At 61.0% G+C, this 113510-nt stretch carries 104 protein-coding genes, 4 tRNA genes, 3 rRNA genes, 9 pseudogenes and 1 riboswitch (2 of these 121 running past the window's edge); of the genes and pseudogenes, 57 read left to right on the forward strand and 63 right to left on the reverse strand.

All coding sequences use genetic code 11. The features are described 5' to 3' along the window. The 7 genes from K3724_RS16270 to K3724_RS16300 form a co-directional block, all read right to left on the reverse strand. Positions 1 to 281, reverse strand: the start of a protein-coding gene (locus tag K3724_RS16270) for an adenosylcobinamide amidohydrolase (RefSeq protein ID WP_259987257.1). Its footprint begins 376 nt before the window's first position; only the first 281 of its 657 coding nucleotides appear in the window; its start codon is at positions 279 to 281; its stop codon lies beyond the left edge, outside the window. Continuing rightward, a complete protein-coding gene (locus K3724_RS16275; protein ID WP_259987259.1) occupies positions 281 to 1036 on the reverse strand; it encodes an ABC transporter ATP-binding protein in 756 nt (251 codons plus the stop codon). The genes K3724_RS16270 and K3724_RS16275 overlap by 1 nt, the downstream gene beginning before the upstream one ends. Beyond that, entirely contained in the window at positions 1033 to 2016 is a 984-nt protein-coding gene (locus K3724_RS16280) for an iron ABC transporter permease (protein WP_259987261.1), read from the reverse strand. The genes K3724_RS16275 and K3724_RS16280 overlap by 4 nt, the downstream gene beginning before the upstream one ends. After that, positions 2013 to 2849 carry an ABC transporter substrate-binding protein gene (locus K3724_RS16285; RefSeq protein ID WP_259987263.1) on the reverse strand — a complete coding sequence of 279 codons (837 nt, stop codon included), beginning with the start codon at positions 2847 to 2849 and terminating at the stop codon, positions 2013 to 2015. The genes K3724_RS16280 and K3724_RS16285 overlap by 4 nt, the downstream gene beginning before the upstream one ends. Positions 2850 to 2852: 3 nt before the next feature. Then, on the reverse strand, positions 2853 to 4736 hold the full coding sequence (locus K3724_RS16290) for a TonB-dependent siderophore receptor (RefSeq protein WP_259987265.1): 1884 nt from the start codon (positions 4734 to 4736) through the stop codon (positions 2853 to 2855). A 155-nt stretch (positions 4737 to 4891) separates the two neighbouring features. After that, positions 4892 to 5101: riboswitch (cobalamin riboswitch) on the reverse strand. A 603-nt stretch (positions 5102 to 5704) separates the two neighbouring features. Continuing rightward, the gene (rpsA, locus tag K3724_RS16295) at positions 5705 to 7387 is read right to left on the reverse strand and encodes a 30S ribosomal protein S1 (protein ID WP_259987267.1); all 1683 of its coding nucleotides are present in this window, start codon (positions 7385 to 7387) and stop codon (positions 5705 to 5707) included. Between the two features lie 276 nt (positions 7388 to 7663). Beyond that, positions 7664 to 8305 (reverse strand): NAD(P)H-dependent oxidoreductase, encoded by a 642-nt coding sequence (locus K3724_RS16300; protein ID WP_259987269.1) that lies wholly within the window; start codon positions 8303 to 8305, stop codon positions 7664 to 7666. A 124-nt stretch (positions 8306 to 8429) separates the two neighbouring features. Here K3724_RS16300 and K3724_RS16305 point away from each other — a divergent pair, with 124 nt between their 5' ends. Then, positions 8430 to 8810 (forward strand): helix-turn-helix domain-containing protein, encoded by a 381-nt coding sequence (locus tag K3724_RS16305; RefSeq protein WP_129371956.1) that lies wholly within the window; start codon positions 8430 to 8432, stop codon positions 8808 to 8810. A gap of 49 nt (positions 8811 to 8859) precedes the next feature. Here the strand turns inward: K3724_RS16305 and K3724_RS16310 are convergent, their stop codons facing one another. Beyond that, positions 8860 to 9129, reverse strand: coding sequence for a DUF6525 family protein (locus K3724_RS16310; RefSeq protein WP_259987271.1), 270 nt, complete (start codon positions 9127 to 9129; stop codon positions 8860 to 8862). After that, positions 9122 to 10324: a GTP-binding protein gene (locus K3724_RS16315; RefSeq protein ID WP_259987273.1), complete on the reverse strand. Its 1203-nt coding sequence runs from the start codon at positions 10322 to 10324 to the stop codon at positions 9122 to 9124. Before K3724_RS16315 ends, K3724_RS16310 begins: the two co-directional genes overlap by 8 nt. Positions 10325 to 10515: 191 nt before the next feature. On the opposite strand from K3724_RS16315, the gene K3724_RS16320 reads away from it, so the two are divergent. Both K3724_RS16320 and K3724_RS16325 read left to right on the forward strand, forming a co-directional pair. Next, positions 10516 to 10671, forward strand: a complete 156-nt coding sequence (locus tag K3724_RS16320; protein WP_259987276.1) for a hypothetical protein — start codon at positions 10516 to 10518, stop codon at positions 10669 to 10671. A gap of 80 nt (positions 10672 to 10751) precedes the next feature. Beyond that, positions 10752 to 11144 (forward strand): hypothetical protein, encoded by a 393-nt coding sequence (locus tag K3724_RS16325; protein WP_259987278.1) that lies wholly within the window; start codon positions 10752 to 10754, stop codon positions 11142 to 11144. A 217-nt stretch (positions 11145 to 11361) separates the two neighbouring features. Here K3724_RS16325 and K3724_RS16330 read toward each other — a convergent pair whose 3' ends face one another. From K3724_RS16330 to K3724_RS16340, 3 genes are all read right to left on the reverse strand, one after another. Then, complete coding sequence (locus K3724_RS16330; RefSeq protein ID WP_259987280.1) at positions 11362 to 11574, reverse strand: hypothetical protein; 213 nt, start codon at positions 11572 to 11574, stop codon at positions 11362 to 11364. Then, positions 11574 to 11873, reverse strand: a complete 300-nt coding sequence (locus K3724_RS16335; RefSeq protein ID WP_259987282.1) for a hypothetical protein — start codon at positions 11871 to 11873, stop codon at positions 11574 to 11576. Before K3724_RS16335 ends, K3724_RS16330 begins: the two co-directional genes overlap by 1 nt. Positions 11874 to 12011: 138 nt before the next feature. Next, the gene (locus tag K3724_RS16340; protein ID WP_259987284.1) at positions 12012 to 12308 is read right to left on the reverse strand and encodes a hypothetical protein; all 297 of its coding nucleotides are present in this window, start codon (positions 12306 to 12308) and stop codon (positions 12012 to 12014) included. 200 nt (positions 12309 to 12508) lie between these two features. Here K3724_RS16340 and K3724_RS16345 point away from each other — a divergent pair, with 200 nt between their 5' ends. Beyond that, on the forward strand, positions 12509 to 13192 hold the full coding sequence (locus tag K3724_RS16345; RefSeq protein WP_259987286.1) for a GntR family transcriptional regulator: 684 nt from the start codon (positions 12509 to 12511) through the stop codon (positions 13190 to 13192). An 82-nt stretch (positions 13193 to 13274) separates the two neighbouring features. Here K3724_RS16345 and K3724_RS16350 read toward each other — a convergent pair whose 3' ends face one another. Next, positions 13275 to 14225 carry a LysR family transcriptional regulator gene (locus tag K3724_RS16350; protein ID WP_259987288.1) on the reverse strand — a complete coding sequence of 317 codons (951 nt, stop codon included), beginning with the start codon at positions 14223 to 14225 and terminating at the stop codon, positions 13275 to 13277. Between the two features lie 91 nt (positions 14226 to 14316). Between K3724_RS16350 and K3724_RS16355 the strand changes: the two genes are divergently transcribed. The 9 genes from K3724_RS16355 to K3724_RS16395 are packed head-to-tail and all read left to right on the forward strand — an operon-like array spanning position 14317 to position 23627. Next, a complete protein-coding gene (locus K3724_RS16355) occupies positions 14317 to 15378 on the forward strand; it encodes a maleylacetate reductase (protein ID WP_259987290.1) in 1062 nt (353 codons plus the stop codon). Positions 15379 to 15408: 30 nt separating this feature from the next. After that, on the forward strand, positions 15409 to 16680 hold the full coding sequence (locus K3724_RS16360; RefSeq protein ID WP_259987292.1) for an ABC transporter substrate-binding protein: 1272 nt from the start codon (positions 15409 to 15411) through the stop codon (positions 16678 to 16680). A gap of 58 nt (positions 16681 to 16738) precedes the next feature. Further along, the gene (locus K3724_RS16365) at positions 16739 to 17458 is read left to right on the forward strand and encodes an ABC transporter ATP-binding protein (RefSeq protein ID WP_259987294.1); all 720 of its coding nucleotides are present in this window, start codon (positions 16739 to 16741) and stop codon (positions 17456 to 17458) included. Next, the gene (locus K3724_RS16370) at positions 17458 to 18165 is read left to right on the forward strand and encodes an ABC transporter ATP-binding protein (protein ID WP_259987296.1); all 708 of its coding nucleotides are present in this window, start codon (positions 17458 to 17460) and stop codon (positions 18163 to 18165) included. Before K3724_RS16365 ends, K3724_RS16370 begins: the two co-directional genes overlap by 1 nt. Further along, complete coding sequence (locus K3724_RS16375) at positions 18162 to 19025, forward strand: branched-chain amino acid ABC transporter permease (RefSeq protein ID WP_259987298.1); 864 nt, start codon at positions 18162 to 18164, stop codon at positions 19023 to 19025. Before K3724_RS16370 ends, K3724_RS16375 begins: the two co-directional genes overlap by 4 nt. Then, a complete protein-coding gene (locus tag K3724_RS16380) occupies positions 19025 to 20125 on the forward strand; it encodes a branched-chain amino acid ABC transporter permease (protein WP_259987300.1) in 1101 nt (366 codons plus the stop codon). The genes K3724_RS16375 and K3724_RS16380 overlap by 1 nt, the downstream gene beginning before the upstream one ends. Positions 20126 to 20127: 2 nt before the next feature. Then, entirely contained in the window at positions 20128 to 21912 is a 1785-nt protein-coding gene (locus tag K3724_RS16385; protein WP_259987302.1) for an FAD-dependent monooxygenase, read from the forward strand. 4 nt (positions 21913 to 21916) lie between these two features. Further along, the gene (locus tag K3724_RS16390) at positions 21917 to 22798 is read left to right on the forward strand and encodes an intradiol ring-cleavage dioxygenase (protein WP_259987304.1); all 882 of its coding nucleotides are present in this window, start codon (positions 21917 to 21919) and stop codon (positions 22796 to 22798) included. Between the two features lie 4 nt (positions 22799 to 22802). Further along, positions 22803 to 23627, forward strand: a complete 825-nt coding sequence (locus tag K3724_RS16395; RefSeq protein ID WP_259987306.1) for a 3-keto-5-aminohexanoate cleavage protein — start codon at positions 22803 to 22805, stop codon at positions 23625 to 23627. 130 nt (positions 23628 to 23757) lie between these two features. On the opposite strand, the gene K3724_RS16400 is transcribed toward K3724_RS16395, so the two are convergent. After that, the gene (locus tag K3724_RS16400; protein WP_259987308.1) at positions 23758 to 26637 is read right to left on the reverse strand and encodes a Hint domain-containing protein; all 2880 of its coding nucleotides are present in this window, start codon (positions 26635 to 26637) and stop codon (positions 23758 to 23760) included. An 841-nt stretch (positions 26638 to 27478) separates the two neighbouring features. After that, a pseudogene (locus K3724_RS16405) lies at positions 27479 to 27928 on the reverse strand (integrase core domain-containing protein); the annotation flags it as partial. Between the two features lie 140 nt (positions 27929 to 28068). Here K3724_RS16405 and K3724_RS16410 point away from each other — a divergent pair. After that, positions 28069 to 28875 (forward strand): oxaloacetate decarboxylase, encoded by an 807-nt coding sequence (locus K3724_RS16410; RefSeq protein ID WP_259987310.1) that lies wholly within the window; start codon positions 28069 to 28071, stop codon positions 28873 to 28875. Between the two features lie 228 nt (positions 28876 to 29103). Here K3724_RS16410 and rplT read toward each other — a convergent pair whose 3' ends face one another. The 4 genes from rplT to pyk form a co-directional block, all read right to left on the reverse strand. Continuing rightward, positions 29104 to 29469: a 50S ribosomal protein L20 gene (rplT, locus tag K3724_RS16415; RefSeq protein ID WP_024088794.1), complete on the reverse strand. Its 366-nt coding sequence runs from the start codon at positions 29467 to 29469 to the stop codon at positions 29104 to 29106. Positions 29470 to 29483: 14 nt separating this feature from the next. Next, positions 29484 to 29684: a 50S ribosomal protein L35 gene (gene rpmI, locus K3724_RS16420; RefSeq protein ID WP_027263382.1), complete on the reverse strand. Its 201-nt coding sequence runs from the start codon at positions 29682 to 29684 to the stop codon at positions 29484 to 29486. A gap of 118 nt (positions 29685 to 29802) precedes the next feature. Continuing rightward, entirely contained in the window at positions 29803 to 30024 is a 222-nt protein-coding gene (locus K3724_RS16425; RefSeq protein ID WP_259987316.1) for a hypothetical protein, read from the reverse strand. A 98-nt stretch (positions 30025 to 30122) separates the two neighbouring features. Further along, positions 30123 to 31568, reverse strand: a complete 1446-nt coding sequence (gene pyk / locus K3724_RS16430; protein WP_259987318.1) for a pyruvate kinase — start codon at positions 31566 to 31568, stop codon at positions 30123 to 30125. Positions 31569 to 31688: 120 nt separating this feature from the next. Between pyk and K3724_RS16435 the strand changes: the two genes are divergently transcribed. The 3 genes from K3724_RS16435 (at position 31689) to K3724_RS16445 (ending at position 33156) form a co-directional block, all read left to right on the forward strand. Continuing rightward, a complete protein-coding gene (locus K3724_RS16435; protein WP_259987320.1) occupies positions 31689 to 32426 on the forward strand; it encodes an N-formylglutamate amidohydrolase in 738 nt (245 codons plus the stop codon). Between the two features lie 93 nt (positions 32427 to 32519). Further along, the gene (locus K3724_RS16440; protein ID WP_129369702.1) at positions 32520 to 32759 is read left to right on the forward strand and encodes a DUF6868 family protein; all 240 of its coding nucleotides are present in this window, start codon (positions 32520 to 32522) and stop codon (positions 32757 to 32759) included. An 82-nt stretch (positions 32760 to 32841) separates the two neighbouring features. Next, positions 32842 to 33156: a DUF1244 domain-containing protein gene (locus K3724_RS16445; protein ID WP_259987324.1), complete on the forward strand. Its 315-nt coding sequence runs from the start codon at positions 32842 to 32844 to the stop codon at positions 33154 to 33156. A gap of 803 nt (positions 33157 to 33959) precedes the next feature. On the opposite strand, the gene K3724_RS16450 is transcribed toward K3724_RS16445, so the two are convergent. The 5 genes from K3724_RS16450 to K3724_RS16470 form a co-directional block, all read right to left on the reverse strand. Continuing rightward, on the reverse strand, positions 33960 to 34196 hold the full coding sequence (locus tag K3724_RS16450) for a hypothetical protein (RefSeq protein WP_259987326.1): 237 nt from the start codon (positions 34194 to 34196) through the stop codon (positions 33960 to 33962). A 315-nt stretch (positions 34197 to 34511) separates the two neighbouring features. Continuing rightward, positions 34512 to 35372, reverse strand: a complete 861-nt coding sequence (locus tag K3724_RS16455; protein ID WP_259987327.1) for a D-amino-acid transaminase — start codon at positions 35370 to 35372, stop codon at positions 34512 to 34514. 10 nt (positions 35373 to 35382) lie between these two features. Then, positions 35383 to 36348 carry an N-acetyl-D-Glu racemase DgcA gene (gene dgcA / locus K3724_RS16460; protein ID WP_259987329.1) on the reverse strand — a complete coding sequence of 322 codons (966 nt, stop codon included), beginning with the start codon at positions 36346 to 36348 and terminating at the stop codon, positions 35383 to 35385. A 151-nt stretch (positions 36349 to 36499) separates the two neighbouring features. Next, on the reverse strand, positions 36500 to 37501 hold the full coding sequence (gene dgcN / locus K3724_RS16465) for an N-acetyltransferase DgcN (protein WP_259987331.1): 1002 nt from the start codon (positions 37499 to 37501) through the stop codon (positions 36500 to 36502). Positions 37502 to 37615: 114 nt separating this feature from the next. Further along, complete coding sequence (locus K3724_RS16470) at positions 37616 to 38887, reverse strand: MFS transporter (RefSeq protein WP_259987333.1); 1272 nt, start codon at positions 38885 to 38887, stop codon at positions 37616 to 37618. A 220-nt stretch (positions 38888 to 39107) separates the two neighbouring features. Here K3724_RS16470 and K3724_RS16475 point away from each other — a divergent pair, with 220 nt between their 5' ends. Then, positions 39108 to 40067 (forward strand): L-malyl-CoA/beta-methylmalyl-CoA lyase, encoded by a 960-nt coding sequence (locus tag K3724_RS16475; protein ID WP_259987335.1) that lies wholly within the window; start codon positions 39108 to 39110, stop codon positions 40065 to 40067. 66 nt (positions 40068 to 40133) lie between these two features. Then, positions 40134 to 40736: a hypothetical protein gene (locus K3724_RS16480; RefSeq protein ID WP_259987337.1), complete on the forward strand. Its 603-nt coding sequence runs from the start codon at positions 40134 to 40136 to the stop codon at positions 40734 to 40736. 428 nt (positions 40737 to 41164) lie between these two features. On the opposite strand, the gene K3724_RS16485 is transcribed toward K3724_RS16480, so the two are convergent. Continuing rightward, on the reverse strand, positions 41165 to 41617 hold the full coding sequence (locus K3724_RS16485) for an Lrp/AsnC family transcriptional regulator (protein ID WP_259987338.1): 453 nt from the start codon (positions 41615 to 41617) through the stop codon (positions 41165 to 41167). A 73-nt stretch (positions 41618 to 41690) separates the two neighbouring features. On the opposite strand from K3724_RS16485, the gene K3724_RS16490 reads away from it, so the two are divergent. Then, positions 41691 to 42287 (forward strand): LysE family translocator, encoded by a 597-nt coding sequence (locus tag K3724_RS16490; RefSeq protein WP_259987340.1) that lies wholly within the window; start codon positions 41691 to 41693, stop codon positions 42285 to 42287. Between the two features lie 2 nt (positions 42288 to 42289). On the opposite strand, the gene K3724_RS16495 is transcribed toward K3724_RS16490, so the two are convergent. Further along, entirely contained in the window at positions 42290 to 43123 is an 834-nt protein-coding gene (locus K3724_RS16495) for a GyrI-like domain-containing protein (protein WP_259987342.1), read from the reverse strand. 125 nt (positions 43124 to 43248) lie between these two features. Here K3724_RS16495 and K3724_RS16500 point away from each other — a divergent pair, with 125 nt between their 5' ends. Then, complete coding sequence (locus K3724_RS16500) at positions 43249 to 44211, forward strand: acetyl-CoA carboxylase carboxyltransferase subunit alpha (RefSeq protein ID WP_259987344.1); 963 nt, start codon at positions 43249 to 43251, stop codon at positions 44209 to 44211. On the opposite strand, the gene K3724_RS16505 is transcribed toward K3724_RS16500, so the two are convergent. Then, the gene (locus tag K3724_RS16505; RefSeq protein WP_129369688.1) at positions 44208 to 44621 is read right to left on the reverse strand and encodes a helix-turn-helix domain-containing protein; all 414 of its coding nucleotides are present in this window, start codon (positions 44619 to 44621) and stop codon (positions 44208 to 44210) included. The genes K3724_RS16500 and K3724_RS16505 overlap by 4 nt on opposite strands. A 92-nt stretch (positions 44622 to 44713) precedes the next feature. Here K3724_RS16505 and K3724_RS16510 point away from each other — a divergent pair, with 92 nt between their 5' ends. Next, positions 44714 to 45478: a YdhR family protein gene (locus tag K3724_RS16510; protein WP_259987347.1), complete on the forward strand. Its 765-nt coding sequence runs from the start codon at positions 44714 to 44716 to the stop codon at positions 45476 to 45478. A gap of 206 nt (positions 45479 to 45684) precedes the next feature. Here K3724_RS16510 and K3724_RS16515 read toward each other — a convergent pair whose 3' ends face one another. Next, positions 45685 to 46161, reverse strand: coding sequence for an Lrp/AsnC family transcriptional regulator (locus K3724_RS16515; RefSeq protein WP_259987349.1), 477 nt, complete (start codon positions 46159 to 46161; stop codon positions 45685 to 45687). Positions 46162 to 46306: 145 nt separating this feature from the next. Between K3724_RS16515 and K3724_RS16520 the strand changes: the two genes are divergently transcribed. Beyond that, positions 46307 to 47347: a zinc-dependent alcohol dehydrogenase family protein gene (locus K3724_RS16520; RefSeq protein WP_259987351.1), complete on the forward strand. Its 1041-nt coding sequence runs from the start codon at positions 46307 to 46309 to the stop codon at positions 47345 to 47347. A gap of 244 nt (positions 47348 to 47591) precedes the next feature. Here the strand turns inward: K3724_RS16520 and K3724_RS16525 are convergent, their stop codons facing one another. The 3 genes from K3724_RS16525 to K3724_RS16535 form a co-directional block, all read right to left on the reverse strand. After that, a complete protein-coding gene (locus K3724_RS16525) occupies positions 47592 to 48245 on the reverse strand; it encodes a GntR family transcriptional regulator (RefSeq protein ID WP_129369684.1) in 654 nt (217 codons plus the stop codon). Positions 48246 to 48355: 110 nt separating this feature from the next. Then, positions 48356 to 50188: an adenylate/guanylate cyclase domain-containing protein gene (locus K3724_RS16530; protein ID WP_259987353.1), complete on the reverse strand. Its 1833-nt coding sequence runs from the start codon at positions 50186 to 50188 to the stop codon at positions 48356 to 48358. 85 nt (positions 50189 to 50273) lie between these two features. Then, the gene (locus K3724_RS16535) at positions 50274 to 50960 is read right to left on the reverse strand and encodes a M48 family metallopeptidase (protein WP_259987355.1); all 687 of its coding nucleotides are present in this window, start codon (positions 50958 to 50960) and stop codon (positions 50274 to 50276) included. Positions 50961 to 51059: 99 nt separating this feature from the next. Between K3724_RS16535 and K3724_RS16540 the strand changes: the two genes are divergently transcribed. The 14 genes and pseudogenes from K3724_RS16540 to K3724_RS16605 form a co-directional block, all read left to right on the forward strand. Continuing rightward, entirely contained in the window at positions 51060 to 51386 is a 327-nt protein-coding gene (locus K3724_RS16540; protein ID WP_129369681.1) for a TIGR02300 family protein, read from the forward strand. A gap of 185 nt (positions 51387 to 51571) precedes the next feature. Next, positions 51572 to 51647 (forward strand) — tRNA-Ala (locus K3724_RS16545). Positions 51648 to 52138: 491 nt separating this feature from the next. Beyond that, positions 52139 to 52630 (forward strand): Lrp/AsnC family transcriptional regulator, encoded by a 492-nt coding sequence (locus K3724_RS16550; RefSeq protein ID WP_259987358.1) that lies wholly within the window; start codon positions 52139 to 52141, stop codon positions 52628 to 52630. A gap of 162 nt (positions 52631 to 52792) precedes the next feature. After that, complete coding sequence (locus K3724_RS16555) at positions 52793 to 53935, forward strand: glycine cleavage T C-terminal barrel domain-containing protein (protein WP_259987360.1); 1143 nt, start codon at positions 52793 to 52795, stop codon at positions 53933 to 53935. Between the two features lie 21 nt (positions 53936 to 53956). Continuing rightward, a complete protein-coding gene (locus K3724_RS16560) occupies positions 53957 to 54406 on the forward strand; it encodes an OsmC family protein (protein WP_259987362.1) in 450 nt (149 codons plus the stop codon). Positions 54407 to 54428: 22 nt separating this feature from the next. Next, positions 54429 to 55229, forward strand: a complete 801-nt coding sequence (locus K3724_RS16565) for an enoyl-CoA hydratase (RefSeq protein WP_259987364.1) — start codon at positions 54429 to 54431, stop codon at positions 55227 to 55229. Positions 55230 to 55233: 4 nt separating this feature from the next. Next, positions 55234 to 56868: an acyl-CoA synthetase gene (locus K3724_RS16570; protein WP_259987366.1), complete on the forward strand. Its 1635-nt coding sequence runs from the start codon at positions 55234 to 55236 to the stop codon at positions 56866 to 56868. A 1047-nt stretch (positions 56869 to 57915) separates the two neighbouring features. Next, positions 57916 to 58110 carry a hypothetical protein gene (locus K3724_RS16575; RefSeq protein WP_259987368.1) on the forward strand — a complete coding sequence of 65 codons (195 nt, stop codon included), beginning with the start codon at positions 57916 to 57918 and terminating at the stop codon, positions 58108 to 58110. Between the two features lie 45 nt (positions 58111 to 58155). Beyond that, positions 58156 to 59285: pseudogene (locus K3724_RS16580) on the forward strand (IS5 family transposase). 573 nt (positions 59286 to 59858) lie between these two features. Then, positions 59859 to 60476, forward strand: a complete 618-nt coding sequence (locus K3724_RS16585; RefSeq protein ID WP_259987370.1) for a paraquat-inducible protein A — start codon at positions 59859 to 59861, stop codon at positions 60474 to 60476. Next, on the forward strand, positions 60443 to 61078 hold the full coding sequence (locus K3724_RS16590) for a paraquat-inducible protein A (protein ID WP_259987372.1): 636 nt from the start codon (positions 60443 to 60445) through the stop codon (positions 61076 to 61078). The genes K3724_RS16585 and K3724_RS16590 overlap by 34 nt, the downstream gene beginning before the upstream one ends. Then, the gene (locus K3724_RS16595; RefSeq protein ID WP_259987374.1) at positions 61075 to 63159 is read left to right on the forward strand and encodes an MlaD family protein; all 2085 of its coding nucleotides are present in this window, start codon (positions 61075 to 61077) and stop codon (positions 63157 to 63159) included. Before K3724_RS16590 ends, K3724_RS16595 begins: the two co-directional genes overlap by 4 nt. Before the next feature lies 1 nt (position 63160). Beyond that, on the forward strand, positions 63161 to 63718 hold the full coding sequence (locus K3724_RS16600; protein WP_259987376.1) for a membrane integrity-associated transporter subunit PqiC: 558 nt from the start codon (positions 63161 to 63163) through the stop codon (positions 63716 to 63718). 123 nt (positions 63719 to 63841) lie between these two features. Continuing rightward, positions 63842 to 64065, forward strand: a pseudogene (locus tag K3724_RS16605) (transposase); the annotation flags it as partial. On the opposite strand, the gene K3724_RS16610 reads toward K3724_RS16605, so the two are convergent. Both K3724_RS16610 and K3724_RS16615 read right to left on the reverse strand, forming a co-directional pair. Further along, the gene (locus K3724_RS16610; protein WP_311200186.1) at positions 64031 to 64486 is read right to left on the reverse strand and encodes a phage integrase N-terminal SAM-like domain-containing protein; all 456 of its coding nucleotides are present in this window, start codon (positions 64484 to 64486) and stop codon (positions 64031 to 64033) included. The pseudogene K3724_RS16605 and the gene K3724_RS16610 overlap by 35 nt on opposite strands. A 310-nt stretch (positions 64487 to 64796) precedes the next feature. Further along, complete coding sequence (locus tag K3724_RS16615) at positions 64797 to 65204, reverse strand: Lrp/AsnC family transcriptional regulator (RefSeq protein ID WP_259987378.1); 408 nt, start codon at positions 65202 to 65204, stop codon at positions 64797 to 64799. Positions 65205 to 65370: 166 nt separating this feature from the next. Here K3724_RS16615 and K3724_RS16620 point away from each other — a divergent pair, with 166 nt between their 5' ends. Next, positions 65371 to 65991, forward strand: a complete 621-nt coding sequence (locus tag K3724_RS16620) for a LysE family translocator (protein WP_259987380.1) — start codon at positions 65371 to 65373, stop codon at positions 65989 to 65991. Between the two features lie 19 nt (positions 65992 to 66010). On the opposite strand, the pseudogene K3724_RS16625 reads toward K3724_RS16620, so the two are convergent. Next, positions 66011 to 66809 (reverse strand): annotated as a pseudogene (locus K3724_RS16625) (IS5 family transposase). 62 nt (positions 66810 to 66871) lie between these two features. Next, the gene (locus K3724_RS16630; protein ID WP_259987382.1) at positions 66872 to 67819 is read right to left on the reverse strand and encodes an IS481 family transposase; all 948 of its coding nucleotides are present in this window, start codon (positions 67817 to 67819) and stop codon (positions 66872 to 66874) included. Positions 67820 to 67924: 105 nt separating this feature from the next. Between K3724_RS16630 and K3724_RS16635 the strand changes: the two genes are divergently transcribed. From K3724_RS16635 to K3724_RS16645, 3 genes and pseudogenes are all read left to right on the forward strand, one after another. Next, complete coding sequence (locus K3724_RS16635) at positions 67925 to 68122, forward strand: hypothetical protein (protein WP_259987384.1); 198 nt, start codon at positions 67925 to 67927, stop codon at positions 68120 to 68122. Between the two features lie 435 nt (positions 68123 to 68557). Beyond that, positions 68558 to 69271: pseudogene (locus tag K3724_RS24015) on the forward strand (integrase core domain-containing protein); the annotation flags it as partial. 70 nt (positions 69272 to 69341) lie between these two features. After that, entirely contained in the window at positions 69342 to 69557 is a 216-nt protein-coding gene (locus K3724_RS16645; protein ID WP_259987386.1) for a hypothetical protein, read from the forward strand. Between the two features lie 617 nt (positions 69558 to 70174). Here the strand turns inward: K3724_RS16645 and K3724_RS16650 are convergent. The 6 genes from K3724_RS16650 to K3724_RS16675 form a co-directional block, all read right to left on the reverse strand. Further along, positions 70175 to 71821 (reverse strand): amidohydrolase, encoded by a 1647-nt coding sequence (locus K3724_RS16650; RefSeq protein WP_259987388.1) that lies wholly within the window; start codon positions 71819 to 71821, stop codon positions 70175 to 70177. 99 nt (positions 71822 to 71920) lie between these two features. Continuing rightward, positions 71921 to 73348 carry an amidase gene (locus K3724_RS16655; protein ID WP_259987390.1) on the reverse strand — a complete coding sequence of 476 codons (1428 nt, stop codon included), beginning with the start codon at positions 73346 to 73348 and terminating at the stop codon, positions 71921 to 71923. A gap of 10 nt (positions 73349 to 73358) precedes the next feature. Next, a complete protein-coding gene (locus K3724_RS16660; protein WP_259987392.1) occupies positions 73359 to 75068 on the reverse strand; it encodes an ABC transporter ATP-binding protein in 1710 nt (569 codons plus the stop codon). A 3-nt stretch (positions 75069 to 75071) separates the two neighbouring features. Then, on the reverse strand, positions 75072 to 75947 hold the full coding sequence (locus tag K3724_RS16665) for an ABC transporter permease (protein WP_259987394.1): 876 nt from the start codon (positions 75945 to 75947) through the stop codon (positions 75072 to 75074). Next, entirely contained in the window at positions 75944 to 76891 is a 948-nt protein-coding gene (locus tag K3724_RS16670) for an ABC transporter permease (RefSeq protein ID WP_259987396.1), read from the reverse strand. The genes K3724_RS16665 and K3724_RS16670 overlap by 4 nt, the downstream gene beginning before the upstream one ends. A gap of 64 nt (positions 76892 to 76955) precedes the next feature. Then, positions 76956 to 78491, reverse strand: a complete 1536-nt coding sequence (locus K3724_RS16675; RefSeq protein ID WP_259987398.1) for an ABC transporter substrate-binding protein — start codon at positions 78489 to 78491, stop codon at positions 76956 to 76958. Between the two features lie 124 nt (positions 78492 to 78615). Between K3724_RS16675 and K3724_RS16680 the strand changes: the two genes are divergently transcribed. Then, positions 78616 to 79434, forward strand: coding sequence for a helix-turn-helix transcriptional regulator (locus K3724_RS16680; protein WP_259987400.1), 819 nt, complete (start codon positions 78616 to 78618; stop codon positions 79432 to 79434). A 581-nt stretch (positions 79435 to 80015) separates the two neighbouring features. Beyond that, on the forward strand, positions 80016 to 80366 hold the full coding sequence (locus tag K3724_RS16685) for a hypothetical protein (RefSeq protein ID WP_259987402.1): 351 nt from the start codon (positions 80016 to 80018) through the stop codon (positions 80364 to 80366). Between the two features lie 4 nt (positions 80367 to 80370). On the opposite strand, the gene K3724_RS16690 is transcribed toward K3724_RS16685, so the two are convergent. The 11 genes and pseudogenes from K3724_RS16690 to K3724_RS16740 form a co-directional block, all read right to left on the reverse strand. Further along, positions 80371 to 80447: transfer RNA gene (locus K3724_RS16690), tRNA-Met, on the reverse strand. Between the two features lie 46 nt (positions 80448 to 80493). Further along, positions 80494 to 80608, reverse strand: a 5S ribosomal RNA gene (rrf, locus tag K3724_RS16695). Between the two features lie 212 nt (positions 80609 to 80820). Then, a 23S ribosomal RNA gene (locus K3724_RS16700) occupies positions 80821 to 83664 on the reverse strand. A gap of 435 nt (positions 83665 to 84099) precedes the next feature. Beyond that, positions 84100 to 84176, reverse strand: a tRNA-Ile gene (locus tag K3724_RS16705). A 143-nt stretch (positions 84177 to 84319) separates the two neighbouring features. After that, positions 84320 to 84395, reverse strand: a tRNA-Ala gene (locus K3724_RS16710). A 165-nt stretch (positions 84396 to 84560) separates the two neighbouring features. Continuing rightward, positions 84561 to 86026, reverse strand: a 16S ribosomal RNA gene (locus K3724_RS16715). Together the 16S, 23S and 5S rRNA genes with 3 tRNA genes alongside form the textbook arrangement of a ribosomal RNA operon. A gap of 910 nt (positions 86027 to 86936) precedes the next feature. Further along, the gene (locus K3724_RS16720) at positions 86937 to 87710 is read right to left on the reverse strand and encodes a LamB/YcsF family protein (RefSeq protein ID WP_259987404.1); all 774 of its coding nucleotides are present in this window, start codon (positions 87708 to 87710) and stop codon (positions 86937 to 86939) included. Further along, complete coding sequence (locus tag K3724_RS16725) at positions 87707 to 88738, reverse strand: biotin-dependent carboxyltransferase family protein (RefSeq protein WP_259987406.1); 1032 nt, start codon at positions 88736 to 88738, stop codon at positions 87707 to 87709. The genes K3724_RS16720 and K3724_RS16725 overlap by 4 nt, the downstream gene beginning before the upstream one ends. Beyond that, positions 88735 to 89487, reverse strand: coding sequence for an allophanate hydrolase subunit 1 (locus tag K3724_RS16730; RefSeq protein WP_259987408.1), 753 nt, complete (start codon positions 89485 to 89487; stop codon positions 88735 to 88737). The genes K3724_RS16725 and K3724_RS16730 overlap by 4 nt, the downstream gene beginning before the upstream one ends. A 112-nt stretch (positions 89488 to 89599) precedes the next feature. After that, a complete protein-coding gene (locus tag K3724_RS16735) occupies positions 89600 to 91042 on the reverse strand; it encodes a methyl-accepting chemotaxis protein (RefSeq protein ID WP_259987417.1) in 1443 nt (480 codons plus the stop codon). 209 nt (positions 91043 to 91251) lie between these two features. Continuing rightward, positions 91252 to 91449: pseudogene (locus tag K3724_RS16740) on the reverse strand (IS5/IS1182 family transposase); the annotation flags it as partial. A gap of 33 nt (positions 91450 to 91482) precedes the next feature. Here K3724_RS16740 and K3724_RS16745 point away from each other — a divergent pair. Next, positions 91483 to 91832: pseudogene (locus K3724_RS16745) on the forward strand (transposase); the annotation flags it as partial. Here K3724_RS16745 and K3724_RS16750 read toward each other — a convergent pair. The 9 genes and pseudogenes from K3724_RS16750 to K3724_RS16790 form a co-directional block, all read right to left on the reverse strand. After that, positions 91823 to 92052: pseudogene (locus K3724_RS16750) on the reverse strand (transposase); the annotation flags it as partial. The pseudogenes K3724_RS16745 and K3724_RS16750 sit on opposite strands and share 10 nt — an antisense overlap. Positions 92053 to 92511: 459 nt before the next feature. After that, the gene (locus K3724_RS16755; protein ID WP_259987419.1) at positions 92512 to 93558 is read right to left on the reverse strand and encodes an adenylate/guanylate cyclase domain-containing protein; all 1047 of its coding nucleotides are present in this window, start codon (positions 93556 to 93558) and stop codon (positions 92512 to 92514) included. Beyond that, a complete protein-coding gene (locus K3724_RS16760; RefSeq protein WP_259987421.1) occupies positions 93555 to 93932 on the reverse strand; it encodes a response regulator in 378 nt (125 codons plus the stop codon). Before K3724_RS16760 ends, K3724_RS16755 begins: the two co-directional genes overlap by 4 nt. Before the next feature lie 25 nt (positions 93933 to 93957). Beyond that, positions 93958 to 94353: a response regulator gene (locus tag K3724_RS16765; protein ID WP_259987423.1), complete on the reverse strand. Its 396-nt coding sequence runs from the start codon at positions 94351 to 94353 to the stop codon at positions 93958 to 93960. After that, positions 94350 to 97049 (reverse strand): response regulator, encoded by a 2700-nt coding sequence (locus K3724_RS16770; RefSeq protein WP_259987425.1) that lies wholly within the window; start codon positions 97047 to 97049, stop codon positions 94350 to 94352. Before K3724_RS16770 ends, K3724_RS16765 begins: the two co-directional genes overlap by 4 nt. A gap of 43 nt (positions 97050 to 97092) precedes the next feature. Beyond that, positions 97093 to 98109: a taurine ABC transporter substrate-binding protein gene (tauA, locus tag K3724_RS16775; RefSeq protein WP_259987427.1), complete on the reverse strand. Its 1017-nt coding sequence runs from the start codon at positions 98107 to 98109 to the stop codon at positions 97093 to 97095. A 43-nt stretch (positions 98110 to 98152) separates the two neighbouring features. Next, positions 98153 to 98932 (reverse strand): ABC transporter substrate-binding protein, encoded by a 780-nt coding sequence (locus K3724_RS16780; RefSeq protein WP_259987429.1) that lies wholly within the window; start codon positions 98930 to 98932, stop codon positions 98153 to 98155. 64 nt (positions 98933 to 98996) lie between these two features. Next, a complete protein-coding gene (locus K3724_RS16785) occupies positions 98997 to 99746 on the reverse strand; it encodes an ABC transporter substrate-binding protein (protein WP_259987431.1) in 750 nt (249 codons plus the stop codon). Positions 99747 to 100621: 875 nt separating this feature from the next. After that, complete coding sequence (locus K3724_RS16790; protein ID WP_259987432.1) at positions 100622 to 101461, reverse strand: LysR family transcriptional regulator; 840 nt, start codon at positions 101459 to 101461, stop codon at positions 100622 to 100624. Between the two features lie 168 nt (positions 101462 to 101629). Here K3724_RS16790 and K3724_RS16795 point away from each other — a divergent pair, with 168 nt between their 5' ends. From K3724_RS16795 to K3724_RS16815, 5 genes are all read left to right on the forward strand, one after another. Further along, complete coding sequence (locus K3724_RS16795) at positions 101630 to 101920, forward strand: EF-hand domain-containing protein (RefSeq protein WP_259987434.1); 291 nt, start codon at positions 101630 to 101632, stop codon at positions 101918 to 101920. A gap of 50 nt (positions 101921 to 101970) precedes the next feature. Further along, the gene (locus tag K3724_RS16800; protein ID WP_259987436.1) at positions 101971 to 102393 is read left to right on the forward strand and encodes a MoaF-related domain-containing protein; all 423 of its coding nucleotides are present in this window, start codon (positions 101971 to 101973) and stop codon (positions 102391 to 102393) included. 18 nt (positions 102394 to 102411) lie between these two features. Beyond that, complete coding sequence (locus K3724_RS16805; RefSeq protein WP_259987438.1) at positions 102412 to 103413, forward strand: alpha/beta hydrolase; 1002 nt, start codon at positions 102412 to 102414, stop codon at positions 103411 to 103413. Positions 103414 to 103980: 567 nt separating this feature from the next. Continuing rightward, positions 103981 to 104610: a sigma-70 family RNA polymerase sigma factor gene (locus K3724_RS16810; RefSeq protein ID WP_409201423.1), complete on the forward strand. Its 630-nt coding sequence runs from the start codon at positions 103981 to 103983 to the stop codon at positions 104608 to 104610. A 1-nt stretch (position 104611) separates the two neighbouring features. Then, complete coding sequence (locus K3724_RS16815) at positions 104612 to 105247, forward strand: ChrR family anti-sigma-E factor (protein ID WP_259987440.1); 636 nt, start codon at positions 104612 to 104614, stop codon at positions 105245 to 105247. An 8-nt stretch (positions 105248 to 105255) separates the two neighbouring features. On the opposite strand, the gene K3724_RS16820 is transcribed toward K3724_RS16815, so the two are convergent. Together K3724_RS16820 and K3724_RS16825 are read right to left on the reverse strand one after the other, a co-directional pair. Continuing rightward, complete coding sequence (locus K3724_RS16820) at positions 105256 to 105981, reverse strand: SDR family oxidoreductase (RefSeq protein WP_259987442.1); 726 nt, start codon at positions 105979 to 105981, stop codon at positions 105256 to 105258. After that, entirely contained in the window at positions 105978 to 106748 is a 771-nt protein-coding gene (locus K3724_RS16825; RefSeq protein WP_259987444.1) for a DUF1365 domain-containing protein, read from the reverse strand. The genes K3724_RS16820 and K3724_RS16825 overlap by 4 nt, the downstream gene beginning before the upstream one ends. A 119-nt stretch (positions 106749 to 106867) precedes the next feature. Between K3724_RS16825 and K3724_RS16830 the strand changes: the two genes are divergently transcribed. The 8 genes and pseudogenes from K3724_RS16830 to K3724_RS16865 form a co-directional block, all read left to right on the forward strand. Next, positions 106868 to 108217, forward strand: coding sequence for an NAD(P)/FAD-dependent oxidoreductase (locus tag K3724_RS16830; RefSeq protein WP_259987446.1), 1350 nt, complete (start codon positions 106868 to 106870; stop codon positions 108215 to 108217). Continuing rightward, on the forward strand, positions 108156 to 109313 hold the full coding sequence (locus K3724_RS16835) for a cyclopropane-fatty-acyl-phospholipid synthase family protein (protein ID WP_259987448.1): 1158 nt from the start codon (positions 108156 to 108158) through the stop codon (positions 109311 to 109313). The genes K3724_RS16830 and K3724_RS16835 overlap by 62 nt, the downstream gene beginning before the upstream one ends. Then, positions 109306 to 109797: a hypothetical protein gene (locus K3724_RS16840; protein WP_259987451.1), complete on the forward strand. Its 492-nt coding sequence runs from the start codon at positions 109306 to 109308 to the stop codon at positions 109795 to 109797. Before K3724_RS16835 ends, K3724_RS16840 begins: the two co-directional genes overlap by 8 nt. A gap of 2 nt (positions 109798 to 109799) precedes the next feature. Then, complete coding sequence (locus K3724_RS16845; protein ID WP_259987453.1) at positions 109800 to 111026, forward strand: MFS transporter; 1227 nt, start codon at positions 109800 to 109802, stop codon at positions 111024 to 111026. Then, positions 111023 to 111571: a DUF3833 domain-containing protein gene (locus tag K3724_RS16850; protein WP_259987455.1), complete on the forward strand. Its 549-nt coding sequence runs from the start codon at positions 111023 to 111025 to the stop codon at positions 111569 to 111571. The genes K3724_RS16845 and K3724_RS16850 overlap by 4 nt, the downstream gene beginning before the upstream one ends. A 691-nt stretch (positions 111572 to 112262) precedes the next feature. Further along, positions 112263 to 112493, forward strand: a pseudogene (locus K3724_RS16855) (transposase); the annotation flags it as partial. A 14-nt stretch (positions 112494 to 112507) separates the two neighbouring features. Beyond that, positions 112508 to 112921, forward strand: a complete 414-nt coding sequence (locus K3724_RS16860) for an enoyl-CoA hydratase-related protein (protein WP_311200187.1) — start codon at positions 112508 to 112510, stop codon at positions 112919 to 112921. 40 nt (positions 112922 to 112961) lie between these two features. Continuing rightward, positions 112962 to 113510, forward strand: partial view of a class I adenylate-forming enzyme family protein gene (locus K3724_RS16865; protein ID WP_259987456.1) — the 5' end (the start) only. 1008 nt of this gene lie beyond the right edge of the window; the window shows 549 of its 1557 coding nt (coding positions 1-549); the start codon lies at positions 112962 to 112964; the stop codon falls past the right edge of the window.

Genomic DNA, 113510 nt, shown 5'->3' on the forward strand with positions numbered 1-113510 from the left:
TGGGCGGTGATGCCTTCTACATTGGCCGTTGCCTCGCAATAGCGGCGCACATCGCGAGAGGTGAGGAAGGCCACGGCATCCTCGCAGTCCCTCTGCGCCAGTTCACCTGCGAACCATTCGGTGACATCCAAATCCGGTGGCAGGTCGCTGTTGCGGACCTCGCGCCACAGGATACGGCGGGCAGCGGCAAGGCCGGGGCGGTTCACTGCCCAGCTCAGCACCTGCATTTCGGCACCGAGGTCAAATTCGATCCAGGGGCGTTCCAAGGTGACCCTGCCCATCACAGCACCTCCAGCGGCTGGAACACCGGCCCTTGCGCCGTGGTCTCATGCCAGACCGAGATGCCAAAGGCGCGGGCCATCAACGCCGGTGTCAGCACCTCAGCGGGCGCACCATCAGCCAGTATTCCGCCTTCGGCCAGCAGGATCAGCCGGGTGCAGTGGCGTGCGGCAAGCCCAAGGTCATGCAATGATACCAGCGCGGCGCGGCCTTCGGCCGCGAGGCTGGCAAAAACCTCCATGGTGGAAATCTGATGCGCCGGGTCCAGCCCGGCGGCGGGCTCGTCAGCCATCAACAGCGGCGTGTCCTGCGCCAGCGCGCGGGCAATCAGTGCGCGGGCCTGCTCGCCGCCTGACAGGCGGGAGGCTGCGCGCTGCCGGAACGGATCCAGTCCCATGCGCTCAATCGACTGGTCGACCAGCGCCTGATCGCCGGGCGGCAGCCGCAGCCCCTGAGGCAGATGCGGCAGGCGGCCAAGCGCCACCAGCCGCTCCACCGGGATCGGCCAGGCAATCTCGCGCGATTGCGGCATCCAGGCCACCGCGCGGGCGCGCTCCGACGCTTTCATCGCCGCCAGCGAGCTGTGCCCCTGCGCCGGGATCAGCCCCAAGGCGGCGCGCATCAGGCTGCTTTTGCCGGCGCCATTCGGCCCCAGCAGGCCAACGAATTCACCTGCTTGGATTTCAAACGACACATCACGCAGCACCGGGCGGTTCCGCAAGGTGACAGAGAGGTTCCGAACCGAAAGCACGCTCATGCCAGCCCCTTCCGCGTCTTATAGATCAGATGCAGGAAAAGCGGCGCGCCAACCAGGGCAGTGACCACTCCTAGCTTGAGGTCGCGCGACGGCAGGATGATCCGCACCGTGATATCTGCCAATTGCAACATAATGGCGCCGCCAAGTGCCGAGGCCCACAACAGCCGCGACGGCTGGCCGCCAACCAGCGGGCGCAGGATATGCGGCACCACCAGACCGATGAAACCGATGGCCCCGGCCACCGCGGTTGCACCGCCGACGATGCTGGCGGTTCCAATGACCAACAGCAGCCGCAGCCGGTTCAGGTTCATTCCCATCGTCTGCGCCGCATCCTCGCCCAGGGTCAGCGCATCCAGCCCCCGCGACAGCGTCATCAGGATCGCGGCTCCCGTCAGTGCAAAGGGCAGCACCAGCCAGACATGCAGCATTGAGCGGTCCGCCAGCGAGCCCATCATCCAGAACACGATCTCATTGGCGGCAAAGGGGTTGGGCGACAGGTTCAGCACCAGCGAGGTGAGCGCCGCTGCCATCGCTGAGATCGCGATCCCCGCCAGGATCAGCGTCAGCGAGCCGCCCTGCGGTCCGGCCAGCGCCATCACCAGAAACACACCCGCCAAAGCTCCCGACAGAGCGGCCAGCGGCAGGCCCAGGGTGAGACTGGCCGCCAGCCCGGTGTTGATCGCCAGCACCGCCCCCAGCGCCGCCGAGGAGGACACACCGATCAACCCCGGCTCAGCCAGCGGGTTGCGCAGGTAGCCCTGCATCGCGGCACCCGCCAGCCCCAGCCCGCCGCCGATGATCACCGCAAGCAGCGCCCGCGGCAGCCGGATTTCGCGCATCACCAGCGTCAGCGGACCATAGCTGTTGTCAAAAAGGGCCGCCAGGCTTTCGCCGATGCCCACATCCGCAGGCCCCACGGTCAGCGACAGCAGGAACAACGCCAAAACGGCCGTGGTAAGCATTAGCATCAGACGGGTCATTCCCGGCCCTCCTTTTCAAGAAACGTGCGGCGTTCCTCGGCCAGCGCCGCCACCGCGCGCAGAACATGCGGAGTGCCGCAGACCCAATCCGCATCGCGGATCTGCCCGGCACCGCTGCGGCCCGCCAGGCGGCGCACTGCCGGATGCAGCAGAACTTCCTCGCTGCGCGAGCCGCGCGGATAGGGAGAGGTTCCGATCAGCAGGTCCGGTTCCGCCATTGCCAGCACCTCCAGCGGCATATGACCGGAGCGGCCATAGCCCAGCTCATCCGCGATATTGCGCAGCCCCGCCGCGCGCAGGATCTTGCCCGCAAGGGTCTTGCTGCCGGAAGTGAAACCGTTAGCGGCATAAAGCGCGGCGCGCGGCGCCTCCGGCCCGGTGTACTCGAACGTTTCCAACTGCTGGTCATAGTCTGCCAGCAGTGCGCGGGCCGCGTCTTCACGGCCCAGAACCTCCCCCATCTGCAGGATGCGCGCGCGCACATCCTGCAGCGAGCTGGCGGGCTCGAACACCACCACCGGCACGCCAAGACGGCGCAGCATATCCGTGGTGGCCGGTGTCGAATAGGCGCCGGCAATCACCAGGTCGGGCCGCAGCAAATAAATCTCCTCTGCCAGCCCGTGGTTGGCGGGATAGGCCATGGCCGCGTCAGCCATAGCCGAGGCGCGTGTGTCCCGCGCGATGTAGGAGACCGAGGCCAGCTGGCCAGGTGCCGCAAGCAGCATCGCCAGCTGGTCAGTGCAAAGGTTCATCGACACCACGCGCGACGGCCCGGCAAAAGCACCGGTGGCGGCCCACAAAAGGACCAGGACTATGCCGGACAGCCTGCGCATGGGTCAGAACGAGGCCCTTACGCCGATATAGGCAGCGCGGCCGCGCTTGGCATAGCCCCAGACGTCCGCGTAGTCCTCATCGAACAGGTTGGTGACACGCCCGTTCAGCACCACGTTATCTGTCAGCTCATACTGAGCAGCCACATCAACGGTGGTGTAATCCGGCAGCTCAGCTGTGGCAAAGGAGCCAAAGAACTGGCTGTCCCAATTGCCTGCCACATGCCGGATGTCTGCGGTGACAGAGCCACGGCCATTGAAAGTATCCAGTGTGGCACTCAGCAGAAGCTCGTGCTCCGGACGGCGGATCTCGACCGAGCCATTAGGGTTGGTGGCGTCCAGATAGGTGTAGGACAGGCGCAGATCGAGATATTCGGTGGCTTTCAGGCTTGCTGCCAGCTCAACACCTTTGCGATCACTGTCCCCGGCTTGGTTGCGGTAGGAGAACGTGGTTGCGTTCACCATGTAGCTCTCGATCTCTCCCGTCAGGGTTTCGTCAAAATAGGTCACATCGACCAGCCCGCGCCCCTGCAGGAACGGTACCTCGACCCCGAAATCGAAGCTGTGGTTTTCTTCGGGCTGCAAGCTCTGATTGCCAAGGTAGGTGGTGGCGCCGAATGTGCTGTTGGCAAACAGCTCAAAGTAAGACGGGTTCACGATCCCTGTCCCGGCAGAGCTGTGCAGCCGCACGCCGCTGCCTGCGAAGGTATAAGAGGCACTGGCCGTCCAGCTGGTTGCGTCTTCGAATACGCTGTTGTTGTCGTGGCGCACCCCAAGCTGCAGATCCAGACCATTGGCAAAGCTGCCGCGGTATTCCAGGGCAATCGAATTGGTTTCGCGCGCAAAGGCCGGGTTGGAACTGCTGGAGTCCTCTTCCCATTCCAGCATCGCGTTCAGAAGGTGGTCTGCCTGATCCGCCGGCTGCCCGTCCAGGCCGAAGCTCAGCAGATATTTTGCTGCTTCAGTCTTGGTCTCGGTCGGGGTGCCGCCATTGAAGGAGCGGTCAAAGTCTGTGCGTTCCAGCGACAACCGATGCTTCAGACGGCCGCCCAAGGTGTCCAGTTCAGCATAGACTTGGGTCAGTTGCTCATCGCGGTCACTGAATTGCGTGGGATCATCCACGACATAGCTAGCCGCATCCGTTGCAGTGAAAGAGGTGCTGTCGCTGTCATAGCGCTCATCCGAGGTGCGGACGTTGAAGCCGAGCTTCAGCCGGTCGGTGACGAGGTAATCGCCTTTCAGCTGCAGTGTATTGCGGCGGATGCCGTCCTCTTCGCCGCCATCGCCGGAGGCATCGTAGCCGTCGTCATTGTCATGGGCGAGGCTGAAGGAAAGGCCGCCGCGCTCGGTCCGTGACGAGATCCGCGCCGACGCCCGGTAGCCGTCCGAACCCGCCTCGGCGCTGCCGCCATATTCGGTGCCGATGCCGCCGGTCTTGGTGATGATGTTGATCACACCGGCCGAGGCATTGGAGCCGTAGAACACCGATTGCGGGCCGCGCAGGACCTCGATCCGCTCGATATTGGCTGTGTCCAGGCCGGACAGGATGTACTCGCTGTCACCGCCCGAGGCTTCGACACCGTCGATCAGGATCAGCGTGTGATTGGCTTCGGCGCCGCGGATGCGAACCTGGGTAAAGCTGTCGCCGGAGCCGTTTATCATCAGGCCGGGAACGGAACGCAGCGCGTCCTGCACGGTGCTGATGCCGCGGTCTTTGATTTCTTCGCTGGTCAGAACTGAGACGGAGCGGCCGTATTTCCGGGCCTCAACCGGTGTGAAGCCGCCGGAGATGATAATCTCCGCCAGGTCGGTGACCTCTGGATCCTGGGCGGTTGCGATTGCGGGGGTGACGGCCAGGGCCGCGGCCAGGGTCAAGCTTGCCTTGCGCATATTCCATTCCTCCCGGCCCGCGCAACAATCGCAGGCCAAGTGACTGCCCAAGCGGGCAGTGTATTCGGGTCGGGTCTTTGGAAGGCTTTGCCTCCGCAGACGGTGAAAACTGCCACCACTACGGAAATCCGTTATCTACGGCGCGCCCCGCACCGGGATAGGGTGATCATCCTGGCAGGTCTCCTGACTCGCGGGTCGAAGCTTTGCCGCGCCTTCCCGCCCCTTGGGGCAGTGGCATTTCGCAGCATTGCTCTCCGCTCACAGTTGCGGGGGCAGTCACGGATTCAGCGCCTGTTGGCTACACTTCACCGTGTTCCCTTTTACCCGGGTGGTCTCCCAGCCGGACCAGAATGTCCGGGACTTAGGCAAACTGGAATTGTTCTGTCAAGCGGAAGCAAACTCAACCGAGGTTTCTATGGATTGACTTCAGGATGGAATGATAAAAACAAATGTTTGAATTTAGGGGCTTACGTCCGGAAAATCTCCGTGAAGAAATTTGGTTTTGAGCACTGGGGATGCGGCTTTAGTTCAAAAAAAGGAGTATGCCGAACCGCGGCCGATACTGCTGTTCAATCTCAAGCGGGACTTAGGAAGCGAGATCTTGCATTGCAGGCAAGCCCGTCATTGCTCCTTTCCAATGCCCGTGGAAAACTGGAAGGTCCACATTCTGCAAGTAGTGTCAAAAGTGTTTCCTTTTGCCCTGTCTGTTTGCAGCCGCGGTGAATGAAAGGCGTCTCCGCACTTCGGGCATTGCCCACCAAAACATCGCTGAACCATGCCTAACCCTCGGCACTTCCTTTTACCGTGCAGCGGGCGGTTTCCGGCAGTGCAGCGGGCCGACGCGCTGCACGCGTGCCGCGAGAATTCGGCACTTCTGCAATGGGCTCGAACCAACCCTCCCACCCAAAAAAAAAGCCCCGCAGACACCTGCGGGGCTTTCGTTTTCAGCAGCCGTGAGGCCGGGGAGATTACTCGTCGCCCGACTTCAGTGCGGCGCCCAGGATGTCGCCCAGCGATGCGCCGGAGTCCGAGGAGCCATACTGTTCCACAGCTTCTTTCTCTTCTGCAATCTCGCGTGCCTTGATCGACAGGCCCAGACGGCGGGTCTTGGAGTCGACGTTGGTGACGCGGACGTCGACCTTGTCGCCAACCGAGAAGCGCTCGGGGCGCTGGTCGGCACGGTCGCGCGCCAGGTCGGAGCGGCGGATGAAGGACTTCATGCCTTCGTATTCCACCTCAACGCCGCCGTCTTCGATCGCGGTCACGTTCACGGTCACGATCGAGCCGCGCTTCACGCCGCCAACCGCTTCTGCAAACTTGTCGCCGCCCAGAGCTTTGATCGACAGCGAGATACGCTCTTTGTCGACGTCCACTTCGGAAACAACGGCCGAAACCATGTCGCCTTTGCGGTAGTTCTGGATCGCTTCTTCACCGCGCTCGTCCCAGGACAGGTCGGAGAGGTGAACCATGCCGTCGATGTCGCCGTCGAGACCAATGAACAGACCGAATTCGGTGATGTTCTTGACTTCGCCTTCGACCTCGGTGCCTTCCGGGTTGGCTTCGGAGAAGACTTCCCACGGGTTGCGCATGGTCTGCTTGAGGCCCAGGGACACGCGGCGCTTGGCACCGTCGATTTCCAGAACCATGACGTCGACTTCCTGGGAAGTGGAGACGATTTTGCCCGGGTGGACGTTCTTCTTGGTCCAGGACATCTCGGAGACGTGCACCAGACCTTCGACGCCCGGCTCCAGCTCAACAAATGCACCGTAATCGGTGATGTTGGTGACACGGCCCTTGTGGACCGAGGACAGCGGGTACTTGGCGCCAACCAGATCCCACGGATCTTCCTGCAGCTGCTTCATGCCGAGGGAGATACGGTGAGTCTCTTTGTTGATCTTGATGACCTGAACCTTGACGGTTTCGCCGATCGACAGGATCTCGGAGGGGTGGTTCACACGGCGCCATGCCATGTCGGTGACGTGCAGCAGGCCGTCAACGCCGCCCAGGTCAACAAACGCACCGTATTCGGTGATGTTCTTGACCACACCGTCGACTGCTTGGCCTTCGGTCAGGTTGCCGATGACTTCGGCACGCTGTTCGGCACGCGATTCTTCCAGGATGGCGCGGCGCGAGACAACGATGTTGCCGCGGCGGCGGTCCATTTTCAGGATCTGGAACGGCTGCTTCAGACCCATCAGCGGGCCGGCGTCGCGCACGGGGCGCACGTCGACCTGCGAACCGGGCAGGAACGCAACAGCGCCGCCCAGGTCGACAGTGAAGCCGCCCTTGACGCGGCCGAAGATCGCGCCTTCGACGCGCTGATCGTCTGCGTATGCTTTTTCCAGGCGGTCCCAGGCTTCTTCACGGCGGGCCATCTCACGCGAGATAACGGCTTCGCCGCGGGCGTTTTCAGCCGAGCGCAGGAAGACTTCCACTTCGTCGCCGACAGCGATTTCAGCAGCTTCACCGGGATTTGCGAATTCTTTCAGATCAACGCGGCCTTCCATTTTGTAGCCGACGTCGATGATGGCCTGACCGGCTTCGATTGCCAGTACTTTGCCTTTGACAACCGAACCCTCGTCCGGAGTGTCCATTTCGAAGCTTTCATTCAGGAGGGCTTCGAAATCCTCCATTGATACGTTTTGAGCCATGAGGTCTCAGATTTCCTTTTCATACGGTTTTTCTGGCCATGCGGTTGTCTCCGCCGGTCTTGGTTCAGCCGCACAGGACGTGGCCCGGATCACATCTGATCAAACAAACACAAAGGGCCGAGGTGTGCCTCAGCCCTGCTCAGATGTGTCATCCGGACGTTGACCGCCCTTGTACCGACAGCGCGCGTATAGGCGGATTCCCGGTTGCGTGCAAGGGGAAGCTGATCAGAGCTGCGGCAGGCGGCCAGGATTGCCGCTTGCCGCAATGTTCACGCCTCAGGCGATCTCGGTCACGATGGTGTCGCGGGATTTGCGGACCTTTTTCATCGGCAAGAGCCAGTCGCCCTGTTCTTCCCGGGTGCCGAGCGGCAACAGCAGGACCGAGCGCAGGCCACGGTCCTTGAGACCCAGGATTTCATCGATTTTTTCCGGCGTGAAACCTTCCATCGGGGTGCTGTCGACCTCCAGTTCGGCGGCGGCGGCAAGGGCGAAGCCCAGCGCGATATAGGCCTGGCGGGCAGCGTGGTCGTGGTTGGTGCGCTCTTCACGCGGCAGATAGGTCGCCTTGAGGTTATCATAGTACTGGTTCAGCATCGGAATCTCGCCGCGCTCTTCGGTCATCTGGCGGGTGACCGCGTCGATGCGGTCTTCCGAGTAGTTGTCCCAGGCGGCAAAAACCAAAAGATGCGAACCGTCGGTGATCTGGGCCTGATCCCAGGCATGCGGGCGGATCTGCGCGCGGATTTCAGGGTTGGTGATGACAAACACCTCAAACGGCTGGGTGCCGGAGGAGGTCGGCGCCATGCGGATCGCCTCGATAATCTGCTCGACTTTTTCCTGCGGCACCGGTTTTGCCGGGTCCATCTTCTTGGTTGCGTAGCGCCAGTTCAGTTTCTCGATCAGGGTGCTTTTGCTCATGTCTTGGGTCCTTTCTCGGCAGGCTGCCAGGGGTGGTATATATTTGTGACTGGCTATATAAGGGGTACCGGAAGGGGCGCAAGAAGGCACAGGTTTGAGCCCCGGTAACACGGAAGGAACCGCCATGGCAGACGCCGCCAAATGCCCGGACTGCAGCCGCATAAACGAGGTGCTGTCGCGGGTCGGGGACCGCTGGAGCGTGCTGGTGGTGATCTCGCTGGCGCAATACGGGGTGCTGCGGTTCAACGAGCTGAAGCGGAACCTGGGGATTTCCCAGCGAATGCTGAGCCTGACCCTGCGCAGCCTGGAACGCGACGGGCTGGTCAGCCGCACCTATTACCCGACAATCCCGCCCAAGGTGGAATACGCGCTGACGCCGCTGGGAGAGTCGTTCCGCGAGCCATTGCGCGCGCTGGGGCTTTGGGCACTGGAGCATTTGCCGGTGATCGATGCCGCACGGGCCGAGTTCGATGCGGCTGCGGAGGCGGAAAAGAAATCCGCCTGATGGCACTGAATGGCAGGGTGCCCGGACCAGTGCCAACCGCGAAGGTTTGCTATTTGCGGATGTTCCAGACCCCGGCATCGCGCCGCATTAGGGACTGTTCCGCGGCGTTCAGCCGGGTCGCGGCGGCATCGGGATCCTTGCTGCCGCCCGCATTGTTCCAGATCTTCAGGGCCGATGCCGGACTCCAAGGCAGGCAGGCAGAGGCCAGCCAGCGCCGCAGCCCGGGCGGCAGTGCGTCATAGGCCTGCATCGGGTCCCCTGCCCGGCGCCGGCGCTTCAAGCGGGAGTTCAGGTTCCGGCCCGCCTTGCCATCAGCCATTGCGGCGCCAGCCCGGGAAGGGATCGTCCAACGCGTTCCAGGCGGGATCAAAGCCGCCCGGTGCCTCCGGCATCAGACAGCCGTCCAGGCGGGCGGTGATCGCGTCTTTATCCAGCCCCGCCCCGATAAACACCAGCTCCTGGCGGCGGTCACCCCAGGTTTCATCCCAGTTCTGCAGGAACTCGCGCCGGGCCTCGGGGTGGGCGGGCCAACGTTCTGTTGGCACTGCAGCCCACCACAGGCCCAGCGGGCGGACCAAGGAGATTGCCCCGGCCAGCGAAAACTCCGCAGCCCATTCAGGGCGGGTTGCCAGCCAGAAATGCCCCTTGGCCCGGATCACGCCGGGCAGATCGCCGTTCAGCGCCGCATGGATCTGGGCGGGATCAAAGGGTCGCCGGGCGCGGTAGACAAAGGAGGAAATGCCGTATTCCTCTGTCTCCGGCACGTGGTGTTCAAACCCGTAAAGCTCCTTGGCCCAGAGAGGGTGCTCATGGGCGCGGTCGAAATCGAAACGGCCGGTGTTAAAGATCCTGTTGCCGTCCACCTTGGAATGATCCGCGTGGATAACTTCGGCATCCGGGTTCAGCGCCTTGATGACGGCCATGGCTGCGGCTGTCTGATCCGGCCCTGCGTCCGACACTTTGTTCAGGATGATAACATTGGCGAACTCGATCTGGTCGGTCAGCAGGTTGACCAATGTGCGGTCATCTTCCTCGCCCAGGCTTTCGCCGCGGTCGCTGAGGAAATCGTGGCTGCTGAAGTCCTGCAATAGGTTGACCGCATCGACCACCGTCACCATCGTATCCAGCCGGGCAACATCCGACAGGCTGGCGCCTTCGGCATCCCGGAAATCGAACGTTGCGGCCACCGGCAAGGGTTCGGCAATTCCGGTGCTTTCGATCAACAGATAGTCAAAGCGCCCCTCCCCCGCGAGGCGGCGCACTTCTTGCAGCAGGTCATCGCGCAGGGTGCAGCAGAGGCAACCGTTGGTCATCTCAACCAGTTTTTCGTCCTGCCGCGACAGTTCGGACTCGCCGCGCACCAGGTCTGCGTCGATGTTCACTTCGCTCATGTCATTGACGATCACCGCAACCTTGCGGCCCGCGCGATTGTTTAGGACGTGGTTCAAGAGCGTGGTCTTGCCCGCCCCAAGAAAGCCGGACAGGACCGTAACCGGCAGCCTCTTATCTGTCATGCGGAATCTCCATATGTTATATCATAACAAAATTACGAACTGGGTAGCAGCCTGTATCGCAACCCGCAACCCTGGAACCAGCAGACGGGCTATGGCCTATGGGTGCATTCTGCTTTCCGGATAACGCAAAACGGCATTCAGCTGCTGTGTTTCGCTTGCAGTCTGGACCGGCAGTCAAGAGCGGGGGCACTATGAGCCAGCAACTGAATTTCCTTGCCATCATCTCCGGCGAGCACCGCAAGGATGCGATGGGTTGTGCTGGCCATCCGATTGTGAAAACCCGAACCCGGATGCGCTGGCCGCACGGCTTATGCGTTCAACCACACGCCGACGCCCGGCGAGCATGACCAGAAGCGCGAAGGATCGCCGCTGTAGTTCTTGCTGACGATCCGGCCTTTCCCTAGGCTTGTGAACGGGAGGGTCTGCAATGACACTGAACGAAGCGATCGCAAGCCAGCCGCTCTGGGTGCAAATCTGGGTCAACATTCTGTTCCTGGGTGCTTTTGTCCTGCCGCTGGCGCTGCTGATCTGGAAGCCCAGCCGGGTGGCCGGGCTGGCCACCGTGGTGGCCAGTGTATTGGCGGGGGCTGGAGTTTACTGGTTATACGGGCAGCTTGGATATGTACGCCTCTTGGGACTGCCGCATGTGGTCCTGTGGACACCTCTGCTGATCTGGCTGTGGCGGCTGCGGGCACAGCCTGGAATGCCCGTTTGGCCGCGGCGGATCATCCTGGCTGTCTGCACAGTGATCGCAATTTCGCTGGTCTTTGATTATGTGGATGCGGCGCGGTATCTGCTGGGAGAGCGGCAGCCGTATTGACCGCTGCCGCGCACAAAAGTTTTGAAAAACTTTTGGCAATTTTCTTACCTAAGAAAATTGCGCCGCCCGCATAGAGGTCGATATCCTGCTCGCCGTCCGGTTCGCCGGCGCGGGACATTGGTCCGAGATATGCAGATACACTTTTTCAACCCAGGGCACGGCCTGCAGGTCCTCAAAAAAACCTGCGTTTGTCTTTTCCGAACATGAGCAGCGGAATTCAAAGTATTTTCCCAAGGCCTGCAGGCGATGCGCCATGGCCCATAAAATAAGAATTGGCGGCATCCTTGGCCAGCGCGAAGTGGTTGATGGGCTTGGAGTTGAGCACCACCCAGCCTTCCTCGAAGATCCGGCGCATGAGCTTGGAGCCACCGCTGCCAATGGCTTCGCACAGCACCGCGATCAAAAGCGGTTGCGGCACACCACCGTCCATCACCGAATGCACCCGCGCGGTGTAGCCGAGATTGCGAACGTAATTGCCGTATTGGCGGCCTCTTGCGGGCCATTACCGAGACAGCCGAACAGAGAGCGGGCGAACGGGCCGGCGCATTCTGGCACCCGGGCGGCGTTCGCCTCGTTGATATAGGTGGCGGGATCCGCCACGCGTTTCAGGGTCTCGAACGGGTGCGCGCCATCCATGAAGCGGCGCCTGGCGCAGGGGTCGCGGGTGGCGGCGCTTTTGGCGTGAGCGCCAAGGCCCAGCCGGTGTTTGCGGCCCGGCGTCTGACCCATTGTCTGGCCCGGCGCCCGCAAGCAGGCCCGCTGTTCCTGCGCGTCCGCCCGTGCCCTTCCCGGCGGCTTCGGGGCGGCGGAAAGACGTCCGGGACAGCGGCCGCAGCCTGTCCAGATCCGCAAGTGCTGCCAGGAGCGTCAGGGTGTCCATCGGATAGGCGCCCAGATGCACAGGCCGGTTGCAGTAGGAAAACAGTTCGCCCAGGAATTGCCGCTGATGTGTTGCAGCTTGGCGACGATGCACGGCCCGGCCAGCAGCAGTTTGGCGGCAGTCAGACGCAGCGCTGCCAGTTCCTGCGCGGTCAGCTCGGTCTCGAAATGGGCGGCGTTTTCCTGCGCAACCGGCAAGACCGCCTGCCCCGGCGAGGCCATGCTCATCCGGTAGCCCAGGGAGTTGCGGACCTGGGAGCGCCGGTCCGTCACGTTAATTGACATTGCCACCTATATTGCCGGAAAAGGCCAGCTGTATTTCTGCGCGTGTGCCTGCGGGCCTTGTTCGGCCGGGCAACAGATCCGGCCGCACCGGCTGTTAAGCCGGTTATCACGCTTTCCTGCCCGGACATTATGTGTATATATATTGTCATTAAAATTTTTTAATCGAATTGGGAATCCGAATGCCAGCCCCCCGCGAAAACATGAGTTACAGGGATATCAAGCAGGTCGTTCTGGACCGGATCCAAAACAAGATCTGGGCGCCGGACAGTCTGCTGCCCAGCGAAACGGACCTGGCTGTTGAATTCTCAAGCACGCGCACCACTGTGAACCGGGCGCTGCGGGAGCTGGCCGAAGAAGGCTATCTGGAACGCAAACGGAAGGCCGGGACGCGGGTTTTGAATTCACCGGTCCGCAAAGCCCAGTTTTCCATCCCCCTGGTGCGGGATGAAATCGCTGAAACCGGCGCCGCCTACCGGTATTCCCTGGTGGAAAGCCGTATCATGCCTGCCCCGGCATGGCTGTCAGCCCGGCTTGATATCCCTCAAAAGCAGGAGGTTCTGCATATCAGATGCATGCATTATGCCGGCAATGCGCCGTTCCAGTATGAAGTGCGCTGGGTTGTGACAGACAGCATCCCCGACGTTCTGGAGGCGGATTTCACCCAATCCGGTCCGAATGACTGGCTGGTGCAAAAAGTACCCTTCACAAATCTTGAGCTGAGCTTCATGGCGACCAAGGCCGATCAGACAGTGTCCGAGTTTCTGGACGCCCCATTGGGGGATCCGTTGTTCACTGCGGAAAGGATTACTTGGCTGCGCACCAAGCCTGTAACGCTGGCAAAGCTGTTTTTTGCTCCCGGATATAAAATGACGACTCATCTGTAAGGTTTGCGCCGGCATGTCTGGCGGCCTGCGGTGCTGGCGCCAGGTTCGGAATTGGAAATGCCCAGCGCCTGCAACCTGCATCTTAAGGCCGCCAGACAGCATCCTGGCCCACACGGGTGATACTGGCGGACAGGGTCTTGAACTCGCTCCGGATATAGCCCGCGAACCGCTTGACGGAGGGCCGCATTGGCTGGGTTTCATAGCGCAAAATGCCCAAGTGCCGGTCCGGATCGCCAATGCGGACCGGCAAGGCGCTGATTGATTTCTGACGCCGCATCATGAACACCACGGAAAACGGCAGCACCGTCAGAGCGTCGGACCCCGTAAGGATACTGACCACCGCGCTGAGGGAGCCGCCGGAGAAACTGACCTTGAAATCCTTCACTCCGATCCCTTCAAGCACCGCGCGCAGGTCGTGGTATAGCGGGCTGTCCGCCGGTGGCGCAATCCAGGAATACTGCGCAATTTCCGGCAGCTTCACTGCCCCGCGCCGGACCAGCGGATGCCCTGCCCGGCAGGCGATGACGTTGCGCCCGGGCAGGATCTGGTCAAAGGAAAACCCCTCAGGAGTTGACGCCTGCCGCATTGGCAGAATGGCCAGGTCAAGGGTTCCCTCCTTCAGCTTCGGCATCAGATCTCCAGGGTAGCCATAACTCTGGTCGATGCGCACGTCCGGGTAGCCCATCTGAAACTCGGCGATCATCGGCGAGATCACCCCGTCGAGGAACACCGGCGTGCCGGCAACCCGCACTGCGCCGCTTTTGCCGCGCTGGAACTGTTCCAGAACAGCACCGCTGCGGCGCACTGCCAGAAAGACCTTCCTGCCCTCCTCTGCCAGGGCGAGGCCCAATTCGGTCGGCTGCAGCGGGCGCCTGCCCGGCTCAAACAAGGGGGCGCCGACGCGCTCCTCCAGCATCGCAAGCGATCGCGACAGGCTTGGTTGCGACTTGCCAAGCAGCTCTGCCCCTTCGGTCAACCCGCCGCGATCAACGATGGCAAACAGCATTTCAAGGTGACGGGGATCCAGCTTCATACCCAAAGGTTATATTAATGCCTCCAAGTTCGATCAAGTTCGAAAAATTTTCCATCATATTGGTGTCACACCCGGTTTGGAGGCACCCGGCATGTTCGACACTGCAAAATACGGATCAGATCAGACCGTCATCTTTGAGGCGGGGCTGCACCGCACCCTGGACCGTCATGTTTCTGCGCTGGGTGCCAACCGCGTTCTGGTGCTGACCACACCGCATCAATCGGATCTCGGGCTGGAGCTGGCGGCGCAGCTGGGCGCCAAGACGGCAGGTGTGTTCTGCCGCGCCGCAATGCATACGCCGGTCGAGGTGACCGAGGAAGCCCTGGCCCATCTGCAGGATGTCGGCGCGGACACTGTGCTGGCGGCCGGCGGCGGTTCGACCATCGGGCTTGGCAAGGCGCTGGCCCTGCGCAGCGGCGTCACCCAGATTGCCCTGCCCACGACCTATGCCGGCAGCGAATGCACGCCGATCCTCGGCCAGACTGAAAACGGGGTGAAAACCACGGTGAATGACAGCAATCTGCGCCCGGCCACCGTGCTTTATGACCCGGAACTGGTGGCAACCCTTCCGGTACCGATGACCGTGACAAGCACGCTCAATGCCATGGCCCATGCCGTCGAGGCGCTCTATGCGCAGGACCGCAATCCACAGTCGACTGAACTGGCGCTGACTGGGCTGCGTATCTTTGCCGACGCCCTGCCGCGGGTGCTGGAGGATCCGGCCGGGCTGCAAGCGCGCCTTGCCACGCAGCAGGCTGCCTGGGCCTGCGGCACGGTACTGGGCCAGGTGGGCATGGCGCTGCATCACAAGCTTTGCCACACACTTGGCGGCAGCTTCGGTCTGCCGCACGCCGAAACCCATGCCATCGTGCTGCCCCACGCCGCCGCCTATAACGCTGCTGCCGTGCCCGGCCTGCTGGCCCCCGTTGGCGAAATCTTTGGAAATGCCGATCCGGCGGCCGCTCTTTGGCAATTCGCCAAGGATCACGGCGCCCCGATGGCGCTGCGCGATCTGGGGCTGGCGGAGGCGGATCTGGACCGCGCTGCCGCTCTTGCAGTGCAGAACCCCTATTGGAACCCAAAAGAAATCACCCGGTCCGGCATTCGGGACCTGCTGGCGCGCGCCTGGGGAGGAGACGCGCCGGGTAACTGAACCATGAGCTGTCATCAGGGAGGAGACCCCATGATCAACCGCCGAACATTGCTGAAAACAGGCACCGCTGCCGGGCTGCTGAGCACAAGCGGACTCGCCGCGCCCGCCTTGGCACGGGGCGCAAAAATCAAGCTGGGCTACATCAGTCCGCAATCCGGCCCGCTCGCGGCCTTTTCCGAGGCGGACCGGTTCATCCTGGACGGCTTTGCTGCAACCGACGCGGGCCGGAATTTTGAGGTCATCGTCAAAGACAGCCAATCGAACCCGAACCGTGCGGCGGATGTGGCGCGCGAGCTGATCGTGAATGACGGCATCGACCTGATGCTTGTCGCCTCTACGCCGGAAACAACCAACCCGGTTGCCACAACCTGCGAGGCTGAGGAAATCCCCTGCATCTCCACCGTTGCCCCCTGGCAGCCGTGGTTCGCCGGGCAGCAGGGCAATTCCGGCGATCCGGGGTCGTGGGAGCGGTTTCACTATGCCTATCACTTCTTCTGGGGGCTGGAGGACATCATCGCGGTCTTCAATGCCATGTGGAGCCAGCTGGACACCAACAAATCCGTCGGCGCGCTGTACCCCAATGATGGCGATGGCAATGCCTGGGGCGACCCGGTGCTGGGCTTCCCGCCGGCACTGGAGCAAAGCGGCTACAGGCTGACCGACCCTGGGCGCTACCAGAACCTGACGGATGATTTCTCTGCCCAGATCAACGCCTTCAAACAGGCCGAAGCGGAGATCGTGACAGGCGTGCCGGTCCCGCCTGATTTCACCACATTCTGGACCCAGGCCAAACAGCAGGGCTTTGCGCCCAAGGCTGCCACCATCGGCAAGGCGGTTCTGTTTCCGCAGGCTGTCGAATCCCTGGGGGATGCAGGCCACAACCTCAGCTCTGAAGTCTGGTGGTCCCCGAACCATCCGTTCAGCTCCTCACTGACGGGCCAGTCCGCAGCCGGTCTGGCCCACGGCTTCACCGCCGCAACCGGGCGGCAGTGGACCCAGCCCATCGGCTTTGTCCATGCGCTGTTCGAGATGGCCGCTGATGTGATGGCCCGCGTGGATGATGCCGGTGATGCGGATACCGTGTCCGAAGCAATCGCCGCCACCGAGCTTGCCTCCATCGTCGGGCGCATCGCCTTTGACGGCGCAGGCCTGCCGCCTTTTGCACAGGCAAACGTGGCCAAGACACCGCTGGTGGGCGGTCAATGGCGGCTGACGGAAAGCGGCGGCTATGACCTTGTGATCGTTGACAGTTCCACCGCACCCGAGGTGCCGGCGGGCGGTGTGATGGAACCCATTTCATGATGCTGAAAGGAACCCGGTTTTGCCCCATCGCTGCGATGGGATGGCCGGAGCCGCTGACATGACCCTTCTCTCATTGCAGAACGTATCGAAAAGCTTTGGCCAGCTGAAAGTGGCTGATGACGTCACCTTGAAGGTTCCGGCCGGCCAGGCACTTGGCATCATCGGACCAAATGGCGCGGGGAAATCAACGCTTTTCAACCTCATCACCGGCAATCTGCGCAGCGACGCAGGATCCATCCGCTTTGACGGGCGCGACGTGACGGCGGCCCCCGCCATGCAGCGCTGTTTCGCGGGTGTCGGCCGCTCCTTCCAGGTGCCGCAGCCCTTCGGCAACATGACCGTGTTCGAGAACCTGATGGTGGCCGCCACCCATGGCCGCAAGGCCTCCGAACGGGATGTGCAGGCCGATTGCGCCCGCATTCTAAGCCAATGCGGGCTGTTGCAGGCGGCCAACCAACCGGCGGGCGGGCTTGCGCTACTGCAGCGCAAGCGGCTGGAAATGGCGCGTGCGCTGGCAACGGACCCCAAGCTGCTTTTGCTGGACGAAATCGCCGGCGGGTTGACCGAGGGCGAATGCCTGTCCCTCATCGATACCATCCGCAGCATCCATGCCCGCGGCGTTACCATTATCTGGATCGAACATGTTCTGCATGCGCTCACCTCGGTGGTTGAGCGACTCCTGGTGCTGAATTTCGGCAAGGTGATCGGCCTTGGCACGCCCGATGACATCATGAACCGGGCCGAGGTCCGCGACATCTATCTGGGAGCCGGTGTCTGATGCCCATTTTGAAAACACGCGGCCTTACCGCCCGTTACGGTGACTTTCAGGCGCTGTTCGGCGTCGACTTGCGGCTGGACGAAGGGGAAACCCTTGCCATCATCGGCGCCAATGGCGCGGGAAAAACAACCCTGATGCGGGCGCTGGCAGGTGTACTGCCATCGGCCCCCGGCATGGTGCATCTGGCGGGCCGGCCCGTAGGGGGCCTGAGTGCGGATCAGATCATGCCGCTGGGCCTTGCGATGGTGCCGGAGGGGCGCAAACTGTTCCCGTCTCTCTCGGTCGAGGAGAACCTTCTGATCGGCACCTACGGGCGCAAGGTCCGAGGGTACTGGAGCCTGGAAGCGATCTACGACTTGTTCCCGATCCTTGCAGAACGGCGGCACCATCCGGGCACTGCGCTTTCGGGCGGGCAGCAGCAGATGGTGGCCATCGGCCGCGCGCTGATGTCGAACCCCAAGGTCCTGTTGTGTGATGAAATCAGCCTTGGCCTGGCGCCTGTAGTGATCCGGGACATCTATGCCGCCGTGCCGAAAATCCAGGCCAGCGGCGCCAGCCTGATCGTGGTGGAACAGGATATCGGCCAGGCGATGAAAGCCGCCGACCGGGTCTGCTGCATGATGGAGGGCCGCATCACCCTTGAAGGGCGTCCCGAAGATCTGCGCCGCGAGGATATTCACGCAGCCTATTTCGGAGCCGCCGCATGATCTGGATCGACACGATACTGCAGGGCATCCTGCTTGGCGGGCTTTACGCGCTGTTTGCCGCCGGTCTCAGCCTCGTTTTCGGGATTATGCGGCTGGTGAATCTGGCCCATGGCGACCTGATTGTATGCGCGGCCTACCTGATCCTTGTCCTGGTAACGCTTCTGGGATTGCCGCCGTTTGCGGCGGCGCTGCTGGCCGCGCCGGTGATGTTCGCTGCCGGCTGGCTGCTGCAATTGCACCTGCTGAACCGCACGCTGGGGACGGATATCCTGCCGCCGCTGCTGGTGACGTTCGGCCTGTCGATCGCGCTGCAGAATGCCCTGCTTGAGGGTTTCAGCGCTGACAGCCAGCGCCTGCCGGCCGGTGCGATCGCCACCGCCTCAATCAAGCTGGGCGATCTCAGCCTCGGGCTGCTGCCGCTTCTGACCTTTGCCTCCGCCGTCCTTGTGATCCTGGGGCTGAACCAGCTGTTTTACCGCACCGGGCTGGGCCGTGCCTTCCGTGCCACCTCGGATGATGCGGTCACGGCGAGCCTGATGGGCATCCGCCCCGGGCGCATTTTTGCCACGGCTACGGCAATTGCCATGCTGGTGGTGACGCTGGCCGCGCTCTACCTTGGGATGCGGGCGAATTTTGATCCGGCAATCGGGCCTGCCCGTCTGATTTATGCCTTTGAGGCTGTGATCATCGGCGGCCTTGGCAGCCTGTGGGGCACGCTGGCGGGCGGTATCATCATCGGCGTCGCACAGACGCTGGGCGCCGCTGTGAACCCCGAATGGCAAATTCTGGCCGGGCACCTGGCCTTCCTGCTCGTGCTGCTGGTGAAGCCGCGCGGACTGTTTCCAAGGGCGGTGGACTGATGGCTGATCTTACACATTCTCCGGTACAATCTGCGGCACTTGCTGCGGCGGCACCGTTCCGCGTGACGACCCGCACAAAGGCGTCCAATCTGTTCGGCCTGCTGGCCTGCGGCGCGGTCCTTCTGTTGGCGGTTTTGCCCTTCTTTGCCGGGCGCGGGCTGATCCAGGATCTGTTTTTCATCCTGACCATGCTGGTGCTGGCACAGCTTTGGAACCTGCTTGCAGGCTACGGCGGTCTGGTCAGCATCGGCCAGCAGGCCTTTGTCGGCGCCGGCGCCTATGCGATGTTCGGCGGCGTCATTATCGCAGGCATCGATCCGATTGCTGCAATCCTGCTGGGCGGGCTGGCGGCGGCGGTCCTTGCAGTGCCGATGGGTTATTTCGCCTTCCGCCTTGCCGGCGCCTATTTCGCCATTGGTACCTGGGTCATGGCCGAAGTCGCGCGGCTGCTCCTTGCGCAGGTTAAAACACTTGGCGGCGGCACCGGCACCTCCCTGCCCCGCACCGCCACCCGCGGGATGTGGGCGACCGACTGGATCAAATCCGCACTGGATGTCAAAACCGCCGCCGCGCGCGATATCCTGACCTATTGGCTGGCACTGCTGCTGGCGGTAGTGGTGATCGCAGCGATCTACGCGCTTTTGCGCTCGCGGCGCGGGCTGGCATTGTCGGCTGTGCGCGACAACCCGGAAGCCGCGAAATCCGTCGGCGTCGATGCTGGCCGGATCAAATGGCTGGTGTTCCTGGCGGCCAGCCTTGGCACCGGGCTGGCTGGGGCGCTTATCTATGTGCAGAAAACCCGCATCAGCCCCGATGCCGCCTTCAGCGTCACCGATTGGACGGCTTACGTGATTTTCATCGTAGTGATCGGCGGCATCGGCACCATCGAGGGCCCGATCCTGGGTGTTCTCATCTTCTTCGCATTGCAATCGCTGCTGGCCGACTTTGGCAGCTGGTATCTGTTCACGCTTGGTCTTATCGGAATCGCGGTCATGCTCCTGGCGCCGCGCGGCCTATGGGGAGTTTTCTCCGACCGGACCGGCATTCAGCTTTTTCCCGTTCAGCGGCGTCTGAACGGCGGCACACTCAAGGAGGATTAATCATGGCTGAGATCGAAACCGACGTGCTTATCATCGGCACCGGGCCTGCGGGCTCTGCAACGGCGGCGCTTCTGTCAAGTTACGGCATCGCGAATATGGCGATCAACCGCTACGGCTGGCTGGCCAGCACCCCCCGCGCCCATATCACCAACCAGCGCACGATGGAGGTGCTGCGCGATCTGGGGCAGGATGTCGAAGCGGAGGCCTATATGCATGCGGCCCACCAGGACCTGATGGGCGAGAATGTCTTTTGCGAAAGCCTTGCGGGGGAAGAAATCGGCCGTATGAAAAGCTGGGGCAACCATCCCCTGTCAAAGGCCGAGCATCTGCTGTCCAGCCCGACAATGATGAACGACCTGCCGCAAACCTTCATGGAGCCGATCCTGTTCTCCACCGCCTGCAAACGCGGCACCCAGGCCCGGATGAGCACCGAATACCTGAGCCACACGCAGGACGCGGAGGGCGTGACCACCACCTGCCGCGACCGCCTGTCGGGCCGCGAATTCACGGTCCGGTCAAAATACCTTGTCGGTGCTGATGGCGGCAACTCGCTGGTGGCGCAGAACGAAAACCTTGCGATCGAAGGCAAGATGGGCGTCGGCGGGTCGATGAACATCCTGTTCCGCGCGGACCTGTCGAAATACGTCGCTCACCGGCCCAGCGTGCTGTACTGGGTCATGCAGCCCGGCGCCGACGTCGGCGGCATCGGCATGGGGCTGGTGCGCATGGTGCGGCCCTGGAACGAATGGCTGATCGTCTGGGGCTATGACATCAACGAACCCGCACCGGTTGTGGACGAGGCGATGGCAACACAGGTCGCGCGGCAGCTGGTCGGCGACCCCGAGCTGGAAATCGAGCTGATCTCGGCCAATACATGGACCGTGAACAACGCCTATGCCCCCCGGATGCACAATGGCCGCGTCTTTATCATGGGCGATGCGGCACACCGGCACCCGCCCTCGAACGGGCTTGGCTCCAATACCTCGATCCAGGACAGCTTCAACCTCGCTTGGAAACTGGCCGCGGTGCTGAATGGCCAGGCTGCCCCCGGACTGCTGGACAGCTACACCGCCGAGCGCGCACCGGTTGCCAAGCAGATCGTGACCCGCGCCAACCAGTCGATCAGCGATTTCGGCCCGATCTTTGAAACCCTCGGCATGACCGGCGGCACCAGCCTTGAGGAGATCCGCTCCAGTGTGGCTGCCCGCTGTGAAACCACGCCAGAGGCGGAAAAACAGCGCGCCGCAATCCGCGAGGCGATTGCCTTCAAGAAGTACGAGTTCGACGCCCATGGGGTGGAAATGAACCAGCGCTACAAATCCGATGCGGTGGTCACCGACGGGCAGATGGAACCGGCATTCGAACTGGACGCGGAACTGCACTACCAGCCCACCACCTGGCCGGGCGCGCGGCTGCCGCATGTCTGGGTGTTCGACCCTGAAACCGGAGAAAAGCTTTCGACCCTGGATCTGTGCGGCAAGGGTGCCTTTACCCTGCTGACCGGCATCGGCGGCGAGGCCTGGGAAGAGGCGGCAGAGGCCGTGGGGGCAGAGTTCGGCCTGCCGCTGACGGTGCGTCTGATCGGGCCGCGGCGCAAATTTGCAGACCATACCGGCGATTGGGCGCGGGCTTCGGAAATTGCTGATTCCGGCTGTATCCTGGTCCGTCCCGACCACCACGTCTGCTGGCGCGCCGAGGAAATGGCCTCGGATCCCAAGGGCGAACTGCTCCGGGTGCTTTCCCATATTTTCAGCCGCGGCGCGGCGGCCTCCATGGCAGCGGAGTAACGATATGTTTGATGAACACGAAAATGGTTACTTCACAGAAGATACCAGCGCCGAGGTTGTTGCCGCCCGCAATGCCAAGGCCGAAAACGAGCGGCTGCGCGACTGCGTCAATATCCTGGTGAAACACATCCACGCCGCGATTAAGGAAATGGAGCCCAGCCAGGAAGAGTGGTTCAGGACCATCATGTTCCTGACGGAAACCGGCCATACCTGCGATGACTGGCGGCAGGAGTTCATCCTGCTGTCGGACATCATGGGCGTTTCCATGCTGGTGGACGCGATCAACAACCGCAAACCCACCGGCGCCTCCGAAAGCACGGTGCTTGGCCCCTTCCACGTGGCCGAGGCACCGGAGCTGCCGATGGGTTCCAATATCTGCCTTGATGGCAAGGGCGAGCCAATGCTGGTCAGGGGCCGGATCCTCGACACCGATGGCAACCCGGTCGCGGGCGCCAAGATCGACGTCTGGCAGGCCAATGACGAGGGGTTTTACGATGTGCAGCAAAAGGGCATCCAGCCCGATTTCAACCTGCGCGGCGTGTTTCGTACAGCTGCCGATGGCAGCTACAGCTTTCGCGCCGTAAAGCCGAAATTCTACCCGATCCCGGATGATGGCCCGGTGGGCAAGCTGCTGCGCGACCTTGGCCGCCACCCGTACCGGCCCGCGCATTTCCACTACATCCTTGAGGCTGATGGGTTTGAAAGCCTGACCACCCACATCTTCGACCCGGATGACCCCTACATCAACTCCGACGCGGTCTTTGGCGTGAAGGAAAGCCTGATGGCCAAATTCGACCTGATCGAGGATCCGGCAGCGCTGCAGGAGGCCGGATTCGATGAGGCCTTCTATCTGGTGGAGCACGACTTTGTTCTGGCAAAGGGCTGACGGCATGAGCAAACCCTGCATCATCTGCGTCGCGATCACCGGCTCCCTGCCGCGCAAGGCGCACAACCCGGCAGTGCCGGTCACGGTCGAAGAACAGATCGAGAGCACCCATGCCGCGTTTGAGGCCGGGGCCAGCATCTGCCACGCCCATGTGCGCAACGAGGACGAGACCCCCTCATCGGATCCGGAGAAGTTCGCGCGTCTCAAGGAAGGGCTGGAAAAGCACTGCCCCGGAATGGTGATCCAGTTCTCCACCGGCGGACGCTCGGGCGCGGGCAAGGCCCGGGGCGGCATGCTGCATCTTCGGCCGGACATGGCATCGCTTTCGGTGGGATCGAACAACTTCCCCGCCCGCGTCTACCAGAATCCGCCGGATCTGGTGGACTGGCTGGCGGCAGAGATGATCACCCACGGTGTGAAACCCGAGATCGAGGCCTTTGACCTCAGCCACATTCACCAGGCTGGACGGATGCAGGCGGACGGGCGTTTGAAGGGGCCATTGTACATTCAGTTCGTGATGGGGGTGAAAAACGCCATGCCCGCCGACCGCGACGTCTTTGACTACTACGTGAAGACCGTAAACCGCCTGTTGCCCGATGCAGAATGGTGCGCTGCGGGGATCGGCCGGGACCAGCTGACCCTGAACGAATGGTGCGTCGCCAATGGCGGCCACGCGCGGACAGGACTGGAGGACAACATCCGGCTCGGCAAAGACCGGCTCGCTTCGTCCAACGCCGAACTGGTGGCAAGGGTGACGGAGATCTGCCACCGGCACGGCCGCCCGGTCGCCACGCCGGCCCAGGCGCGGAAGATTCTCGGCTTGGCCTGACACTGGAATTCGGCCTGGACTTGCGGCGGGTCAATTTTGGAGCAGCAACATCAACTGAGCAGACCGGAGCGCGGAAATGCAGGTCCCTGGCATGCCACCCGGGGCACTTCAGGGCTGGGCCCGGGGGCCGTCAGGCGGCGTGCATGTGTTGCAGGTTGCGCCGCTTAAGCGCCTGGCGGGCCAAGTCGCCGTAAGCCCTGCGGACCAGTCCGCGCCCGTGCTCGCCAACCAATCCATGAACGGCAGCCAGTTCAGGGAAGAGACCGAACAGTTCCCGCCGGTCTGCAGCGCACAACCCGCGGATGGCTTCGGGACCGGGCCAGAATGTCTCAGTTGCGATACCTTCTGCGAAAATCACCTCATGCCGCTCGGTCATGAGGTGCACATAGGTGACCGGATTGGCAGCCCCCGCCTGTTGTGTACAGTTTTCGTCAACTGCTGCCAGCAGTTTCGCCGAGAGAAAACTTTCGCCAAGCTGCGTGTCTTGTCCAAATGCTTTGGGGCCGGCTAACAGACGGTGCTGGGGAGACAGCAGCATCGGCCGCTCCGGGGACAGCAAACCGCCCGGGCGAAGGCAATACGGCCTCAGATGCGGGTGCTGCGCCAGCTCTGCCGGGCTCAGCGTGCGTTTGCCGACCCAGATAACGGGCTGAAACCCATTGTCGGCGGTTTGCAGCATATCGCCCACCCGGATCCGGCCCGCAGGCACCGCGCCGCGTCTGGTGGCAAGAAGAACATCCGGCGTGAAACAGGGGATGCCTGCAGAAATGAGCTGTGCAGTGGTTGTGATCTGTGACGGGGCCACCCCCTGCAGAACAAGCTTTTCACCCCCTGGAAACGTGAGCAGCGCATTGCCGGATCCATCGTCGGTCACCGAGATATCGCTGGTGCGGACGGCCCCGTCGGGTCCGGTGCCGCCGGTCAGATCGGAAACATCAAGCTGGTCATTGAAGAAACCGTCGCTGTCATCATCGGCGATGCTGAAGTCGCTGACAGTGTCAATGCCGCCCGCCCCGGTCAGGATCAGCTCATCATAGCCGGCCCCGGTGGTAATGGAATCGTCACCTGCGCCAAGCGTGACCGTGTCATCGCCCGCGCCTGCGTCAATCGACACCCCGGCGCTGTCCGCCGAAGCATCCACCACATCACCCTGATCCGTCAGCTTAAGCGCCTCAATCTCGGAAAAGGTGATCGTGTCGGAGCCATCGGTGATCGTACCGGCCTCATCGCCGGTGTAGGTGACCGTGACCCCGGTGGTGACTGCCGAGACGTCGACCGTATCGTAGTCATTTCCCGCCTCGCCGCCGGTCAGGGTGTCATTGCCGAACCCGTCGGACATCCGGAACGTATCAGCATCAGCCTCGCCGTGCATTTGATCGTCGCCGCTGCCGCCGACCAGCAGATCATCGTCATTGCCGCCGTACATAGTATCGGCGCCGTCGCCCCCTTCGAGGGTGTCATTGCCATCGGTTGCGACAATGCTGTCATCACCGGCGCCGCCTACCAGGCTGTCATCACCGGCAGAGTTCCGCAGCGTGTCATTGCCCGCGCCGCCGATCAGCGTGTCATTGCCAAGACCGGTGGTCAGGCTGTCGTCGCCATCGCCGCCTTCGATGTAGTCGTCGCCATCGCCACCGGCAATTGTGTCACCGCCGATACCCCCGATCAGGGTATCGTTGCCAAGGCCGCCGTCCATGACATCATCGCCGCCGCCGCCCTCCAGGCTGTCGTGGCCTGACTCGCCGTACATCAGATCGTTATCGTTGCCGCCAACCAGCAGGTCGTCATCGTTGCCGCCGTACATGGTGTCGGCGCCATCACCCCCGATCAGCGTGTCGTTGCCGTCGGTTGCCACGATGCTGTCGTTGCCCACGCCACCGACCAGGCTGTCATCACCGGCGGAGTTCATCAGCGTGTCGTCGCCTTCGCCGCCGATCAGCGTGTCATTGCCAAGACCGGTGGTCAGGCTGTCGTTGCCTGCACCGCCTTCGATGTAATCGTCGCCTTCGCCGCCAGAGAGCGTGTCGCCTCCGGCCCCGCCGATCAGGGTATCCGCACCGGTGCCGCCATCCAGAACGTCGTCGCCATCGCCGCCATCCAGGCTGTCATCGCCAGCCTCGCCGAACAGGGAGTCATCCCCCCCCTGGCCATAAACCACGTCACTTCCATCACCGGCCAGAACGGTATCGGCCCCTTGCTCGATGCCGGTGGTGACCGGGTCGTCGATGGTACTGCCCGAAAGGGTAAATCCCGCCCAGCCCTCGCGTGTTTGCAGCGTGAATTCAATCGACGATTTATCTTCGAAACCAGCAGAAAACCAGGCGTCCTGATCGGTGTAATCATTGTAATCGGACCCGGTGGCGGTCACAATACTGCCATCAACCGCAGTTCCAAGCGACGAGTCCGAGGACACCCCGAATGAAGTGAAGCTGTTGCCGTCGATTATGACAGCCTCGGCATCGCCATAGCCGCTGTTGTCATCCACGTCATTGAAGGTCGCCGTGGAATTCAAGTATACCGGCTCATTGGTATCCGGATCAAAGAACTCAAGCCGGAAGGTCGCCTGGTCACCCGGATCGTCACCGCCCAGCAGGATTTCCGCGCCGGCTGTGTAGCCGAATTGCACCGACATGTCCGGGTTGGATTTCTCCACCAGCACCAGCCTGCCCCAGACTTTGGTTCCGTCCTCCAAAGTGGCAACGTCGCTGAAAACGGCATTATTGCCTGCAGATCCTAACGAGCCGTCGTGGGAAATGCTCTGGATGTTGTTGATATCCAGCACCAGCGGCGTGGCGTCCAGCCCCTGCTCGAACCCATCGCCCATGTCGCCATAAACGGTATCGTTGCCCTCGCCCGCGTCAATCAGGTCGCTGCCTTCTTCACCCGCAACGGTATCCTCGCCTGCACCGGCGTCGATCGTGTCGTCGCCGGTGGTTCCATCCATTTTGTCGCTGGCATCCGTGCCGGTTTTGGAAGCTACAAGGTCATGGACCCAATCTGGTATCGGCATAGTATTTTTTCGCTTTCGAATTCACTGCACAGGAAGCACAGTCGAAATTCTCCGGATCCCAGCTGCCTGACGATGCTTGTCGCATGTATCACAAAGAGCTTTACGCCAGAGCTGGAAAGAAACCGTAAACTCGTGGAAGACGGCGCGCGTGGCCTGCCTCCAGGGAAGCTGGTTCTGCGTTGCGGGCGATCCCAGCTCGGCAAATGGGCACATTGGAACAAGGCAGAGCCGGGCTTCCGGCGGCCAAGAAAGCCAATGGGCCACCAATAGATCAATGCCCATAGTCACTGATGCAAGTGCTTTCAGCTGGGTCGTGCGGCGCGATACCGGCGCTGTGTTCCTGCGTGCAGGTTCCAATTTCCCCGTGCTAGGTAAATCACGCGATTCCGCAGCCGGTGTGATGCACGGTGACGGTGATTTTTGCTCCCGAAGCAGATGCTGCGCCACAACACCGGCGCCGGCCTGAGGCAGGCTTCAACCACCAGCAGAAACTCCCGGCTGGTCATCAGCGCGCTGCCATCTTCTGCTTGCCTGCTGACATAAGCCCAGCCGGGCAATCACCCGCAACGGCTTGAATTTGCCCGGTGAAGAAGAAGGAGGTGATGGGCTCGATCGGGGCCCGCGTGACCCAGGATATCATGCCGCCGTCGCACGCGTGTATCGCTTCGATCATCTGCGGGAACAGGCAGGCGGCGAAAGCAGTGCAAATCTTGGGGATGTATCCCGCATTTCCCGCCTGTCCGGCCTGTCCGGCCTGGTTCCAATAGGTGATCCATTACCGTGGGAAACCGAAGACAATCTGTCCGTCGGCAGAGTTTTTGGACCCAAAGGCGGCTTAAAATCAGAGAGTGTTCAGCTCATCTGGCTGGCTTGATGATGCGGCGTGTTTGCGGTGATGCAATCGTCGCGCATCGAATGTCTTTCGTTTGATCCTTTCTCGCTGTTGTAGAATGGCTTTGTCACGTCCGAAGTAAACCCCGGTTGGTGTGCCGTTGTTCAGGCTCTCGTGATATCTCTGGTGATAGTTGCGATCCACGAAGGCTTCTATCTGGGTTTTGAGATCGCCGGGCAGGAAGTGGTTTTTCAGCAGGATAAGGTTCTTCAGGGTCTGGTGCCGGCGCTCAATCTTGCCCTGTGTCTGGGAATGTTGCATGCCCTTGTCTTCCAGCCATTCAGCCAGATTTCCTGAGGCGTAACTGGACCCATTGTCACTCAACAGCCGCGATTTGTGAACGACGTGAACCTGATCCCAGGCCCGCGCGGCGTCCACCTTGGGAAGGTTATCCAACACCGGCCAAGGTCGCCCCGGGCCCCGCCCTAATACCACGGCCTGCATCGAAAAACCTTCACCAATGCTGATAGTGCTGCATGCCAATGCGAAGATCCGCTATAGTGATCAGCACTTCTGCTGACCGGAGAGAGGAGCATGTTTTGCGACGCAACGAGCTGACGGAACGATTCCGCGCCCTTCACGTCCCGGGCAAGCCGGTGGTGATGCCAAACCCTTGGGATATCGGATCAGCAAAGGTAATGGCGCAGCTGGGTGCGCAGGCGCTGGCGACGACCTCTTCAGGGTATGGCTTCACGCTGGGTCTGGCTGATGGCGGCCAGATCACGCGCGACATCGCCCTGCAGCACGCTGCCAGTATCTGCGCAGCGGTCGACGTGCCAGTGAACGGCGATTTCGAAAACGGCTTCGGAGACAATCCCGAGACTGTCGCCGAGACTGTGAGGCTGGCAGCAGAGGCCGGGCTGTCGGGGGTTTCGGTGGAGGACACGGCTGTCCCCGGAACAAATTCCTATCCGTTTGATCTGGCGCTGGCCCGGATAGAGGCGGCCGTCGATGCAGCCCGGTCTGCGGGGATCGTGCTCACTGCCCGCGCGGATGGCTGGCTTATGAATAATTATGAACAAGCAGAGGCGCTGCGCCGTTGCCAGGCGTTCGCCCAAGCAGGTGCAGATGTGATATACGCCCCGCTGGCCGATGCCGGAACCACCCGCGCGCTTGCCGCAACTGGCACACCTGTCAATCTGCTGGCCGCGGGTGCGATGCGCGATCTCACAACAGATGAAATCGGCGCATTGGGTGCCGCCCGGATTTCCATCGGCGGGGGGCTGGCCCGTGTCACCCAGCAGGTGATCCTGGATGGCACCCGCGCAATGCTGGAACGGGGCGACTTCACGATACTGAAAGGGGCCGCAAGCACGGCAGAAGTTGAGGCGATGCTGGCAAGGTGAGCCGCTAACCTGCCCAGCCAGCCTTTGCGTCCAGGATCCTTTCCAGCACAGCCGGACAGGCGCTGGCTGGCGGTCATCCGGGCACTTCAACCCTTGATCCGGTGGCCGCCCCCGCGCAAGACAGTCATTTGCTGCAGCTGGACGCAGTGCGGAACAGTGGACCTCAATCACTAAAAAAGGCCGCTCCAACCGGAGCGGCCTTTCCTGAATTTGGAACTCTCCGGCGCCTTAGGCTGCCAGCGCGTCCTGTGCCTGGCGCACGATGGCACCAAAAGCTTCGGGTTCGTGCACGGCCAGGTCGGCCAGAACCTTACGGTCCACTTCGATGCCGGCCAGGGTCAGGCCGTTGATGAAGCGGGAATAGGTCAGCGCTTCGTCGTGCGAACGGACAGCAGCGTTGATCCGCTGGATCCACAGCGCGCGGAAGTTGCGCTTGCGGTTCTTGCGGTCGCGGGTTGCATACTGGTTCGCCTTGTCGACAGCCTGACGGGCGACTTTGAAGGTATTCTTGCGGCGGCCGTAATAACCTTTGGCTGCCTTGATGACCTTCTTGTGACGGGCGTGAGTGACGGTACCACCTTTAACGCGGGACATATCTCAATCTCCTCTTAGCGGTCGTAGGGCATGAAGCCCTTGACGATCTTAGCGTCGGGTGCCGACAGGGTTGTGGTGCCGCGGGCATCGCGGATGAACTTGCGGGTCCGTTTGATCATGCCGTGGCGTTTGCCGGCCTGACCTGCCATGACCTTGCCGGTCGCAGTCACCTTAAAGCGCTTTTTGGCGCTCGACTTTGTCTTCATCTTGGGCATTTCCGTCTCCTTCAATGCGGGTTCGCTAGACGCGCGACTCGGCATGCCTAAGAAAGGCCGGCCACGCGGAACAGAGCTGCCCAATACGCAATGCCTGCCCGATGGGCAAGCCGATTCTCTACAGAAGGCGTCCCAGAACCCGGAAAAACGCATCCGGGATCTCGTCGATGCGGTAGCCGCCGGGTTTCATTATCACCGCATAGGCGATCAGACCGATGGCAATCAGAATGGTCGCCACGGAGGCCCGCGGCGGCCGCTGTTCGCTGAAGGCCGACAGAATCGACGGCACCGAAAACCCGGCAATCACCAAACCCGCTATCAGCGGCAAATCGGTCCCCATAAACCACGTCCCCCATCACGGCCTGACACAAGGAAATGGTAGGCGAGGGGACGGTGTTTTCAAATTTCGCTGCCGGCCTGCAGACAAGCAGCTCCCCGTTATTCCGGATCTGTGCTGTAAATCAATCGCTCATCACAGGGGGCAATGCGCAGGATATTGGTGGTGCCCGGCACGTTGAAGGGCACGCCGGCAGTGACCACGATCTGATCGGTATCCCCGGCATAGCCGCCGGAGCGCGCCGCCCGCGCCGCACTCACCACCGCGCCCTTGAAACGGTCCAGTTCCGGCGTCATCACGCATTTGCAGCCCCAGCTGAGGCACAGCCGCCGCGCGGTGGCGCTGACCGGGGTCATGGCAATGATCGGCACACCGGGGCGCTCTCGGGCGGTCAGCAGTGCTGTGGTGCCCGACTGGGTAAAACAGCAGATCGCCTTGATCTCGGTCTTTTCCGCAATCTCGCGCGCGGCCGCCACAATACCATCGGCCACGGTGGTGCCCTTGGCCGAGCGCGAGGCGGCGATGATCTGGGTATAGGTGGGGTCTGCCTCGACCTCGACCGCGACCTTGTCCATGGTCTGCACCGCCTCGATCGGATACTGGCCTGCCGCGCTTTCGGCGCTCAGCATGATCGCGTCGGTGCCCTCGTAAATCGCCGTGGCGACATCCGAGACTTCGGCCCGGGTCGGCATCGGGCTTTCGATCATGCTTTCCAGCATCTGGGTCGCCACGATCACCGGCTTGGCCGCCGCGCGGCATTTGCGCACCAGCCGTTTCTGAATCGGCGGCACCGCCGCCACCGGCAGCTCAACACCCAGATCGCCGCGCGCCACCATGATCCCGTCCGAGGCATCCAGGATGGCCTCGAAATCCTCCACCGCCTGCGGTTTTTCAATTTTTGACAGCACCGCGGCGCGGCCATCGGCCAGCCCGCGGGCCTCGAACACGTCTTTGGCCCGCTGCACAAACGACAGCGCCAGCCAATCGACACCCAAGGCGCAGACAAATTCCAGATCCGCGCGGTCCTTCTCCGACAGCGCCGCCAGCGGCAGCACCACGTCGGGCACGTTCACCCCCTTGCGGTTCGAAATGGTGCCACCGATTTCCACTGTGCAATTGGCAAAATCCGCTCCGCAGTCATCCACTGCCAGACGGATCTTGCCGTCATTGACCAAGAGATGCGCACCGGGTTCCAGCGCCTGAAAAATCTCCGGATGCGGCAGGCAAACGCGGGTTGTGTCGCCCTCGGCCTCATCCAGATCAAGACGGAAGCTGGCGCCTTCCACCAGATCCTCGGCGCCATTGGCAAACACACCCACCCGAAGTTTCGGCCCTTGCAGATCGGCCAGGATCGCAATCGGGCTGTCCAGGTCCTGCTCCACCTGGCGGATGATCCTGTGCTTTTCGGCAATCTCCGGATGGCTGCCATGCGACATGTTCAGCCGGAACACATCGGCGCCGGCCTCATGCAGGGCGCGGATCGTTTCATAGGTCTCCGAAGCCGGCCCCAGGGTGGCGACAATCTTCACATTGCGCGAACGTTTCATAGGGGTCTTCTCCTTCGGACCTGACTTATGTTACCGCAAACAGCGTTCAGGGTGCTTATCCCCCAATTCCCATTCTGCCGCAACTCCCGTAAACAGCTTGCGGCAAAACATATCAGGCTCATGACATACACACCCTATTTTGTTCACGGCGCAGACCGTCCCGCCCGCTGGCTGATCACCTGCGACCACGCAACCAACCATGTGCCGGAGTTCGCCGGCGGCGGCGATCTGGGCCTGCCGCGTGCGGATATGGAACGCCACATCGCCTATGACATCGGCGCCTATGAGGTGGCCAAGCTGCTGGGCGGGATGCTGGACGCGCCGGTGGTGGCCTCGAACTTCTCGCGGCTGGTGATCGACCCCAACCGCGGCGAGGATGACCCGACCCTTCTGATGAAGCTTTACGACGGCACCATAATCCCCGCCAACCGCCACGCGGGCGCGGCAGAACTGCAGGAGCGGCTGGAGGCCTGCTACCGCCCTTACCACCGCGCCCTGGCCCGGCTGGCCGAACGCCCCGGCACCGTGGTTGTCTCGGTCCACAGTTTCACCCGCCAGCTGCGCGGGCGCGAACCGCGCCCCTGGGAGATCGGCATCCTGTTCCCCGAAGGCGAACGGTTCTCGCCCTTTGTGATCGAGGAACTAAAGGCCGGGGACGGCCTGTGTGTCGGCATCAACGAGCCCTACACCGGCCATCTGCCCGGCGACGCGATTGAGACCCACGCCACGCATGCAGGCCGCCCCAATACGCTGATCGAACTCAGAAACGACCTGATTGCCGAGCACGATGGCCAGTGCAAGTGGGCGGAACGCCTGGCAAAGGTTCTGCCGCAAGCCCTCGAAAACTCAGGCCTCTGATCTGCGGCACGCTACCGCATGATCTTGCAGCAGTGCCCGGCGCTCCCCACGTCAGGACTGGAAACGCGGTACAGCAACGGGAAAGGAGCCATCATGGCCCAGGAAACCCTCTCCGCCTTCTTCGGCTGGCTGACCATCTTGCACATCGGCCTGTTCACCCTGTCCGCCATCCTCTTGATGCTGCTGCAGGACTGGGTGGCGCGCCTGCACGCCCGGATGTTCGGTCTGGCGCCGGCCGATGTCAGCCTCACCGTCTACCGCTGGCTTGGCACCTACAAGATTGTGATCCTGGCCACCGCGCTTGGGCCGTGGCTGGCGCTGCAGCTTGCCTGATCCCGCCCGCCCGCACCCATTGCCCGCCCCCGTCCCGGCTGCTAGGCCTGCGGCGACGCAAGACAACTCCGGAGCCACCGCCATGGACAAGCAAACCGAAATCGAAATCCAGGCCGCCGCCTTCCGCCGGCTGCAAAAGCACCTGATGGAAGACCGCACCGATGTACAGAACATCGATCTGATGAACATGGCCGGCTTTTGCCGCAACTGCCTGGCACGCTGGTATCAGGAAGCCGCCAATGAGCGCGGCATCGACATGGACAAGACCGAAGCGCGCGAGGCCTATTACGGTATGACCATGGCCGAGTGGAAAGCAAACCACCAGACCGAGGCCAGCGCCGAAAAGCAGGCGGATTTCGAAGTCGCGTTCAAGGAAAACGTGACAGACCGGCAATAGGCTGGTCAGCAGGCATCTTCAGGCGACCGCGGGCGGGGGTACGGTTTCTGCGGCCAAGGAACGGCTGTGAATATCGCTGCCACGCCGAGAACCGTTGCCACGCCCGGACCTTCTGCCAGGATCAAATTCGCCAGTGTGAACCCCGCTGCGGCCCCGCCAGAAGATGATGACCCAGGCCGCCGCGGTGACGGAGCGGGTGAAAATCCCTGCCAAGCTGAAGATCGCGGCAAAGACCGCAATCAGGGCTATTCCCGCCATACGCTAAGAGACATTGAATGATACCAAGGCCCGGCCCTCCGGCTCCGGGGCCTGCCTGCCACTGCGCTGCCGACAGCTGCGCAGTGGCTTTTCACGCTGGCGCGCTGCGTAAACACACCGGTGCCGTTTCATCCCGGCAGCCAATCCCGCCCGCAAGGCGGGAAAAGTCTTGCGTGGCTTGCACCATGGGTAAATACACGTGGCACAGAGCAGTATTGGAAGACTGAGAATGAAGACTTTGATACCAGCGTTGGCCCTTGCAGGCGCTCTTTTGTCCCCTGCGGCCCCGTTCGCCAGCACGCTGGAGCCGGCAGGTTTCGTTCGGCAAGACATTGTAATGCATGGCGGAGGCTGCCGGAAAAGCTCTCCTCCGGGCCAGTGCTGCCATATGGAAACGGCAACCGGCACAGTCCATTGCCATTGAAAAACAAAGAGGCCGCCGGTCAGAGGCGGCCTTGTCATTTCTGTTGCGGGGCCGTGCCGGGACTAGTCCCTTGAGTGATCCGGCACCGCAGGGTGCTGCATGCAGGACAGGGCGGTGATGCTTAGCCGCGGAACCGGCCAAGCAACCGCGCTGCAAGCGAACTTGTGACTGAAGGCTCAGAAGCCCGCGCTTTGCCCGCGAACCAGCCGCGCTTGGCAGCCGACTGCGCAATCTCCGGGTCAATGGCCTCTTCTGCCGTCAGAACTCTGCGCACGGCCGCCAGGATTTCTGCTTCGCTGCCCTCGGCTGACGGGCATTCCACAACGGCTGCGAACTCCGGCTGAAAGGTCTGATCCATTGGGCAACTCCCTAACGTGAAACTCTGGCATCCCCCCGGTTATGCGGGCAGTGCTTTCTATGTCTCCACCCTATCCTAAATCGTCCGGAACTGGCCCATTTTGTATAAAATTAGTTAAAATCCCGCCGCAATCAGTCCCGGGCAAGGACATTCACCCGGCGCGCGTGTGATTGTTGACTCCCGGGCACCAATGGCAGCCAATTCTCACCCCGCTAAAACCATGTAAAAGCCTCGTCATCCGCAAAAAAATGCAGAAAGGCCGCCCCATTGGGACGGCCTTCATCACTCCGGCATCAGCAATCCAGGCCGCGTGTCTCAGACTGCTTTTTTGCGGCTTTCTTCCAAATAGATCTCGCGCAGGCGCTTGGCGATCGGGCCGGGGGTGCCATCACCCAGCACCGCACCGTCGATCTCTACCACTGGCATCACAAAGGCGCTGGCAGAGGTGGTGAAGGCTTCATCCGCCTCTTTCGCCTCATCAATGGTGAACAGGCGCTCTTCGATCTCCATCTGCGATTCCGCTGCAAGGCGCAGCACCGCAGCGCGGGTGATGCCGTGCAGGATGTCATTGGACAGCGGCCGGGTCACGATCTTGCCGTTTTTCACATAATAGGCGTTGTTCGACGTGCCCTCGGTCACATAGCCGTCCTCAATCAGCCAGGCATCGTCGCAGCCCGCCTTCTTGGCCATCATTTTGCCCATCGACGGATACAGCAGCTGCACAGTCTTGATGTCGCGGCGGCCCCAGCGGATGTCCTCGATCGAAATGATCTTGGCGCCTTTCTGCGCGGCCGGGCTGTCAGCCAGGCCCGGCTTATTCTGGGTGAACAGCACGAGGCTCGGCGGAGTGTCAGCAGAGGGGAACACAAAGTCCCGGTCGCCGTCGGAGCCGCGGGAGACCTGCAGGTACACCAGGCCTTCCTCAATGCCGTTCAGCTCCACCAGCTTGCGGTGGATTTCCAGCAGCTCGTCCTTGGTGCAGGGCGAGGCCATGTCCAGCTCTTTCAGCGAGCGGTCCAGGCGCACGGCGTGGCCGTCAAAATCGATCAGCTTGCCGTCCAGAACCGAGGTCACTTCATAAACCGCATCGGCAAACAGAAAGCCGCGGTCAAAGATTGAAACCTTGGCTTCCCCCTCAGGCAGGTATTCGCCATTCACATAAACGGTACGGGTCATGGTATTCTCCTCAGCCCCAGAGTGCAGCCACAGGCGGGTGCACGCCTTCGGCATCAAATGTCAAAGGTTCCTCGCGGTCTTCGGCCAGCAAGAGCGGCCCGTCAAGATCCGTAACCGCCGCACCCTGCGCCACAAGCGTCGCGGGCGCCATCGCCAATGAGGATCCGACCATGCAGCCGACCATCACCTGATATCCTTCGGCCAGCGCCTGATCACGCAGCTTCAGCGCTTCGGTCAAGCCGCCGGTCTTGTCCAGCTTGATATTGACCACATCGTATTTGCCCTTGAGCTTCGGCAGGCTCTCGCGGTCATGGCAGCTCTCATCGGCGCAAACAGGCACCGGGCGCTCCAAGCCAATGAGGGCCGCGTCCTCACCCGCAGGCAGCGGCTGCTCTACCAGTTCCACGCCCAGCCGCACCAGATGCGGCGCCAGTTCGGCGTAAACTTCGGCTGACCAGCCCTCATTGGCATCAATGATGATCTTGGCATCCGGCGCACCGGCGCGCACCGCTTCCAGACGCGGCATGTCATCGGGCGTGCCCAGCTTGATCTTCAACAGAGGGCGGAAGGCATTTTCGGCGGCCTGCTTCTGCATCTTCTCCGGCGTGTCAAGCGACAGCGTGTAGGCGGTGATCTCCGGCCCAGGCGCAGGCAGGCCTGCCAGTTCCCAGACGCGCTTACCTGCCTGTTTCGCCTCCAGGTCCCACAGCGCGCAATCGACCGCATTGCGGGCGGCACCGGCGGGCAGAAGCGATTGCAGTTCTGCGCGGGTGAAATCAGCAGGCAGCCCTTCAATCTCACCCGTCACACTGTCCAGAGTTTCATTGTAACGGGCATAAGGCACGCATTCACCCCAGCCGGTGACACCGTCCTTCTCCACCCGCACGGTCAGCACTTTGGCTTCGGTGCGCGAGCCGCGCGAGATGGTGAAAACCTGCGCCAGCTTAAAGACGTCCGGTGTAACAGTGATGTTCATGAAACTGCCCTTTCCTGCGGCCCGGCGCGCTGCAGCGGCGGGCCTTGGCGCGATGCCCGGCGTTCCTGGCACCTGCCTTTTCATCTTTCAAAAAATACTCCCGCCGGAGGCACCTGCCCAGTCGGCAAGCACCTCCGGCGGGGCTGTTAGATCAGACCGCAGCCAGCGCGTCCACCAGGCGGCCTGCACCGTGGCGGTACGGGTCGACGGCGGGCAGGCCCATCCGCTCTTCAACTTCGGCCAGATACTTGACCGCTTCATCCTCGGACAGGTGCTGGGTGTTCACCGAGATGCCGACAACCTTGCAGGCCGGGTTGGCGCGCTGTGCCAGCGGCAGGGCCACGGCTTTCAGCTCTTCCAGGCTCGGCACGTCATAATCAGGCAGGCCGCGCATGTGGGTGCGGGTCGGCTCGTGGCACAGGATCAGCGCATCCGGCTGGCCGCCGTGCACCAGCGCCATGGTGACGCCTGAGTAAGACACGTGAAACAGCGAGCCCTGGCCTTCGATCAGATCCCAATGGTCGTCGTCATTGTCCGGGGTCAGATATTCGATTGAACCCGCCATAAAATCGGCAATCACAGCGTCCAGCGGCACGCCGTGACCGGTTATCAGGATGCCGGTCTGGCCGGTGGCGCGGAAAGTCGACTTCATGCCGCGCTCCTGCATGTCCGCGTCCATTGCCAGGGCGGTGTACATCTTGCCGACCGAACAGTCGGTGCCGACTGCCAGGCAGCGCTTGCCCTTGCGCTTGACACCATTGGCAATCGGATAGCCGACAGTGGGAACACGCACGTCGTGCAGGGTGCCGCCATGGGTCTGGGCCGCGGCCACCAGGTCGCCCTCGTCGCGCAGCAAATTGTGCAGGCCCGATGCGATGTCATAGCCCATTTCCAGCGCCGCGATCAGCACTTCTTTCCATGCCGGAGAGATCACGCCGCCGCGGTTGGCCACGCCGATGACCAGCGTCTTGGCGCCGGCTTCCTTGGCTTCCGCCAGGGACATCTCAGTCAGGCCCAGGTCGGCGCCGCAGCCCGGCAGGCGGATCTGGCCGACGGCGTGATCCGGACGCCAGTCGCGGATACCGATGGCAACCTTGGCGGCCAGCATGTCAGGCGCGTCGCCCAGGAACAGCAGATAAGGGGTCTCGATCATCGCGCTCATCCTTCGAGTTAAATTGGTCGCGCTAAAATCGGGCTAATTTCGCGCAAAGTCCTCTCGAAATCGCGCAGGAACGCCCTCCCTGCACGATTTTCTTCGAGAAATATACTAAGCAGTAGAAGATTCTTCGCAAGCACGACTGCTTACAGACGTTTCCTCCTCCTCTGCCCATGATTCCGCCTGCAGCACCCCCGGCTGCGCCACGCCGATCACACCCATAGCCTGGAATTCGCCGGTGTCCTCGGGTGCCTCGGAGGTCGCGCGCCGCGCAATGGCAATCAGCACCACGGTCACGCCGACCCCGATCAACAGGTATTGCAGCCCCCGCCCGTCCGCGACGCTGATCATGTTCGGCCCGATCAGAATGCCGAAGAACTGCCCCAGCTGCAGCAGGAACGCCATGGTGCCGCTGGCCGGCACCACCTGCCCCGGCTGCAGCTGGTCATTGGCGTGGGCCGCCAGGATCGAATAGATCGGCAGCGTGGTTGCTGCGATGACCGAAAACCCGACCACAATACGCGACGGCGCCGTGTCTACCGCCATCCACAACGCAACCAGCGCCGAGATCCCCGACAGCGCAATCACCACATAACGCCGGTCGGTACGGTCCGACAGCCAGCCGACCGGGTATTGCACCAGCGCCGAGGCGATCAGCGCAATCACCAGCGCGCCCGAGGCCTGCGCCTCGCTGAAACCGTTCTGCAGTGCATAAAGCGGCAGGCTGATGTACCAGGCCACCACCCCCGCCCCCATGATAACGATGCCCAGAACTGTCATCGGCGACACTTTGTACAGCCGCGTGACCGGCATCCGGTCCGGCGCCGAGTAATCCGGCGCCCGGATATTGGACAGCAAAAGCGGCACAATAGCCACCGACAACAGGATCGAGGTGACACCGATCAGCAGGTTGCCGCTGGGATCCGGCAGGCCGACCATCGCGGTGCCCAGCGCCGGCCCCGCCGTCTGGATGATGAAATAGACCGACAGCACCTGCGCCCGGATCCGGTTTTCTGACTTGGCATTTAGCCAGCTTTCGGTGATCACGTAGAGGCCCGGAAAACAAAAGCCCGCCAGCAGGCGCATCGCTGCCCAGCTGACCGGGTCCGAGGTCAGCAGATGGGCAATCGCCGCCACTGAGACCATCGACGCCAGCGCCGAAAACACCCGGATATGGCCGACTTTCTCGATCAGCCTCGGAGTCAGCATTGTTCCCGCCAGCGCCCCCAGCGGATAACAGGCCTGCATGACGGAAATCTCAAGATCCGTGAACCCCAGCGTCGAGCCGCGGATCGTCAGCAGCGTGACCAGCAGCCCGTTGCCGACCATCAGCAGCAGCATGCCCAGAAACAGGGCCCAGTTGTCGATCAATGCGCGTTTCATGAAACTCCTTTTCCGCACGGATCTGCGCCCGTGTCATTTCTTGCGCAATGCAGCATGCCAACGGCAGTTTCGCGCGGGTTTGCGACGCAAAAGGCGCAAACGGGATTGCCGCAACGCGGCGTTTCGTGCCGCAAGTGCAAAATCCGCTTGCAAGAAGGTGCGCAACTTAATAACCAGAACAGCGAAAATTCTGCAATTTCCTTACTCAGGGGGTTTCCGCATGTCCTTCCGCATCCAGCCCGCCGCTCCGGCGCGTCCCAACCGCTGCCAGCTGTTCGGCCCCGGCTCCAAAGTCAAACTGTTCGAGAAGATGGCCGCTTCGGCGGCTGACGTGATCAACCTCGATCTTGAGGATTCGGTCGCCCCCTCCGACAAGGATCAGGCCCGCGCCAATGTGATCGAGGCGATCAATGGCGTCGACTGGGGCAGCAAGTATCTGTCGGTGCGGATCAACGGGCTCGACACCCCCTATTGGTACCGCGATGTGGTGGACATCCTGGAACAGGCTGGTGACCGGCTGGATCAGATCATGATCCCCAAGGTGGGCTGCGCCGAGGACGTCTATGCGGTGGACGCGCTGGTCACCGCGGTTGAGCGCGCCAAAGGCCGGTCCAAACCGGTTTCCTTCGAGGTGATCATCGAGTCGGCGGCAGGCATTGCCCATGCCGAGGATATCGCCAAATCCTCGCCCCGGCTGCAGGCGATGAGCCTGGGTGCTGCGGATTTTGCCGCCTCGATGGGGATGCAGACCACCGGTATCGGCGGAACGCAGGAAAACTACTATATGATCCGCGACGGCCAGAAGCACTGGTCTGATCCGTGGCACTGGGCGCAGGCTGCAATTGTCGCCGCCTGCCGCACCCATGGCATCCTGCCGGTTGACGGGCCGTTCGGCGATTTCTCGGACGAGGATGGCTATATCGCCCAGGCGAAACGGTCCGCGACCCTGGGCATGGTTGGCAAATGGGCGATCCACCCCAGCCAAATCGCGCTGGCCAATCAGGTTTTCACCCCGTCCGAAGAAGCTGTGACGGAAGCCCGCGAGATCCTGGCAGCGATGGAAGAGGCCAAGGCGTCGGGCGCCGGCGCGACCGTATATAAGGGCCGCCTTGTCGATATCGCCTCGATCAAGCAGGCTGAGGTGATTGTCGCCCAGGCCGAGCTGATTGCGAACAGCTGACGCCGGTTCGCATAGACAGAGTGCAGAGGCGTCCCGATGGGGCGCCTTTTCCGTATGGAGAGTTTGATGACGGTTTTGACTTTGCTGCATACGGCAGAGGTGCATGCGAGGACGTTCCGGGCGTTGGCACCCGAAGCGGATCTGAACCAGCAAGTGCGCAGCGATTGGCTGGCACGGGCGCGGGATGGCATTGGCGCGGATCTGAAGGCAGAGATTGCTGCGGCAATCAGCGCGGCTGACGGCCCGGTGCTGTGCACCTGCACCACCCTTGGCCCGGCAGCAGAGGAGGCAGGCGCCATCCGCATCGACTGGCCGATGATGCAGGAAGCGGCGCGGATCGGCGGGCCGGTGCTGATGGCCTATTGCCTGGACAGCACTGTGGCCCCATCAGAAGCGCTGCTGCGGCGGGCCTTTGGCGGCTGTGATCCGCAACTGGTCCCGGTGTTTCTAGGGCAGCACTGGCCGTTGTTTGAAACGGGCGCCGGCGCGGGTTTTTCTGCTGCCATAGCAGAAAGCATTGCAATGGCGCTGAAGGATGGCGCCTTTGGCTGCGTTGTGCTGGCGCAGGCCTCGATGGCCGGGGCGGCAGCAGTGCTGCGGGCGCAGACCCAGGTGCCGGTGCTGGCCTCGCCGGAGATTGCCATGCGGGTTTTGCTGGCACAGCGCTAAAGCAGTTGCCCCCGGCCACGAGTTTTGCCCGGCCAGCCCCCAGGCCCCGCCGGTTATTCATCTGTTCTGGATCATGTTTCCAGTGCCGTATCAGCGTGGCTGTTAAGGATTGGCGGCGCAGCCAATAAGGCAGAGGCGGACGGGCGTATCCGCCCGCATGCTAAACGTTGTCTCTGCATGACCCCGCTGCCAGGCGGGAGCCCTGTTCCATATCTGCCGGAGAGCCAAGCCCCGGCGGGCGATTGCAATCGAGGGAAAGACTGCCATGAAATGCCCAAAACCGTGCAAACGGGGCGTGCGCAGGTCACGCAACACCCCTGGCCGCTGTCTTTGCGGCAGGCGCTTCGCAGTGAGTATTTAGGAGAAAGATGAAGAGGCTCTTTGTTTCACCTTTTTACAAATACTCAAAATCCAATGCCGGCAAGGGATCACGCCCGCAAGTCTTTGGGCGAGCCCATAACCACATAGGTGGTGATTGCTGTGACATAAGGAGACGTGCCCAGGATATCAGTATGGAATTTCTTGTAGCTGGGCAGATCGGCGCATTCGACGCGCAGGAGGTACTCAATGGTGCCGGTGATGTTGTGGCATTCAACCACTTCGGGCGCGGCCTGCATGGCATGTTCAAAAGCCTCCTGCGCGTCCTTGGTGTGCTCACCCAAGCCGACGCCGATATAGGTGGCAAAGCCTATCCCCAGCTTTTGCCGGTCCAGCACGGCGCGGTAACCGGTAATGACGCCGGCGCGCTCCAGCTCCTGCACCCGGCGAAGGCAGGCCGAGGGCGAAAGGCCCGCACGCTCAGCCAGTTCCAGATTGCTGATCCGGCCGTCCCGGGTGAGTTCCTGCAATATTCGCTGGTTTATCTTATCATTCTTCGCCATTGATTGTGAAATTACGCAGCAAACGCTGCAAAACGCAATTTCATTTGGCAATCACTGCGCAATCTTCTTGCCCATGACCTATGAACTTCTCTTTGCACTGGCCGGTTTTGTCTTTGGCACGGTCTTCACGCCCGGCCCGAACAACCTGATGCTGATGGCCTCGGGGGCCAATTTCGGCTTTCACCGGACGATTCCGCATTTGCTGGGAGTGGCGGTCGGCTTTCCGCTGATGATCCTGCCGGTCGGGCTGGGGGTGATGCATCTGTTTGATGCCTTCCCGGTACTGACCCCGGTGATGACGGTGATGTCAGTGGCCTATATGCTGTGGCTGGCCTGGAAGATCGCCAATGCCGCGCCGCCGCGGGAGGGGGCAGCCGAAGGCAGGCCTTTGAGTTTTGTGCAGGCCTGCGCCTTTCAATGGGTCAATCCCAAGGCCTGGGCGATGGCGCTGGGGGCAATCACGCTTTATGCGGCCAGCCGCGACCTGAGTGCCATTCTGTGGGTCTCCGGAACCTATCTGCTGATCGGCTGTTTTTCGGCCTCGACTTGGACAATGCTGGGCCAGCAGCTGCGGCGGCTGCTGACCCGGCCCGCGCAGCTGCGGGCGTTCAACTGGACCATGGCCGCGCTGCTGCTGGCGTCTCTGGCGGCAATCCTGCTGCAGGCGTAGGGCTACTTCAGCGGCAGGCAGATTTCGGTCAGCAGATCCTCAGGCGCGGTGTCGCGCGGATTGTTGAGGTAGATCTCATAGCAGGGCTGATCGGCCGGCTCTTCACCCGATTGCGGCAGCCAATTGCCGAACAGGCTGTGATAGGCGGCATGCAGGCCCGAATACGGCCCCTTGTAGGTCAGCACCGCAGTTTTGCCGCCGGGGAGGCTGACCTCCTCCATCCCTTCGGGCAGTGCTCCGCCGGTAAGCTCCGCCCCGGCAAAGCTGCGCAGATCGGCTTCGGGCACCGCGTCCGGGCTGTCGAAATAGACCCCGGTGACGGCGCCCAGCTGCGGCCAAAGCCCGCGGCTTTCGCAGATCGCGCCGAAAGCCTCAAAGCTTTTGCCGATTTCCATATAGTCGCCTTTGTGCGGCAAGCCGGCCAGGCGGCGGGCAGGGTCGGTGCGGGTGATCACGTCATACATCGGGTAACTTCCTGTTCTGAGAGTTGGGTTCGGCAGCCGGAATTGACCCGCCCGGCGGAAGGCCGCCGGGCTGCTGCCGTAGGAGACAGAGAACGCGCGGGAGAAGCTGTTCTGATTGGGGTAGCCGGCGCGGGCCGCAACCTGCGCGATCGGCATGTCCCCCTGCACCAGCCAGCCCGCGGCGCGGTGCAGCCGGATGCGGCGCACCGCATGGGCGCAGGTTTCGCCCGTCAGAGCGCGGAACACGCGATGCCAGTGAAACCGCGACATCGCCGCCACATCGGCTAGCCTGTCCAGCGACAGATCGCCATCGGTGTTGCCGTGGATATAGGCCAGAACCCGCAGGATCCGGTCTTCGTAACTGGCGGCCATAAGCGGTGCCTCCCTTGCGCTCTCTGCTCTTCCCTCAAGCCATGGCAGCAGATCACAAATCTTGCTGAGTTGCATCTTGGCGCTGCTAAGGCCATATAACGGCAAACCCGCTGAGCAGAGGCGACATGACCCAGTATCTGGAATTCGAAAAACCGCTGGCCGAAATCGAAGGCAAGGCGGAGGAACTGCGGGCGCTGGCGCGCGCGAATGAGGAAATGGACGTGGCGGATGAGGCCAAGGCGCTGGACGCCAAGGCCGCACAGCTGCTGAAAGACCTCTACAAGGAGCTGACGCCCTGGCGCAAATGCCAGGTGGCACGGCACCCCGACCGCCCCCATTGCCAGGATTACATCAAGGCGCTGTTCACCGAATACACGCCGCTGGCCGGCGACCGGAATTTTGCCGACGATCTGGCCGTGATGGGCGGTCTTGCCCGGTTCAACGACCAGCCGGTGGTGGTGATCGGCCATGAGAAAGGCAGCGACACCAAATCGCGGATTGAGCGCAACTTTGGCATGGCCCGCCCCGAGGGATACCGCAAGGCGATCCGCCTGATGGAGATGGCCGGCCGCTTCAAGCTGCCGGTGATCACTTTGGTCGACACGGCCGGCGCCTATCCCGGCAAAGGCGCCGAGGAACGCGGCCAATCGGAAGCAATTGCGCGTTCGACCGAGATGTGCCTGAAGATCGGCGTGCCGCTGATCTCGGTCATCATCGGTGAAGGCGGCTCCGGCGGTGCGGTGGCCTTAGCCTCGGCCAACCGTGTGGCGATGCTGGAGCATTCGGTTTACTCGGTGATCAGCCCTGAAGGCTGCGCCTCGATCCTGTGGAAGGATGCCGAGAAGATGCGCGAAGCGGCAGAAGCGCTGCGTTTGACTGCACAGGACCTGCAGAAGCTGGGTGTCAATGACCGGATCATCCCGGAACCGCTGGGCGGCGCGCATCGTGATGCCAAGGCGGCAATGGCCTCGGTCAGCGGCGCGATCCAGGAAATGCTGGACGAGCTGAAGGGTAAAACCGCAGACGAGCTGATCAAGGACAGGCGCCAGAAGTTCCTGGACATCGGCTCCAAAGGGCTGGCGACCTAAGGCAGCTTACCTGCGCGGATCCGGGTGATAACGCCGTCCCGGTCCGCCTGCACTTTGTCACTGAAGCCGGTCATCGCATGGCCGGCTTTGTTGTATCTGGCGCTCCACAGAGCGATATCTGCCAGTACCGGCGCCAGATCCCGGCCCTTTGGCGTGAGTGTGTAAATGTAGCTGCGGCCGTTCTGCGGATCCTTGCTTTTGCTCAGGATCCCCGCCTCTTCCAGCTGCTTCATCCGCTGCGCCAGGATGTTGGTTGAGATCCCCTCCCCGCCGTTCAGCAGCTCGCCATAGGTGCGCGCGCCCTTCACCGCCATGTCGCGGATCACCAGAAGGCTCCAGCGGTCGCCGAAGATATCAAGGGCATAGGCCACCGGGCAGCCGGACCCGTATTTGCTGTGCTTATCAGTCATGAACTCTTGGTAGTTTTTATACTTGCAAAACGCAAGCCATCATGCGAACCCTTGTTAACTTGCAAAGCGCAAGCTATTAGACCGGAACCAACATGACCCACAATCAAAACAACGCGGCCTTCCGCGACCGATCCCGGCTGTCCCGCCGCCAGCTGCTTGCAGCCTCAGCCGGGGCGGTGCTGCTGCCTTCACTTGCCAAAACACAGGAAACTGCCATGTCCCCGAAAGCCTTTGTCTATACCGAAGTCGCCATCTCGGTCCCGTTCGACCAGGTGCCGCTGCAGAAAATCAACGCCTCGATCCGGCAGCAGCCAGGGTTTCTGAACAAGACCTGGCTGTCCGGCCATGGCAATAACTCCATTGGCGGCTTTTATGCCTTTGACAGCATTGAAAACGCCCGCAGCTTTGTGACTGGCTATTTCCCGAGCGAGCCGCGCAGTTTTGGCGTCGCCCACAACACGCGGGTGTTTGACGCCGAGGCCACCGCCACGGCCAGCCGCGATATGGGTGCGGCGCATTACAACAGCGGGGCTGCGGCTCCAGGGGCGTTTGTGTACACCGAACTGCAACTGTCGGTGCCGTTTGAAGAAGCCCCCTGGCAAGCGCGCAACGCGGCGCTGAAAATGCTGCCAGGTCTGCAGAACAAGGTTTGGCTGAGCGGGCTGCAGACCCGGACTCTGGGCGGGTTCGACGCCTTTGACACGCTGGACACTGCATTGGACTTTGCGCTGAACCTGTTCCCGGAAACTGCGGCAGAACTGGGCTGCGCCTTTTACACGCGGGTCTTTGATGCCTCAATCACCGAGGCGGCCAGCCGGGCAATGAACTCACCCTACTACACCGGCAGCGGGGCCTGATCAGGCGCACCGGATCAAAAGGGCGCAGGCGGCGGAACCCCTCCCGCGCCCGCGCACCGCCGGCTGACGCCGCCGCCGCTGGCGGCCTTGGGCCCGGCCCGGTGCCATGGCACCGGGCCGGGCCCAACTGCAAGGGTCTGCCTGACAGGCAGGCCTGCGCAGGCGGGAGCCGCCCGCCGGGAGCCATCTGCGCAGGTCAGCGCTGTTCAAATCCGCAGATCGCTCACCGGCAAATGACTGGACGACTTCAGCTCCCTCAAGGACAGGCTGGACTTAATCCCCGACACCCCCGGCAGCCGACGCAGCACGGCTTCAACGAAGCGGCTGTAATCATCCAGGTCGCGCGCCACCACCTGCAGCAGAAAATCTGCGCCCCCGGTGGTATTGTGGCAGGCCAGCACATTCGGGCTGGCCTCGATGGCGCGTTGGAAGTCTGCTGTCGTGGCCGCGTCATGCTCAGTGCAGCTAAGCTGGACAAAGGCCATCACTCCGAACCCTAGCGCCCGGCGGTTCAGGACCGCCTGATACCCCTCGATCACGCCGGTCTCGCTCAGCCGTTTCAGCCGCCGCCAGCAGGGCGTTTCACTGAGCGACAGCCGTTCCGCCAGCTTGGCATTGGACAGCCTGCCATCGCGCTGAAGACAATCCAGGATACGGGCATCTATCTCGTCAATCTGTTCCACAGCGAAAGACTCCTGCTCAATAGTGGCATTTCCAGAAAGACTACGCCGGACTTTTCCAAAACTGTAGAGGCATCAGAAATGCCCTCCCCGGCAGCTGCCTGCTAAAAAGCCTTATCTCTTGCAAACGTCAAAGGAACCTGTCCCGATGAAAGCTGTGCTCTATGAACGCTTTGGTGAAGCACCTGAAGTGGTTTCACTGCCGGATCCGTCTCCGGCGCCCCACGGCGTGGTGATCAAGGTTGAGGCAACCGGCGTGTGCCGCAGCGACTGGCACGGCTGGATGGGGCATGATGCGGATATCACCCTGCCGCATGTGCCGGGCCACGAGCTGGCGGGCACGGTTGCCGCGGTTGGCAAAGATGTCAGCAAATGGCGGCGCGGCGACCGGGTCACGGTGCCGTTCGTTGGCGGCTGCGGCAGCTGCCCGGAGTGCCACGCCGGCCACCAGCAGGTCTGCCACAGCCAGTTCCAGCCCGGCTTTACCCATTGGGGATCTTTTGCCGAATATGTATCCATACATCATGCGGATTTGAACCTGGTAGCGCTGCCGGCAACCATGGGGTTTGCCACTGCCGCCAGCCTTGGCTGCCGCTTTGCCACATCCTTCCGCGCGGTGGCGGATCAAGGCCGGGTTTCAGGCGGGCAATGGGTGGCGGTGCATGGCTGCGGCGGCGTTGGGCTGTCCGCGGTGATGATCGCCACCGCACTTGGCGCCAATGTGATCGCTGTCGATATATCCGGGGAGAAGCTGGCGCTGGCCCGCAGCCTGGGCGCGGTTGCCGGGGTCGATGCCAGCACCGTCGCAGATGCGGCGGAGGCGGTGCGGGAGATCTCCCGCGGCGGAGCGCATGTGTCGCTGGACGCTCTGGGGCACCCGGACACCTGCTTCAATTCGGTCAATTGCCTGCGCAAGCGCGGCAAGCATGTGCAGGTGGGGCTGATGCTGGCGGATCACAGCACGCCGCAAGTTCCGATGGCGCGGGTGATCGCGGATGAACTGGAGATCCTTGGCAGCCACGGCATGCAGGCCCATCGCTATGGTGCAATGCTGGACATGGTGCAATCCGGCAAGCTGGCACCCGGCCGGCTGGTCGGCCAGGAAATCAGCTTGGAGCAATCGGTGGCTTCACTGATGGAAATGGACCGGTTCCAATCCGTAGGCGCCACCGTAATCACCCGGTTCTGAGGCGGCTGGGCGAGGTTTGCACAGTCTCAATGCACAGAAGACATTCAGAACTTGGCAACTTCGGTTCACGAAGACCCTCCCGCGCCCGCGCGGCACCGGCTTTGCCAGTGCCGCTGGCAGCCTTGGGCGCGGCCCGGCGCCATGGCGCCGGGCCGCGCCCAACTGTGAGGGCAATTTCCAAATTGACCCGAACAGGCGGGAGTGCCTCCGCCCCCGTACATGCCAGCAGGATTGGGAGACAGAGCTACCCGGCCAGGAGCCGCAGACCCTGGGTCACGTCAGAGCGCACTGCCAAACGCAAGCCCGGTTCATCCCCGGCCTTCAGTGCCGCAATGATCAGGCGGTGGTTTTGCGGCGGATCGGTGCGGCGCAACCGGCCGTAAAGCGCCCGCATGGTGGGGCCAAGCTGCAGCCAGACAGTCTCGGCCATTGCCAGCATGGCCGGCGCCTGGGCGCGCAGATACAGGGTGCGGTGGAACTCCAGATTGGTCCGGATATAGCCGACCGCGTCACGCTTGGTGACCATCTCGGCCACCGTTCCGTTGATCATCTGCAGCCGGTCGATCAGGGCCATATGCGCGCGCGGCAAGGCACGGCTGGACAGCTCCACCTCCAGCAGCGCACGCAGGGCCGCCAGCTCCTCAATCCGTTCATTTGTCAGTTCCGGCGTTGACACCCGCCCCGAAGAAGACAGGAACAACGCGCCCTCGGCGGCCAGCCGCCGAACAGCCTCGCGCGCAGGCGTCATTGAGACGCCGAACTCGCGGCCGATACCGCGCAGCGTCAGCGCGGCACCGGGGGTGATTTCACCATGCATGATACGGGTGCGCAAAGCGCGGTAGACGCGATCGTGGGCCGGGGCGGCAGCGTCCTGGGGAGAGCGGGCAGTCAGGTTCATCCCCTCAAGTGATCACAAATTGCGCCGCGGTCAAGCGGACAGATCCGCGCGTGTGATCACGGCCAGCGGAAACAGGCGCGGATCACGGCCCCCAGGTCCGGGGCAGCACGTCAGGGGCGGCCAGGCAGCCCTGCCAGGCTGAACCCGGTGCGCAGCCGTTGCAGCGCACTGCCGGGCCCGGCCCCGGCACCATAGGGAAAGGCGCCCGCTGCCTGATCCAGTGTCAGCCCTGCGGCCTGCAGCTGCGCGCAGGCGCTGCCAGCCTCTTCAAAGCGGCCAAGCGTGGCCAATCCCGCGCAGCGCACCGCCTGGGCCAGCTGCGCCTGGGAGTCCAGCGCCAGCGCCGCACTGGCAGTGTCAACGGCAGCCTCCTCTTGCCCCGCATCAAACAGCATCGACGCGCGCAGGCTGTGATAAAGCGCAGACGGCACCGGGTTGAGCCGCAAAGCAGTGGCATAGGCAGCCTCGGCGGCGGCACCCTGCCCCTCCACCTGCAAGAGCCAGGCCCGCAGCAGATGGCCATCTGCATCGTTCGGAAAAGAGCGCTCCAACGCCTGCGCATGGGTCAAGGCGGTGTCCGGCGCGCCGCTGAACTGCGCTGCAAGAGCGCGGATACGCAGAGTGCCCGGTGTTTCGGGCAGCCCCTCGAGCAGCCGCGCAGCCGATGCCGCGCGCTGCGGCAGGCCGGCCAGCGGGCCGGTCAGAATATCCAGGTCAAGCTCTGCCTGCAGCACAAGTGCCTCTGCCAGCCCAGGGGCGAGTTGCAAGGTCTGATGCACGGCTTGCCTGGCCTCTTGCTGGCGTCCAGCCGCCAATTCGCTGCGTGCCGCTAGCAGCTGTATCAGCGCCTGATCCGAAACCGGCGCCCCCGCAACCCTGACCACTGGCAGACTGAAGGCGCCGAGAATATCTGCCGCCACCGCAGGTGCCAGGCCGGACAGGCTGGATTGCGGGCGGGGCGGCAGGGCTGCCTGTCCGGACGGGCTGCGGATATCCAGCCGGATCCCCTGTAACGGAGCAGCAGGCAAGTGGCCGCTGACCAGGAACTCTGTTCCCAGCAGTTTCGCAGCCTGGTCCGGCGGCAGTCCGGCCGCCGCCCGGCTGCTGGCCGGGGCCACCACTGCCAGGCCGGGAACCGCGGCAAGCGCGCGGATCACCTCGCCGGTGAGCGCCTGCGCCAGTTCAGGAGATGCCGAGGCCGCCGTAAAGGGCATCACCGCAACCAGCGGCCGCGTCTGCTCCGCCCCGCTGGCCGCCTGCCCCGCCCCTTGCAGACCCGGCATGCCCGCGGCCCACCAGCCGCCGCCCGCCGCAGCCAGGACCGTAAACGCAGCCAGTGCCAGCCACACAGGCCGCCCTGCCCGCCAGCGCGGTGGCGAAGCTGCCTGGACCGCTTCCTTTGGTGCCGCCACCGGGTGCAGACTGGGCAGCGAGGTCAGCTCGTCGCCGAGCACATAGACCTGCACTGGCTCGGGAATGTTCTTGACCTCATGCAGGCCCAGGTCCTCGAACGCATAAGGAATACGGCCCCGCACCTGGCCATATGCTTCAGCCGACAGGGCCACCCCGCCAAGCGGTGCCAAAGCCTCCAGCCGGGCGGCGATATTGACATCGTCGCCATAGATATCGCCCTGGGCAATCAGCACTTCACCCAGAGTGATACCGATCCGAAGCTGCAAATGCCGGTTGCGGGCGGCGGCGGCCTGGATCCCGGCTGCCGCCTCTACTGCCGAGATCACGCTGGGAAAGACCGCCAGCACCCCGTCGCCCATCAGCTTGATGATCCGGCCCTCATGGCTGCGGATCGCCGGGGCAATCAGGCTTTGCTGCTGCGCCAGAACCTGGTTCAGCGTTCCGGCCTCATCTTCGGCCATCAAGCGGCTGAAGCCGGAGACATCCAGCACAAAAATGGCGGCAAGGCGTCGTTGCGGTTTGTCTGACACGGGCAAGCCTCAAGAACCGGGGAAACTGGAAACAGGTACCTGCCAAGAGGTTAGCCCGCGCATCCGCAGGGTCAAAGCCTTGCCGCTATTCGCCGAACCGGTACCGGTGCAGGCCGGCGCCGTTTTCCCGCAGCCAGCCGCGCGGCGGCTCGTATTGGCCATAGAGGCGTTCCACCACTGCCCAGAAGGCAGACGAATGGTTCATCTCCTGCAAATGCGCCACCTCGTGGGCGGCGACATAACGCAGCACTGCGGGCGGCGCCAGGATCAGCCGCCAGGAATACATCAGCCCGCCATCGGCGGTGCAAGACCCCCAGCGCGACCGGGTATCGCGCAAGGTCAGGCGGCTGTAGCCCTTGCCCAGCCGGGCGGCATAGAAATCCGACGCCTCGGCCAGCCGGTTGCGCGCCAGCTCCTTCAGGTAACGCTGCAAGACCCGCCCCGGACTGTCCCCCGGCACCGCAATACGGCCCGCATCCAGCTGGATGCGCCGCCCTGGCGCGCGCTCAACCACCCGGTTCTGGCCATCAACCGGCAACACCGCGCCAAACCCCGCTTCCACCGCCTCGGGATGCTTTTCCAGATGCGACCGGATCCAATCCGCCTTTTCCTCGGCAAAGGCCAGTGCGGCCCGTTCCGGCAGGCTTTTGGGCAGCGTCAGTGTCACCCGCCCGTCCAGCGAGGAAATCCGCAGGCTGATCCGCCGCGCCCGCGCCGACCGCCGCAGCGTCAGCGGCACCGGCGGGTTTCCGGGCAGGTGGTGTTCGGCCATAGGCGCCCCTTTCCAGGCTTTGGCTTTGACAGTCCCCCCCTCATATGGCAAGGCACCTGAATCGTCGATACGACTCACCAGTTAATCAAGGGGATCCACATGCCCAAGGAAGAATGGGGTGTAAAGCGCATCTGCCCCACCACTGGCAAGCGCTTTTATGACCTGAACAAGAACCCGATCGTCAGCCCCTACACGGGCGAGGCCGTCGCGCTGGACACGGGCAAAACCCGGATGATCGAGGCTGATGCCGAAGATGCGGCAACCCTGAAGGCCAAAGAGAACCTCGAAGGCGATAGCCCGGTTCTGGAAGATGATGATGACGTCGATGTTGATCTGGGCGATGATGTCCTGGACGATGACGATGACGAGGACAACGTTCCGCTGGACGAGATTGCCGACATGTCGACCCCCGAGGACGATTCCTAAGGCATTTCCAGCTGCCCGGGGAAGCGCCTCGCCTTCCCTGGGCAGCCCTCCGGCAGCGCCGGAAAAAAGTTTGGAACCCGGCGCATTTTACGCTTGCAGCCTGCGCCGCCGTCCCTTAAATGACGCTCACACCGCAAGACGGACCGCACCGGAGACGGAACGGACACTGGAAAGCGGACAGGTTTGGGGCCTTAGCTCAGCTGGGAGAGCGCCTGCATGGCATGCAGGAGGTCAGGAGTTCGATCCTCCTAGGCTCCACCAAATCTTCATTGAAAAGCACTAGATAGTTCTGCCTTTCTCGTCAGAGAAGTTGCCTCTCCCCCGAGGATCCGTGTCGATAGCGGTATTTCTGTGTACTGTGACCGAGGGTCCGCAACGCGGACTAAGTGAAAATTCGCTGCAAGCTGCTTCAAAGGCGGCAAACTGCGCGTTTTGTCTGCGGCGACCCGCTGGAAGGGCGGTTTCCGGACCTTCACTGCACCTTTTGGCGGCAGTCGATAGGCCGGTTAAGCCGGTATTCAGAACAGTCAGCTGCGGAGCGCCCCGGAATTCTTATGCCTGGATTTGACCATGACGCAGCGGCCGTTGGTTTTACAGGTTTCAAGCAATACGCTCTTTTGCAAATTTCGCCAGACGGTAATCAGCCAGTGGCCTGCACCGCAAACCGCCTCGCTGGAGCAAAATGTTGCTTCCGTGCTATTGCTGGTGATTGTATTGGACTGCCAAACCCTTGCTTTGAAAGGCCCCGATGCATGGACAAGTTCAGCCTTGATGCGACTGATATTCGCATCCTCAGCGCAGTCCAGAAGCACGGCCAGCTTAGCAAAACCAAGCTGGCGGAGATCGTCAACCTGTCGCCGACCCCGTGCTGGGCCCGGCTTACGAAATTGAAGGCAGCCGGGTTCATCCGCGGCTACCACGCCGACGTTGCACTCGACCGGGTCTGTGATTTCACGCAGGTGGTCGTGACCGTCTCTCTCACACATCACCGCAAGTCTGATTTTGACCGTTTCGAGGGCCATATCCGAAAGCTGGACGAGGTCACCGAATGCATCGCCACAGGCGGTGGCATGGATTACGTCATGAAGGTCTTTACACCAAGCCTGGCAGCATTTCAGGAGTTGATGGAAACCCTGCTGGCGGCCGAACTGGGGATTGACCGCTACATGACTTACATCGTGACGCGCCACGTCAAATCTTCCCAGCCGAATCTTTCCGGGTTGGCGGCCAGGTCCGGCAATTGACCGGAAGCGTCTGAACGGTCTGCAAGCCTGTCTGACATCAGTCCGATTGGTCTGCCCAGGTCTTGTTTTTCAGTCCGCTCCCGGCCCGCCTGTGCGGGTAATCCTTCACCCAGTTCAAACAGTCCGCGGTTGATCGGACCACCGGTGCAAAGGGTGAAAGACATGACGCAATCAAACAGTTTCGGGTTCGGCACACAGATCCGCAAATCCCCCTATTTCGACGCCACCGAGCGCTGGGGCGCCAAGGGTTTCTCGGTGTACAACCACATGTACATCCCGCGCGATTTCGGCGATCCGGAGCAGAACTTCTGGAACCTAGTGAACGACGCGATCCTGTGCGATGTGGCGGTCGAGCGCCAGGTGGAGATCACCGGTCCGGATGCGGCGAAATTCGTGCAGATGCTGACCCCGCGCGACCTGTCGAAAATGGTGGTGGGCCAGTGCAAATACATCCTGATCACCAATGCCGATGGCGGCATCCTGAACGACCCGATCCTCCTGCGGCTGGCGGAGAACCACTTCTGGATCTCGCTGGCAGACAGCGACATTCTGCTGTGGGCGCAGGGCGTGGCGGTGCATTCCGGCATGGATGTCACCATCGGCGAGCCCGATGTTTCGCCGCTGCAGCTGCAGGGGCCGAAATCGGGTGAGATCATGCGCGCGCTGTTCGGCGACAGCATCATGGATCTGAAATACTACTGGCTGCGCGAGGTTAATCTGGACGGTATTCCGCTGATCGTGTCCCGCACCGGCTGGTCCAGCGAACTGGGATATGAGCTGTACCTACAGGACGGGTCGCGCGGTGATGAGCTGTGGGAAAAGATCATGGCAGCGGGGGAGCCGTTCGGACTGAAGCCCGGCCATACCTCCTCGATCCGCCGTATCGAGGGCGGCATGCTGTCTTACCACGCTGACGCCGATATCAACACCAACCCCTATGAGCTTGGGCTGGACCGTTTAGTGAACCTCGATATGGAAGCCAGCTTCATCGGCAAGGCAGCCCTGCGGGAAATCAAGGAGCAAGGCGTCAGCCGCAAGCAAGTGGGCCTGATCATCGAAGGCGCACCGTTGACCGGGCCCAACACCACCTTCTGGCCGGTCCGCAAGGATGGCACTGCCATCGGCAAGGTCACCTCTGCTGTCTATTCGCCGCGGCTGGAGCAGAACATTGCACTGGCGATGGTCTCGGCGGACGAGGCCGTGCTGGGGGCAACGGTTGAGGTCACGGCCGGCACCGGCCCGGCCCGTGCGACCATTGTGGAAACCCCCTTCTTCGATCCGAAGAAAACCCTGGCCGCAGCCTGAGCGATAATGAGGGATACCGCCATGTCCGACCTTTCAATCCAGCTGCACTGGCAGCGTGCTGAACCTGTGCTGCAAACCGGCCAGTATTCGAACGCCCACACGGTGCAGTACAACAACAGCTATGACGTCCAGGTGGACTCCGCCCCCGACTGGGGCGGAGATCCGGGCAACACCAACCCGGAACAGGCGCTGGCCTCGGCCCTGTCCAGCTGCCACATGATGACCTTCCTGGCGCTGGCGGCCAAAGCCGACTGGCCGGTGGCCACCTACCACGATTACGCCGAGGCGCATCTGGGCAAGAACCCCAAGGGCCAGATGTCGGTGACGCGCATTGATCTGCACCCGGTGGTGCGTTTTGACACCGGGTTTTCCGTCAGCACCGAGGAGCTGGAGCAGATGCAGGACCGCGCCCACCGCTATTGCTTCATCGCCAACACTCTCGCCGACAGCGTCGAGATCAACATCCGCTGAGCCCCGGAAAAGGAGATGCCCTGTGCAACAACCTGACATTCTGCTGTGCGATCTGGATGACGATGGCATCCTTCGACTGACTCTGAACGATTCCGCGCGGCGCAATACCCTGTCTGAGGCGATGCTGGCGGCGCTGGTCCAAGCTTTTGCCGATGCAGGAGAAAATTCACAGGTGCGTGTCATCATCCTGGCAGCAAACGGCCCGGCATTCTGTGCAGGGCACGATCTGAAGGAGATGACTGCCTGGCGCGCAGCCGCCGACGGCGGGCGCGCCTATTTCACCAAGGTAATGGCGATGTGCTCTGCCGCCATGCAGGCCATCGTCAACTGCCCCAAACCGGTGATCGCCGAGGTCACCGGGATAGCCACTGCGGCAGGCTGTCAGCTGGTGGCCAGCTGCGATCTGGCGATTGCTGCAGACACCGCGCAATTCAGTACGCCGGGCGTGCATATCGGCCTGTTCTGCTCGACGCCGATGGTGGCGCTGTCGCGCAATGTCTCCAGCAAACACGCGATGGAGATGCTGCTGACCGGCGATATGACCCCGGCCCGGCGGGCTGAGGAGATCGGCCTGATCAACCGCGCCGTTCCGCCCGCAGGGCTGCAGGCGGCCACGATGGAGATGGCCCGCAAGATCGCCTCCAAGTCGGTGATGACCCTGGCCACAGGCAAACGCGCCTTTTTCGCCCAGCGGGAAATGCCCCTGTCTGAGGCCTATAGCTATGCTTCCGGCGTGATGGTCGACAACATGCTGGCCCGCGACGCCGCAGAGGGCATCGGCGCCTTTCTCGAAAAACGCAGTCCCCAATGGCAGGATCAATAGGATCATGACGGACAACCCGTACAACACCGGTTTGGACCGCACCCCCGCGAACTTTCAGCCGCTAACGCCGCTGACCTTTCTGGAGCGCGCCGCCAGCGTCTTTCCTGACCGCACGGCCATCGTGCATGGTCAGCTGCACCGCAACTATGCGGAGTTCTACGCGCGGTCGCGGCGGCTGGCTTCTGCCCTGGCCAAGAACGGCATTACCCGCGGCGACACCGTGTCGGTGCTGCTGCCCAACACGCCGGCGATGCTGGAATGCCATTACGGCGTGCCGATGTGCGGTGCGGTGCTGCATTCGATCAACACAAGGCTGGATGCGGCAATCATCGCGTTCCAGCTCGACCACGCGATGTCGAAGCTGGTGATCGTCGACAGCGAATTCATGCCGCTGATGCAGCAGGCGCTGGCGCTTGCCACGGTGTCGCCTGTCCCGATCCAGTGCGACGACCCTGAATACGGCGGACCGAGGACAGACGTGGAGGCCGCCGACTACGAGGTGTTCCTGACCCGCGGCGACCCGGAGTTCGCATGGATCATGCCCGAGGACGAATGGGATGCGATCTCGATCAACTACACCTCCGGCACCACCGGCGATCCCAAGGGCGTGGTCTCGCACCACCGCGGCGCCTATCTGCTTGCGCAGGGCAACGCGCTGACCACCTCGATGCAGAAACACGCGGTCTATCTCTGGACCCTGCCGATGTTCCACTGCAACGGCTGGTGCTTTCCCTGGACACTGTCCGCCATCGCCGGCACCCATGTGTGCCTGCGTCAGGTGCGGGCTGAACCGATCTGGAACGCCCTGGCGGACGAAGGCGTGACCCATCTGTGCGGCGCGCCCATCGTGATGTCGCTGCTGATTTCAGCACCGCAGGAGGCCAAACGCGATTTTGCCCAGACAGTGCAGTTCTTCACCGCCGCCGCGCCGCCGCCCGAAAGCCTGCTGGCAGAGATGAAGGCTGCCGGCTTTGATGTGACCCATCTGTACGGGCTGACGGAAACCTACGGTCCTGCGGTGGTCAATGACTGGCATAGCAGCTGGTCAGACCTGCCGCCCGCCGAACAGGCCGCGCTGAAAGCGCGCCAGGGCGTGCGCTACCTGCCGCTGGAGCAGCTGGACGTGCTGGACCCGGAAACCATGCAGCCGGTGCCGCGCGACGGCCAGACCATGGGTGAGGTCATGTTCCGCGGCAACGTCGTGATGAAGGGCTATTTCCGCAACCCCAAGGCCACTGAGGAGGCCTTTGCCCGTGGCTGGTTCCACTCCGGCGATCTGGGTGTCATGCACCCTGACGGCTACATCCAGCTCAAGGACAGGTCGAAAGACATCATTATCTCGGGCGGCGAGAATATCTCTTCGATCGAGGTTGAGGAAGCACTGTACTGCCACCCGGCTGTTGCGGTGGCTGCCGTGGTGGCAATGCCGCACGAAAAATGGGGCGAAACCCCCTGTGCTTTTGTTGAGTTGGCCAAGGGGCAGAAGGCCGATGCGGAAAACCTGCGCAGCTGGTGCCGCGACCGTCTGGCTCCCTACAAGGTTCCTGGCAGGTTCATCTTTATGGAGGTTCCCAGAACCTCGACTGGGAAGATCCAGAAATTTGCCCTGCGTGACCAGGCAAAGGAAATCGCGCCCTGACCGGGGCGCAGCACTTCAGCCTGCGGGGTGCCCTGCCTTGGCGCTTTGCAGGCTGAAGTGCTGCTCCTGATGTCCTCAAGGCAGCTATAGGTGTTTCACAATACAGAGAAAGTCCGAAATGACGGACGGCGGTGTAGCATTGGGTAGAAGAATAAGCGGCGGTTAAGAGATGGCACTACTTCGGCCAATGGCGGCTTTACAAAGTTCCGACCCATTCATGTCTCTCGCAGCATTCGGTAATTTGGGCTCTGAGTTTGGTTTCGCCGCGCACGGCATGAACGGCTGGTCCAGAACGGGCAAATCCCGAGCCTTCAGCTCGCGACCGGGCTCTAGCCTGGCGCCGGCAGGCGGCACCAGGGCGGAGCCATCCTGTCCCGTGCTCCCTGCAGCCCAGGTGCGGCGCAACCAGTCTCTTCGAGCCAGTTTGCGCCACGGCTGCATGGTCGCCCGAAACAGGATGGCTCCGCCCTAAAGGGTAACGATCCCTTTTGCGGGATTGAGGCAAACCTTTCTGACAATAAAGGCAATTTTGGTTCCGTGCCGGGATTTCCCGCTGTTGATAATAAAGGGAAATTTTCCAGCTCAGGGGCAAGACTTTGTGACACTTGGCACTTGCTGAAAAGCACCAGATAGTTTTGCCTTTCTCGTCAGAGAAGTTGCCTCTCCCCCGAGGATCAGCGTCGATAGCGGTATTTCTGTGTACTGTGACCGAGGGTCCGCAACGCAGACAAACCGGACTTGTGCACACAAAGCTATTGCTGACGCAGCATTTGTTCGCGCGTGCAGAATGGTTGTTGTTTCGGTGCAGTGCAAGTCGCCGAAGCAGTCTTTCCAGGGTATCGATTTGGCCCGAACCCAAACCAAACTTTCGCCGCAGTCCGATCCGACAACTCAGACCGGGACAAAGCGCCATTTCGCTGCAGCCGCACGAATGTCGGCTGTGTTGGACACGTCGCTTTTTGCTACAAAGCTTAAGGACGACAGAATTGCTGTTCATGCTGAACCAATCTATATCCGACGGGAACCGATCCATAGTTGAGACGCAGCATGGTTGATGACTATCCAGAATGGGGCAAGGAAGCCGCACAATTTCTGGCAGAGAATTTGCCAAAAGCTTCAGACCGCCCAGGCTGGCACGATATGGCCTCAACGGCATATCAGGTCGGTTGTATGGCCTTGGTCAAACTAGGCTTTGCCGATGCAACGGATTGGGGTGCGATAGGCATTGTTGCAGAACTCTGACCGCTAAGGATTCACATCACGAATCCATGCGGTTAGACGGGTTAGATGAGCAAGCCCGCACCTGCCCGCTACCGCACGACGAATTGGTCCAGCTACAACGATGCGCTCAGGAAGCGCGGGTCGCTTCTGATCTGGTTGGACAAAGAGATGACCTGGCTCGCGCCGCATGAAGGGCGACCGGGGCGTCCACCAGTCTTCTCGAACTCGGCGATCCAGTTCTGCCTGTCGATCAAGGTTCTGTTCAAGTTGCCACTCCGGCAGACCGCCGGGATGGTCGCCAGCCTTTTGCACCTGTGGACTGGCCCGTTCCCGATTTCTCTACACTGTGCCGCCGGCAGAGTGAGATGGGACCGTGGCCCCAGTGGGGCCGCGTAAGCCCATAGAACGCTGGCCGTCCAGATCCCGTATCGCCGCGCCGATGGTCCGCTGAACCTGCGTCCCCTCTCGGGACATTGCTATGCAATGCCCTGCCGGGCAACGGACAGCACCGGGATCAAGTTCCTTGGCGATGGTGAGTGGCAGGCCCGCAAGCACGGCGTTCAGGGGCGACGCCAATCGCTGCCCGGCAGTTGATTGCAGAGCAATCAATGAGAGGGGCGCAAGGTGCATCTTGCGATGGATGCTGCCACGTCTGACATCCGTGCTGTCCCTTGTCCGGCAGGCGATTTGCAAAGCAAATCTGACGAGAGGGAATTCACCCCCAGCCGCGACGGCCCCTCTCGTGGTTATGCTGCGCAAACCACTGCCGGGCAGTGGACAGCCCGGTCCTGCCGGAACTGCGCGACCAGAGTCCGAAGGACGAAGAGATCGGCAGCGTGACTGCAGACGGGGCCTATGACACGCGCCGTTGCCACTCCGCCATCATCAAGCGTGACGCCGTCCCGATTATCCCTATCCGCAAGAATGGTCGGCCGTGGAAAGAAGACTGCCCGGCGGCACAGGTCAGAAACGAAACCTTGCGCGCCACCCGGCACTACGGCCGGGCCTTCTGGAAACGCTGGACAGGATACCACGCCCGGAGCCGGGTCGAGGCAAAGATGCGCTGCTTGAAGGCATTCGGCGAACGCATCGCCGCAAGAGACCCTGGTAGCCAAACCGCCGAAATCCACATCCGCATCGCCCTCATCAATCGCTTCAATGCACTCGGCACCGCCGAGATCGTCCGCGTCGCCTAAGTTCAGAGGGGAAAGGGGTAGTCAGGCCTCAAGAGGGAGTTTTGCAACAACGCCGTCCGCAACGCGGACATTGCCGCCGTTGCCCTTCCATGTATTTGCTAACGCAGCATCCGCTCCCCGGAGCGGTAGGTTGATCGCTGCGTTGCAGCGGATGTCGCCCAAGCAGTCATTGAAAGCCAGTTTGAGACGTGAGATTCAAACTGCACTTTCGCTAGCAGCCAGGATCGATTATCGATGGAGCGAGACTTTCTCGCCATTCGGGTCGAAAAAAGTGAACGGCAGCTTAGCGCACTTAGATGCCTACTTGCGTCGCTGCGCCCCGCCGTTTGTTTTAGAGTTTCTGCACAAGTCGCGTCGGGAGCGGATCGCGTGTGGTCTGGTCCAACTCGGAAGCTTGGTGCAACAGGCCATTGCCGACGGTCGATGCCTTTGACTATTTTGGGCTCGCTTTATGAGCGCAAATTGCCTCTGCAAACTACCGGCGGGCCGGCAAGGAAGTGCTCCCGTCGCTGGCCGCTGCAGAGTAACCTTCGAATCGCTGCGGGCCGCGCAGTTTGACCAGATGGGGATGACATGGATTCAAAACAGCTTATTGCCTGCCCTGTCTGCGACGTGCTGCACCGCGATCAGTATGTGGCGGCGCACACGGTGGCCAGATGCGCCCGCTGCGGCACAGTGCTGGCAGCCCCCAGAACCGGCGCCATGACCCGGATCGCGATGCTGTCGCTGACCGCATTGATCCTGCTGGCCGCCGCAGCCGGCTTCCCCTTTCTGGAGCTGAAGGCCCAGGGCCTGACGCACCGGGCCTCGGTGCTGGATGCGGTGATGGCGTTTTCGCGCGGACCGATAGCGCCCTTGTCGCTGGCCACCGGCTTCTTGATCGTGCTGCTGCCTGCTGCGCGCTACAGCGCGCTGATCTACACCTTGGCGCCGATGGCTCTGGGCTGGCGCCCTGCGCCGCGGGCCGCCGCTGTCTACCGCTGGGCGGAGAAGCTGAAACCCTGGGCGATGGCCGAGATATTCATCATCGGCGTGGCGGTGGCCCTTGTCAAAGTCTCCGGCCTGGCGCAGGTCGGGCTGGGGCCTGCGTTCTGGGCCTTTGCAGCACTCCTGGTGGTGACAATCCTGACCGACAACTCGATTTGCAGGCTGACCGTATGGAAAACACTGAAAACGCGCAGCGTTTCCTGACCGCGGCTGCGGCCGGGCTGGCCGGCTGCCGCGCCTGCGGCACGGCGAACCCAGATGGTGCTCGGTCCTGCACCTGCTGCGGCAGCACCCTGGGCCCTGCGGGGCCGGCCAGCCTCCAGCGGGTCTGGGCCTGGCTGGCGGCGGGGCTGATCGCCTATGTCCCCGCCAACCTGTACCCGATGCTGCGCACCACCACCTTTGGCCGCAGCTCTGAGAACACGCTGATCGGCGGCATAGCCGAACTGTTCAGCCATGGCGCCTATGGGGTTGCCTTCATCGTGTTCTTTGCCAGCATCGTAATCCCGGTCGCTAAATTCCTGGCCATCGCTTATCTTGCGGTCTCGGTCCGCAGGTCCGCAGCCCTTGGCAGTCATGGCCGGCTGGTGCTCTATGAGATTGTCGAATTCATCGGGCGGTGGTCGATGATCGATGTCTTTGTCGTGGCGATCCTGACCGCCCTGGTTCAGCTGGATTTTGCTGCTGCCGTCACGCCGGGGATTGCAGCGGTCAGTTTTGCATTGTCAGTTGCCTTCACCATGCTGGCAGCCCAAAGTTTCGATCCGCGGCTGATCTGGAAAGCGGAAAAGCGAGAACATGAATGAGCACGCCTGAACCCGCCCCGATGACCCTCTCTGCGCAGCGCCTCTCGCCCTGGCGAAACCTTTCTTTGGTCTGGCTGGTGCCGCTGGCAGCACTGGCAGTTTCGCTCGGGGTCGCCTGGAAGGCCTATTCCGACCGGGGCGTGCTGATCAGCATCACATTTGATAACGCCTCCGGCATTGCCGCCAATGAAACGACGGTTCGCTACCGCGACGTGGTGATCGGTCAGGTCGAAGAGGTGGGGTTTGCCGAGGACCTGAGCAAGGTTTCAGTCTGGGCCCGCATCGACAAAGAGATTGCCCCCTATCTGGATCAGGATGCCGCCTTTTGGGTGGTGCGTCCCGAAGTGAGCGCGCGGGGCATCTCGGGCCTTAGCACCGTATTGTCCGGAGTGTACATCGGAGGCGCCTGGGATCAGGATCAGGGCAGTGCCGAAATCAGCTTTGAAGGCGCTGACCGGCCGCCGCTTGTGCAGCCGGGCCGTGGCGGGCGGCAGATCACATTGCGCACCAACGACGGACGGATGATCTCAGAAGGCGCACCGGTGCTATTCCGCGGTATTGAAGTCGGCCGGCTGGAACGCCCGCGCCTGACGGTCAGCGGCAACAGTATCGTTGTCGATGCCTTTATCGAGGCCCCGCATGACCGGCGGATCAATTCCGCGACGCGTTTTTGGGACAGTTCCGGCTTCTCAGTTTCTATTGGCGCCAGCGGGCTGTCGCTTGATGTGGACAGCATTGCTTCGCTGGTGGCCGGCGGGATCGAGTTTGACACCGTGTTCGATGGCGGCCGCCCGGTCAGTTCCGGCGCCGTATTCGACATTCACCCCGACGAAGCCGCAGCCCGCCGCACAGCCTTTGCCCGCTCGCTGACAGGCGGGGTCGCCGTTTCAGTTGCCTTCGGCGAGTCGGTCGCGGGCCTGACCAGCGGCGCCGCGGTCAGGCTTGGCGGCGTCAAGGTCGGCGAGGTCAGCAGTCTGAATGCCGCCATTCAGAGCAGCAATGACGAGGCGGAGGTGCGGCTGATTGCCAAACTGCTGCTTGAACCGTCGCTGATGGGCCTGCCGCCCGGGGCGGGAGAGGCTGAAGTGCTGGATTTTCTGGAACACGCGGCAGCAGGCGGGCTGCGGGCCCGGCTGGCTGCTGCCGGGCTGTTCAGCTCTGAGCTGATTGTTGAACTGGTCACCTTGGAAAAGGCTGAGCCTGCACTGTTCAATCGCGATGCGGAACCCTTCCCCGAACTGCCCAGTGCGCCCTCCGACCTGCCCGATTTCACAGCAACCGCAGAAGGCGCATTGGAGCGTATCAGCGAGCTGCCGGTCGAAGAACTGATGGCGCAGGCAATCGCCACTCTGGCCAGCATCGAAGCCCTGGCTTCCGCTGACAGCACCCGCCAGGCTCCTGTGGCGGCGGTGGCACTGCTGGAGGATACCCGGGCGCTGGTCGCGGATCCAGAGACCCGCGCGCTGCCCGGCGAGTTGCGTGCAGCAGTGGCTGACCTTCGCACAATTCTGTCTGAGTTGCAGCAAGGCAGAGCGGTGGCCAATCTGACAGCAGCACTGGAGCAGGGCGGCCGGGCCGCTTCCAGCCTCGCTGCAGCATCGGACGAGTTGCCCGCGCTCGTCAGCGATTTCCGCTCCCTGGCGGCCAAAGCTAATGCACTGGAAGCCGAAGAGCTTATCCGCTCTGCCAGCCAGCTGATGAAGAGCGCTGACAACATGATCGATTCCGAGGGCGCCCGCTCGCTGCCCCCGACCCTGACCAGTGCGCTGGATGAATTGCGCCTTACCCTGTCGGAGCTTCGCAGTGGCGGGCTAGTAAGCAACGCCAATGCCACAATGGCCTCTGCCCGCGGCGCTGCCGATGCTGTGGCCGCCGCAGCTGAAGGGCTGCCGGCCCTCTCAGTCCGGCTGGAAAGGCTGGCCGCACAATCTGAGGCCTTGATCACAGCCTATGGCGCCCGCTCGACCTTCAACTCCGAAACGCTGGATGCCCTGCGGGAGTTCAAATCAGCCGCACGCTCGGTCTCCCAGCTTGCCCGTAAGATTGAACGTCACCCGAATTCTCTTCTGTTTGGAAAGTAAGATGATAAAAGCCCTGTCTTTGATGCTGCCCCTGACTGTGTTGGCGGCATGCGCTCCGGCCAATGATGCCCGGTATCTGATCTCTGCGGTCCCAGGCAAAAAAATAGCCAACCTGCGCTCCCGTACGGTTGAGGTGCGGTTGGTCTCACTCCCGTCCTATGCCGCCGCGTCCGACATTGTCGCCGAAGGCGAAGGCGGCGCGCTGTTTGCGCTTAGCGGCGCACAATGGGCTGATGACCCGGCCCGCGGCATAGCCGCCGCCCTGGCCCGCGGGCTCACTGAACGGACTGGCGCCTCTGCTGCAATAGAACCCTGGCCGCTGAACACCGGCCCGGACGCGCGTCTGGATGTGCGAGTGGACCAGGCCTACGCGCGCGCCGACGGAGTTTTCGAACTGACAGGCCAGTTCGCGGTTTCCTCGCCCGAAGGCACGGTGCGGGAATTTGTGAAGCGTTTCGACATCCGGACGCCGGTCAGCGGTCAAGGGCCATCCGCAACCGCAGATGCGCTCGCCAAGGCCCTGGCAGAGCTCGCCCGGCAGATTTCGTTGGCAATGTAACAGCCTCCTGCGCGCAGGTCATATGGAGGCCACTTCAGCGATCTGCAAAGGTTGCACTACTAAGCCGTGTTGACAAAAGGGATTCACATCGGGTGGCGGTCGTGTTTCAAGCTGGCATCTACGATGGAGACTAGCTTGGCACAAAACCTGCTGTCGGACGAGGAATGGGCCTTCTTTGAATGGTCATCCTGGCAACCCGCGCCCCGAACGGGCGCAAACCTATCAATCACCGTCTTGTTCTCGATGGAATTTTCTGGATTGCTCGAACTGGCACCCCTTGGCGTGATCTGCCCGAGAAGTTCGGCAAGTGGTCTAGCGTCTCCCGTCAGTTCCGGCGCTGGACCTTGCCCACAGGCCGCATCCATAGGCGAGTGACAGCATCACGCGCGCCTTCAGGCAGGGGGCCATGGCGAGGATGCGCCTGACCTCGTTGCGGCTCAGCACAACGGGAACCTTCACGGGCTTCTTGAGGTGGAACACTTCGGCCGCCAGGTCATGCCGGCGCAGGGTGACCCGGAACAGGAACTTCAGCCCGGTCATGGTCTGGTTGCGGGTGCAGATACTCGTCCCGCTCTCGATCAGATGCAGTTGGAAATGCTTCACGTCATCCGGTGAAGCTGTCTCCGGAGATCGCCCGAGCCAGGAGGCAAACCGCTTGCAGGCCCGCAGGTGGCTGGTCTGCGACGCCGGTCCGAGATTGCGTGCCGACATATCCGCGATCATGCGCGCGCGGAGGGGTGCCGCCGGTGCAGGGTGCTGATTGGTCATGGGAAAACCCTCTGTCAACCGAGGCAAAATCACCTCGGCCAACAGCACACACCCGACCTCGAAAACCGCGAAACGAATACCGCTTCAGGCCGACACCGGCCAAGCAGAGCCCCCTATCGCGGAGCGATTTAGTGCTCGCGCAGATAGCGTCCTTTGCAAAGTCTGCGGATCTGGCGGCATGGCGAGCGATCCATGCCGCATGCGCACGAGGGAGAGCTGACCTTCGCCGCAGGCGCAGCCGCCGACCACCTTCGAACTGCGGGGATGTAGGACAGTTTGAGCATTCGCTGCGCCAGTGTCTGCAATGGCTTTAAAATGGAGGTGGCCGCATTCTCACCGGGCTGGATTTCACGATAGATGTATTTGTCGTCGCCATCCGGCTGAATGTTTCCAGCAGCGAGTCCAGTTCGCCAATCTCTTTCAACAAGATACGAACCACGAAACCATCCTCCCCAGTAACCTTGTCGCATTGTACGATCCTGTCGGTCTCCTGAATTTGCACTTCCAGCACATGGCGCTTGCCGGGGAGTGGCCGAAACCTCACTACGGCTTCGAGTGAGAAACCCAACGCGGCTGGAGCAATCTCAACCGCGAAGCTCTGAATTACACCTGTGTCCTGAAGCCGTTTCACGCGATCGCGGATGGTTGGCGCCGAGACCCCCGCCTCGGTGGCGAGGTCTTTCCAACTGACGCGCGCGTCACGCGCCAGAGCGGTCAAAATGCAGCGGTCAAGATCGTCCAGAGGGCTTCTCATAAAAATCTAACTAGCGCATTCAGCCTCATAAAGCACTATCCTTCTAGCGACAGACTTTTCTTAATGAAAGTACGGGCGGCCGGTTGAATGGTAGATTTTCTGCAATCTGACCTCATCAGCAGGAGACACCATGAACTGGGCACTTTGGATATCGTTCGCAACCTTATCGGCCGTGAATATCGTGACACCGGGACCGGCAAATCTGAACACGGTGCGCCGAGCCGTGCAATTGGGCGGCAAACGTGTCTTGCCAACAATTTTTGGCAACGCCCTCGGCCTTGCCGTTGGCGGGGCCATTTGTGCGGCAGGGATCGCGTCCTTTGTGATAGCCTCGGGCCTTTTGTGGTCACTCTTTCGCTGGTTGGGCGTTACCTATCTTGCCTGGCTTGGCCTCAAGCTGATCTTTAGAAAAGAAAGGTTGTCCCTGACGGCACAGGCAGAGGCGCCTGTGGGCGCCAAGGCGCTGTTCTCTGAGGCATTCCTGCTTGCCGCGTCCAACCCCAAGGCGCTGCTCTTCTATATGGCGCTGTTCCCGCAAATCCTCGAGGCGGAGCGCGGTCTAGCGCCGCAGGCGGGTATCTTGATCCTGACCTATTGCAGCCTGTCCATCCTGTCTCTCAGCACCTATTCCGCGTTGGCCCATGTTCTGCGCACCCGGTTTATGACCCAGGCGAGATACGACAGGTTTCGGCAGGTTTCGGGCGTCGTTCTGTTGGGTTTTGCGGCCAAGCTTCTCACCGACTTGAGTTAGGCTCTGGCCTCATTGAGTTTCAAAGCCAGTAGATAACGAGGGCTGCAAGCGCGATTGCTGACAGGAAGACTTTTGGGCATCTGTCGTATCGTGTTGCAACCCGCCGCCAGTCCTTCAGCCTGCCGAACATAATCTCAATGCGGTTGCGCCGCTTGTACCGGCGCTTGTCGTATCTGATGGCTTTCTTGCGCTGCTTTCGACCGGGGATGCAGGCGCGTATCCCTTTGTCTTTCAACGCTTCTCTAAACCAATCGGCATCATACCCGCGATCTCCGAGAAGCCATTGGACGTCAGGCAGGCCACTTAGCAGCGCCTTTGCACCGGTGTAATCACTGACCTGTCCGGCGGTCACGAACAGGTTCAGTGGACGCCCCTGGCTGTCACAGATTGCGTGCAGCTTAGTGTTCATGCCGCCCTTAGTGCGCCCGATCAGGCGCCCACGCCCCCCTTTTTAACCCCAAGACTGGAGGCCGTACGGTGTGCTTTCAGGTAAGTTGCGTCCATTGCCCGGCAGGGCATCACGAGGTGATGTCCCGAGAGGGGATCATCACGGTCTTTTCCTCACCGTGATCAGCAGCCAGACCGGCCATCATCTGGGCAAAGATGCCTTTGTCGCTCCACCGCTTCCAACGGTTGTACAAAGTCTTGTGCGGGCCGTAATCTTTGGGAGCATCACGCCAGCGCAAGCCATTGCGATTGATGAAGATAATTCCGCTCAGAACACGCCGGTCATCAACACGCGGCTTACCGTGGGACTTCGGAAAATAAGGCTCAAGACGGGCCATCTGCGCGTCCGTCTGCCAGAAAAGATCAGACATATCACCGCTCATTTTTCGAACCGTGAATCACACCACCCACCGGAAATCAATGGGTCCTGACCCTAGGTGTTTAGTCCCGGTGTGTGGTGGGTTGGATCGACACTGAATCGTTCTGGCTCTGAAGTCCAGATTTTGCAGATGTATTCGAACGGCGTGAGGCCGTTCAGCGTCTTCAATCGGCGTGCGTAATTGTACGCTGCGATGAAGTCGGTGATGTGCGTTTCAAGCTGAGAATGCGTGTCGTAGTGGTAGCGCTTGACCGTCGCTTCTTTGATTGTCCGGTTCATGCGCTCGACCTGGCCGTTCGTCCAGGGGTGGTTCACCTTTGTCAGGCGGTGGTCGATCTCATTCTCGCGGCAGACGCGGTCAAAGATGTGCTGGAACGCCGATGTGTCCTGCTTGCGATTGGTAAACTGGATGCCGTTGTCGGTGAGAACCGTATGGACCCTGTAAGGCACCGCCGCGATCAAATTGCGCAAGAACTGGGCAGAGATCATCTTGCCTGCTTTCTCGTGCAGTTCGACATAGGCAAACTTCGACGTGCGATCTATTGCGACAAACAACCTGGTTTTGCCCTCGCCGGTGCGAACTTCCGCGAGGTCGAGATGAAAGTACCCAATAGGATAACGCTTAAACTTCTTCTTCGGCTTGTCACCTTCAACCTCAGGCAAACGGCTGATGCCATGCCGCTGCAGGCAGCGATGCAACGACGAGCGGGTCAGATGCGGGATGGTCGGCTGCAGTGCGTAGAGGCAGTCATCCAGCGGCAATAGCGTGTGGCGTCGAAAGGCGACGATGACGGCTTCTTCTTCGATGCTGAGAACCGTGGAATGAGCCTGCTTCGGTCCCATCGCGGCGTCTTGAACGCTGTCGCGCTTGCGCCACTTGGCGACTGTCTTGACGTTGATGCCCAGTTCCCGGCTCAGCGCCGCGTTCGAAGCTTTCGATCGCTGTATGAGAGCTCGGACGGCGTGCGTGGTCTTGGCGCTCCCGTGAAGAATTTGCCCCATAATGCACCCTTGTGATGGTCACAGATCAGTAGACCACCACACACCGGGACTAAACACCTGGTGCTGGACAAGTGAGCCATTGAAGGCGCCATTGGTTCGAGCCCAATGGCAAACGGCCAGCACAGTTCCCGCTGGCAGGCAATCATGCCGATCTCTGCGAAGATCGGCTGTTCGGCGCACAGGCTGAATGAGTGGGTGAAGAAGGCGGAAATCGACAGCGGCAAGCGGGCGGGTGTTCCAACTGATGCCGCCGGCAGTGCGGGTCGTTCGCGCAGCGGTCAAATGATCCGGGGGATCATTTGACCGCCCAAACGAAGGCGCTTGAGCGGGAGAACCGCGAGCTGCGCCAGGTGAACGAGATTCTCCGCAAGGCATCGGCGTTGACCTTGTCACCCGGACCAGTGGCGTTCCTACGGTCAGCTTTGCGATGGCGGAGCTCGGCCGCCGGTTGAAGGGATGGTGTCATTCATCCGCTGCCCGGCAGCGCATGCCAGCATGCGCGAGAGGGGACATGCATCGCGGTGAGCATGGGGTCGAGCCGATCTGCATTCGCCATTGTCCTCGGACCAATGGCGGACAAAAGCTCGCTCCGGGGCAAGCCGCACAAAACCACGGTGCCCGGCAAAAAGGCCCCGTGCCCGCTCTCGCACATGCTGCGCATGTGCTGCCGGGCAGTGGATGGACAAGGTAAACCGGCAATTCCGTGTCCCCGCGCCCAACATGCTCTGGGTCAGCGATTTCACCTATGTTGCCACCTGGAAAGGGTTCGCCTATGTCGCCGCTCGCCATTGGGCTCGAACCAATGGCGCCTTCAATGGCTCGCTTATCGATGCCTATGCCCGCAAGATCGTTGGCCCGCTCTCGGCAGATTTGGCTTTGCCAAATCGCCTGCCGGTCAATGGGTCGTGTCAGCACCTCGGCGCATGCCGGGTTCGTTCTCCCCTCTCGGCAGCATGCTTCGCATGCGCATGCCGGGCAATGGATGCTCTGGAGCAGGCTGTTCACGAGCGGCGGCCGGCAAAGGCGATGGGGCTTGTTCATCACTCCGGCCGCCGTTCTCGGCGATGCTGGCATCGCCTGTCACGCAGTGGGTCAGCCAATACCTTCGATCAAATACACAGAGCGGTTGGGAGAAACTGGTATCGAGCCCTCTGCGGGCAGCGTCGGAGACAGCTATGAGTTCAAGCAGATCCGCGCAGCGGATCAAATGATCCGGGGGATCATTTGAAGGCGCAGAACGCCCTGGCCGAGACGATCAACGGTTTGTTCAAAGCCGAGCTCATTCACCGCCGCGGCCCTTGGCGCAACTTCGAAGACGTGGAATACGCAACGCTCGGATGGGTGGATTGGTTCAACAACCGCCGCCTGCTTGAACCCATTGGGAACATCCCGCCGGCAGAAGCAGAGGCCAATTTCTACGCCGCTCTGGAAACTGAGGACATTGCCGCGTAACTAACTGAAATCAGTCTCCGGCAAACCCGGTGCGGTTCATGGTCTTAACCGCGACATTCTCGATTTGTCGATGATGATTTCACGTTGGGGGCCGATCCCTGAGGAAGCGTGGGCTATCGCCGAAGGTGCCTACGGAGACACCGCGTGCAAAGCGTACGGTGAAGCAATCGCACGCATCCGCGACACTGGCTGGCAACAAAAATGCATGACCGACATGAGTATGGAGCCTGATCTTGAAGGTGAGATACTTGCCCTTCATGGCGGCCCCTTGGACAAGGAAACGTGATGAATTCTTGAGTGCATCATTGCATTCGTGGCTAAGTTCGTCCCATTGCCTATCTTCAAGCAAATTGAGGTTCGCTTCGAGTTGGCGTGGACGGCAGGTTCGCGTCTGCGGCCAAGGTGTGCAAACCGCCCTCACTTCGGGACGGCTCTAGTGCTGCGGCTGCACCAGTCATGTCCGCTTGGGGCTGCCTGCCGTCATTCACACCTGGTGCGGCGAATGCCCAGTCAGAGCCCATTGTACCGATTGCTGCGTCTTGTTTGAACTATCGCGAAGCTCGCAATACTGACGTTGGCCATGGCAAGATTGGCCCTTTGCGGTCACTCACTGGTTTCCCTGGGTGCCGCTGTGCAGCCCTCCGTTGGAGGCTTTCGCTGCAGTCGCGAAACTGTTTGCAGCGTGACCTCATGCTTAGCCAATGAAAGTGAATTACACACTCATGGTTGACTAAAATGCAACATAGCCTTTGAACGGCCGACTGCCGCCATTCAACTAGTTTTCGCAAAGCGGTGAGTCAGCGCGCAGCGAGAGCCCTTAGCTGGATGATTGGAAACAAGCGTGGTGCCGCAAAACTGTATCAGGAGCATGCAGAGCCGGGTTGCTCAAAATATTGGCAATCATCAAACCTCGAAAGTGATCTGACCGCCGCAGATTGTCAGTGCCGCCCGTGCCAAGCTGAGCTGGTCCGCCCGCTGCGCCGCAAGATCGCGGTCCATGACAACCACATCTGCCATCATGCCCGCACGCAGCTTGCCCTTGCGGTGCTCGTTGAACTCGGCCCAAGCACCGTCACAGGTATAGGCCGCCAGGGCATCGCGCAGGCTGTGGCTTTGTTCTTGCCAACTGCCCGGCAGCGGCTGGCGCGACACCGCGCCCTGGATGGTGGGCATCACATCCACAGGAACAACCGGCCAGTCAGTTGAGAAAATGACCTTGGCGCCGCTTTCGCGCAGCGTCCGTGACGGAAACGCGGTTGGGATCTGGTGGCCGTGCAGCAAGGGTTCAAGCTCCGGGATCGCTTCGGGGCATGTATGCGGCGCATGGAGGGGCTGCATGGACGCAATGACGCCAAGCTCCCGGAACCGGGGGATATCATCGGCGCTGATGGTTTCGATATGTTCTATCCTGTGGCGGCTGTCGCGGGCGCCATTGGCACGCCGGGCGGCCTCAAACGCATCCAGGGTCCGCCGCACGCCCGCATCGCCGCAGGCGTGAACAGAGATCTGCAGCCCCATGGCATCGGCGCGGATGCAGGCCTCGTTGAAATGCGCCTCGGCAAACAGCGGTGCGCCACAGTCATCAGTCCCCGGATAGGGCTGGAGCATGAAGGCGGTCCTGTTCTCGATCACCCCGTCGATAAACATCTTGACCCGGGCCGACCAAAGATGGCTGCTGGCGTAGGTCCGGCGCATGTATGCCGCTTCTTCCAGCCGTTCCAGCGGGTCGGTGTGTTTGAGGTGCAGCGGCACTTCGGTCCGGCACAGCAGTTTGCCCTCCGCCTCCAGTTCCGAGAGCAGCTCCAGCTGATAGAGATTGCCATCCATGTTGTGCAGACCAGTGATCCCGAAGGACGCGCAGTGTTTCAATCCCTGTTCAAGCACTGCCTTGTCGATCGCGCGCTGTGCCGGTGTTGGCGCCGGCACCGGATCGGCGCCGGTCAGGGACCCTTCCATATCGCGCCCGCCCAGTGGTGTGAATTTCATCACCGGAGCCATGGCGGCCGCCTCGCGCAGTTCGCCTGTAGCGGTGCCATCCGGTCCCATGACGATTTCCGAGCCTTCGTCCACTTCCCGGCCCTTCAGAATCCCCGCCAATTCCAGTGCCGAGGTGTTCGCCCAGGCGGTGTGGCCGTCCGGCGCCAGGCAGGCAAACGGACGGTCCGGCAGAACGGCATCCAGATCATGGCGGGTCAGCGGCCGGTCCCCCATCGCGTGATAGCTGGCCGCATAAGCATAAAGCAGAACGTCATCCGGCCGCTGTGCCGCATAGGAGCGGATCGCTTGGGTCAGGGCGTCCAGCCCAGTGATGCCGGTCAGGTCAAGATATTCCAGTTCTGCTGCGCCCTGAAACAGGTGGACATGGCTGTCGATGAACCCGGGCAGGACCGTATTGCCCTGGGCGTCAAACACCTGGGCCGACCCGGCGATGGCCCGGATTTCGGCATTCGTCCCCACCGCGGTGATGAGGCCGCCCTTGATCGCCAGGGCCTCGGCATCAGGGCCGTTGAAGGTTAGAACTTTGCCGTTCAGGATTACCAGGTCGGTCATTGCTGCCTCTCATTTTGCAAGAATAGCCGGGCCGGGAGAGGTGTTTTCTCCCGGAGGCTTCAGTTTGGGTGTTAAAGGGGTGCGCTTGGCGGGGCGCTGCTACAGAGCTGGCCGCCGCGCGGCCTGATCCAGCCAGGGCATCTTCTCTTGCAAAACCGAGGCCACATGGAACGCCCTTGGATCATCAAAGGCACGCGCCACAATCTGCACCCCAACCGGCCGCCCATTGGCGCCAAGCCCGGCAGGCACGGCCAGCGCCGGCAGGCGCGACAGCATGTTGAACGGAGCCAGGGTGTTCAGGTCGTATTCGCTGTCAAAGTCGCGATCGCCGATGGTGATGCGGTCCCAAGGCTTTTGCTCGGCAAACATTTCGTAGCTGGCAAAGGCAGGGCAGATGAAGGCGTAGTAATCGTTTTCCATCATCGGACCGAACCGGCTGTAGATGTCCGCGGCAACATCGAATGAGGTCAGAAACCCGTCCGCTGTGGTCTTGGCGGCGCATTCGGCAAAGTACTTGGTATAGTCGCAGACCAGATCCGGGTGCGCCTCCACTTCACGGATCAGCGCGGCGCCCATCAGGTGGTTCAGGTAGCTGGCGCAGCCGTCGCGCACTTCCTGCCCCCAGCCCAGCTTCACCTCCTCGATGATCGCCCCGGCATCCGACAACGCATCAAGCACCTTATAGGTCTGATCGGCGACGTCCTTGGTCACCACTTCGTTGCTGATATCCAGGCTGTAGCCGATACGCTTGCCCTTGAGGCTGCCGTATTCAAACGGGATCGTCATTTTTTCCCGCACGGTGGCAACGTCCTGCGGGTGGTGGCCCGAGATGACATTCTGCATCAGCGCGCAGTCAGCTACCGTGCGGGCCATCGCACCGACGTGGCAGTAAGGATCCAGGTTGAACGGCACCGCATCCGGCACACGGCCATAGGGCGGCTTGAAGCCGACGACCCCGCACATCGCCGCCGGGCCGCGAATGGAACCGCCGATGTCCGACCCGGTTGCCAGCGTGGTGGTGCCTGCTGCCAGCGCCGCCCCGGCCCCGCCCGAAGAGCCAGAGGGGGTATATGCCGGATCCCACGGGTTGCGGGTCACGCCGTGCAGGCGGGTTTCGGTGGTCCAAGCGCTGCAGAATTCAGGCGTGGCCGAGCGCGCGTGGAAAATCGCGCCCGCGTCGCGCAGCCGCTGTGCTACCGGGTGGGTTTGATCGGCAATGTGGTCCTTGTAGATCAGCGACCCTTGCGTGTTGCGCTGTCCTTTGACGTCCATCTCGTCCTTGATAGCAACCGTGACCCCCTCTAGCGGGCGGGCATCACCGGGGCGGTTTGTGTAGACCTCCTCGGCGGCCCGGGCGGCATCCATCGCCTCATCAACGAATGTTTCGGTGAAGGCGTTGATCACCGGCTCGACAGCTTCAGCGCGGGCAAGTTGCGCCTTCAGAACATCCACAGGGGAAAGCTCACCGGATTTGAACAGCGCAATCTGCCGGGTCGCCGGCAGGTAGCACAGATCGAGATCGGACATGGCAAGGGTTTCATTCAACGGCATGGAGTTTTCTCTCGTTGCTAGGTGTCTGTTGTTCGGGCAAGGCGTGATGCGATGCTGCGATCAGCCTGCGGGTGTAATCATGCGTGGCGTCGGCAAAGAGCCGGGCGGTGGGTCCGGTTTCGACCAGTTCGCCTTTCAGCATCACAATCATGCGGTCGGCGGCATGTCGCACGACGCTCATGTTGTGGGTGATCAGCAGGATCGACAGGCCCATCTGCTCCTGCAGGGTGTTCAGAAGGTTCACCACCTCGCCCTGGACCGAGACGTCCAGCCCCGCGGTCGGCTCATCCGCGACAACCAGCGAGGGCGACAGCGCCAAGGCACGCGCCACGCCCGCGCGGCGCGCCTGGCCTCCGGACAGCTCATGCGGGAACCGGTCGGCATAGGCCTCACCCAGTCCGGCCTGGGTCAGCAACTCAATGGCGCGCGTACGCGTTGCCTCCGCCCGGCGGCCATGCACAATCAGCGGTTCGACCACCTGCTCTGCGATCGTCACCCGCGGAGACAGCGAACCGGCGGGGTCCTGAAACATCATCGCAACCTGCTCGCGTGCTTTGCCCCAGCCTGCGGCATCCGCTGTGGTCAGCTCGCTGCCGTTGAGGCGGATACTGCCCGCATCCGGGCGGACCAGCCCCATGATACTGCGCGCAACCGTGGTCTTACCCGAGCCGCTCTCGCCGATCAGCGCCAGCGTTTCGCCGCTGCGGATATCAAAGCTGACTTTGCGGACCGCCGGGATCTCATCACGCCAACCACCCAATGAGGGCGGCAGCAGGCCCCTGCGGGTGAAGGTCACCGACAGGTCTTCGACACGCAAGACAGGTGCGGCGCTGATATCTATCCGTCCGGGCGGCCCATCAACGATCTGTACAGGCTGCTCCAGCGCCTCGCTCATTGTCGGGAGTCTGCGGGTTGGCGTTTCGATCTGCGCCGGATCGCAGCGCAGCAGCGCCTTGGTGTAGCTATCCTGCGGGTCAGCGAAGACATCCTGCACCGGGCCGGCCTCGCGGATCTCGCCGGATTTCATCACCAGCACCTCGTCACAAAGCGACGCCACAACACCCAGATGATGGGTCACAAAGACAATGGCGCAGCCGGTCTCGCCTTGCAGGCGCTGCAGCAATTCAAGGATCTCCACCTCCAGCGTCGGATCCAGCGCGGTGGTGGGCTCATCCGCCAGCACCAGATCCGGCCCCAGCATCAGCGCCATAGCGATGGAGACCCGCTGGCGCTGGCCGCCGGACAGTTCATGCGGGTACATGGTCATCCGCGATGCGGGGTCCGGCAGGCTGACCCAATCCAGCGCGTCTATGGCGCGCTGCCATTTCTCACGCTTGGACCAAGGCTCGCGGTACAGAAGATCGATCATCTGCTGGCCGATGGTCAGACCCGGTGCCAGCGAGGTCATCGGGTCCTGCGAGATGTATGAAATCCGGGTGCCGCGCAGCGCCTGCATCCGGTCCGGCGGCTGGCGCAGCAGATCCATACCGTCGAACCAGACTTCGCCCGAATTCAGCGTGGCGGCATCCGGCAGCAGCCGGGTCAGCGCCCACAGCAAGGTGGATTTGCCGGAACCGCTTTCACCGACGATGCCCAGGGTGCGGCCCTTCTGCAGCGTGAAAGACACCCATTTCACCGCCTGAATGGGACCAAAGCGCACGGCGAGGTCGTCAACTTTCAGAAGCATATCCGCCATGGTTCAGCCCTTTCCGCCAAGTTTCGGGTCAAAGGCATCGCGCAGCGCTTCGCCCAGGAAGGTGAAACCAAGGGTCGCCAGCACCAAGGGGATCCCCCCCGCCACCACCAGCCAGGGCGTGTGGCCGACAAAATCAAACCCGTCCTGCAGCATCAAACCCCAGCTTGAGGCGGGCGGCTTTACACCCACGCCAAGGAAGCTGAGGCCCGCCTCGGCGGCGATGAAGGTGGGAATATCCATTGAGGCGACGATCAGAACCGGGCCGATCACATTGGGCAGGATGTGGCGAACCACGATACGGACGCGTCCGGCGCCCATAGCGCGCAGCGCTTCAACATATTCGGCATTGGCCTGCGCCATGACCGAAGCCCGCATGATCCGCCCGTAATAGGGCACTGATGTTGCGACCAGCAGGCCGACCAGCACAACCATACCGCCGCCAAAGATCGGCCCGATGGCCAGCGCCAGGATGATCACCGGATAGGCGCGTACAGTGTCAAACCCCAGGGTCAGCACATAGTCCAGCCAGCGCGGCCCCATCGCCGCCATCATGCCTAGAATGCCACCCAGGATGACCGACAGCGCGGTGGAAATCAGCGCCACGCTCAGCGCGATCCGCCCGCCATAGATCGCCCGGGACAGCACATCGCGGCCCAGCTGATCCGTGCCCAGCCAATGCGCCGCACTTGGCCCCTGCAGCTTGGAGGGGATGTCCATGGCATTGGGGCCGTAAGGCGCAATCCAAGGGGCCAGCAGCGCCGACAGGATCAGCAGCAGCGCCAGCAGCAGCCCCAACATACCCATCGGATCGCGGGCCAGATTGGTGAACCCGCCGGGGCGCACCGGTTTGATGACGGGTTGAATATCAGCCGCAGTCATTGCTCTTGGCCCTCCTTGAAACGGGGATCGATGATGGCGTTGAGGATGTCCGCGGCGGTGGTGGCGGCGATCAGCAGCGCGCTGGAGGCCAGCACCGCACCAAGTGTCACCGGGTAGTTGCGCAGGATCACCGCGTCATACATCAGCTTGCCGATGCCGGGCCGGGCAAAGACGATCTCGGCAAAGACCGCGCTGCCCAGCATGTAGCCGACCCCGACCCCCAGCACGGTAATGGTCGGTGCCACCGCCACCCGCAGCGCATAGCGGGAGATGATGCGCGGTTCGGTCAGGCCAAAAGAGCGGGCGTTGCGGATGTAATTTGCCGACAGCACCTCGATCATCGAGGCGCGTACCAGCCGCGCCAGGTAGCCGACCCAGCCGATGCCAACTGCGACGGCTGGCATGATCAGGTGGTGCAGCGTAGAACCAAAGCCGCCTTCGCCCGCGCCGATGGCAGGCAGCCAGCCCAGCCGGGCGGAAAACAGCAGCATGCCGTAGATTGCAATGATCACCGAAGGCACCGCGATGACGCTGACCGACAGCAATCCGATCAGCCGGTCAAACAGCCCGTTGCGGCGCACCGCCGCCAGGCAGCCCAGCGGGATGCCCAGGCCTGCTGCCAGCAGCATGGCTGCCGTGATCAGCTGCACAGTATGCGGAAGATGCGCCATCAGCACTTCGCTGACAGGGCGGCGGCTGCGCAGATCGGTGCCCAGATCGCCCTGGGCCACTGACCCCAGATACTTCACGATCTGCACTGGCATTGGCTGATCCAGCCCCAGCCGCTCGGCAAACTCGGCCTTGATGGCTGGCGTCGCCCGTGGGCCCAGCATCGCGCTGGCAGGATCGCCAGGGGCCAGTTGCACCAGCACATACAGCGTCGAGACTGCCAGGATCAGCACGGTCACCCCAAGACAGGTGCGGCGGAGAATAAAGCCAAGCATTTCGGTGTTTCCTCAGAAGAAAAATCCGGGCGGGGCTGTAGGCCGCCGCCCGGCAGGAGGGAGGTCAGTTTGCGGTCTTCTTGAAGCCGGCAAAGACTGGACGGCCGTCGGGCAAGGTGGCCGGCACGATCTTGTCGTTCCACAGGATGGTCAGGGGTTCGTTGGTCAGGAACAGGAAGTTGCCGGATTTCTCCATCATCTCCTGCATCTGTGTGTAAAGCCGGCCGCGTTCTGCGTCATCGGTGCTGCGGCGCGCCCTTTCGACCAGGGCGTCATAGTCCGGGTTGCTCAACCCTTCCCAGTTCCAGACGCCGACCTGATCGGAGGTGAAATACTGCATCGTGTAGATGCCGTCGGGATTGCCGGTCCAGGATTTCACATGCAGCTGCAGGTCGGCAGCACGCGTTTCATCGACACTCCAGAAGCTGCCTTCATCCTGCCCGTTCAGCTCGACGGTCAGACCGATCTCAGCCAGGTTGGCCTGGACAATCTGGGCAATGGTGGCACGGTTGGCCGTATTCACGAAGTCAAGCCGCAAGACAGTTCCTTCGGCCCCCGCCTCGGCGATCAGCGCCCGGGCGCCGTCCATGTCCCGCTGGATTGGTAGCACGTCGCGGTGGCCCAGAAGCCCCGGGGCGACCATACCGGTTGCCTGTTCGGCCCGCCCGTTCGAGACCGCAGCCAGAATGGCGGGCACATCCACCGCTTTCTGGATGGCCTGGCGCACCCGGATGTCCGACAGACTCTCGTAGGTTTCCGAAATGCCCAACCAAAGCGGATCCAGCGATGTACGCAATTCGGTATTACCGGCGCTTGTTGACCAGCTGTCGTACTCTAGCGCTGAGGCTGCGTAGGTAAAATCGATCTCGCCTGCATCAAAAGCCACCCGGGCGGCGTTGTCATCAGCAATGGCTATGATCGCGACCTCTTCAAAATCTGCCGCCTTGCCTGTCCAGGCCGGATCCTTTTCCAACATGAAGGCCTGGCCGGGTTCATGAGACTTGAACCTGTAGGGGCCAGCGGTTGCAACCGGGGTTGCCTCGAAATACCCGTCCGAAGCCTCCGCCGCAGCCTTGGAAATAATCGCGCCCGAAGTGTAGGATAGCGTCGCCGACCAGAACGCCGGGGACGGTGCGCTCAGGTGAATGACCCCGGTGTACTTGCCGGTTACTTCGACATCCTCCAGCAGCGTGAACTCGGTCGCGACACCGGATTCCAAGCCTTGATCCAAGTGCCGTTCAAAAGAGTATTCTACATCTTCCGCGGTCAGCTCCCCATAGCCGCCGGACCACATGATGCCGGGTTTCAGCTCAAAGGCGATGTGCTGCGGATCGGACAGATCTACGGATTTCGCGGCATCCAGTTCGGCCTTCCAACTATCCCCCGGCACATGTTTCGCCAGCCGCGGATAGAGGTTGTCGATCAGAAGCTGTTCCGAGCTGGAACCCCAGTAGGCCGGATCCAGGTAGCCCGGATCGGCAGCGACCGCGATGCGAAGGGTGTCAGCAGCACCTGCGCCTGCTGCGGCGGTCCAGATGGCGGCTGCCACGCTTGTGCCTATCGAAACCTGCCGGGCCGGCTTTGTCGGAATTCTGGTCATCTTCCTCTCCATCTGTTGGCATCTTTTCCAACAGTCTAGAGGGCGCGCGACCTGCAAAGCACGCACCGTTAGGCCCCCAAAATTAGGCTGGACGCAGCTATAGTGCATAAAGTAGCGTAAACACATGCCCGAAACTAATCTCTCCGCCAATCTCAGGATGCTGTGCAGCTACGGGCGTTCTGTCTCGGAGGTCTGCCGCCGAATCGGCATCAATCGGCAGCAATTCAACAAATACCTCACCGGTCAGACTGCCCCGTCGCTCGCCACGCTGCGCCGGGTCTGCGACTTTTTCGGGGTGGATGAGGCCGAGATCCTGCAGGAAAAGAAGGCCTTTGCCAAACTGGTCCGGCTGCGGCCGCCGGTTCTGGCCCGGTCGGATGATCCGCTTTCGGAGCAGATGGAAAAGGTGATCCGCCGCGACCGCCGCAATGCCGGCCTGCTGGAGCGCCACGCAGGTTACTATAATATTTATATGAGCCCCGACCCGTCCAAAAACTATCTCTTGAAGAGCATTGGACGGATTTTTGGCAGCGGGCACGACTGGTTCTCCAAGGAGCTGGAGCGCTATGAGGATGACGAATTCGCCATCCCCTCGACACTCAAACACTCTGGCCTGGTGTTCGAAGCGCACAACCGGATCTTCATAACCAGCCGCGAGCAGGGGCAAGGAAACGGCATGTGGACCACTGCCCTGATTGCCTCGGATTATGAAGATCCCTCGTTTCTTCCCGGTCTTCTCCAAGGGATCGAACCGGAAGGCGGGCACATGCTCTATGGCACCCGTGTGGTATGGGAGTACTTGGGAAAATCACCGGATTTGCGGGCAATCTTGCAACGCTGCGGGGCCTATAAAAGCGATCATTCCGAGGTACCCGAGTTTGTGCGCAACTCCATCTTTTCAACGGAAGGCACTGACACGGCCACTTTGACGGCTGCTTTTTAGACGCAGCGAAACGCGCCCCCCGGCAACCGCCGGAGCGGATACAAAAGAACAAGATTTCTATCAAATGATGGCCGCCACGCAAGCCTTTCATGCGAATTTTCCCGGCCAATCGTTCAACATCCAGCGCCTGCTTTAATGATCTGTTTCTGCCCTTCTTGCAGCTGTGGCAAATTTCCGATTTCCTGAAGGTTTTCCGATGCGGGCCAGGGTGCAACTTTGCTGTTGGACACGTCGGCGGCCCGCGTTGACAAACCTCGGAAGGAGGAAGCCGCGGGCCCCGGGCGCTGTCTATGGGGAAAGCGTGCTGCGGGTGATTGCGAGGGTGGGGTCTGGCCAGCGACCGGGCAGGACGTGTCGATCGCTGGAGGTCGCTCGGACGACTGGGGGCGTGGGTTTCGGATGCCGGCGGAACAGTTGATTGCATTTTCCTGAGCAAAGCGCGGCGACGAGCAGGCCAGGAGCGGTCCAGCCTGCGGGCGGCAGCTGGTGAGTTTCGCGCGTTTGAGACGGGCGTTGCGTCATGCGGCCTGCTCCCGGGGAGGTGCTCGAGATGGCGGCTTCTGACCGCTATTGAGGACGGCATGTACACCGCCTCGATGAAGGACAAGATGTCTGAGCTGGAGGGTGAGAAGGCCCGCCTGGCGGCGGTCATCGCGGACAACCCGGAACCCCCTGCCCTGCGGCTGCATCCGCGCCTGTCGGCGCGGTACCGGGAGCTGATCGAGGATCTTGCTGGCGCTCTGAATGCACCGGAAGTGAGGCGGGAGGCGACGGCGTCGCTGCGGGCGCTGATTTCGGAGGTGCGGATGGTTCCCGACAGTGCTGCGCCGGGCGGCCATCAGCTTGAACTTGTTGGGGAATTGGCGGGGATCATGCCTTTGGGTCGGCCTGAATCGAAAAAGCCCCCGCTGTTTGCGGAGGCTTGGTCGTAAACGTTGGTTGCGGGAGCAGGATTTGAACCTGCGACCTTCAGGTTATGAGCCTGACGAGCTACCTGGCTGCTCCATCCCGCGTCAGGTTTTTTTGAGACCGTATTGAGAGATATTTGGATTTTACTAGGTTTGGCGGTGACCTACTCTCCCAGGGCTTGAGCCCAAGTACCATCGGCGCGACAGTGCTTAACTTCCGGGTTCGGGAAGGGACCGGGTGTTTCACTTGTGCTGTAGCCACCAAACCGAGAAAAATCCAAATACCGAAGGCATTTGGATTTTTCTCGTGTGGCGGTCGGCAGCGTATTTACGAAGTAAATGCGCGAGAGACCGCACCTGAGTTATGTCACGGGGACATTACCAAATGCGTTCGGCTGCAATCAACGTTGTCCAAGCGTTTGTATTATGGGATGTGTTTGCTTGTTTGGTTTTTCCGTAACACTGTCTGTTACTGGATCAAATCAAGCCTATCGGGCGATTAGTACCGGTCAACTGAATGCATTGCTGCACTTACATCTCCGGCCTATCGGCGTGGTGGTCTTCCACGGCCCTCAGGGATACCTTGTTTTGAGGGGGGCTTCCCGCTTAGATGCCTTCAGCGGTTATCCTGTCCGAACATAGCTACCCTGCACTGCTGCTGGCGCAACAACAGGTCCACCAGTGGTTCGTTCACCCCGGTCCTCTCGTACTAGGGGCAACTCCTCTCAAGTATCCTACACCCACGGCAGATAGGGACCGAACTGTCTCACGACGTTCTAAACCCAGCTCACGTACCTCTTTAAACGGCGAACAGCCGTACCCTTGGGACCTGCTCCAGCCCCAGGATGAGATGAGCCGACATCGAGGTGCCAAACACTGCCGTCGATATGGACTCTTGGGCAGTATCAGCCTGTTATCCCCGGCGTACCTTTTATCCGTTGAGCGATGGCCCTTCCACTCGGGACCACCGGATCACTATGGCCGACTTTCGTCTCTGCTCGACTTGTCAGTCTCGCAGTCAGGCTGGCTTCTGCCATTGCACTCAACGAGCGATTTCCGACCGCTCTGAGCCAACCTTCGCGCGCCTCCGTTACTCTTTAGGAGGCGACCGCCCCAGTCAAACTACCCGCCACGCAGGGTCCCGGATCCGGATAACGGACCGCGGTTAGATATCAAGAGTGCGAAGGGTGGTATCTCAAGGGAGGCTCCACCGCGACTTGCGTCACGGTTTCGATGCCTACCACCTATCCTGCACATCACAATCCTGATACCAGTGCGAAGCTGTAGTAAAGGTGCACGGGGTCTTTCCGTCTAACCGCGGGAAGCCTGCATCTTGACAGGCAATTCAATTTCGCTGAGTCGATGTTGGAGACAGCGGGGAAGTCGTTACGCCATTCGTGCAGGTCGGAACTTACCCGACAAGGAATTTCGCTACCTTAGGACCGTTATAGTTACGGCCGCCGTTTACCTGGGCTTCAATTCGGAGCTCTCACCCCTCCTTTTAACCTTCAGGCACCGGGCAGGCGTCAGACCCTATACGTCGTCTTGCGACTTCGCAGAGCCCTGTGTTTTTAATAAACAGTCGCCACCCCCTGGTTTGTGCCCCCGGATTCCACTTGCGTAGGACCCGGGCCTCCTTCTCGCGAACTTACGGAGGTATTTTGCCGAGTTCCTTCAACATCGTTCTCTCAAGCGCCTTGGTATTCTCTACCTGTCCACCTGTGTCGGTTTAGGGTACGGTCTGATGGAGGGCTATTTCCAGGGACTGATCAGCAGCCCATTCAATCCGATAAGGATGAACTACCTTCACAATCCGTCACATCCTCCTGGCCCACGAATATTAACGTGGTTCCCATCGCCTACGCCTTTCGGCCTCGGCTTAGGGGCCGGCTTACCCTGCTCAGATTAGCTTTAAGCAGGAACCCTTGGACTTTCGGCGAGAGTGTCTCTCACACTCTTTGTCGCTACTCATGTCATCATTCTCACTAGTGATCTCTCCACGGGATCCCTCACAGGCCCGCTTCATCGAAAGCTCCTTGCGTCCAATTCTTCCCGCAGGAAGATAAGGACGCATGGAACTATGTCACACTACGCTCTGCTACCATGCACTATGTGCATCCTCGGCTTCGGCTCATGGCTTGAGCCCCGTTACATCTTCGCCGCAAGACATCTTGATTAGACCAGTGAGCTGTTACGCTATCTTTAAAGGATGGCTGCTTCTAAGCCAACCTCCTGGTTGTTTTGGACGTCTCACCTGCTTTCCCACTTAGCCATGAATTGGGGGCCTTAGCCGGAGGTCAGGGTTGTTTCCCTCTCCACGACGGACGTTAGCATCCGCCGTGTGTCTGCCATCTAGTACTCCCGGGTATTCGGAGTTTGGTTAGGATCAGTAAGCCTGTGGGGCCCCATTACCCATCCAGTGCTCTACCCCCCGGGGTATTCGGATGACGCTCTACCTAAATAGATTTCGCAGAGAACCAGCTATCTCCGAGTTTGATTGGCCTTTCACCCCTAGGCACAGCTCATCCCGATCCTTTTCAACGGATGTGGGTTCGGTCCTCCAGTGCGTGTTACCGCACCTTCAACCTGGCCATGCCTAGATCACTCGGTTTCGGGTCTGATCCCACAAACTCATTCGCCCTATTAAGACTCGCTTTCGCTGCGCCTACACCTAACGGTTTAAGCTTGCTTGTGAGACCAAGTCGATGACCCATTATACAAAAGGTACGCTGTCAGCCCTCAAGGGGCCTCCAACTGATTGTAGGCGTTCGGTTTCAGGTACTGTTTCACTCCCCTCGCCGGGGTGCTTTTCACCTTTCCCTCACGGTACTGGTTCGCTATCGGTCAGTAAGGAGTACTTAGCCTTCGGAGGTGGTCCTCCGATCTTCAGACAGAATTTCACGTGTTCCGCCCTACTTAATACGTCCCTCAGAGCTTAGAATACGGGGCTGTCACCCGCTATGGCCATGCTTCCCAACATGTTCTTCTCACTCATCAGGCTCGGCTGGTCCGCGTTCGCTCGCCGCTACTAACGGAGTCTCTATTGATGTCCTTTCCTCCGGGTACTTAGATGTTTCAGTTCCCCGGGTTTGCTCTTATAAACCTATGTATTCAGTCTATAAGTACCTGGTTAAGCCCATTATAAGCAGCCATCCGGAATGAACCGGCGGCTATTATAACAAACTTTCAGGTGGGTTCCCCCATTCAGAGATCTTGGGATCAAAGCCTATTCCCGGCTCCCCCAAGCTTATCGCAGGGTATCACGTCTTTCATCGCCTCTTACTGCCAAGGCATCCACCAAACGCCCTTCTCGCGCTTGATTTGATCCAGAAAAAGAGAGTGTTCTAAAACACGCTCAGCTGCGGAAGCTGGTAAGAAACCGCAGCATGTTTTCCTGAACCAAAAAGCAAACTATCCCGCTCCCGGCCACAATTGCGACCAGGAACTTATTGCATGATCATGCGATCATGCGGGTTCAAATCCTTGCGGATATTGAACCGGGTTAGTGTACTTGACTTGGACAACACTGTCTTTTCAATCAGGCAGACTTCAGAACGTCTGAGGAAACATGACGTATTCTGAAGCTCGCATCCCGTCCCGAAGGGCGGTCAGCACCTGACTGAGGTCAATCCCACACTCGGGCGACCAACAGTCTTGTTGATTGTATCTCTCTTTACGATGTCAATTTCCGTCCGATTGGACGGTTAAACACTGCACAGTGCTTAACGGTCAAATCGTATTGCCACTTCCAGGGAAGTGGTGGGTCGAGGAGGACTTGAACCTCCGACCTCACGCTTATCAGGCGTGCGCTCTAACCACCTGAGCTACCGACCCGGTTTTCGTTTTGCTTCAGCAAAACAAAATCAGTGGGCGGCAGGGTATTGCGAAGCAATGCCCGGGAGCAGCACCCGGCAGTTATGTCACCAAGATCCTGCAAGACCCGGCTGCCGCCGAATGTGGTTCAAGGTGCCAATGCTTGGTGGAGCCTAGGAGGATCGAACTCCTGACCTCCTGAATGCAAATCAGGCGCTCTCCCAGCTGAGCTAAGGCCCCTTGCTGAACCCTGGCAGCGCCAGGATCCGATATGACTGAAGAGATATGAGGACGGTCCGGTCCAAGAAACATCTTGCGACATTTCCGATGCGGGCAGCTTTGTTTGCTGCCCATGCTAAGTGTTCCACGAGATCAGCACGCTGATCTGGCCAGGAACATCCTTAGAAAGGAGGTGATCCAGCCGCAGGTTCCCCTACGGCTACCTTGTTACGACTTCACCCCAGTCGCTGAGCTCACCGTGGTCCGCTGCCCCCTCCGAAGAGGTTGGCGCACGGCCTTCGGGTAAACCCAACTCCCATGGTGTGACGGGCGGTGTGTACAAGGCCCGGGAACGTATTCACCGCGTCATGCTGTTACGCGATTACTAGCGATTCCGACTTCATGGGGTCGAGTTGCAGACCCCAATCCGAACTGAGACAGTTTTTTGGGATTAACCCATTGTCACTGCCATTGTAGCACGTGTGTAGCCCAACCCGTAAGGGCCATGAGGACTTGACGTCATCCACACCTTCCTCCCGCTTATCACGGGCAGTTTCCCTAGAGTGCCCAGCCGAACTGCTGGCAACTAAGGATGTGGGTTGCGCTCGTTGCCGGACTTAACCGAACATCTCACGACACGAGCTGACGACAGCCATGCAGCACCTGTCACCTGGTCTCTTACGAGAAAGCTGAATCTCTCCAGCGGTCCAGGGATGTCAAGGGTTGGTAAGGTTCTGCGCGTTGCTTCGAATTAAACCACATGCTCCACCGCTTGTGCGGGCCCCCGTCAATTCCTTTGAGTTTTAATCTTGCGACCGTACTCCCCAGGCGGAATGCTTAATCCGTTAGGTGTGTCACCGAATAGCATGCTACCCGACGACTGGCATTCATCGTTTACGGTGTGGACTACCAGGGTATCTAATCCTGTTTGCTCCCCACACTTTCGCACCTCAGCGTCAGTATCGAGCCAGTGAGCCGCCTTCGCCACTGGTGTTCCTCCGAATATCTACGAATTTCACCTCTACACTCGGAATTCCACTCACCTCTCTCGAACTCAAGACCAGGAGTTTAAGAGGCAGTTCCAGGGTTGAGCCCTGGGATTTCACCCCTTACTTTCTGGTCCGCCTACGCGCGCTTTACGCCCAGTAATTCCGAACAACGCTAACCCCCTCCGTATTACCGCGGCTGCTGGCACGGAGTTAGCCGGGGTTTCTTTACCAGATACTGTCATTATCATCTCTGGCGAAAGAGCTTTACGACCCTAAGGCCTTCATCACTCACGCGGCATGGCTGGATCAGGCTTGCGCCCATTGTCCAAGATTCCCCACTGCTGCCTCCCGTAGGAGTCTGGGCCGTGTCTCAGTCCCAGTGTTGCTGATCATCCTCTAAAACCAGCTATAGATCGTAGACTTGGTAGGCCGTTACCCCACCAACTATCTAATCTAACGCGGGCCGATCCTTCTCCGATAAATCTTTCCCCCGAAGGGCGTATAAGGTATTACTCACCGTTTCCAGTGGCTATTCCTTAGAGAAGGGCACGTTCCCACGCGTTACTAACCCGTCCGCCGCTCCCTCCGAAGAGAGCGCTCGACTTGCATGTGTTAGGCCTGCCGCCAGCGTTCGTTCTGAGCCAGGATCAAACTCTCAAGTTGAAAAGCTGTTGCCAGCTTATCCTTGACGTTCGAACCTCTGCACATCACTGGTTGCTTTAACAAAACACTCAAACACGGGGGTTTGACGCGCCTTGCGATCCGACCCGGCTAGGAACCGGAACTGCAACCAATTATTCTCTGTCTGTTGTGCTTGGTTTCAAAAGAAACCGAAGCCGAACAAGACAGTGAAGCTGACACTCAATCATCGGAAGCGAACTTCCTAAGAGCGTTGATATACAGACGTTGATCCATCGAAACGAACCAAACCGCCCACATATCTCTTCAGTTATCCATCAATGTCAAAGAGCAACACTCAGAGGCCAAAAACAAGACCGATGCGCCAGTATTCCCCAGCGCGCCCGCCTGTCAGATCTATCAAAGTGCCCCAGTCTCTCCTGAGCGTCCAGCCGTCTCTCCGGCCCGTCTCCCTGTCTCTCCAGGCGTCCCGGCGTCTCTCCGCCGCGTTTCCCGTCCCGTCCTGCGTTCCCGCCGTCCCGTCCGGTGTGTCTCAGCAGCATCTCGTCGCTGCCGGTGAAGGGGGTTCTAAGGTTAGACCAACAAACCCGCAAGCCCTTTTTTGACGTTTGCATGACATTTTGCAAAACGATCGTAAAATTCTTTCTTTTCCAGCAACTTACGCGACAAAAAAATATGTCGAGCTTGCTGTTTTCCGGCAATCGGCCGGGCGTAGGCGCGACAAGCGCGATGGCTTGAGGATCACCTTCCGCTAGATGTTGGGGTTTCGAACCAAGGGCACACAAGAGGGGCAGAGTTCCGCGAGTCGCATCCGGCAGTTTCCCCTCGAGTCAGGCATCCGATTCCATGGTTTTTTCCCGAAAATCCCTAAAACCGCCCTAGCGCCAGGCGATCCTCCCGGCTGAGGCACCAGATTACACCTCGCCAGCAGTGATTAGCCCCTGCGCCCGGTGAATTGACGGATCATGATCCCGCCTTCCGTCAGGCTGGTGCGGACCGATTGGGCCAGCTGCACCGCTTCCGCCGTATCCCCATGCAGGCAGATGGTATCGATTGAGGCGGGAATGCGCTTGCCGCTTTCGGTGATGATGGCGCCCTCTTCCACCATTTGCAGAATGCGCGGGCCAGCCAGGGCCGGGTCATGAATGACAGCGCCCGGCAAAGACCGGTCGACCAGCGTGCCGTCATCATTATAGGCACGGTCGGCAAAGATCTCACCGCACCAGTTGCAGCCAAGGCCGCGCACCGCCTCTTCCATGGCCGTGGCCGCCAGTACCATGATGATGATGTCCGGATCCACTTCCAGCGCCGACTCGTAGCAGGCCCGCGCCATTGCGTGATCGGTGCAGGCCATATTGGACAGCGCCCCGTGCAGTTTCAGGTGGCGCACTTGGGTTCCGGCCGCCCGTGCCATGCCCTGCGCCGCGCCCAGCTGGTAGCGGATCATATTGGCCAGTGTGCCATGCGGCACATGCATCTTGCGCCGCCCGAAGCCCTGCAAGTCCAGGAACCCGGGATGGGCGCCGATCCCGACGCCGTTGTCATGCGCCAGCGCCATGGTCCGGGCCATCACATCCGGATCGCCCGCATGAAAGCCGCAGGCAATATTGGCCGAGGAGACGATGTCCAGCAGCGCCGCGTCATCCCCCATGGTCCAGGGGCCGAAGCTTTCACCCATGTCGGCGTTCAGGTCGACGGTCTTGGTCATGCGGTCTCTCCTGTTGCAAAAGGGTCCGCCTCCGCAGAGACCGCCCCGCTGATCAATTGATAGGATAACAGGTCCCGGAGCGCAGCCGGATCGCGTACCAGCGGGCGGCAAGCTGCGGGCAGCCCCTTTAAAACCGTCTCAAACCTGGCCTGAATTTCCAGAGCCTGTTCCAGGCCGGTCCAGCAGAAGCGGAGCGCAGCGCCATCCTGCGCCTGCGCCACCTTGGGGAGATCGCATGGCAGAACGGTGCCGATCCGCGGGTAACCGCCAGTTGTCTGGCATTCGCGCAGAAGCACGAAGGGCTTGCCATCGCCGGTCATCTGCACATCCCCCGGCAGGATCACTTCGGACAGGATATTGAGCTGGCCGTCAGCGGCAAAGCCTTCCCCGTCCGAGACCATTTCCACCCCCATCCGGTTGGCACGGCTGCCGCGCCGGAAAACCGTGGCCGCAAACCGGGCACGGACCGGCTCTGGAAACAGGCCGCTTTGGAAACTTTCGACAATACGCAATTCACCGCCCTGAAAACGGTCCTCGGCGGCCAGTACCAGACCTGTTTCATTATTCCGGTCTGAACCGGCAGGCAGCAGGTCTCCGGCTTCGGCCGCCCGCCCCAGCCCCGCCATCAGATGCACAGCGCGGGAGCCAAGCAGCGGCTCCGTGGCAATGCCGCCGCCTAGATGCAGGTATCCATAGACGCCGCGGCGGGCGGCACCGATTGACAGGCGCTGGCCCGCCTCCATCCGGTGCGACGCATTCCAGGCCAGCGGTTCACCCTCCAGCACTGCCGTCATCGGCGCGCCGGTCAGGGCAATGCGCAGGGGGCCGGTTGCTTCGAACTCGCCGCCCATGCCCCCCATTTCCAAGGCTGCCAATCCGGAATCCTGCCGCAGCAGCGCAGCCCCCTCGGCCAATGCCAGCGGGTCCGCAGCGCCGCCTTGGGACACCCCCTGCCCCAGCAAACCGGGCCGCCCCATATCCTGGACCGAAGCTGCCGGTCCGATCCGCAGTATCTTGAGACCGCTCATGCTGCGATCTCCGCGACGATGGCGCCGCCAAGCAGCGGGTCATCCTTGCAGTGTTTCAGGAAGTCCGGTTTGGAGACCGGCTCAAACTGCATCTCATCACCCGGGCGCAGAACAAAAGGCTGCGCTGCCCCCGGCTGGAACAGGGTCAGCCCGGTTTGGCCGACATGACGCCAGCCGGTCGGCGCCGGATTGGAGAACAAGACGAACTGGCTGATCGCCTGCACCAGTGCGCCGCTCGGCACCATCGGTGTCAGCTCCGTCTGCCGCGGCAGGTTCCATTCCGGCCCCAAAGACCCAAGGTAGGGCTGGCCGGGGGCAAAGCCGATGGTCAGCACCCGCACCCGGGCGGCACCCAGGCTTTCGATGGCCTGTGTCTCGCTCAGACCCGCGGCATCGGCTGCTTCTCCCAGCTGGGGTGCCAGATCGGTGCCATATACTGTGGGCACCCGCCAGAACCGGCGCCCGGGCGGCAGCGGCGCCTGCAGCCAGTTTTGGGTCGTCAGAAGGGTCTGCAAAGCCGCCTCCAGCGCCTCATGCCGCAGATCAGCAGGGTCGAAACGGACAAAGACCGAAGCCAAAGAGGCCATGGTCTCTACAACCCCTTTCAGCGGCAGCGCTTCCACCGCACTGCCAAAAGCCAGCGCGGCGCGGTTCGAGGCTTCGCTAAGGCTGCTGTCAAAGCTCACCAGCATACCGTTCTGCCCGGCCCGCCGGACCAGCGGATAGGCTGGCGCCACCTGGCTGTTCATGTTTTCACCCCGTCATTTTTGCGCGCAAGCGTTGCGGTGCAGACGGAGAGTGTCAACATGTCAATTCATAGACAACCTTGCCGCAGCCACAGGCAAGAACGGCAAGTCGGCTTCAGAAATCATCCCACCCTTGCGCCGCAGGCAGCGTCTCTGCATCAAAACCGCCGGCGTCGTTTGCCGCCGGGGATGCTGCCGGGGATGTTGCCGCCGGGCGCTGAAAAGCCACCACATCCGCAACCGGGGCGGGGGCCGGGTTGCCTGCGGACCTGAACTTGGACACTTCGCGGGTCAGCTGGCTGGCGTCTGCGGACAGCAACTGGCTGGCGGCCGAGGTTTCCTCAACCATCGCCGCATTCTGCTGGGTCACCTGATCCAGCTGTGAAACACCAAGGTTGATCTCGCTCAGCGACGTTGCCTGTTCCTTGGCGCCAGTGGCAATCCCGCTGATGTGGGTGGAAATATGACCCACACTGTCAATGATCTGCTTAAGCTCAATTCCGGTTCTGCCAACCAGGTCCACACCGCTGGCCACCTGCTGTTTGCTTTGACCGATAAGCTGCTTGATCTCGCCGGCCGCCCCAGCGGACCGCTGCGCCAGCGCCCGCACTTCTGAGGCAACAACCGCAAAGCCACGGCCTGCCTCCCCCGCCCGGGCGGCCTCAACCCCGGCATTCAGCGCCAGCAAGTTGGTCTGAAAGGCAATATCGTCGATCATCCCGATGATTTTGGCGATTTCCTCAGAGGAGCTCTCAATCTGCGACATCGCCGCCACAGCGTCCGAGACAACCTGACCGCTGCGTTCCGCGGCAGTCTGGGCCTCGCTGACGATGCCCTCCACCTTCTCTGCGCCCTCCGCCGAGGAATGCACCGTGCCGGTCAGCTCCTCAATGGCCGCTGCGGTTTCCTCCAGCGTTGCAGCCTGGCTCTCGGTACGCTGAGACAGGTCGCTGGCGGATTTGGATATCTCATCCGCTGTGCGTCCGACAGCTTCGGATACTTGCGTCACCGCGCCCATCGCTGTGCCAAGCTGCTCCGCCGAGCGGTTGAACGCCTCGCCCAGCGCGGCAATATCCGCCTGATCGGACAGTTTGACCCGGAAGCCCAGATCCCCCTGGCTCATCGCGTCCAGCCCCTTGGCGATTTCCTGCAGCCCAAGACGGCGCACCGTTACATCAGTGGCCACTTTGACCACCCTTTCCACTGTGCCATCCGCGTTTTCAACCGGAGCATAGGTCGCCTGGATCCAAATAGTGGCGCCGTCCTTGGTCACCCGCGGGAACTGATCGGTGAACACACGGCCAGCGGCCAGGTCTTTCCAGAATGATTTATACTCCGCACCCGCGGCAATTTCAGGCGCCACAAACATCGAATGATGCCGGCCCGCGATTTCTTCCAGCCGGTATCCCAATGCAGCAAGAAAATTGCCGTTTGCGGTCAGAATTGTGCCGTCCGGTTTAAATTGAATTGTCGCCTGGGTGCGATCGACCATACCGGCAATAATCCTGGCACCGCTGTCCTGCTCTGCGGGCCTGGACGCTTTGAATTTGAAAAACAATGAATTTCTCCGCGCGTTCCTGATTCTCGATGGCTCGCGCCGAAAGTACAGTGAAACCAACAGAAAATTCTTAACGTCCCTGGATACATGCGCTTAGGTGTTCAGCCCCGGCATCTGGCGGATCGGATCCTTTATGAACCTGTTTGGATCTGAATGGCATTGTTGCAGAACTCGCTCTTGAGGCCTGGCTCCCCCTTTCCCCTCCGAACTTAGGCGACGCGGATAATCTCAGCGGTGCCGAGTGCGTTGAAGCGGTTGATGAGTGCGATGCGGATATGGATCTCGGCGGTTTGGCGGACGGGGTCTCTTGCGGCAATGCGCTCGCCGAATGCCTTTAAGCAGCGCATCTTTGCCTCGATCCGGCTTCGGACGTGGTATCCTGTCCAGCGCTTCCAGAATGGCTGCCCGGCAGTTGATTGCAGAGCAATCAATGAGAGGGGCGCAAGGTTCATCTTGCGATGGACGCTGCCACGTCTGACATCCGTGCCGTCGAATTCACCCCCAGCCGCGACGGCCCCTCTCGTGGTTATGCTGCGCAAACCACTGCCGGGCAGTGGACAGCCCGGTCTTACCGGACTTGTTGGGTCAGTTCCCCGAGGACGAAGACATCGGCACCGTGATCGCCGATGGTGCCTATGACACGCGACGCTGCCATGCCGCGATCCTCGAACGCGACGCGGCCCCGATCATCCCGATCCGCAAGAATGGCCGGTTGTGGAAAGAAGATTGTCCGGCTGCGCAGGTCAGAAACGAAACTCTGCGAGCCACCCGACACTACGGTCGAGCCTTGGCGCCGCCCCTGAACGCCGTGCTTGCGGGCCTGCCACTCATCATCGCCAAGGAACTTGATCCCGGTGCTGTCCACAAGCAGGTTCAGCGGCCCATCGGCGCGGCGATATGGGATCTGGACGGCCAGCGTTCTATGGGCTTACGCGGCCCCACTGGGGCCACGGTCCCATCTCACTCTGCCGGCGGCACAGCGTAGAGAAATCCGGAACGGGCCAGTCCAGAATCGTGTCTTCTTCATCGGAAGCTCCTCGTTCACCCTGCCGAGAAAATTCTACTTCCGCCCCCCCTTAAGATCGGGGGGGGATTTCCCAGGCACCGGAACTGGCGCTTGCCGAAATTTCAGAAATGGCATGGTTGAGCCGGGCGCAGCGGGTGTGTCCGCTGCGGGCCGGGTCAGAAGAATGCTGGAATGCTTGGCTTAGGACTTCGGTAACGGGGACGTCCCAGTCAAGCGGTTTAGGTAGGCAAATTGATCCGCCAAAGCGGTCTCACCGGCCTATTGTAGCCCGTCCTGCTTTCTGCCGCGGCTTTCGGTTGAGGTCTTTCGGGTACCAGCTCCGGATCGGTATGAGCTGGTGCTTTCTTAGATCCGAAAAACTGGCGGAAGCCGCCCTGGGTGCACGTCGCCAGGTGCCATCCAAGAGTGATCGGGCGCAACAGAGCGTGCCCTGCACGGCTCCTTACCTGGAGCAGGCGCATTCAATCAACTCGTGCGATCCTCTTCCCTTGAGCTCGACCATGCCTTTTGACTTGCCATCGAAAGCATCTTGCAAGTTTCGCCATACGGCCTCGCTCACAAGTACCGTTCCCGGATCGGCATGATCGACAATGCGGGCGGCGATGTTCACCGTATCTCCCCAGATATCGAAGGCGTAATTCTTCTGGCCGATAACTCCGCCGACCAGCGGCCCCATATGAATGCCGATTCGGATCTCCCAGCCAGAGGGGTGTTCCGCGACGGCGTCAATCATCTCCAGGCCCGTTCGAACGCTGGCCTTTGCAGGACTTTCGACATGGTGCAATAGCCCGGCAGTTGCCATGAAGGCATCCCCGATTGTCTTAATCTTTTCCAGCCCGTTCCGGGTCGCGATGTCCTCGAAGGCGCAGACCAGATCCTGAAGATGGGATACCACGGTTTCCGCCGAGTTGTTGTTGCAATAGGTCGTGAAACCCACGATGTCGCAGAACAGAACCGCCACGTCTTCGAACTGGCGCGGTCTAACGGAGTTTGTGGATTTCAGTTCGTGCACCGCGGCGGCTGGCAGGGTCGCATGCAGCAGATCGTCGGCGCGCTTTTTTTCAACCTCGATTTGCTTCATATAGCCCGCCTCCTGATCCCTGAGGCGTTTCTTTTCAAGGCTGGCATGAATGCGCGCACGCAGGATCGCGGTGTTGAACGGTTTCGGGAGATAGTCTTCGGCACCTGCTTCGATACAACGCACGACGCTTTCAATTTGATCGACTGCGGAAATCATTATGACTGGTATCGAGCGCAGGCGCATGTCGGATTTCATACGCTCCAGCGTTTCGTACCCGTTGAGAACCGGCATCATGATGTCGAGCAGCACGAGGTCGTAAGGTTGCCTGCCGAGCAGATCGAGCGCCTCCTGGCCGTTCTCTGCCACATCGACATTCTCATGGCCCTCGCGTTTCAACCGCCGCAGGAGCGTATAGCGGTTGTCTTCGTTGTCATCGACAACGAGAAGGGCTGGCCCGTCCGAGGTCAAGAGGCCTGCCTCGCCTGCAGCAGGGAGTCGATCTTGCCGAGCAGGCGCGGCATATCGACGGGCTTGGTGTCGAAATCGTCACACCCGGCATCATGTGCTTTTGCGCGATCCTCGGCCATAGCATGCGCGGTCAGCGCGATGATCGGGATTTCCGACGTGGCAGAATTCGATTTGATCCGGCGGATCGCTTCCCAGCCATCAAGTACAGGCAAGCCCAAGTCCATGATGATCAGACCCGGCTTTTCCGATTGTGACATGTCCACGCCCTGTTTGCCATCGGGTGCCACGACAACTTCGTATCCTTTCCGGGCCAGCCGTTTGGTCAGCATGTAGACATTGTCTTCGTTGTCTTCGACATAAAGGATTTTCACCATTCCCACTTCAACTCCTTACCTGCGGTCAATGCTCCTCACCCGGCCCCGGTTGCCGGCCATGCTCTGCAAGAGCTTCGATCCGGCTGCAAAGCGCCTTCATATCGACCGGCTTCGAAAAGAAATCCGAACATCCGGCCTCGATTGCGCGCCTGCAATCCTCGGGCATCGCATAGGACGACACAGCGATCACCGGAATATTGCGGGTCGCTGCAGATGCCTTCAGCCGGCGGGTGGCTTCCCAACCATCGACAATGGGAAGATCGAGATCCATCAGAATGACCGACGGGTTGCTCGTGCCCGCCACCGCCAGACCGGCCGCGCCGTCGCGGGCGATCAGGATCTCGAAACCTCGTTTGCCCAGCCGGCGTGTGAACAGGAAAATGTTGTCTTCGTTGTCTTCAATGTAAAGCACCCGGATCATCCCACGGCCTCCTGCGAAGGTTGGGGGGTGTTCTCTGCAATGATCTCGCGGATCGTGGCCAGGAGCTCGCTCCGCCCAGTATCTGTCTTCTGCACGATCTGCGTGACGCCGCCATTTAGCCGCCGATGATCTTCCGGCGTTAAGTTCGCCGCCGTAAGAACGACGATCGTGACCCTGCCGTATTCGTGGCGCTGGCGAAGCGCTTCAAGAAACTGGAAGCCATCCATCTCCGGCATCAGCAGGTCAAGCATTATCAGGTCGGGCTGACATCCATCCAGACGCTCGATCCCGACATTGCCGTTCTCCGCCTCTGTGACGTCCCAACCACTCTTGGAGAAGATGCCTCGCAACACATCGCGCACATCGGGATCATCCTCGACCACCAGGACCTCAGGCGTCCGGTCCTGCGGATGGTATTTTGAAAGCAATGCCTTCATCTTCTCCCGGTCAATCGGCTTCGTCATGTATTCCGATGCGCCCAGAGCAAAACCGCGATCGGGCTCTTCGGTCATGGTTGCCATGATGACGGGAATTGCGGCGGTCTCCGTGTCTGACTTGATCTCCTTGAGAAACTCCCAGCCATCCAACTCCGGCATCACGACATCGAGTGTGATTGCAGAAGGCTTCATTCTGCGCGCAAGCTCTAGTCCTTCCCTGCCATCGACGGCGGTCACGACATCGTAGCCCTGTTTCGCCAACATGACGCGCATCAGTTCACGGGATGCCCTGTCATCATCGACCACCAGGATTCGAGGGTTATCACGCCGAGCTGAATTGATCGGCAGCGCCGGCGGGCGTTCTGGTAGGGGCGAAGCGTCGTCTTCACCCGAACTGGCAATCGCAATGCGCGGCAGGCGAAAGGTGAACGTCGCACCCTCGCCAAGCGCGCTTTGCACTTCGATGTCGCCGCCCATCATCCGCGCCAGGCGCCTGCTGATTGCCAGGCCCAGGCCCGTGCCGCCGAAGCGGCGTGTGGTCGAGCTGTCGGCTTGGCTGAATTCTTCAAACAACCGGTCAATCTGTTCTGCACTCAGCCCGATGCCCGTATCTGTAATCGCAATCGAAACCGCCGATCCGAGATCGTCCGGCACTTCCCGGGCCATCAGCACGACCTGCCCCTTTTCAGTAAACTTGCAGGCATTGCTCAGCAGATTGAGAATGATCTGACGCATCCGTGTCTGGTCGGCCGAGATCGCCCCGAGATCATCCGGGCAATCAACGGTCAGCTCATTGCCGTTCTTTTCTGCCATCGGACGCACAGTTGTTGTCGCATCGTGGATCAGGCTCGGCAAGTCGAAGCTCTCGATATGCATCTCGAACTTGCCAGCCTCAATCTTCGATAGGTCTAGAATTTCGTTTATCAGGTTCAGCAGGTGCTTTCCGGCGCGCGAGATACGTTCCAGCGGCTCAATGAAATCTTCCTGTCCGAATTCCTCGGCATCTTCCATAAGCATTTCGGTAATACCGATCACCGCATTGAGCGGAGTCCGCAACTCGTGGCTCATATTGGCAAGGAACTGGCTTTTCGCGCGGTTCGCTTCTTCGGCTTCCTGTTCGCGTTCTTTGAGTTCGGTTATGTCGGTGTATACGGCAACGGTGCTGTCGTCGTCGGTTTTCCGCTCGCTGACGCGAATCCAGCGGCCGTCCGCACGCTCCTGGAGATGCGTGTCACCCGGGTTCCTGTGCTGCGCGATGCGCTCCGCGATCCAGTCCTCCGGTGCGTCGAGCGCATCCTTGATAAGACCTTTTTCAGCTGCGCTATGGATGATTTCATCGAACGAGGCACCAGCGACCACGATGTCTTCGATTCCGTGATAGAGGAGCTCACGATACCGGCGGTTGCAAACGATCAGGCGATCATCAGGGCCGTACAAAGAAAACCCGTCGGAGATGCTTTCGATGGCGTGAGAAAGCTGCATTTGGGCTCGTTTTGCTGCAAGGGTTGCTTCGGCCAGTTCACGGGTCCGCTCCTCGACACGCTGTTCCAATTCGTCGCGAGCCTTGCGGAGCGCCGCCTCGTCCGCCTGCTGGCGTTTCTGCATTTCGTTGAATGCCGCGACGACGACGCCGATCTCGTCACGGCTGATCCAGTCCACCGGAACGCGCTCTCCCCCGCCGCGCGCGCTGTTGATCGAACTCAAGAGCCGTTCGAGCGGGATGCCGATTGTGCGTCGGTTCGCGATCAGGGTGCTGAAAATGATGGCTCCGAGAAGAAGCGCTCCCAAGATTCCGGCTGTCGTCAGCCTCTGCCGGGCAGCGGCGAGAATCTGGGCGTCGGTCAGCGCGATGGCCAGGCGCCCAATGACCTCTCTACTATCATCATACACATAGACGATTTCCTTTTCTGCAAAGAACTGCTCCTGTTCGAGACCTTCTACCTTTCCAGTCCAAGCAACCAATATGTCCTGATCATCATAGACCGCTGCACCCGAGATATCCGGATCAATGGCAAGGGCTTTAAGGATAAGCTTGATTTGCTCGTCGGCAACGTTCCACATCGATTCCGCAACCACGGCACTTTGGATCGCGACCAGTTTTTCGAGCTTGTCATTGAGCCGGTCTTCGGCTTCGCGCTGCGCATTGAATTCAAAAAGCCCAAAAACAAAAATGGTCGAAATAAGAACCAGCGGCGTCACTACCGCCAGGAATTTTGCTCGAAGCGACCTAAAATAAAATTTCCTCGGCTTTTGATCCATCAAAGACACTCTGTACGCAACAAGCTAGGTTTGCTTTGGTCCGTCAACACGCACCCTCGAGAACCATCTCGACATAACGGGGATTTACGTGCCGGGCGAAATCGTCGACTACATTGCGAATTTTGCCTTGTTCCCGCAGGAATTCGGCGGTGAAGCTTAGCGCCTGGGCGACCCTTCCCTCGGTGCCGCCACCAAGCCAGCGCGCTGAAGCTTGTTCCCTGAGCGTCGGAAAATCGTAGAGGTCCAGAACCACGGGCACGTTTTCAGGATCACCTCCAGCCAAGCTGACGATCGCGGCGACCTGATCCGATCCCGAAGTCCAGGCCGAAGGATTGGCATTGTAATCTGCATCCGCAGCCGCAACGGTCTTGATCAAATTACACATGAAGTTTGGGTTCTGGGCAGCGAATGTCCTGTCGACGACCATAGCATCGAACGTGGCCTTCCCCCAGCTCGACAGAACGCCAGAGGTAATCAGCACTTTCCCGGACTTCTTGATTTCGCTCAATGCCGGATCCCAGATAAAGGCGGCGTCGATCTCGCCAAGTTGCCACGCCTCCGTAATCTCCTGCGGCTGCATGTTACGAATGACGACATCCTTCTGCGCAATGCCGAATTGCTCGAGAGCAAAGAGAAAGTGGAAATGTGTGGTCGAGGCGAAAGGCACACCGATAGTTTTGCCCGCCAGATCCCGCGGCGCGATTATGCCGGCTCCGTCCCGAACAACCAGCGCCTCGGCCGCGGCTATATCTTCCAGAATCCAGACCACCTCTATGTCCAAGCCCCGGCTAATACCGGCGGCGATCGGACTCGACCCGGATTGCGCGATCTGAACCTTGCCCAAGATCATCGAATTGATGACCTTTGCGCCGGATTCGAACTTGCACCAAGTCACGGGCTGGCCAACAGCCTGCTCGATTTCGCCGCTCACGATCGCCGTCTTCCAAGGATTGTACATCAGCTGGTAGCCGATCGTGACATCGTCCAGCGCACTCGCCCCGCGCCCGCTGAACAGGACGGAGCAAAAAAGGGCCAATATCACTAACCGGACGGCTTTCATGTCACGCCCGCAAAGTCACTGTCCCGGTGCGGAGCTGCCGTCGTCATTGCGAAAACGCTGTCGCGAAGTAATTCTCTGCGATCTCGTCAGCATTGACCTGGGCAAGTCCCGCATTGAATTTTTCAAGCATCGCACGGCCGTCCCCATCGTCGCGGAAACACAAATACAGCGTCTTGTCTTCCAGTGGGGTGGCGTTGAATTGCAGGTCTTTCCGGTTTGAATTCAGGCTTGGCTCCGTCGCTTTCAGGTATTCCAGCACGAACTTGTCTATGACAGCGGCATCAATGCGCTTGCGCACCAGTTTTTTCAGGTTCGTGAGATCATCGTTTGACGGGACAGCCAGAATCCAGCCTGTTCCCACTTTCTGGTCGAATTCGTCGGTATTCGCGTAGCCGAGGACCGTTCCGATCTTCAGCTGCTGTTCGCCGATAGAATCTAGGGTGTCCCACGAAATCGGCGCACCCGCATGTTCGGCAAATCCCAAAGGGCCATTGCCAATCGGATCGGACGCGATGAAACCTTTCTGGTGGCGGCAATGATACCCAGGAAAGTAAGCAATGACCCCATCCTTGCCGTCCTTTGCCATGTCGATCGCGCGTTTCCATGGGCGATAGGCGACGTCTATATTGAACCCTGCCTTTTCAAAAGCCACGCGCACAACTTCTGTCGTCGCTCCGCCGCTGGGCAGATCGCTGCCTGTGTAAGGCGGCCAATCCAGTGTCGAGATGCGGGCAATCTGATCCTGCGCCAGAACTGGCGGCGCGCATGAGAGGGCAAAGAGCACCGCCACCGCACGAATTATCCGAGGCATTGCAATCAACATAAAAAATCCCCCCAAATCATTGCGGCAATTGCAGACCCAATGACGCACCCATTACCTTACGTCATTACAGCCCATATCGCTGCTTGATAGCAAGGTATTTTGGTGTCGTCTTGAACTCGGTCAGGGCTTCCGAAAACCGATTTGAAAGTGCCTCGTGCCCTGGTTTCCGACTGAAAAAAAGATATCCGGGTGTTTCGGCGAGGCTTGGTAAGAGCGGCCGAACCTGGTCTTCGATGCCCAAGCGCCTGGCATCGGCAAGAAATGGTAGGGTCGTATCCAGAACCGTTTCGACCCGCCCAAGCGTCAGGAGCTTGATCATGCTTTCTCGTCCTGTGGCTTCGACGCGCGTCATGCCGGCCCTTTCAAGGCCATCGTCGATGCCTCCGTAGCTATAACCTTTGACAAGCGCGAAGGTTTTTCCGGTGAGCGCCTCGGGGTCGGAAATAGTCAGGCCGGAATCCATGCGCACGAAAAGCGTTGCATCATAATTCAGCAACGGCTCGTCCGGATAATGGCTGAAGTCCTCACGCTCGTCGGTTTTAGTGCCGCAAAGGCCGGCGTCTACTCGCTGGGTCTTGACGAATTTGAGCACGCGGGTCCACGGCATCCGGACGAATTCCACTTCCGCACCCATGTGCCTGATCGCGCCGGCGGCGATTTCGACGCACGGCCCTTTGGGTTGCCCATCGATCCAGACGTAGTAGGGTGTGTAGTCCTTGTCCTCCACTGCCACGAAAATCGTCTCGGCAAAGGCAAGTACAGGAAAAGCTATTCCTATGGCCACGATTGTCGCGGCAATTCTAAGCCTGCGCATCCTTTCCTCCACTCCGTTTCGGTAGTCCAGCTGCCAGGTTGCGCCGTCGGCAATTGGCGCCTATCCGGCGACAGCACCACTCCCCAAACCCGCATCGAACCCGTCTGAGCATGTGTCCGCCGTCATCCCCACGCGGCCGAACGCTACCCGTGCGACAGGCGTCCTCCGGATCGCTGTGCGGAATGCTACAACCGAATGGCACGCAGGTCGAGTAGTGCAGAATTGGTACGCGACCTTGGGATCATGGAGCGGCGGAACACTCGGGGCAATCGACCATGCCGGCGCTTGATTTTTCATCACCCTCTGATCTGCCTGGAAAACATGCTGCAGGCGTACCGGTTCGCGGAGGAATACCGCAACGCGTTCAACGATGCCGCAGCGGGCGCATGCCATGACCGTCAGAAAGCCGAACACTCCCTCAAGAAGGTGTAAAGCCGGATCGCCAACATCCTGACCGCAATCGAGGACGGCAAGTACACGACATCAATGAAGGACAAGATGTCTGATCTGGAGGGAGAGAAGGCCCGCCTGGAGGCGGTCATCGCGGACAATCCCGAGCCCCCAGCCCGGAGCGGACATAGAGATGCGGCGACCGCCGCAGTTGTTGCCCGTGCGAAATACCCCGGCCCTCCCGCCGAGAGCTGCCATCCATTCGCCCTAGCTCACCACGTCCCATGCTGCGGGCAGCACCTGAGGCACCGAAGCAAAGGCAGCGCCCTTTGCAAAGTGCAAAACGAAGCCCCAATCGCAGTCTTACGCACTGCGCCCGTATAAGGCCCGTCCAGGTCAGCGGTCATCGCCGCTACATTTTTTTGCGCAAAACCACCGGGATGTTCTTGCGGCAGAACGCAATTATAACTGACGCTGCAGAACTTTCAGGCAACCGTCCGGGCGACTTCGTCAACGAACCAGCGCATCGCCGGATTGAATTGCCCGCGCTCGTGCCAAAGCAGGTAATATGGAAACTGCGCTCCCGATCTGAACGGTACAGAGACGACGCTGGAGAAAGCCGAGAGTTGCTCACCCAATCGCGATGGAACGGCTGCGACGGCATCGCTGTTTGCCACATGAAACGGCATAGCGGTGAAGAAAGGCACGGAAAGCATCGCTGGCGCCTCATCGCGTTCGATGCGCATGACGGTGTCGGCGCGCAGACGGTCTACAGTCGGGTAACTGAACTCGATCTGCCGGTAAGGTGCGATATCCGGTGGATCAAGGAAGCCTTTCCGGTTTGCCAGCTCAAGCAAAGGATGACCTTTGCGCATGAGCAGAACATAGCTGTCTGTGAACAGCTTCTTGACGATCAGATCGCCCTTCACTCTCAGCCCAGCATAGAAGACGAAATCGATTTCACCTTCCAATATCATTGAAAAACTGTTCGGCACCAAGGGCGTTACATTGGCCTGGATATGCGGCGCGGTTTTTGCCAGCCGGTCCATAAGCGGCCCGATCACACAGGCTGCTGCATAGTCGGTGGCTGCAATCCGAAAACAGTGGCGGGAGTTTTCCGGGCTGAAATGCGGCGGCTGAAAAACAGCCTCGATTGAATTGATGGCATCAAGCACCGGCCCTTGCAGGGACAACGCGTGATCCGTCAGCTGATACCCTGCCTGGGTTCGGATCAGCAGCGGATCGCCAGTCAGATCGCGAATACGCGCAAGAATGCGGCTGGCGGCCGGCTGGCTGATTTCAAGCAGTTCCGCCGAGCGCGTCACGCTGCCGGTTTGCAACAAAAGCCTTAGGAACCGCAGAACGCGAAAATCCATCGAGGCCAGATCTGTATCCATTTTCTGCATGATGGTTATGCTAATGCCGTCATTTCGATTATGTCAATCCAAGCGCATTTAACCTTCATCGAAGTTACCCCTGATGAGGAAGATCCCATGAAAAAAGCCCTTTTGATCGTTGCTGCCGGCACCTTGGCTTTTGGTGCCAGTGCCGCATATGCCGATGTCTCGACCGAAACCCAGGACCTGAATGGCGACGGCGTTGTCACCTTCGAGGAATTCGTGGACAGCCACGCCGCGGGTATTGCGCGCACGCAGGCCTTCCTCGACCGCCACAGAGGTATTTTCGATGCCGCCGACACCAATGGTGACGGCGTTGTTGACCAGAGCGAAAGCCAGGGCGGAGCCACAGGCAAGGTCAAAGCTAAAAACACCAAAAAGTCCTGAGCCAGAAAACTGGCGAAACTCCCGCCCCAATCAATCTCTAAGGATCGACCATGTTCAAACCCGCACTCGTTTCCGCTGCGCTGCTTGTTGCCGCTGTGGCAGCCTCAGATCCTGCTAATGCCGCAGACCAGGACACAAGCTGGACCGCAGAACTCAGCTCAATCAACGACGTAACCGGGAAAAGCTATGAATACGCGGTGTCCGGGTATCGCATCCGCATGGACTTTATCGCCCCGGACCGCATTCGATGGACCCGCGTTGAGGCTCCGGATGGCACTGCAGGCACTTCGGGTGAGGAAGAGATCGTGCATACCGATTTACGCCCAGGCGTCTTTGTGATTGCCTTCACCGAGGCCGATGGAAACGTGGTGGATGTCTTCGACATTCAGCGCAACCGGCTGTTTGTCAATTACATCACAAATGATGGAACGCGCTTTCACAGTGAGACTGTGATCGAAGACGTGTCTCAATGACCCGAAGGAAGACTGAAAATGGATGTAACCCGCAGAATGTTTGCCGGGCTGATAACGGGCTCGGCAGTTGCCGCAAGTCTTCCTGCTGCGGCGCAAACGACCGCTTCACCGATGTATGAGGTCCGCGATGTGACCTTTCCCAGCAGTGCCGAGACACTGGCCGGGAAGCTCTTCATGCCTCCCGGCGAGGGACCTTTTCCAGCTGTGGCGGTGGTTGGCCCGGTGGCCTTTGTGAAAGAGCAGTCACCGGTGCAATACGCCACGCGCTTGGCCCGCCAGGGGCTGGCCGTGCTGATTTTTGATCCGCGCTATCATGGTGCCAGCTCGGGTGAGCCGCGCCGCTTTGAATCCGGCGAGGCAAAGATAGAAGATATCGGCGCCGCCCTGACATTCCTGTCCGCGCAGGACGGCGTGGCACAGGACAAGCTTGGTGTTTTGGGCATCTGCCAGGGGGTGAACTGGGCGATAGAAGCCGCGGTTCGTGACCGCCGCGTGTCAGCGCTTGGGATCGTGGCCGGCCACTATCTGACCCCCGCCACGGCAACACTCTATTTGGGGGACGACCAAGCGATTGCTGCACGTATGGAGCGTGCCGCCGAAGCGCGGGCTGTCTACGAAAAAAGCGGCGAGATCCGCTATATTCCGATCATCGGATCGGACGAGGCCTTGCTGACCGCTGAACTCATAGCGCAGTGGTACGCGCCTTGGGACAACCGCGCCCCTTGGTTTGCCTATCGGGGCGGGTGGGAGAACCGCATCACCGCGATGAGCGAAGAAGTCATCTGGGGCTGGAAGATCAATGAAACGGTTACCAGGCTTCAAACGCCTGTACTGATGGTGCATGGCGACAAGGCTGCATCAGGTCCCATGATCCCCCGTCAGCTGTTCGATACGATTCCAGCGGCAGACAAGGCGCTTCATTGGATCAAAGGCGCAAACCAGCTGCAATTCTATGAAGACCCGCTGGTCATAGATGCCGCCCTGACCCCGCTTGCTGCGCACTTCAAGAAAGGGCAATGAACCGGCACTATTGAGAAAGGCGAACAAAACCGGGCTTTGATGCGCTTCACACCAAGAAACGCGTTCCGCCCGGCACAATCTAGCCGCCGCGAATTGGCGCTTTGTGCGGCACTGTGTGAGTTCACCGGCTCCAGAACCTCGCGGTCGCAGCGAACGGCAGAAACGGCGGGCTGCGCCGCAGCACAAAACCTCGGCTGGTTGCGCCAAACGGCCGCGTTTGCAAAGGGCGCTTCCTGCGCACAGCGAACGCGGAGCGGTGCCCATGCTGCGCCTGCAGCGAATGGCTGCAAGGTCCCGCAGACTGTGAGTTTGATCATCTCCAGATTTTGCTCACGCGGCGAATGACCGGAAAGCGGGCTGCGCCTGCAGCAACGTGAAGCTAGGGCGAAGGTCCGGAAAGGGCCGGTCGTCAAATGTACAGTTCCTTGAGGAGGCTCTTGTGTTCAGACCGTCAGCCAATCTGACTTTCGAAACCTGACCGGCCCCGATAGGCTTGCTGCTGACGGTCACGGAACTAATTCTGCAGCCGGGTATGATCCAAGTTTCTAAATGAACCGTATCCGATTTATGGTGACAGTAATTCTGGACAGACTTCCCGGCAGAAAAATTCTGCAGGTGGTATCCCCAAGGGGCACAGCAGCATTGTCAAACGGCAAAGCCTTTTCTCAGCTGACCATCTGGCTGCTTGCGGTACGCGATCAGCGGGACCGAGAGGCTTTCGGCGAGATGTTCGACCATCTGGCTCCGAGGCTGAAAGGGTTTGTCATGCGCACCGGGGCGAGCTCTGCGCTGGCTGAGGAAATCGTGCAGGATGTCATGCTAACCATCTGGCGCAAGGCATCACAGTTCGATCCGCATAAGGCACAGGCCTCGGCTTGGATTTATCAGATTGCCCGCAACCGCCATATCGACATTGTCCGGAAGGAGCACCGCCCGGTTCCTGATGAGCTGAGCGCGGATCCCGGACTGGAGCCGGACGCCAGCCAGATCCTGGGGCTGGAGCAGGAAGCCGAACAGCTGAAGCTGGCGATCCAGCAGTTGCAGCCGGATCAGAAAGAGATGATCGAAAAGGCCTATATCGGCGAACTGACCCATCAGGAAATCAGCAGCCAGACCGGCCTGCCGCTTGGTACAGTAAAGTCGCGCATCCGCCTTGGATTGGGGCGTCTGCGCAAAGAACTAAAAGGATTGCGCTGAAATGCCTGCAATCACCCATCATATCCCCGACGCGATGATCGCCGCCTACGCTGCGGGCAGCCTGCCACATGCCTTTGCCATGGTGGTGGCCAGCCACCTGTCCTATTGCCGCGACTGCCAGGCCGCGCTTGGCGCCCATCAAAGCGGCGGCGGTGCCCTGCTGGAAACAGCGCAAAGCGAAGAGCTCTCGCCCGGAATGAAGGCCAGCGTTATGGCGATGCTGGATGAGCCCGCGATGCCGGAGCCTGTTTTTGACGCCAAGGGGATTTACCCGGGTCCGGTGATGCAGGTCCTGAAGGGCGGCGCGCCGCGCTGGCGGACCCTGGGCATGGGTGTCAAGCAGAACATCCTGTACGAGGGCGACGGCGGTACGGCCCGGCTGCTGTATATTCCGGCGGGTCAGGCGGTGCCCGATCACAGTCACAATGGCCTGGAGCTGACTCTGGTGCTGCAAGGCAGTTTCAGCGACAAGACGGGCCGGTTTGGCGTCGGCGATGTCGAGATCGGCAATGAAGATTTGGAGCATACGCCTGTGGCGGATGCCGGCGATCCCTGCATATGCCTGGCGGCCACTGATGCACCTCTCCGGTTCAACGCGTTTATGCCGCGCCTGCTGCAGCCGCTGTTCAGGATTTGAAGCCGGCCTTACCTGCCGCGGTAAACCAACCCGTCGGGCAGCATGTGCAACAGCTTGATCATCCAGGAAAACGGGCGTGGAAAATCGGTCCGGAAGCGGCTCGATTTCAACGCCGCCACAACACGCTGCGCTGCCCGCTCCGGAGACATCATCTGCGGCATGGCAAAGCTGTTCTTGTCCGTCAGCCGGGTTTTGATAAATCCCGGGTTGATAATGCGGACCGTTACGCCGGACCCTTTCAGGTCATGCCGCATGGTTTCAGCCAGGCTGGTCAGCGCGGCCTTGCTTGCGCCATAACCAATGGCGGCGGGCAGGCCGCGGTACCCGGCCAGCGATCCGATCAAGGTGATTTCGCCACGGTCTGCTTTGACGAACTCTGGCAGCACCTGTCCCAGAACCCTGACAGCACCATTGTAGTTCACGTCATTCATCCTCAGGACGGCCCCGGTGTCCCAGTCCTGGGTGCGCATCGGCTCATAGGCACCTGCATTGTAGATGACCGCATCCACGGTTCCCGCAAGCCGCGCTGCACGGGTGACTGACTCCACATCCGTGACATCCATTCGCAGCGGCTTTGCCTGGGTCAGCTCGCCGGCCAGAACCTCCAGCGCGTTGCCAGATCGGGCTGACAGGATCAGCCGGGCACCCTCCCGGTCCAGCTGCCGCGCGATCTCGCGCCCTAGCCCGTGGCTTGCGCCCACCAGCCAGACAGCCTTACCATGAAAGCTGTTCATGCCCCGCGACCAGAATAGGTGGAGCTGTCGGACACGAGCGGTTCAGGCGGAGCGGGTTTTCTCAGGAACGGCGCCCGTTTGGCCCAAAGCTTCAACGCCTGCCAGTAGATCAGCGCCACCACCCGCACCGCCCCCAAGGGCCTGCGCAGGGCGGCTCCGGCCAGTGAGGCCGTTGAGGCCGGGCGGCGCAAACCGTTCAGCGTTGCCAGCACGCCCTGGGCACCGTTCCTGTAGGAAATCCGGATGTTAAAGGCACGGTCCGTCATCCCGAAATGAAACTGGTAGCTGCCGGCAACCTGCTGAAACGGGGACACATGCATCAGCTTTTCAGCGCCGATCACCTCGTCCTGGCGGATTGGCCGGTAGTCCGGGTGCGCTGCAAAGTAGCAATGGCGGTGGCCGAAGGTATTGTTCACCTCGGCGATGAAGGCTCTTGGTGTTCCGTCCCTGACAGCGATCCAGAAGCTTACCGGGTTGAAATGAAACCACAGAAAGCTCGGCTGGGTCAGCAGCAGCAGTTGTGCACCTTCAATTGGAAAGCCGCGCTGCTGCAATTGATCACGAAACCAGGCAACACCGCTGCCTGCACCACGCGGGCCGCCGTGATGGCGGTCATGAATGGAGAACAGATTGAACCGGTTGCGCGACAGCAAGGGCGGAGCGCCCTTGGTCATATCGGTCAGAATATAGTCCACACCGTAGCGGAAGGCGTTTTTCAAACCGCCCCTGCGGGCGTGGAAGGTCTGGGCAGGCACATGCTCAATCATACAGATCTTACGCGCGCGTAGCCGCTTCGGATCACGTCACGCGAAAATTTTCCTTCCGCAGTGATCCGTCCCCCGGTGCGGCGCGTAACAGCTTCAAACAACAGGAAGGAAAGCTGCCTATGCTGGATCAGACGCAGGGCCCGCGGCGCAAGATCGCGATTGTCGGAGGCGGCATCTCCGGCCTGTCCGCAGCCTACTACTTGTCTGCCAAACATGACGTTACCCTGTTTGAGGCTGCCCCCCGTCTTGGCGGCCATGCCCGCACCGTTCTCGCGGGCAGGAATGGGGACCAGCCTGTCGACACCGGCTTTATCGTCTTCAACTATGCAACCTATCCCTATCTCACCCGGCTGTTCCGCGAGCTGGACGTGCCAGTAATGAAAAGCGAGATGAGCTTTTGCGCCAGCATCGACGACGGACGGCTGGAGTACGGGCTGAACAACCTTCGTATGCTCACTGCGCAGAAACGCAATCTGTTCCGGCCGCAATTCCATGGAATGGTCGCTGATATCATCCGCTTCGGAAAACGGGCAGAGGCGGCGGCAACAGACGACGAAAAGACCATTGGCGAACTGGTCGAGGAACTGGGTCTGGGCAGCTGGTTCCGCAACAACTACCTGATGCCGATGTGCGGGGCGATCTGGTCCACGCCAGTCAACGATGTGGATGCCTTTCCGGCAAAATCGCTGGTGCAGTTCTTCCGCAACCACGCGCTGCTGGTCGGCACCGGCAAGCACCAGTGGTGGACGGTCAAAGGCGGCAGCATCGAATATGTCCGCCGCCTGGAGGCCGCGCTGATTGCCCGCGGGTGCCGGATCCGGACCGGCACGCCCGTCCGCAAAGCTGCCCGCCACGGCGAGGGCGTTACGCTGCACATGGATCGGCAAGAACCATGCGCCTTTGACGAGGTGATCTTTGCCTGCCACTCGGATCAGGCGCTGGCCATTCTGGGTAGTGACGCAACCCCCGCCGAAGCTTCGGCACTCGGCGCAATCCGCTACCAGCCGAACACGGCAGTGCTGCATTGCGATGAGGGGCAGATGCCCCGGCGGCGCACCTGCTGGTCCAGCTGGGCCTACCGCAGCCAGGCCGGTGGCGTCGGGGTGACCTACTGGATGAACCGGCTGCAGAACATTCCCGACAGCGATCTGCTCTTTGTGACGCTGAATCCGTCCCGCCCCATTCCGGCAGCCAAGATCTATGACCAGGTGGAGTTTTCCCACCCGGTCTTTGACCGCGCGGCGCTGCGGGCGCAGCGGCAGATCCGGGCAATGCAGGGGCAGAACCGCACCTGGTTTGCCGGTGCCTATAACCGGCACGGTTTTCACGAAGACGGCATCGCCAGCGCCATGCGGATTGTCCGCATGATGAATTCTCCCACCGCATTCCAGGCAAAAGGAACAGAACATGGCATTCACAGACAAAGCCCTGCAGTCAGAATTCCTCTCAGCCTGCGCGCGTCTGCGTGAAGGGCGGCTGACGCTGGGCACGCCGGACGGCGCGCGCTATGAATTCGGCGACCGGGGGCCTGAGGCGGAAATGCAGATTCATGACTGGGCCGCGATTTCTGCCATGGCCGCGCACGGCCAGGTTGGTCTGGGTGAGGCCTACGTGCAGGGCCTATGGGACACTCCGTCTGTCGAAGGGCTGATGCGGCTCGCCATGCAAAACCGCGACCACCTCGGCAGCTATGATCAGGCCAGCCCGTTGAACCGGGCAAAGTTCCGTATCGCCGACGCTCTGCTGCGCGCAAACTCCAAGCGCGGCGCCCGCAAAAACATCCGCGCCCATTACGATGTGGGCAATGAGTTCTACCAGCTTTGGCTGGACGATGGCATGACCTATTCCTCCGGCCTGTTCAGCCCGGGCTGCGAAGACCTGGCCAAGGCGCAGGCCCGCAAGAACGACCGTATTTTGTCGCGGCTTGGCGAGGGGCAGCGGTTACTGGAGATTGGCTGCGGCTGGGGTGGCTTTGCCGAACAGGCCAGCGCCGAGGGCCGCGAGGTGACCGGGGTCACCATCTCACGCAACCAGCACAGCTATGCGGAAAGCCGCCTGGACGGGCACGCCGACATTCAGTTGTGCGACTACCGCGACATCGAAGGCAAGTTCGAAAACATCGTCTCGATCGAGATGGTCGAAGCGGTGGGCGAACGGTATTGGCCCAGCTATTTTGCCAAACTCAAAAGCAATCTGGCAGAGGGCGGCCGGGTGCTGCTGCAAGCCATCACTGTGCGCGATGATTTCTTCCAAACCTACCGCAGTTCCTCGGACTACATCCGCCAGTATGTGTTTCCGGGCGGCATGCTGCTGTCCGATCAGGTGATTGCACATCAGGCAAGCACGGCCGGGCTGCAGGTCCGCGACAGCTTTGCCTTCGGTCAGGACTACGGAAAGACCTGCCGCATCTGGGCACAGCGCCTTGCGGATCAGAAGCGCCGCATCAAGGATTTGGGCTATGGCGAGGCCTTCTTCCGCAACTGGCAGTACTACCTTGAGATCTGCGCAGCGTCTTTTGCCATTGGCCACACCAATGTGGTGCAGGTGGAGCTGGCCCATGCTTAGACCGTTTGCCCTCCTGTGCCTTTTGGCGCTGCCTGCAGCTGGGACAGCCAGCCAGCTGCAAACCCTCCTGCCGGGCGTCAAGGAGCGCGCCACCGCAACCTTCCGCCTGCTGGGCCTGCCGGTCTATCAGGCCAGGCTGTTCACCAGGGATGCGGCACCGCTGGACTGGTCGCAGGATTTCGGGATCGAGCTGACCTATCAGCGCCGTATCAGCCAAGCCGATCTGACAAGGGCGACCCTGCGCGAGATGCGCCGCATGGACAATCCGGTGCCGCCGGAAGCCAAGCTTGCCACCTGCTTCCAAAGCGTTGCGCCCGGGGACCGCTACCTGGCCGTCAGCCGTGGGCCGGACCAGGTCGACTTCCTGCACAATGGCCGCAAGACCTGCAGTCTGCGGCAGCGGGGCATCAAACGGCATTTCATGTCGATCTTTCTGGGGGGAAACTCCCGTTCTGCCAGCTTCACACGCGGCCTCCTGGGGTGAAAGTGCTTTACCCCCGCGTCAGCCTTTATGCGATGATGCTCGCCTCGGCAGGCATTCCGCTTTACATCCACCTGCCGCAGTTCGCGTCGGTGGAACTGGGGATCGGGTTGGGTACGCTTGGCGCTATCCTGCTGGGTATCCGCCTGGTTGATCTGGTTCAGGACCCGCTGATCGGCTGGATGGCCGACCGCTGGCCCCGCGCCCAGCTCGGCCTTGCGACGCTGGCGGCCGGAGGGCTGGCGGCCGGTTTCCCCTTGCTGTTCTCGCTGGCTCCGGGGCCGCAAGCCGCGGTCCGGCTGGTTCTGATCCTCATTGTCCTGTTCACTGCCTATAGCCTGGGCATGATCCTGCTCTATGGCCGCAGCGCAACGCTAGCCAAACACCCCGAGCCCCGCGAACTGCTGACCCTCGCAGCCTTTCGCGAAGCCGGATTGCTGGCAGGTGTCATTCTCGCAGCTATCGCACCTGCGGCTCTAGTCGCCCTTGGGGCCGCGGGCCAGGGCTATGGCGCCTTTGGTACGGCCCTTGGCCTGTTTGCACTGCTGACCGCTGTGCTGACCCGCCCCATCTGGACCCGCCCGGCACGCACCGGACAGCACCTGTCCGTGCGGTCGCTGGCCAGCGCCGGGGCCGTCAGGCTGCTGGCCCTGGCAGTGCTAAACAGCCTGCCGGTTGCACTGACCTCCACCTTGTTCCTTTTCTTTGCCGGGGACCGGCTTGAGCTTGCAGAATATGCAGGCGCGCTGCTGGTGCTGTTCTTCCTCTGCGCGGGCCTCAGCGTGCCGCTGTGGACACGCCTCAGCCAGCGGACCAGCCCCAAGCAAACCCTGCTGATTGCCATGCCGCTGGCAATCGCAAGCTTTGCCGGTGCGGCTTTTCTCGGCGCGGGCAGCCTGCCGGGGTTTGCGCTGATCTGCGCGGCCTCCGGTGCTGCGCTGGGGGCTGACATGGTTCTGCTGCCTGCCATGTTCAGCATTGCTCTCACCAAGGCCGGCCTCAACGCCGCCGCCGCCTTTGGCATCTGGTCCTTTGCCGGCAAGCTGGCCCTGGCGTTGGCTGCAGCACTCGCGCTGCCGCTGCTGGAACAGCAGGGCTTCCGCCCCGGAGGCCCGAACACTGCCCAGGCGCTGGGTGCTCTGACCCTGGCCTACGCTGTGCTGCCCTGCGTTTTGAAAACCGCTGCTTTTGCCTTTGCCTTCACGCTTCCATCGGAGAAACCCGCGTCATGAAACTGCTCACTGCCCTGCTGCTGATCGCGCTTGTTGCAATGATTGCCAAAACCTACCTGCTAAGCTTCCGGTTCCAGTCGCCGGAAGACTATGCTGGAACCGGGCCCGAGTTTGTCCTGACCAAGCATCTGTCCGGCGAGATCCTCTCCGAAGGGCTGATCTTTGGCCCCAATGGCAAGATGGCCAACAGTTTCACCGCCATAATGGTAGGGGAATGGGAAGGCAGCTCCGGCACATTGTCCGAAGAGTTCACCTACTCCAATGGCGTGACACAAAGCCGGAAATGGTATCTGACACTTGGCCCGGACAACACGTTTACCGCCACCGCCGATGATCTGGTTGGAGAAGCAAGGGGCGTCGTTTCCGGTGCCACAGTGCAGCTGAACTATACGATCAAACTGCCCGAAAGCGCCGGCGGCCATGTGCTGCAGGCCACCGACTGGATGTATCTCACAGAAAGCGGCGTCATCCTCAACAAGTCAGAGATGCGCAAGTTCGGCCTGAAAGCAGCAGAGCTTGTGGCCAACATGCGGCCTGCGCAATGAGATGGACTTTTGGGCAAGGCTCTTAAGCCACTTGGCGGCAGGCCTATCTCAGCCTAGTTGCTGTGTCCATATCAGCCAGCAGGGTAACACATTACCATCCAATCCCCAAGTTGTTCGTTTCGCCTGTTCAGCAGTTACTGACCGCTACACGCCCATTGCGGGTACAAAATTCTCTGCGCGACCGGAAAACTCAAGGGGCGAAGGGATTCATTCTGCAGCCAGATGGCGGAACACAATAATTCTTTCGCTATTCTCAGTCATAAGGGAAGCACTGCTGCCGCAAGTGCAAGCCGATGGTGGGGAGCCTGATGCACCGCGCCGGGATGGTGCCTTTCCCATCTGTGGATCAAACTGGCTACTATCATGATGAGTGACCAGCAGGATCAATAGAGGTTTGCCGAAGTGTGTTTTGCTTGTGCCGGAGCGGGCAGAACCTCATGCAAGTCTTTCCAGCCTGGCAGCCTCGCCTGGCTGCCACGATAAATACTCAACCGAAGCATGCGGCCCCTGTCTTCACAGATTGGAGGCGCTGTTTTCGCAAATGTAGCGAACGGCCAGAAGGTCCCGGCACCACCGTAATGCGTTCCTTTGCGTTGCTGCACAATGTGTCTGACGTCAGCACCTTTGGGACAGATTTGAGGATTTGAACACCAGAGTGGTTCTGGTTCATCGTAGCTTTCAAGGAGCGCAGATGAATAAGAAGCCCGGAACATCGAAGGACAGCGCTGACAAGCTTGTCAAAAACATCCGCCGCAAAACCCGCCAGACCTATTCTGCGGAAGAGAAGATCCGCATTGTTTTGTCAGGTCTGCGTGGCGAGGAAAGCATTTCGGCGCTGAGCCGCCGCGAGGGCATCTCTGAAAGCCTGTATTACAGTTGGTCGAAAGAATTCCTGGAAGCCGGGAAACGGCGGCTTTCTGGTGCGATATCCGGGTGATGGAAGAGACCGCCTTCATGGGGGTCTACTGCCGCCGCTGGGGCATTCCGCTGATCGATGGAGGTACCGTTCGCCTGCCGCGGCTGGTTGGGGAAGGCCGCGCCATGGACCTGATCCTCACCGGCCGCCGTGTAGATGCGGAAGAGGCCCTGCGAATTGGCCTGTGTGAATACGTGGTGCCCGAAGGCGGTGCGCGCGCAAAAGCCGAAGCCCTGGCCCAGGACATCGCCCGCTTTCCCCAAAGCTGCATGCGCGCGGATCGCCGTTCTGTAATGGCGCAACACGGGTTGCCTTTGCGTGACGCGCTTCGACAGGAATGGCGTGGCAGCAAGGACGAGGTGACGAAAGGTGTCGAAGGCGCGACCCGTTTTGCCAGCGGCAAAGGACGGGGCGGAGATTTCCGCGATGTATGACCTGAACCTCAAAACGTCCTACGTCCCGGCCCAGCCTGACATGGACGTACGCGAGATAACCGTCGGAGCGATGCTGCGCGAGATTGCCGATGCGCGGCCAGATTCCGAGGCCCTGACGGAGATCCGGCAGGATGGGTCGCCTGGACGGAACTGGTCATATGGCGAACTGCTGGCAGAGGCTGAGAAATTGGCGCGGGCTCTCACGACCCGTTTCGGTCCGGGGGAACGCGTCGTCGTCTGGTCCCCCAACAGCCCGGAATGGGTGCTAATGGAATATGCCTGCGCCTTGGCCGGGCTGGTACTGGTGACCGCAAACCCGGTCTTTCAAGCCCGCGAACTGGAGTATGTCCTGAAGCAATCCGGCGCGGTTGCCTTGTTTCTGGTGGAGGAGTTTCGCGGCAATCCAATGCGCAGTATCGGGGCGGACGTTGCTGCTGGCATCCCGGCTGTGCGGGAGATCACTGACATGGAGAGCCCGGCCCTATTTGACTTTGGATCCCGCCCTGTCTCTATGCCACAGGTTGCTCCGGGCGACGCCGCAATGATCCAGTACACCAGCGGAACCACCAGTTTCCCAAAAGGGGCCGTG

The organism is Leisingera sp. M658 (assembly GCF_025144145.1).
GTDB lineage: Bacteria > Pseudomonadota > Alphaproteobacteria > Rhodobacterales > Rhodobacteraceae > Leisingera.

Coding starts and splice junctions, on each gene's coding strand:
- K3724_RS16800 (WP_259987436.1), top strand. CDS start 101,971: ATGTTCAAACCCGCACTCGTTTCCGCTGCGCTGCTTGTTGCCGCTGTG.
- K3724_RS16510 (WP_259987347.1), top strand. CDS start 44,714: ATGACCCACAATCAAAACAACGCGGCCTTCCGCGACCGATCCCGGCTG.
- K3724_RS16345 (WP_259987286.1), top strand. CDS start 12,509: ATGAGTTACAGGGATATCAAGCAGGTCGTTCTGGACCGGATCCAAAAC.
- rpmI (WP_027263382.1), bottom strand. CDS start 29,684: ATGCCCAAGATGAAGACAAAGTCGAGCGCCAAAAAGCGCTTTAAGGTG.
- K3724_RS16675 (WP_259987398.1), bottom strand. CDS start 78,491: ATGACCAGAATTCCGACAAAGCCGGCCCGGCAGGTTTCGATAGGCACA.
- tauA (WP_259987427.1), bottom strand. CDS start 98,109: ATGAAAGCCGTCCGGTTAGTGATATTGGCCCTTTTTTGCTCCGTCCTG.
- K3724_RS16730 (WP_259987408.1), bottom strand. CDS start 89,487: ATGAACAGCCAGGTGGCGCCAGCCTATCCGCTGGTCCGGCGGGCCGGG.
- K3724_RS16275 (WP_259987259.1), bottom strand. CDS start 1,036: ATGAGCGTGCTTTCGGTTCGGAACCTCTCTGTCACCTTGCGGAACCGC.
- K3724_RS16785 (WP_259987431.1), bottom strand. CDS start 99,746: ATGCGCAGGCTTAGAATTGCCGCGACAATCGTGGCCATAGGAATAGCT.
- K3724_RS16535 (WP_259987355.1), bottom strand. CDS start 50,960: ATGGCCGAACACCACCTGCCCGGAAACCCGCCGGTGCCGCTGACGCTG.
- K3724_RS16325 (WP_259987278.1), top strand. CDS start 10,752: ATGACACTGAACGAAGCGATCGCAAGCCAGCCGCTCTGGGTGCAAATC.
- K3724_RS16770 (WP_259987425.1), bottom strand. CDS start 97,049: ATGGATCAAAAGCCGAGGAAATTTTATTTTAGGTCGCTTCGAGCAAAA.
- K3724_RS16385 (WP_259987302.1), top strand. CDS start 20,128: ATGGCTGAGATCGAAACCGACGTGCTTATCATCGGCACCGGGCCTGCG.
- K3724_RS16655 (WP_259987390.1), bottom strand. CDS start 73,348: ATGTCCGATCTCGATCTGTGCTACCTGCCGGCGACCCGGCAGATTGCG.
- K3724_RS16355 (WP_259987290.1), top strand. CDS start 14,317: ATGTTCGACACTGCAAAATACGGATCAGATCAGACCGTCATCTTTGAG.
- K3724_RS16635 (WP_259987384.1), top strand. CDS start 67,925: ATGGCAAACGGCCAGCACAGTTCCCGCTGGCAGGCAATCATGCCGATC.
- K3724_RS16600 (WP_259987376.1), top strand. CDS start 63,161: ATGATAAAAGCCCTGTCTTTGATGCTGCCCCTGACTGTGTTGGCGGCA.
- K3724_RS16630 (WP_259987382.1), bottom strand. CDS start 67,819: ATGGGGCAAATTCTTCACGGGAGCGCCAAGACCACGCACGCCGTCCGA.
- dgcA (WP_259987329.1), bottom strand. CDS start 36,348: ATGAACATCACTGTTACACCGGACGTCTTTAAGCTGGCGCAGGTTTTC.
- K3724_RS16495 (WP_259987342.1), bottom strand. CDS start 43,123: ATGGCCGCCAGTTACGAAGACCGGATCCTGCGGGTTCTGGCCTATATC.
- K3724_RS16525 (WP_129369684.1), bottom strand. CDS start 48,245: ATGAACCTGACTGCCCGCTCTCCCCAGGACGCTGCCGCCCCGGCCCAC.
- K3724_RS16830 (WP_259987446.1), top strand. CDS start 106,868: ATGCTGGATCAGACGCAGGGCCCGCGGCGCAAGATCGCGATTGTCGGA.
- K3724_RS16610 (WP_311200186.1), bottom strand. CDS start 64,486: ATGACCAATCAGCACCCTGCACCGGCGGCACCCCTCCGCGCGCGCATG.
- K3724_RS16365 (WP_259987294.1), top strand. CDS start 16,739: ATGACCCTTCTCTCATTGCAGAACGTATCGAAAAGCTTTGGCCAGCTG.
- K3724_RS16395 (WP_259987306.1), top strand. CDS start 22,803: ATGAGCAAACCCTGCATCATCTGCGTCGCGATCACCGGCTCCCTGCCG.
- K3724_RS16340 (WP_259987284.1), bottom strand. CDS start 12,308: ATGTCAATTAACGTGACGGACCGGCGCTCCCAGGTCCGCAACTCCCTG.
- rpsA (WP_259987267.1), bottom strand. CDS start 7,387: ATGGCTCAAAACGTATCAATGGAGGATTTCGAAGCCCTCCTGAATGAA.
- K3724_RS16645 (WP_259987386.1), top strand. CDS start 69,342: ATGATGATTTCACGTTGGGGGCCGATCCCTGAGGAAGCGTGGGCTATC.
- K3724_RS16445 (WP_259987324.1), top strand. CDS start 32,842: ATGGACAAGCAAACCGAAATCGAAATCCAGGCCGCCGCCTTCCGCCGG.
- K3724_RS16860 (WP_311200187.1), top strand. CDS start 112,508: ATGGAAGAGACCGCCTTCATGGGGGTCTACTGCCGCCGCTGGGGCATT.
- K3724_RS16400 (WP_259987308.1), bottom strand. CDS start 26,637: ATGCCGATACCAGATTGGGTCCATGACCTTGTAGCTTCCAAAACCGGC.
- K3724_RS16665 (WP_259987394.1), bottom strand. CDS start 75,947: ATGACTGCGGCTGATATTCAACCCGTCATCAAACCGGTGCGCCCCGGC.
- K3724_RS16725 (WP_259987406.1), bottom strand. CDS start 88,738: ATGAGCGGTCTCAAGATACTGCGGATCGGACCGGCAGCTTCGGTCCAG.
- K3724_RS16375 (WP_259987298.1), top strand. CDS start 18,162: ATGATCTGGATCGACACGATACTGCAGGGCATCCTGCTTGGCGGGCTT.
- K3724_RS16470 (WP_259987333.1), bottom strand. CDS start 38,887: ATGAAACGCGCATTGATCGACAACTGGGCCCTGTTTCTGGGCATGCTG.
- K3724_RS16840 (WP_259987451.1), top strand. CDS start 109,306: ATGCTTAGACCGTTTGCCCTCCTGTGCCTTTTGGCGCTGCCTGCAGCT.
- K3724_RS16850 (WP_259987455.1), top strand. CDS start 111,023: ATGAAACTGCTCACTGCCCTGCTGCTGATCGCGCTTGTTGCAATGATT.
- K3724_RS16550 (WP_259987358.1), top strand. CDS start 52,139: ATGGACAAGTTCAGCCTTGATGCGACTGATATTCGCATCCTCAGCGCA.
- K3724_RS16820 (WP_259987442.1), bottom strand. CDS start 105,981: ATGAACAGCTTTCATGGTAAGGCTGTCTGGCTGGTGGGCGCAAGCCAC.
- K3724_RS16485 (WP_259987338.1), bottom strand. CDS start 41,617: ATGGCGAAGAATGATAAGATAAACCAGCGAATATTGCAGGAACTCACC.
- K3724_RS16760 (WP_259987421.1), bottom strand. CDS start 93,932: ATGGTGAAAATCCTTTATGTCGAAGACAACGAAGACAATGTCTACATG.
- K3724_RS16815 (WP_259987440.1), top strand. CDS start 104,612: ATGCCTGCAATCACCCATCATATCCCCGACGCGATGATCGCCGCCTAC.
- K3724_RS16300 (WP_259987269.1), bottom strand. CDS start 8,305: ATGAGCAAAAGCACCCTGATCGAGAAACTGAACTGGCGCTACGCAACC.
- K3724_RS16670 (WP_259987396.1), bottom strand. CDS start 76,891: ATGCTTGGCTTTATTCTCCGCCGCACCTGTCTTGGGGTGACCGTGCTG.
- K3724_RS16290 (WP_259987265.1), bottom strand. CDS start 4,736: ATGCGCAAGGCAAGCTTGACCCTGGCCGCGGCCCTGGCCGTCACCCCC.
- K3724_RS16660 (WP_259987392.1), bottom strand. CDS start 75,068: ATGGCGGATATGCTTCTGAAAGTTGACGACCTCGCCGTGCGCTTTGGT.
- K3724_RS16590 (WP_259987372.1), top strand. CDS start 60,443: ATGGAAAACACTGAAAACGCGCAGCGTTTCCTGACCGCGGCTGCGGCC.
- K3724_RS16380 (WP_259987300.1), top strand. CDS start 19,025: ATGGCTGATCTTACACATTCTCCGGTACAATCTGCGGCACTTGCTGCG.
- dgcN (WP_259987331.1), bottom strand. CDS start 37,501: ATGATCGAGACCCCTTATCTGCTGTTCCTGGGCGACGCGCCTGACATG.
- K3724_RS16555 (WP_259987360.1), top strand. CDS start 52,793: ATGACGCAATCAAACAGTTTCGGGTTCGGCACACAGATCCGCAAATCC.
- pyk (WP_259987318.1), bottom strand. CDS start 31,568: ATGAAACGTTCGCGCAATGTGAAGATTGTCGCCACCCTGGGGCCGGCT.
- K3724_RS16350 (WP_259987288.1), bottom strand. CDS start 14,225: ATGAAGCTGGATCCCCGTCACCTTGAAATGCTGTTTGCCATCGTTGAT.
- K3724_RS16810 (WP_409201423.1), top strand. CDS start 103,981: ATGGTGACAGTAATTCTGGACAGACTTCCCGGCAGAAAAATTCTGCAG.
- K3724_RS16780 (WP_259987429.1), bottom strand. CDS start 98,932: ATGTTGATTGCAATGCCTCGGATAATTCGTGCGGTGGCGGTGCTCTTT.
- K3724_RS16500 (WP_259987344.1), top strand. CDS start 43,249: ATGACCCAGTATCTGGAATTCGAAAAACCGCTGGCCGAAATCGAAGGC.
- K3724_RS16280 (WP_259987261.1), bottom strand. CDS start 2,016: ATGACCCGTCTGATGCTAATGCTTACCACGGCCGTTTTGGCGTTGTTC.
- K3724_RS16425 (WP_259987316.1), bottom strand. CDS start 30,024: ATGGGGACCGATTTGCCGCTGATAGCGGGTTTGGTGATTGCCGGGTTT.
- K3724_RS16520 (WP_259987351.1), top strand. CDS start 46,307: ATGAAAGCTGTGCTCTATGAACGCTTTGGTGAAGCACCTGAAGTGGTT.
- K3724_RS16305 (WP_129371956.1), top strand. CDS start 8,430: ATGGCAGACGCCGCCAAATGCCCGGACTGCAGCCGCATAAACGAGGTG.
- K3724_RS16685 (WP_259987402.1), top strand. CDS start 80,016: ATGTACACCGCCTCGATGAAGGACAAGATGTCTGAGCTGGAGGGTGAG.
- K3724_RS16440 (WP_129369702.1), top strand. CDS start 32,520: ATGGCCCAGGAAACCCTCTCCGCCTTCTTCGGCTGGCTGACCATCTTG.
- K3724_RS16570 (WP_259987366.1), top strand. CDS start 55,234: ATGACGGACAACCCGTACAACACCGGTTTGGACCGCACCCCCGCGAAC.
- K3724_RS16620 (WP_259987380.1), top strand. CDS start 65,371: ATGAACTGGGCACTTTGGATATCGTTCGCAACCTTATCGGCCGTGAAT.
- K3724_RS16310 (WP_259987271.1), bottom strand. CDS start 9,129: ATGGCTGATGGCAAGGCGGGCCGGAACCTGAACTCCCGCTTGAAGCGC.
- K3724_RS16335 (WP_259987282.1), bottom strand. CDS start 11,873: ATGGGTCAGACGCCGGGCCGCAAACACCGGCTGGGCCTTGGCGCTCAC.
- K3724_RS16835 (WP_259987448.1), top strand. CDS start 108,156: ATGGCATTCACAGACAAAGCCCTGCAGTCAGAATTCCTCTCAGCCTGC.
- K3724_RS16475 (WP_259987335.1), top strand. CDS start 39,108: ATGTCCTTCCGCATCCAGCCCGCCGCTCCGGCGCGTCCCAACCGCTGC.
- K3724_RS16360 (WP_259987292.1), top strand. CDS start 15,409: ATGATCAACCGCCGAACATTGCTGAAAACAGGCACCGCTGCCGGGCTG.
- K3724_RS16390 (WP_259987304.1), top strand. CDS start 21,917: ATGTTTGATGAACACGAAAATGGTTACTTCACAGAAGATACCAGCGCC.
- K3724_RS16805 (WP_259987438.1), top strand. CDS start 102,412: ATGGATGTAACCCGCAGAATGTTTGCCGGGCTGATAACGGGCTCGGCA.
- K3724_RS16595 (WP_259987374.1), top strand. CDS start 61,075: ATGAGCACGCCTGAACCCGCCCCGATGACCCTCTCTGCGCAGCGCCTC.
- K3724_RS16575 (WP_259987368.1), top strand. CDS start 57,916: ATGGTTGATGACTATCCAGAATGGGGCAAGGAAGCCGCACAATTTCTG.
- K3724_RS16320 (WP_259987276.1), top strand. CDS start 10,516: ATGAGCCAGCAACTGAATTTCCTTGCCATCATCTCCGGCGAGCACCGC.
- K3724_RS16540 (WP_129369681.1), top strand. CDS start 51,060: ATGCCCAAGGAAGAATGGGGTGTAAAGCGCATCTGCCCCACCACTGGC.
- K3724_RS16490 (WP_259987340.1), top strand. CDS start 41,691: ATGACCTATGAACTTCTCTTTGCACTGGCCGGTTTTGTCTTTGGCACG.
- K3724_RS16505 (WP_129369688.1), bottom strand. CDS start 44,621: ATGACTGATAAGCACAGCAAATACGGGTCCGGCTGCCCGGTGGCCTAT.
- K3724_RS16330 (WP_259987280.1), bottom strand. CDS start 11,574: ATGGACGGTGGTGTGCCGCAACCGCTTTTGATCGCGGTGCTGTGCGAA.
- K3724_RS16435 (WP_259987320.1), top strand. CDS start 31,689: ATGACATACACACCCTATTTTGTTCACGGCGCAGACCGTCCCGCCCGC.
- K3724_RS16825 (WP_259987444.1), bottom strand. CDS start 106,748: ATGATTGAGCATGTGCCTGCCCAGACCTTCCACGCCCGCAGGGGCGGT.
- K3724_RS16650 (WP_259987388.1), bottom strand. CDS start 71,821: ATGACCGACCTGGTAATCCTGAACGGCAAAGTTCTAACCTTCAACGGC.
- K3724_RS16680 (WP_259987400.1), top strand. CDS start 78,616: ATGCCCGAAACTAATCTCTCCGCCAATCTCAGGATGCTGTGCAGCTAC.
- rplT (WP_024088794.1), bottom strand. CDS start 29,469: ATGTCCCGCGTTAAAGGTGGTACCGTCACTCACGCCCGTCACAAGAAG.
- K3724_RS16765 (WP_259987423.1), bottom strand. CDS start 94,353: ATGATCCGGGTGCTTTACATTGAAGACAACGAAGACAACATTTTCCTG.
- K3724_RS16585 (WP_259987370.1), top strand. CDS start 59,859: ATGGATTCAAAACAGCTTATTGCCTGCCCTGTCTGCGACGTGCTGCAC.
- K3724_RS16720 (WP_259987404.1), bottom strand. CDS start 87,710: ATGACCAAGACCGTCGACCTGAACGCCGACATGGGTGAAAGCTTCGGC.
- K3724_RS16480 (WP_259987337.1), top strand. CDS start 40,134: ATGACGGTTTTGACTTTGCTGCATACGGCAGAGGTGCATGCGAGGACG.
- K3724_RS16560 (WP_259987362.1), top strand. CDS start 53,957: ATGTCCGACCTTTCAATCCAGCTGCACTGGCAGCGTGCTGAACCTGTG.
- K3724_RS16795 (WP_259987434.1), top strand. CDS start 101,630: ATGAAAAAAGCCCTTTTGATCGTTGCTGCCGGCACCTTGGCTTTTGGT.
- K3724_RS16315 (WP_259987273.1), bottom strand. CDS start 10,324: ATGACAGATAAGAGGCTGCCGGTTACGGTCCTGTCCGGCTTTCTTGGG.
- K3724_RS16450 (WP_259987326.1), bottom strand. CDS start 34,196: ATGGATCAGACCTTTCAGCCGGAGTTCGCAGCCGTTGTGGAATGCCCG.
- K3724_RS16370 (WP_259987296.1), top strand. CDS start 17,458: ATGCCCATTTTGAAAACACGCGGCCTTACCGCCCGTTACGGTGACTTT.
- K3724_RS16285 (WP_259987263.1), bottom strand. CDS start 2,849: ATGCGCAGGCTGTCCGGCATAGTCCTGGTCCTTTTGTGGGCCGCCACC.
- K3724_RS16455 (WP_259987327.1), bottom strand. CDS start 35,372: ATGACCCGTACCGTTTATGTGAATGGCGAATACCTGCCTGAGGGGGAA.